This is a genomic window from Blastococcus aggregatus (assembly GCF_900221005.1).
Lineage (GTDB): Bacteria > Actinomycetota > Actinomycetes > Mycobacteriales > Geodermatophilaceae > Blastococcus > Blastococcus aggregatus.
The window spans coordinates 955335-1070677 of record NZ_OBQI01000001.1 but is presented as its reverse complement, the minus strand read 5'-3'; the positions used below and the strand labels follow the sequence as shown (position 1 = coordinate 1070677).

Annotated in this window: 111 protein-coding genes and 1 tRNA gene (2 of these 112 cut by a window edge); 64 read left to right on the top strand and 48 right to left on the bottom strand. The window is 72.8% G+C overall.

Annotation, left to right across the window (positions count from 1 at the left end; all coding sequences use genetic code 11):
• Positions 1–1518, top strand: partial view of a methyl-accepting chemotaxis protein gene (locus CRP29_RS05355; RefSeq protein ID WP_245852463.1) — the 3' portion only. It extends 69 nt beyond the left edge of the window; only the last 1518 of its 1587 coding nucleotides appear in the window; the start codon falls outside the window, past its left edge; the stop codon is at positions 1516–1518.
• Between the two features lie 109 nt (positions 1519–1627).
• On the opposite strand, the gene CRP29_RS05350 is transcribed toward CRP29_RS05355, so the two are convergent.
• Positions 1628–2635: a type IV toxin-antitoxin system AbiEi family antitoxin domain-containing protein gene (locus tag CRP29_RS05350; protein WP_097193931.1), complete on the bottom strand. Its 1008-nt coding sequence runs from the start codon at positions 2633–2635 to the stop codon at positions 1628–1630.
• Positions 2636–2789: 154 nt separating this feature from the next.
• Positions 2790–3344 carry a bacterial proteasome activator family protein gene (locus tag CRP29_RS05345; protein ID WP_097193930.1) on the bottom strand — a complete coding sequence of 185 codons (555 nt, stop codon included), beginning with the start codon at positions 3342–3344 and terminating at the stop codon, positions 2790–2792.
• A 43-nt stretch (positions 3345–3387) separates the two neighbouring features.
• Between CRP29_RS05345 and CRP29_RS05340 the strand changes: the two genes are divergently transcribed.
• From CRP29_RS05340 to CRP29_RS05325, 4 genes are all read left to right on the top strand, one after another.
• Positions 3388–4620 carry a cysteine desulfurase-like protein gene (locus tag CRP29_RS05340; protein ID WP_097193929.1) on the top strand — a complete coding sequence of 411 codons (1233 nt, stop codon included), beginning with the start codon at positions 3388–3390 and terminating at the stop codon, positions 4618–4620.
• Between the two features lie 98 nt (positions 4621–4718).
• Positions 4719–5222 (top strand): COG4315 family predicted lipoprotein, encoded by a 504-nt coding sequence (locus CRP29_RS05335; protein ID WP_097193928.1) that lies wholly within the window; start codon positions 4719–4721, stop codon positions 5220–5222.
• A 4-nt stretch (positions 5223–5226) separates the two neighbouring features.
• A complete protein-coding gene (locus CRP29_RS05330) occupies positions 5227–5745 on the top strand; it encodes a sigma-70 family RNA polymerase sigma factor (RefSeq protein ID WP_097193927.1) in 519 nt (172 codons plus the stop codon).
• Entirely contained in the window at positions 5742–6380 is a 639-nt protein-coding gene (locus tag CRP29_RS05325) for an anti-sigma factor family protein (RefSeq protein ID WP_176522832.1), read from the top strand. Before CRP29_RS05330 ends, CRP29_RS05325 begins: the two co-directional genes overlap by 4 nt.
• Before the next feature lie 5 nt (positions 6381–6385).
• On the opposite strand, the gene CRP29_RS05320 is transcribed toward CRP29_RS05325, so the two are convergent.
• On the bottom strand, positions 6386–7378 hold the full coding sequence (locus CRP29_RS05320; RefSeq protein ID WP_097193925.1) for an NAD(P)H-quinone oxidoreductase: 993 nt from the start codon (positions 7376–7378) through the stop codon (positions 6386–6388).
• 23 nt (positions 7379–7401) lie between these two features.
• Entirely contained in the window at positions 7402–8073 is a 672-nt protein-coding gene (locus tag CRP29_RS05315) for an NAD(P)-dependent oxidoreductase (protein ID WP_097193924.1), read from the bottom strand.
• Between the two features lie 151 nt (positions 8074–8224).
• Here CRP29_RS05315 and CRP29_RS05310 point away from each other — a divergent pair, with 151 nt between their 5' ends.
• On the top strand, positions 8225–9211 hold the full coding sequence (locus CRP29_RS05310; RefSeq protein WP_097193923.1) for an AraC family transcriptional regulator: 987 nt from the start codon (positions 8225–8227) through the stop codon (positions 9209–9211).
• 1 nt (position 9212) lies between these two features.
• Here the strand turns inward: CRP29_RS05310 and CRP29_RS05305 are convergent, their stop codons facing one another.
• From CRP29_RS05305 to folP, 4 genes are all read right to left on the bottom strand, one after another.
• Positions 9213–9863 (bottom strand): lysophospholipid acyltransferase family protein, encoded by a 651-nt coding sequence (locus tag CRP29_RS05305; protein WP_097193922.1) that lies wholly within the window; start codon positions 9861–9863, stop codon positions 9213–9215.
• Between the two features lie 104 nt (positions 9864–9967).
• Positions 9968–11566, bottom strand: coding sequence for a 4-coumarate--CoA ligase family protein (locus CRP29_RS05300; protein WP_097193921.1), 1599 nt, complete (start codon positions 11564–11566; stop codon positions 9968–9970).
• 88 nt (positions 11567–11654) lie between these two features.
• Positions 11655–12080 (bottom strand): PaaI family thioesterase, encoded by a 426-nt coding sequence (locus CRP29_RS05295; protein ID WP_097193920.1) that lies wholly within the window; start codon positions 12078–12080, stop codon positions 11655–11657.
• 10 nt (positions 12081–12090) lie between these two features.
• Positions 12091–12903 (bottom strand): dihydropteroate synthase, encoded by an 813-nt coding sequence (folP, locus tag CRP29_RS05290; RefSeq protein WP_176522831.1) that lies wholly within the window; start codon positions 12901–12903, stop codon positions 12091–12093.
• Positions 12904–13019: 116 nt separating this feature from the next.
• Between folP and CRP29_RS05285 the strand changes: the two genes are divergently transcribed.
• Positions 13020–13481, top strand: coding sequence for a MaoC family dehydratase (locus CRP29_RS05285; RefSeq protein WP_097193918.1), 462 nt, complete (start codon positions 13020–13022; stop codon positions 13479–13481).
• A gap of 85 nt (positions 13482–13566) precedes the next feature.
• On the opposite strand, the gene CRP29_RS05280 is transcribed toward CRP29_RS05285, so the two are convergent.
• A complete protein-coding gene (locus CRP29_RS05280) occupies positions 13567–14823 on the bottom strand; it encodes a serine hydrolase domain-containing protein (protein WP_097193917.1) in 1257 nt (418 codons plus the stop codon).
• Positions 14824–14953: 130 nt separating this feature from the next.
• Positions 14954–15241 carry an HU family DNA-binding protein gene (locus tag CRP29_RS05275; protein ID WP_091990906.1) on the bottom strand — a complete coding sequence of 96 codons (288 nt, stop codon included), beginning with the start codon at positions 15239–15241 and terminating at the stop codon, positions 14954–14956.
• 274 nt (positions 15242–15515) lie between these two features.
• On the opposite strand from CRP29_RS05275, the gene CRP29_RS05270 reads away from it, so the two are divergent.
• Positions 15516–16439, top strand: coding sequence for an aldo/keto reductase (locus CRP29_RS05270; protein WP_097194129.1), 924 nt, complete (start codon positions 15516–15518; stop codon positions 16437–16439).
• 48 nt (positions 16440–16487) lie between these two features.
• On the opposite strand, the gene CRP29_RS05265 is transcribed toward CRP29_RS05270, so the two are convergent.
• Complete coding sequence (locus tag CRP29_RS05265) at positions 16488–16661, bottom strand: DUF1059 domain-containing protein (protein WP_097193916.1); 174 nt, start codon at positions 16659–16661, stop codon at positions 16488–16490.
• Positions 16662–16728: 67 nt separating this feature from the next.
• Positions 16729–17826, bottom strand: coding sequence for an EAL domain-containing protein (locus tag CRP29_RS05260; protein WP_097193915.1), 1098 nt, complete (start codon positions 17824–17826; stop codon positions 16729–16731).
• Between the two features lie 165 nt (positions 17827–17991).
• On the opposite strand from CRP29_RS05260, the gene CRP29_RS05255 reads away from it, so the two are divergent.
• A complete protein-coding gene (locus tag CRP29_RS05255) occupies positions 17992–20706 on the top strand; it encodes a SpoIIE family protein phosphatase (RefSeq protein ID WP_245852462.1) in 2715 nt (904 codons plus the stop codon).
• Positions 20707–20713: 7 nt separating this feature from the next.
• Here the strand turns inward: CRP29_RS05255 and CRP29_RS05250 are convergent, their stop codons facing one another.
• Complete coding sequence (locus tag CRP29_RS05250) at positions 20714–22762, bottom strand: acyl-CoA dehydrogenase family protein (RefSeq protein ID WP_097193913.1); 2049 nt, start codon at positions 22760–22762, stop codon at positions 20714–20716.
• Positions 22759–23460 carry a TetR family transcriptional regulator gene (locus tag CRP29_RS05245; protein WP_245852459.1) on the bottom strand — a complete coding sequence of 234 codons (702 nt, stop codon included), beginning with the start codon at positions 23458–23460 and terminating at the stop codon, positions 22759–22761. The genes CRP29_RS05250 and CRP29_RS05245 overlap by 4 nt, the downstream gene beginning before the upstream one ends.
• Positions 23461–23534: 74 nt before the next feature.
• Here CRP29_RS05245 and CRP29_RS05240 point away from each other — a divergent pair, with 74 nt between their 5' ends.
• The 12 genes from CRP29_RS05240 (at position 23535) to CRP29_RS05185 (ending at position 37312) form a co-directional block, all read left to right on the top strand.
• Positions 23535–24830 carry an acetyl-CoA C-acetyltransferase gene (locus CRP29_RS05240; protein ID WP_097193911.1) on the top strand — a complete coding sequence of 432 codons (1296 nt, stop codon included), beginning with the start codon at positions 23535–23537 and terminating at the stop codon, positions 24828–24830.
• A 112-nt stretch (positions 24831–24942) separates the two neighbouring features.
• The gene (locus tag CRP29_RS05235) at positions 24943–26295 is read left to right on the top strand and encodes a 3-oxoacyl-ACP reductase (RefSeq protein WP_097193910.1); all 1353 of its coding nucleotides are present in this window, start codon (positions 24943–24945) and stop codon (positions 26293–26295) included.
• A complete protein-coding gene (locus CRP29_RS05230) occupies positions 26295–27158 on the top strand; it encodes a MaoC/PaaZ C-terminal domain-containing protein (protein WP_176522830.1) in 864 nt (287 codons plus the stop codon). The genes CRP29_RS05235 and CRP29_RS05230 overlap by 1 nt, the downstream gene beginning before the upstream one ends.
• Complete coding sequence (locus CRP29_RS05225; protein ID WP_176522829.1) at positions 27158–28372, top strand: acyl-CoA dehydrogenase family protein; 1215 nt, start codon at positions 27158–27160, stop codon at positions 28370–28372. The genes CRP29_RS05230 and CRP29_RS05225 overlap by 1 nt, the downstream gene beginning before the upstream one ends.
• A 343-nt stretch (positions 28373–28715) precedes the next feature.
• Positions 28716–30392: an Ig-like domain-containing protein gene (locus tag CRP29_RS05220; protein WP_141437063.1), complete on the top strand. Its 1677-nt coding sequence runs from the start codon at positions 28716–28718 to the stop codon at positions 30390–30392.
• A 172-nt stretch (positions 30393–30564) separates the two neighbouring features.
• Complete coding sequence (locus CRP29_RS05215) at positions 30565–31518, top strand: class E sortase (RefSeq protein ID WP_141437062.1); 954 nt, start codon at positions 30565–30567, stop codon at positions 31516–31518.
• Positions 31519–31553: 35 nt separating this feature from the next.
• A complete protein-coding gene (locus CRP29_RS22615; RefSeq protein WP_097193908.1) occupies positions 31554–31709 on the top strand; it encodes a hypothetical protein in 156 nt (51 codons plus the stop codon).
• A gap of 114 nt (positions 31710–31823) precedes the next feature.
• Positions 31824–33347 carry an ABC transporter substrate-binding protein gene (locus CRP29_RS05205; protein ID WP_097193907.1) on the top strand — a complete coding sequence of 508 codons (1524 nt, stop codon included), beginning with the start codon at positions 31824–31826 and terminating at the stop codon, positions 33345–33347.
• Positions 33344–34285: an ABC transporter permease gene (locus tag CRP29_RS05200; RefSeq protein WP_097194125.1), complete on the top strand. Its 942-nt coding sequence runs from the start codon at positions 33344–33346 to the stop codon at positions 34283–34285. The genes CRP29_RS05205 and CRP29_RS05200 overlap by 4 nt, the downstream gene beginning before the upstream one ends.
• Complete coding sequence (locus tag CRP29_RS05195; protein ID WP_097193906.1) at positions 34282–35238, top strand: ABC transporter permease; 957 nt, start codon at positions 34282–34284, stop codon at positions 35236–35238. The genes CRP29_RS05200 and CRP29_RS05195 overlap by 4 nt, the downstream gene beginning before the upstream one ends.
• Entirely contained in the window at positions 35235–36281 is a 1047-nt protein-coding gene (locus tag CRP29_RS05190) for an ABC transporter ATP-binding protein (RefSeq protein ID WP_097193905.1), read from the top strand. Before CRP29_RS05195 ends, CRP29_RS05190 begins: the two co-directional genes overlap by 4 nt.
• Entirely contained in the window at positions 36278–37312 is a 1035-nt protein-coding gene (locus CRP29_RS05185; protein ID WP_097193904.1) for an ABC transporter ATP-binding protein, read from the top strand. Before CRP29_RS05190 ends, CRP29_RS05185 begins: the two co-directional genes overlap by 4 nt.
• A gap of 99 nt (positions 37313–37411) precedes the next feature.
• Here CRP29_RS05185 and CRP29_RS05180 read toward each other — a convergent pair whose 3' ends face one another.
• The gene (locus CRP29_RS05180) at positions 37412–38635 is read right to left on the bottom strand and encodes an MFS transporter (RefSeq protein ID WP_245852456.1); all 1224 of its coding nucleotides are present in this window, start codon (positions 38633–38635) and stop codon (positions 37412–37414) included.
• Between the two features lie 148 nt (positions 38636–38783).
• On the opposite strand from CRP29_RS05180, the gene CRP29_RS05175 reads away from it, so the two are divergent.
• From CRP29_RS05175 to CRP29_RS05140, 8 genes are all read left to right on the top strand, one after another.
• A complete protein-coding gene (locus tag CRP29_RS05175; RefSeq protein WP_097193902.1) occupies positions 38784–41426 on the top strand; it encodes a putative bifunctional diguanylate cyclase/phosphodiesterase in 2643 nt (880 codons plus the stop codon).
• Between the two features lie 115 nt (positions 41427–41541).
• Complete coding sequence (locus CRP29_RS05170) at positions 41542–42387, top strand: thioesterase family protein (protein ID WP_097193901.1); 846 nt, start codon at positions 41542–41544, stop codon at positions 42385–42387.
• An 11-nt stretch (positions 42388–42398) separates the two neighbouring features.
• Complete coding sequence (locus CRP29_RS05165) at positions 42399–43430, top strand: LLM class F420-dependent oxidoreductase (RefSeq protein ID WP_097193900.1); 1032 nt, start codon at positions 42399–42401, stop codon at positions 43428–43430.
• A gap of 565 nt (positions 43431–43995) precedes the next feature.
• Complete coding sequence (locus CRP29_RS05160) at positions 43996–44967, top strand: hypothetical protein (RefSeq protein ID WP_097193899.1); 972 nt, start codon at positions 43996–43998, stop codon at positions 44965–44967.
• A 33-nt stretch (positions 44968–45000) separates the two neighbouring features.
• Positions 45001–45516 carry a MarR family winged helix-turn-helix transcriptional regulator gene (locus CRP29_RS05155; RefSeq protein ID WP_097193898.1) on the top strand — a complete coding sequence of 172 codons (516 nt, stop codon included), beginning with the start codon at positions 45001–45003 and terminating at the stop codon, positions 45514–45516.
• A gap of 92 nt (positions 45517–45608) precedes the next feature.
• Positions 45609–46100, top strand: coding sequence for a DUF5313 family protein (locus CRP29_RS05150; RefSeq protein WP_245852453.1), 492 nt, complete (start codon positions 45609–45611; stop codon positions 46098–46100).
• 120 nt (positions 46101–46220) lie between these two features.
• Entirely contained in the window at positions 46221–47054 is an 834-nt protein-coding gene (locus CRP29_RS05145) for a sulfurtransferase (protein ID WP_097193896.1), read from the top strand.
• A complete protein-coding gene (locus CRP29_RS05140) occupies positions 47051–47395 on the top strand; it encodes a globin domain-containing protein (RefSeq protein WP_176522828.1) in 345 nt (114 codons plus the stop codon). The genes CRP29_RS05145 and CRP29_RS05140 overlap by 4 nt, the downstream gene beginning before the upstream one ends.
• Positions 47396–47663: 268 nt before the next feature.
• Here CRP29_RS05140 and CRP29_RS05135 read toward each other — a convergent pair whose 3' ends face one another.
• Both CRP29_RS05135 and CRP29_RS05130 read right to left on the bottom strand, forming a co-directional pair.
• Positions 47664–47864, bottom strand: a complete 201-nt coding sequence (locus CRP29_RS05135; RefSeq protein WP_097193895.1) for a hypothetical protein — start codon at positions 47862–47864, stop codon at positions 47664–47666.
• 54 nt (positions 47865–47918) lie between these two features.
• Entirely contained in the window at positions 47919–48305 is a 387-nt protein-coding gene (locus CRP29_RS05130) for a hypothetical protein (protein WP_097193894.1), read from the bottom strand.
• 364 nt (positions 48306–48669) lie between these two features.
• On the opposite strand from CRP29_RS05130, the gene CRP29_RS05125 reads away from it, so the two are divergent.
• Entirely contained in the window at positions 48670–48939 is a 270-nt protein-coding gene (locus CRP29_RS05125) for a hypothetical protein (protein WP_141437061.1), read from the top strand.
• 72 nt (positions 48940–49011) lie between these two features.
• Here the strand turns inward: CRP29_RS05125 and CRP29_RS05120 are convergent, their stop codons facing one another.
• Positions 49012–49962 carry a hypothetical protein gene (locus tag CRP29_RS05120; protein WP_097193892.1) on the bottom strand — a complete coding sequence of 317 codons (951 nt, stop codon included), beginning with the start codon at positions 49960–49962 and terminating at the stop codon, positions 49012–49014.
• Between the two features lie 195 nt (positions 49963–50157).
• Positions 50158–50679, bottom strand: a complete 522-nt coding sequence (locus tag CRP29_RS05115) for a hypothetical protein (protein ID WP_097193891.1) — start codon at positions 50677–50679, stop codon at positions 50158–50160.
• Positions 50680–51042: 363 nt separating this feature from the next.
• Between CRP29_RS05115 and CRP29_RS05110 the strand changes: the two genes are divergently transcribed.
• Complete coding sequence (locus tag CRP29_RS05110; RefSeq protein WP_097193890.1) at positions 51043–52761, top strand: site-specific integrase; 1719 nt, start codon at positions 51043–51045, stop codon at positions 52759–52761.
• Positions 52762–54155: 1394 nt separating this feature from the next.
• Positions 54156–54539, top strand: coding sequence for a hypothetical protein (locus CRP29_RS05105; protein ID WP_097193889.1), 384 nt, complete (start codon positions 54156–54158; stop codon positions 54537–54539).
• A 71-nt stretch (positions 54540–54610) separates the two neighbouring features.
• Here the strand turns inward: CRP29_RS05105 and CRP29_RS22610 are convergent, their stop codons facing one another.
• The 6 genes from CRP29_RS22610 to CRP29_RS05080 form a co-directional block, all read right to left on the bottom strand.
• On the bottom strand, positions 54611–54769 hold the full coding sequence (locus CRP29_RS22610; RefSeq protein ID WP_176522827.1) for a hypothetical protein: 159 nt from the start codon (positions 54767–54769) through the stop codon (positions 54611–54613).
• 338 nt (positions 54770–55107) lie between these two features.
• On the bottom strand, positions 55108–56565 hold the full coding sequence (locus CRP29_RS05100) for a site-specific integrase (protein WP_097193888.1): 1458 nt from the start codon (positions 56563–56565) through the stop codon (positions 55108–55110).
• Positions 56562–57998, bottom strand: coding sequence for a site-specific integrase (locus tag CRP29_RS05095; RefSeq protein ID WP_141437060.1), 1437 nt, complete (start codon positions 57996–57998; stop codon positions 56562–56564). Before CRP29_RS05095 ends, CRP29_RS05100 begins: the two co-directional genes overlap by 4 nt.
• Before the next feature lie 44 nt (positions 57999–58042).
• Entirely contained in the window at positions 58043–58393 is a 351-nt protein-coding gene (locus tag CRP29_RS05090; RefSeq protein ID WP_141437059.1) for a hypothetical protein, read from the bottom strand.
• Between the two features lie 583 nt (positions 58394–58976).
• Positions 58977–59174, bottom strand: a complete 198-nt coding sequence (locus CRP29_RS05085) for a hypothetical protein (RefSeq protein ID WP_141437058.1) — start codon at positions 59172–59174, stop codon at positions 58977–58979.
• Positions 59175–59220: 46 nt separating this feature from the next.
• Positions 59221–59772 carry a MarR family transcriptional regulator gene (locus CRP29_RS05080; RefSeq protein ID WP_176522826.1) on the bottom strand — a complete coding sequence of 184 codons (552 nt, stop codon included), beginning with the start codon at positions 59770–59772 and terminating at the stop codon, positions 59221–59223.
• Positions 59773–60617: 845 nt separating this feature from the next.
• On the opposite strand from CRP29_RS05080, the gene CRP29_RS05075 reads away from it, so the two are divergent.
• On the top strand, positions 60618–61142 hold the full coding sequence (locus CRP29_RS05075) for a hypothetical protein (protein ID WP_097193883.1): 525 nt from the start codon (positions 60618–60620) through the stop codon (positions 61140–61142).
• Between the two features lie 144 nt (positions 61143–61286).
• Positions 61287–61919, top strand: coding sequence for a DNA N-6-adenine-methyltransferase (locus CRP29_RS05070; protein WP_176522825.1), 633 nt, complete (start codon positions 61287–61289; stop codon positions 61917–61919).
• Positions 61920–61968: 49 nt separating this feature from the next.
• Here CRP29_RS05070 and CRP29_RS05065 read toward each other — a convergent pair whose 3' ends face one another.
• The 5 genes from CRP29_RS05065 to CRP29_RS05045 form a co-directional block, all read right to left on the bottom strand.
• Positions 61969–65298, bottom strand: a complete 3330-nt coding sequence (locus tag CRP29_RS05065) for a type ISP restriction/modification enzyme (protein WP_097193881.1) — start codon at positions 65296–65298, stop codon at positions 61969–61971.
• A 206-nt stretch (positions 65299–65504) separates the two neighbouring features.
• The gene (locus CRP29_RS22395) at positions 65505–66134 is read right to left on the bottom strand and encodes a hypothetical protein (protein ID WP_141437057.1); all 630 of its coding nucleotides are present in this window, start codon (positions 66132–66134) and stop codon (positions 65505–65507) included.
• 593 nt (positions 66135–66727) lie between these two features.
• Positions 66728–67273 carry a DUF4365 domain-containing protein gene (locus CRP29_RS05055; protein WP_097193879.1) on the bottom strand — a complete coding sequence of 182 codons (546 nt, stop codon included), beginning with the start codon at positions 67271–67273 and terminating at the stop codon, positions 66728–66730.
• A gap of 506 nt (positions 67274–67779) precedes the next feature.
• Complete coding sequence (locus CRP29_RS05050; RefSeq protein ID WP_097193878.1) at positions 67780–69366, bottom strand: tyrosine-type recombinase/integrase; 1587 nt, start codon at positions 69364–69366, stop codon at positions 67780–67782.
• Positions 69363–69620, bottom strand: coding sequence for a helix-turn-helix transcriptional regulator (locus CRP29_RS05045; protein WP_217991449.1), 258 nt, complete (start codon positions 69618–69620; stop codon positions 69363–69365). Before CRP29_RS05045 ends, CRP29_RS05050 begins: the two co-directional genes overlap by 4 nt.
• 196 nt (positions 69621–69816) lie before the next feature.
• On the opposite strand from CRP29_RS05045, the gene CRP29_RS05040 reads away from it, so the two are divergent.
• A tRNA-Ser gene (locus CRP29_RS05040) sits at positions 69817–69903 on the top strand.
• A gap of 360 nt (positions 69904–70263) precedes the next feature.
• A complete protein-coding gene (locus CRP29_RS22605; protein ID WP_176522852.1) occupies positions 70264–71094 on the top strand; it encodes a hypothetical protein in 831 nt (276 codons plus the stop codon).
• A gap of 24 nt (positions 71095–71118) precedes the next feature.
• On the opposite strand, the gene CRP29_RS05030 is transcribed toward CRP29_RS22605, so the two are convergent.
• From CRP29_RS05030 to CRP29_RS05020, 3 genes are read right to left on the bottom strand one after another with little or no spacing between them, the layout of a single operon-like run.
• Positions 71119–71583: a hypothetical protein gene (locus CRP29_RS05030; RefSeq protein WP_097193876.1), complete on the bottom strand. Its 465-nt coding sequence runs from the start codon at positions 71581–71583 to the stop codon at positions 71119–71121.
• A 54-nt stretch (positions 71584–71637) separates the two neighbouring features.
• Complete coding sequence (locus CRP29_RS05025; protein WP_097193875.1) at positions 71638–71901, bottom strand: STAS domain-containing protein; 264 nt, start codon at positions 71899–71901, stop codon at positions 71638–71640.
• The gene (locus CRP29_RS05020; protein ID WP_097193874.1) at positions 71901–72257 is read right to left on the bottom strand and encodes an STAS domain-containing protein; all 357 of its coding nucleotides are present in this window, start codon (positions 72255–72257) and stop codon (positions 71901–71903) included. Before CRP29_RS05020 ends, CRP29_RS05025 begins: the two co-directional genes overlap by 1 nt.
• Before the next feature lie 133 nt (positions 72258–72390).
• Between CRP29_RS05020 and CRP29_RS05015 the strand changes: the two genes are divergently transcribed.
• Genes CRP29_RS05015 through CRP29_RS05005 form a run of 3 tightly spaced genes read left to right on the top strand, consistent with a single transcriptional unit; the run spans position 72391 to position 75174 of the window.
• Positions 72391–73104 (top strand): response regulator transcription factor, encoded by a 714-nt coding sequence (locus tag CRP29_RS05015; protein ID WP_097193873.1) that lies wholly within the window; start codon positions 72391–72393, stop codon positions 73102–73104.
• A gap of 13 nt (positions 73105–73117) precedes the next feature.
• A complete protein-coding gene (locus CRP29_RS05010) occupies positions 73118–74491 on the top strand; it encodes a sensor histidine kinase (protein WP_097193872.1) in 1374 nt (457 codons plus the stop codon).
• A complete protein-coding gene (locus tag CRP29_RS05005) occupies positions 74488–75174 on the top strand; it encodes a GerMN domain-containing protein (protein WP_176522823.1) in 687 nt (228 codons plus the stop codon). Before CRP29_RS05010 ends, CRP29_RS05005 begins: the two co-directional genes overlap by 4 nt.
• Positions 75175–75183: 9 nt before the next feature.
• Here the strand turns inward: CRP29_RS05005 and CRP29_RS05000 are convergent, their stop codons facing one another.
• From CRP29_RS05000 to CRP29_RS04985, 4 genes are all read right to left on the bottom strand, one after another.
• On the bottom strand, positions 75184–76299 hold the full coding sequence (locus CRP29_RS05000) for an NAD(P)/FAD-dependent oxidoreductase (protein ID WP_097193870.1): 1116 nt from the start codon (positions 76297–76299) through the stop codon (positions 75184–75186).
• Between the two features lie 27 nt (positions 76300–76326).
• Entirely contained in the window at positions 76327–77262 is a 936-nt protein-coding gene (locus tag CRP29_RS04995) for an alpha/beta fold hydrolase (RefSeq protein WP_097194123.1), read from the bottom strand.
• A gap of 112 nt (positions 77263–77374) precedes the next feature.
• Positions 77375–77947 carry an LOG family protein gene (locus CRP29_RS04990; protein ID WP_097193869.1) on the bottom strand — a complete coding sequence of 191 codons (573 nt, stop codon included), beginning with the start codon at positions 77945–77947 and terminating at the stop codon, positions 77375–77377.
• A 4-nt stretch (positions 77948–77951) separates the two neighbouring features.
• On the bottom strand, positions 77952–78410 hold the full coding sequence (locus tag CRP29_RS04985) for a MaoC family dehydratase (protein ID WP_097193868.1): 459 nt from the start codon (positions 78408–78410) through the stop codon (positions 77952–77954).
• Positions 78411–78502: 92 nt separating this feature from the next.
• Here CRP29_RS04985 and CRP29_RS04980 point away from each other — a divergent pair, with 92 nt between their 5' ends.
• The 5 genes from CRP29_RS04980 to CRP29_RS04960 all read left to right on the top strand — a co-directional run bounded on the left by CRP29_RS04980 (position 78503) and on the right by CRP29_RS04960 (position 81853).
• Positions 78503–78994, top strand: coding sequence for an NUDIX domain-containing protein (locus CRP29_RS04980; RefSeq protein ID WP_097193867.1), 492 nt, complete (start codon positions 78503–78505; stop codon positions 78992–78994).
• 79 nt (positions 78995–79073) lie between these two features.
• Positions 79074–79853, top strand: a complete 780-nt coding sequence (locus CRP29_RS04975) for a hypothetical protein (protein WP_097193866.1) — start codon at positions 79074–79076, stop codon at positions 79851–79853.
• Positions 79854–79896: 43 nt separating this feature from the next.
• On the top strand, positions 79897–80784 hold the full coding sequence (locus CRP29_RS04970; protein WP_097193865.1) for a 1,4-dihydroxy-2-naphthoyl-CoA synthase: 888 nt from the start codon (positions 79897–79899) through the stop codon (positions 80782–80784).
• Positions 80785–80794: 10 nt separating this feature from the next.
• A complete protein-coding gene (locus CRP29_RS04965) occupies positions 80795–81127 on the top strand; it encodes a hypothetical protein (protein WP_097193864.1) in 333 nt (110 codons plus the stop codon).
• 129 nt (positions 81128–81256) lie between these two features.
• Positions 81257–81853, top strand: a complete 597-nt coding sequence (locus CRP29_RS04960) for a TetR-like C-terminal domain-containing protein (protein WP_097193863.1) — start codon at positions 81257–81259, stop codon at positions 81851–81853.
• Between the two features lie 12 nt (positions 81854–81865).
• Here the strand turns inward: CRP29_RS04960 and CRP29_RS04955 are convergent, their stop codons facing one another.
• A complete protein-coding gene (locus CRP29_RS04955; RefSeq protein ID WP_176522822.1) occupies positions 81866–82564 on the bottom strand; it encodes a TetR/AcrR family transcriptional regulator in 699 nt (232 codons plus the stop codon).
• 173 nt (positions 82565–82737) lie between these two features.
• Between CRP29_RS04955 and CRP29_RS04950 the strand changes: the two genes are divergently transcribed.
• On the top strand, positions 82738–83403 hold the full coding sequence (locus CRP29_RS04950; protein ID WP_097193861.1) for an HAD family hydrolase: 666 nt from the start codon (positions 82738–82740) through the stop codon (positions 83401–83403).
• A gap of 217 nt (positions 83404–83620) precedes the next feature.
• Here the strand turns inward: CRP29_RS04950 and CRP29_RS04945 are convergent, their stop codons facing one another.
• From CRP29_RS04945 to CRP29_RS04910, 7 genes are all read right to left on the bottom strand, one after another.
• A complete protein-coding gene (locus tag CRP29_RS04945; protein WP_097193860.1) occupies positions 83621–84469 on the bottom strand; it encodes a glycerophosphodiester phosphodiesterase in 849 nt (282 codons plus the stop codon).
• A gap of 72 nt (positions 84470–84541) precedes the next feature.
• A complete protein-coding gene (locus tag CRP29_RS04940; RefSeq protein ID WP_245852450.1) occupies positions 84542–85534 on the bottom strand; it encodes a glucosyl-3-phosphoglycerate synthase in 993 nt (330 codons plus the stop codon).
• Positions 85535–85619: 85 nt separating this feature from the next.
• Positions 85620–87782: a phage holin family protein gene (locus tag CRP29_RS04935; RefSeq protein WP_097193859.1), complete on the bottom strand. Its 2163-nt coding sequence runs from the start codon at positions 87780–87782 to the stop codon at positions 85620–85622.
• Positions 87779–88426, bottom strand: coding sequence for a DedA family protein (locus CRP29_RS04930; RefSeq protein ID WP_097193858.1), 648 nt, complete (start codon positions 88424–88426; stop codon positions 87779–87781). The genes CRP29_RS04935 and CRP29_RS04930 overlap by 4 nt, the downstream gene beginning before the upstream one ends.
• Complete coding sequence (locus CRP29_RS04925) at positions 88414–89232, bottom strand: MBL fold metallo-hydrolase (protein ID WP_097194121.1); 819 nt, start codon at positions 89230–89232, stop codon at positions 88414–88416. The genes CRP29_RS04930 and CRP29_RS04925 overlap by 13 nt, the downstream gene beginning before the upstream one ends.
• A 135-nt stretch (positions 89233–89367) precedes the next feature.
• Positions 89368–91347 (bottom strand): diguanylate cyclase domain-containing protein, encoded by a 1980-nt coding sequence (locus CRP29_RS04920; RefSeq protein ID WP_141437056.1) that lies wholly within the window; start codon positions 91345–91347, stop codon positions 89368–89370.
• A gap of 588 nt (positions 91348–91935) precedes the next feature.
• On the bottom strand, positions 91936–93750 hold the full coding sequence (locus CRP29_RS04910) for a putative bifunctional diguanylate cyclase/phosphodiesterase (RefSeq protein WP_176522821.1): 1815 nt from the start codon (positions 93748–93750) through the stop codon (positions 91936–91938).
• Between the two features lie 72 nt (positions 93751–93822).
• Here CRP29_RS04910 and CRP29_RS04905 point away from each other — a divergent pair, with 72 nt between their 5' ends.
• The 5 genes from CRP29_RS04905 (at position 93823) to CRP29_RS22600 (ending at position 96594) form a co-directional block, all read left to right on the top strand.
• Positions 93823–94338, top strand: coding sequence for a GNAT family N-acetyltransferase (locus tag CRP29_RS04905; RefSeq protein WP_097194120.1), 516 nt, complete (start codon positions 93823–93825; stop codon positions 94336–94338).
• Positions 94339–94458: 120 nt separating this feature from the next.
• Positions 94459–95082 carry a TasA family protein gene (locus tag CRP29_RS04900; RefSeq protein WP_097193854.1) on the top strand — a complete coding sequence of 208 codons (624 nt, stop codon included), beginning with the start codon at positions 94459–94461 and terminating at the stop codon, positions 95080–95082.
• A 200-nt stretch (positions 95083–95282) separates the two neighbouring features.
• Positions 95283–95411, top strand: coding sequence for a hypothetical protein (locus CRP29_RS23530; RefSeq protein ID WP_281256772.1), 129 nt, complete (start codon positions 95283–95285; stop codon positions 95409–95411).
• Between the two features lie 156 nt (positions 95412–95567).
• Positions 95568–96299, top strand: a complete 732-nt coding sequence (locus tag CRP29_RS04895; protein WP_141437055.1) for a hypothetical protein — start codon at positions 95568–95570, stop codon at positions 96297–96299.
• 139 nt (positions 96300–96438) lie between these two features.
• Positions 96439–96594, top strand: coding sequence for a hypothetical protein (locus CRP29_RS22600; RefSeq protein ID WP_176522820.1), 156 nt, complete (start codon positions 96439–96441; stop codon positions 96592–96594).
• A 46-nt stretch (positions 96595–96640) separates the two neighbouring features.
• Here CRP29_RS22600 and CRP29_RS04890 read toward each other — a convergent pair whose 3' ends face one another.
• The gene (locus tag CRP29_RS04890) at positions 96641–97483 is read right to left on the bottom strand and encodes an SGNH/GDSL hydrolase family protein (protein WP_097193852.1); all 843 of its coding nucleotides are present in this window, start codon (positions 97481–97483) and stop codon (positions 96641–96643) included.
• A gap of 120 nt (positions 97484–97603) precedes the next feature.
• On the opposite strand from CRP29_RS04890, the gene CRP29_RS04885 reads away from it, so the two are divergent.
• From CRP29_RS04885 to nrfD, 5 genes are all read left to right on the top strand, one after another.
• Entirely contained in the window at positions 97604–97804 is a 201-nt protein-coding gene (locus CRP29_RS04885; protein ID WP_097193851.1) for a hypothetical protein, read from the top strand.
• Positions 97805–97893: 89 nt separating this feature from the next.
• A complete protein-coding gene (locus CRP29_RS23875) occupies positions 97894–98466 on the top strand; it encodes a dehydrogenase (protein WP_097194119.1) in 573 nt (190 codons plus the stop codon).
• A 12-nt stretch (positions 98467–98478) separates the two neighbouring features.
• Positions 98479–101196 carry a formate dehydrogenase gene (gene fdh / locus CRP29_RS04875; protein WP_097193850.1) on the top strand — a complete coding sequence of 906 codons (2718 nt, stop codon included), beginning with the start codon at positions 98479–98481 and terminating at the stop codon, positions 101194–101196.
• A 106-nt stretch (positions 101197–101302) separates the two neighbouring features.
• Positions 101303–102376 (top strand): 4Fe-4S dicluster domain-containing protein, encoded by a 1074-nt coding sequence (locus CRP29_RS04870; protein WP_097193849.1) that lies wholly within the window; start codon positions 101303–101305, stop codon positions 102374–102376.
• Complete coding sequence (gene nrfD / locus CRP29_RS04865) at positions 102373–103449, top strand: NrfD/PsrC family molybdoenzyme membrane anchor subunit (protein WP_097193848.1); 1077 nt, start codon at positions 102373–102375, stop codon at positions 103447–103449. Before CRP29_RS04870 ends, nrfD begins: the two co-directional genes overlap by 4 nt.
• Here nrfD and CRP29_RS04860 read toward each other — a convergent pair.
• Positions 103439–104071, bottom strand: a complete 633-nt coding sequence (locus CRP29_RS04860; RefSeq protein ID WP_097193847.1) for an arsenate reductase/protein-tyrosine-phosphatase family protein — start codon at positions 104069–104071, stop codon at positions 103439–103441. The genes nrfD and CRP29_RS04860 overlap by 11 nt on opposite strands.
• 224 nt (positions 104072–104295) lie before the next feature.
• On the opposite strand from CRP29_RS04860, the gene CRP29_RS04855 reads away from it, so the two are divergent.
• The 9 genes from CRP29_RS04855 (at position 104296) to CRP29_RS04815 (ending at position 114808) form a co-directional block, all read left to right on the top strand.
• Positions 104296–105783 (top strand): tyrosine-protein kinase domain-containing protein, encoded by a 1488-nt coding sequence (locus CRP29_RS04855; RefSeq protein ID WP_097193846.1) that lies wholly within the window; start codon positions 104296–104298, stop codon positions 105781–105783.
• 118 nt (positions 105784–105901) lie between these two features.
• Positions 105902–107719, top strand: coding sequence for a polysaccharide biosynthesis protein (locus CRP29_RS04850; protein ID WP_245852442.1), 1818 nt, complete (start codon positions 105902–105904; stop codon positions 107717–107719).
• Entirely contained in the window at positions 107716–108867 is a 1152-nt protein-coding gene (locus CRP29_RS04845) for a DegT/DnrJ/EryC1/StrS family aminotransferase (RefSeq protein ID WP_217991447.1), read from the top strand. The genes CRP29_RS04850 and CRP29_RS04845 overlap by 4 nt, the downstream gene beginning before the upstream one ends.
• On the top strand, positions 108864–109502 hold the full coding sequence (locus tag CRP29_RS04840; RefSeq protein WP_097193845.1) for a sugar transferase: 639 nt from the start codon (positions 108864–108866) through the stop codon (positions 109500–109502). The genes CRP29_RS04845 and CRP29_RS04840 overlap by 4 nt, the downstream gene beginning before the upstream one ends.
• Positions 109499–110221, top strand: a complete 723-nt coding sequence (locus tag CRP29_RS23785) for an acetyltransferase (protein ID WP_097193844.1) — start codon at positions 109499–109501, stop codon at positions 110219–110221. Before CRP29_RS04840 ends, CRP29_RS23785 begins: the two co-directional genes overlap by 4 nt.
• Before the next feature lie 2 nt (positions 110222–110223).
• Positions 110224–111438 carry a glycosyltransferase family 4 protein gene (locus tag CRP29_RS04830; RefSeq protein ID WP_097193843.1) on the top strand — a complete coding sequence of 405 codons (1215 nt, stop codon included), beginning with the start codon at positions 110224–110226 and terminating at the stop codon, positions 111436–111438.
• 88 nt (positions 111439–111526) lie between these two features.
• Complete coding sequence (locus tag CRP29_RS04825) at positions 111527–112780, top strand: lipopolysaccharide biosynthesis protein (protein WP_141437053.1); 1254 nt, start codon at positions 111527–111529, stop codon at positions 112778–112780.
• An 11-nt stretch (positions 112781–112791) separates the two neighbouring features.
• Positions 112792–114096, top strand: coding sequence for a nucleotide sugar dehydrogenase (locus CRP29_RS04820; protein WP_217991446.1), 1305 nt, complete (start codon positions 112792–112794; stop codon positions 114094–114096).
• Positions 114097–114223: 127 nt separating this feature from the next.
• A complete protein-coding gene (locus tag CRP29_RS04815; RefSeq protein ID WP_097193840.1) occupies positions 114224–114808 on the top strand; it encodes an arsenate reductase/protein-tyrosine-phosphatase family protein in 585 nt (194 codons plus the stop codon).
• Between the two features lie 5 nt (positions 114809–114813).
• Here the strand turns inward: CRP29_RS04815 and CRP29_RS04810 are convergent, their stop codons facing one another.
• Positions 114814–115343, bottom strand: the 3' portion of a protein-coding gene (locus CRP29_RS04810; protein ID WP_217991445.1) for an LCP family protein. Its footprint extends 454 nt past the window's final position; the window shows 530 of its 984 coding nt (coding positions 455–984); its start codon lies off the right edge, out of view; the stop codon is at positions 114814–114816.

Here is a 115343-nt window from a genome sequence, read left to right as displayed (position 1 = left end):
GTCGGCGTGGGCGCCTTCGGCATCAACCGGATGGGCGAGCTCAGCGACAAGGCCGAGCAGGTGTACGAGCGCGGCGCCGTCCCGCTCGACGGCCTGCGCCGCCTGGAGGCCGACTGGTGGCAGCTGTCCGCCAACGTGGCCCGGTCGAACGTCGCCGTCCTGCCCCCGTCGACGATCGCCAAGGCCAAGGAGGGTGCTGCGGAGTACATGCAGATCCTCGCCGACCGGACCGCCGCCGTCGGCGCGATGCCGCTCCCGGCCGAGGCGCGTGCCGCGTTCACCGAGTTCGCCACCGCCGTCGACACCTACCTGCCGGCGCTCGCCGAGCTCTCGACGCCCGGGTTCATCGCGAGCAACCCGCCGCGGGCGATCGAGCTCCTCGGGATCATGGGTGAGCAGGAGATCGTCATCAAGGAGTCGATCACCACCGCCACCGCGGCCGCGTCGGAGGCATCCGCGGCCACGGCCGCCGGAGCCGCTGACGCCTACGCCTCGGCGCGCAACCTCACCGTCGGCATCATGCTCGCGGGCCTGCTGATCAGCGTGGTCCTGGCCACCATCGTCTCCCGCGGGGTCACCCGCCCGGTGCAGCGGATCCGCGAGATCCTGGGCCAGGTGGCCGCCGGTGACCTGACCGTGCGCGCCGGCCGCACCGGTGGTGCCGAGCTCGGCGAGATGGCCGAGTCGCTCGACGAGACCCTCGACGCGATCTCGCACGTCCTGCTGCTGGTGAACGACTCCTCCACCCGCCTCGCCGCGGCCTCCACCCAGCTCAACGCGGCGTCCGAGGGCATCTCGGCCAACGCCCGCCTCGCCGCCGGTCAGGCCGACGACGTCGTCGCCTCCGCCGGTGCGGTCGCGGCCAGCGTCGACACGGTGGCCACCGGCTCCTCGCAGATGGAGTCGGCGATCCGGGAGATCGCGCACAACGCCACCGAGGCCGCCCGTGTCGCCGGTCAGGCCGTGGCGGTCGCGGAGAACACGACCCGCACGGTCGGCAAGCTCGGCGACTCCTCCCAGGAGATCGCCACCGTGATCAAGCTGATCAACGGCATCGCGGAGCAGACCAACCTGCTGGCGCTCAACGCCACCATCGAGGCCGCCCGCGCCGGTGAGGCCGGCAAGGGCTTCGCCGTCGTCGCCAGCGAGGTCAAGGAGCTCGCGCAGGAGACCGCGCGGGCGACCGAGGACATCTCGCAGCGGGTCGAGGCCATCCAGGCCGACACGGCGGGTGCGGTCGAGGCGATCAGCCAGATCTCCTCGGTCATCGGCGAGATCAACGACTTCCAGGCGACGATCGCCGCGGCCGTCGAGGAGCAGACCGCCACGACCAACGAGATGAACCGGAACGTGGCCGAGGCCGCCAGCGGCACGCAGGGCATCGCCGCCGCGATCTCCGGCCTCGCCGCCGGCACGCAGGAGACCAACCAGCGCGTCGACGACGCCCAGGCCGCCTCGGCGGACCTCGCCCGCATGAGCGGCGAGCTGCAGGAGGCCGTCGCCCGCTTCAAGGTCTGACCCGCAGCTGGGATCAGGTGACCTGATCGTCGAGCGTCCTCCCTCACGGTGCACGGTGAGGGAGGACGCTCTGCGTTGAGTGAGGACGTCCCGGCAGGGGACGGCGCGGTCAGGCGGCCGCGTCCCCGAGTTCGGCGCCGGGCTCCGGACGTCGGACGACGCGGAAGCGGCGTGGGCCCGTCATCGGCCGGCTGCTGAGCTCGCGCAGCCGGCGGATCGGACGTTCCAGGCGCGGGAGATCGGCCTGGACGATGCGGACCACGGGCACGTCGAGATCCCGGATGAGGTCTTCCCTCCGTTTCTCCTCCCAGGCGACCTGGGCCGGCGTCCGGCCATCGCGAGGGTCGGCGTACTTGATCCAGCCGTCGAACTCGACGGCGGCGCAGATGTCCTCGAGCCAGCCGTCCACCCGCGCCACGAACCCGGCGGGGCCGTGCAGCTCGACCTGCGTCTCGAACTGACGGAATCCCGCGTCGAGCAGAACCAGCCGACCGCGGGTCTCCAGCGGCGATTCCGCGCGTCCGTCCGCCAGGTCGACGGCGCGTGCCGCTGAACCGATGCCGAGCCAGTGGCTCTGCCGCAGGACCATGGCCGTGAGGTCGCGTCGCATCACGAGCTCGCCGTGGAGGGCGGCGTCCAGCGCGACGACGGCGTCGACGAGGGCCCATTCCCGAGCGCAGTCGACCAGGGTCCGGGACACGGAGGTCACGGGGAGGGCGCCGTCCTGGACGACCTCGTCCGGCGACAGCGCGGCCGCGGCGATCCGGTAGCCGCGGCCGTTCCGCCACTGGTCGCTGTGCGTCATCCGCACGTCGGCGCCGGTCCCGCGCGGCAGGATCAGTCCGTGGTAACGCGCCGCGGAGGAATGGCTGAGGACCGGCCCGGGCCCGAGCGCCGCGAGGGCGGCGAGGGAGTGCAGCAGGTGGCGCGCCCGCTCGTCGGCGGCTGCGGCGGCCCACGTCCCGGCGGAGACGTAGACCCCGCGTCGCAGCCGGCGCCACGATCGGGTGCCGACGGCGACGCGGATCTCGTCCGGGCGGTATCCGGCAGCACGAGCGTCGGCGACGGTGAAGACGCCACCGCGGAGCTCTGCGGCTGCCGCCAGATGGGGATGCATGGGCCCACGATCGAACCGCGGGGCGGGACGAGGGAACGGCTCGAGGAGATCTGTGGAAAACCTCGTCCACCCTCAGCGCCGAGCGTCCTCCCTCACGGTGCGCGGTGAGGGAGGACGCTCGGGGATCAGGTCACCTGATCCCAGCGTGGGAGCGCTAGAGGTACTGGCCGCCGCCGGTGCGGTGGTCAGGCTGCGCGACGGCGCCCGGACCGGCGGGCAGCGCCTTGCGCCGGATCTCCTCGAGCTGGGCGCGGGCGGCCATCTGCTGGGCGAACAGCGCCGTCTGGATGCCGTGGAAGACGCCCTCCAGCCAGCCGACCAGCTGGGCCTGGGCGATCCGCAGCTCGGCGTCGGTGGGCGTCACGTCCTCGCTGAACGGCAGCGTGATCCGCTCGAGTTCCTCGCGCAGCTCCGGGGCCAGCCCCTGCTCGAGCTCGCGGATGGACGACGCGTGGATGTCGCGGAGCCGGTTGCGGCTGGCCTCGTCCAGGGGTGCTGCGCGCACCTCCTCGAGCAGCTGCTTGATCATCGTGCCGATCCGCATGACCTTCGCGGGCTGCTCGACCATCTCGTTGACCTGCATCGCGCCGCCGTCGTCCTCGTCGGCCCCCTGGGGCAGGCCCATCGGCAGGACGCCCACGGGCTGACCGTCGGGCCCCACGACGACGACCTGCTGCTGGCGCTCGCTGCCGGTGCCGGGTGCAGTCATGGCTCCATCCTGCCCCCCGGCCGTGCAACTAGGGTGCGCAGGCATGGAGGCCCGGCTCGACGTCGCTCGGGTCCGCGGTCTCTTCCCGGCGCTCGCCGACGGCTACGTGCACGTCGACGGCCCCGGCGGCGCGCTGCTGCCCGAGGACGTCGCCCGGGCGGTCGGGCACGCGCTGCGCATGCCGGTCGCCGAGCGGGGCGGGGTGTTCGCCGCCTCGGCGCGGGCGGAGGGCCTGGTCACCGGTGCCCGCACGGCGGTGGCCGACCTCGCGGGTGGCGTCCCGGGCGGCGTCGTCCTGGGCGCCAGCATGACCGCGGTGACGTACACGCTCGCCCGGGCGATCGCGAAGACCTGGCGGGCCGGGGACGAGATCGTCGTGAGCCGCCTCGACCACGACGCCAACATCCGGCCGTGGGTGCAGCTGGCCGAGGAGCGCGGCGTCGTCGTCCGCTGGGCGGAGGTGGACATCGAGACCGGCGAGCTGCCCGCCTGGCAGTACGACGACCTGGTCAACCGCCGCACCCGTCTGGTGGCGCTCACCGCGGCCAGCAGCGCGATCGGCACCTGCCCCGAGGTCGCGGAGATCTCCCACCGCGCCCACGCGGTCGGGGCGATGGTCTACGTCGACGCGTCCCATGCCGCCCCGCACATGTACCTGGACCGCACCGCGCTGGGCGCGGACTTCGTCGCGCTGTCGGCGTCGAAGTGGGGCGGTCCGCACGTCGGTGCGGTCGCCGCCGACCCGCAGCTGCTGGCGCACCTGCACCCGGACAAGCTCCTGCCGATGTCGGACAAGGTGCCCGACCGCTTCGAGGCCGGCGCCGCGCCGTACGAGCTCTACGCCGGCGTCTCCGCGGCGGTCGACCACCTGGCCGCCCTGGCCGGCGAGGCGACGGGGTCGCGCCGCGACCGGCTGCGCGCCTCCCTGGCCGCCGTCGCCCGCTACGAGGGCGAGCTGTTCGGCTGGCTGGACGACGCCCTGCGGGCGATGCGGCACGTGCACGTGCTCGGGCACCCCGCGCGGACGACGCCGACGCTGGCGTTCCGGGTGGAGGGCATGCGCCCCCGCCAGGTCGCCGCCGAGCTGAACCGGCAGGGCATCTGCGTCTGGGACGGCGACGCCTACGCCCGCGAGCTGTTCGACGCCCTCGGGGTGACCGAGAGCGGCGGCGCCGTCCGCCTCGGGCTGATGCACTACAACACCCCCGACGAGGTCGGTCAGGTCATCGACGCCGTCGCCGCGCTGCGCCCGCGCCCGGCGCCCCGCCCGCGCTAGCGGCCACCTCGCCGGGCGGTGAACCGGATGCCTCCGGCCGCCGTGTCCTCTGTGTCGGGTGCCGGTCAGGATCCGCGCCCCGGGCGAGAGGCGCCGCCATGAGGACGACGAGATGGGCCACCGCGCTGGCCCTGGGCGTGGTCGGGCTGGCCGGCTGCGGGTCGGACTCCGACGGGTCGCCGGCCGCCGGATCGTCCGCCGGGGAGAGCCCCGGCGCCGTCCTCGCGACCGCCGACAGCCCGCTCGGAGAGATCGTCGTCGACGGGTCCGGGCTCACGGTGTGCGTGTTCGACGAGGACACCGCGGGATCGGGGAAGAGCGCGTGCAGCGGCGGGTGCCTGCGGATCTGGCCGGCGGTCGTCGCGGACTCCGACACCCCCGCCGTGGACGGCGTCGACGGCCAGGTGGGCACCATCACCCGGGACGACGGCACCCGGCAGATCACCCTCGAGGGGCTGCCCCTGTACACCTACGCGGCCGACTCCCAGGCTGGGGACGTGACGGGTCAGGGCGTGCAGGGCGTGTGGTGGGTCGTGGCGCCGGACGGCGGGAAGATCAGCGCCGCCGGGTCGTCGGCGCCGCCCCCGATGCCGGGGTACTGAGGCAGTGCGGTCCCGGGCGGCGCGCGAGGAGGGCCTGCGGGCGCTCTTCGACGCGCACGCCCGGGCCCTGCTGGCCTACGCCCTCCGGCTGACCGACGGCGACCGCGGCCGGGCGGAGGACATCGTCCAGGAGACGCTGCTGCGGGCCTGGCGGAACCTCGACCGGCTCGACTCGGACACCCGGCCGGTGCGCCCCTGGCTGTTCACCGTGGCCCAGCACCTCGCGGTCGACGCACGGCGGGCCCGGCGTGCGCGCCCGCCCGAGGCCGGTGACGCGGTGCTCGAGTCGGTCCCCGGGCTCGACGAGGTGGACGGCGCGCTGGACCGGATCCTGGTGACCGACGCCCTCCGGTCGCTGTCGGCCGAGCACCGCGAGGCGATCGTCGAGACGTACTACCGCGGGCGGACCGTGGCCGAGGCCGCCGCCGTGCTCGGCATCCCGCCCGGCACGGTGAAGTCCCGCTGCTACTACGCACTGCGGGCGCTGAAGCTCGCCCTGGCCGAACGGGGGGTGTCGACGTGACCTGTCCGGAGGCCGTCGACGGGCTGGGCGCCTACGTGCTCGGGGCGCTCGACCCCGACGAGCGCGCCGCCGTGGAGGCGCACCTGCGCACGTGCCCGTCGTGCGCCGCCCAGCTGGCCGAGTTCAGCCCGCTGCCGGCGCTGCTGGACCGGGTGCGGCGCGAGGATCTGGGCCCCGACGACCTCCGCCCGGCCGAGGTGGCGCCGACCGCGGCCCTGTTCGACCGGCTCTCCGCCGCCGCCGGACCGGCGCCCCGGATCCGGGCGCGCACCTGGGCGCTGGTCGCGGCGGTGGTGGTGGCCGTGCTCGGCATCGGGATCGGGGTGGTGGCCCGCGGCGGCGACGGGGAGCAGACCGTGACCGCCGCGGCCGGGGCGGTGCGTGCCACGGTCATCGCGAGCACCGTCGACGACGGCAGCGCGCTGGAGATCAGCGTCGCCGGCATGCGTCCCGGGGAGGAGTGCCGCGTGGTCGCCGTCGACGCCGACGGGAACCGGTACGCGGCGGGCGCGTGGTCGACCTCGCCCGCGGGCGACGGCGCCTGGCGGGGGTGGGCCGCCGTCGATCGCGGCGAGCTGGCCGAGGTGGTCCTGACGGGCGAGGGCGGTCGGGAGCTGGTGCGGATGACCTTCTGAGCGGGTCAGTCCGCCGGGAGCAGCAGCACCTTGCCGACGTGCTCGCTGGCCTCCACCGCCCGGTGCGCCTCCGCGGCGCGGGACATCGGCAGCCGCCGGTCGACGATCGGCCGGATGGTGCCGCGCTCCACGTCGGGCCACACGTCCCGGCGGACCGCCTCGATGATCTCGGCCTTGCCGCCGGGGCCCGTCGCCGGGCGGGACCGCAGCGCGGTGGCGTGCACCGCGGCGCGCTTGGCCAGCAGCTTGCCGAGGTTCAGCTCGGCCTTGGTGCCGCCCTGCATGCCGATGACGACCAGCCGCCCGCCGACGGCGAGGGCGTCGATGTTCCGGTCCAGGTACTTGGCGCCCATGTTGTCGAGGATGACGTCGACCCCGCGGCCGTCGGTCGCCTCGCGGACCTTCTCGACGAAGTCCTCGTCGCGGTAGTTGATCGTGACGTCGGCGCCCAGCTCGCGGCAGACGTCCAGCTTGGCCCGGGTGCCCGCGGTGGTGAAGACCCGGGCCCCGGCGCGGGCGGCCAGCTGGATCGCCATGGTGCCGATACCGCTGGAGCCGCCGTGCACCAGGAAGCTGTCGCCGCGACGCAGACCGGCCAGCATGAAGACGTTGGACCAGACGGTGCAGACGACCTCCGGCAGGGCGGCCGCCGTCGCCAGCTCCACGCCGGCGGGCCGGGGGAGCAGTTGCACGGCCGGGACGGCGACCCGCTCGGCGTAGCCGCCGCCGGAGAGCAGCGCGCACACCTCGTCGCCCACCGACCAGCCGGTCACGCCCTCGCCGACCTCGCTGATGACGCCGCTGCACTCCAGGCCGAGGATCTCGCTGGCGCCCTTCGGCGGCGGGTAGAAGCCCTGCCGCTGCATGAGGTCGGCCCGGTTCACCGCGGTGGCGGCGACGTCGACGATCACCTCGCCGGGGCCGCAGACCGGGTCGGGCACCTCCGACCAGCCGAGGACGTCGGGGCTCCCGGGTTCGCTGATCGTCACCGCACGCATGCCCGAACCCTAGAGCTGCCCCGTCAGACGGGGACGGCGACGGGCGCGCCACCCGAGACCGACACGCAGCGGCCCACGTCGTCGGTGCCCGTGGCCAGCCGGGCGAGCACCTCGCCGACGGCGCGACGGGACACCTTCATCCCCTGCACCGACCCGTCGGTCGACCGGGCGGCCGGCTCCTCGCCGTCGGTCAGGTAGACCGGCTGCACGAGCGTCCAGTCCAGCCCGCTGCGCCGGACGACGTCCTCCTGCACCCCGTGGTCGGCGATCTGCGGCTTCAGCAACAGCGCGAAGACCAGCCGGGAGGACAGCGGCAGCAGGTCCCTGGTCTCGCCGACGCCGTACGAGGACTGCACCACCAGGCGGCGCACGCCGTGCTCGTGCATCGCCGCCACGACGGCGGAGGTACCGCGTGAGCGCACGTCCAGCGGAGTGCCGGCCGGGCCCCGCAGGCGCACCCGCATCGGGCTCTCCGTGATGCCGAGCGCCACGACGACGGCGTCCTGACCCCGGACGGCGGCGTGCACGTCCGCCGCCACCGTGGCGTCCCCGTCGATCGGCCGCACACCCGCCCGCCCGCCGAGCAGCGCGCCCGCCCGGCGTGCCATGGCGGTCACCTCGTGCCCCTCCGCGACCAGGGCCTCGACCGTCGCCCGGCCCGTTCCACCCGTTGCTCCCACGACCAGCACCTTCATGTCCCGCTCCTCCTCCGGTGATCGCCGGCGACTGCCGACGGGATCCACCGTGGCGCGGACGGACGGTGCGCAGAAGGGCTGCGGATCCCGAAAGCATGACCGTTCGTCCGGCGGGGGTGGACGCGGACGGTCGAGGCCGCAGGATGGAGTCATGGACGAGGAGCCGGTGATCCCCTGGGCGCCGGTCGACCCGCTGGGCGGCGTGCTCGGCGACCTGCGGATGCGCGACACCTTCTACTCCCGTACCGAGGGCACGGCCCCGTGGGGCGTGGAGATGCCTGCGCTGGGCGCCTGCATGACCTTCCACGTGATCACCGAGGGCAGCTGCCTGCTCGAGGTGGGCGGCGAGGTGCACGCGCTGAGCGCCGGTGACCTGGCGCTGGTCCCGCACGGCCGGGGGCACCTGCTGCGCAGCGGCCCGGGCGCCGCGATCACCGGCCGCGCCGACCTGCTCCCGCAGGACTACCTCGCGGAGCACTACTCGGTGCTCCGCCTCGGCGGCGGGGGTGCGGCGACCCGGCTGGTCTGCGGCGTCCTGGAACCCGAGCGACCGGGTGCTGCGCACCTGCTCGACCTGCTGCCGCCGGTCCTGCTGGTCGATGCCGGGAACGCGGCGCGCGGCGGCTGGCTGTCGGTGCTGCTGGGGATGATCACCGACGAGGTGCGGCACGACCGGCCCGGCGCCGAGGCGGTGGTGACCCGGCTGGCCGACGTCGTGGTGATCCAGGCGATCCGCGGCTGGCTGGAGACCGGTGCCACGGGCCCGGGCTGGCTGCGGGCGCTGCGCGATCCGCAGGTGGGGCGGGCGGTCGCACTGGTGCACCGCGACCCCGGCGCGCCGTGGACCCTCGAGCGGCTGGCCCGCGAGACGCGGATGTCGCGGTCGGCCTTCGCGGCCCGGTTCACCGAGCTGGCCGGCGAGCCGGCGCTGCGCTACGTCACCCGCTGGCGGATGCACCTGGCCACGGTCGAGCTGGGCCGCGGGGCGCGGGTCGGGGAGGTGGCCCGCCGGCTGGGCTACGACTCCGAGGCAGCGTTCTCGCGCGCCTACCGGCGGGTGACCGGGATACCACCGGTGGCCGCGCGCGGCCGGCCGGGCTCGGCGGAGGACGCCCGGCCCGCGGCCTCGCGGGCGTAGCTCAGGCGGCCTTCTTCTTCTCGGCGTAGCGCGGCACGTACTCCTGGCCGCTGAGCCGCTGGATCGAGGCCATCAGGGCGTCGGTGGCGGTGCGCACGTCGGCGCCGGCGACGTCGACCGGCGGGCCGAAGCTGATCGCCACGCGAGGTCTGCGCCGGCCCAGGAGGTCCCGCGGTCGCACACCGTCGGTGCCGCAGATGCCGACCGGGACGACGGGGACGCCGCAGCTCTGGGCGAGCCGGAGCACGCCGGTGCGGCCGCGGTAGAGCCGCCCGTCCGGGGAGCGGGTCCCCTCCGGGAACACCGCCACCATCCCGCCGCGGGCGAGCACCGGCACGGCGGACGCGAACGCCGCGTCCGAGGCCGCGCCGCCGGCACGGTTCACCGGGATGACGCCCAGGCCGTGCATCAGGCCGCGGTTCAGGGCGCCGCGGGGCCCGGTGCCGGTGAAGTACTCCTTCTTGCCCCAGAAGGCGACGTGGCGGGGGATGACGGCGCCGAGGAACAGTTGGTCGGCGAACGAGAGGTGGTTCGACGCCAGGACGACTCCGCCGTCGGCCGGGACGTGCTCCAGTCCGCTGACCTGGGGCCGCCAGCCGCTGCGGATGGCCGTGCCGACCGTCTGCACGGTGAGCCAGTAGAGCGGGAGCATCGGGGATCCTTACGTCAGCCGAGACCGGCCGCCGCGGGGATCGCGGCGGCCGGGCTCCGGTCGTCTCCGTGCCATTACCCGGAGAACGCCCCGGTGCACCCCCGTCAGGGGCGGGCCTTGAGCTCCTTGCGCAGGATCTTGCCCGCGGAGGACTTCGGCACCTCGTCGATGAACTCGACGAAGCGGATCTTCTTGTGCGGCGCGACCTTCTCGGCCATGAAGTCCATGACCGACTCCTCGGAGAGCTCCGAGCCCATGGCGCGGACGACGAAGGCCTTGGGCAGCTCCTCGCCGCTCTCCTTGTCGGGCACGCCGATGACCGCGGCGTCGGCGATCTCCGGGTGGTTGATCAGCACCGCCTCGAGCTCGGCCGGGGCCACCTGGTAGCCCTTGTACTTGATCAGCTCCTTGACCCGGTCGACGACGGTGTAGATGCCGTTGTCGTCGACGACGGCGACGTCGCCGGTGTGCAGCCAGCCCTCGGCGTCGACGGTGGCCGCCGTCGCCTCGGGGTTGTTCAGGTAGCCCTTCATGACCTGCGGGCCGCGGACCCACAGCTCGCCGCGCTCGCCCGGAGCGGCGTCCTCACCGGTGCTCGGGTCGATCAGCCGGCACTCGGTGTTCGGGATCGCGAAGCCCACCGAGCCCTTGGGCACGTCGACGGTGACGCCGGGCGGCATGGCGTCGGGGTCCGGCGTGGTGTGCGAGACCGGCGACAGCTCGGTCATCCCGTAGCCCTGGGCGACGGTGACGCCGCTGCCGGCGCCCTTGCGCAGCCGCTGCTCGACCGCGTGAGCGAGCTGCTCGTCCAGTGGAGCGGCCCCGGAGAGGATCGACTCCAGCGAGCTGAGGTCGTACTTGTCGACCAGGGGGTGCTTGGCCAGCGCCAGCAGGATGGGCGGCGCGACGAACGCACGGGTGATCTTGTACTCCTGGATCGTCCGGAGGAAGTCCTCGAGCTCGAACCGGGGGAGGGTCACCACGGTGCCGCCCAGCGCCAGGCCCTGGTTCATCAGCACGGTGAGGCCGTAGATGTGGAAGAACGGCAGGACGGCGATGATCCGCTCGTCGGCACCCGTCTTGAGCAGCGGCAGGCACTGCGCCACGTTCGCCACCAGGTTGCGGTGGGTGAGCATGACGCCCTTCGGCAGGCCCGTCGTGCCGCTGGAGTAGGGCAGCGTGACCAGGTCGTTCGCCTGGTCGATCTCCACCTGCACGCTGGGGGCGTCCGCGCCGAGCAGGTCGAAGAGGTTGGCGTGGCCCTCCGCACCGTCCAGCACCACGATCTCGTCGAGCGGCGCCTTCTCGGCCGCGGCGGTCGCCCGGTCCAGGAACATCGAGATCGTGATCAGGATCTTCGCGCCGGAGTCCTTCAGCTGGAAGGCGATCTCGTCGGGCGTGTAGAGCGAGTTGATCGGGCTCATCACGCAGCCGGCGGCGGCGATGCCGTGGAAGACGACCGGGAACCACTGCGTGTTGGGGCAGAACACCGCCACGACGTCGCCCTTGCGCAGGCCGCGGGCGTGCAGGTTGGCCGCGACGCGGTCGACGTAGCCGGCCAGCTGGCCGTGCGTGATCACGTCACCCTTGAGGCCGTCGATGAGCGCCGGTGCGTCGGGGCGCTCCCTCCCGGCGGCGAGGACGAACTCGGGAACCGACAGGTTCGGGATCTCGACGTCGGGATAGGGGCTGGCCAGTGCCACGGGGTCCTCCTCGGAAGCTGGTGTGGCGCCAGTCTCACATTGATCGTGCGCGGCACCACACGTGGGTTGGCGCCGGGTTCCCCCCGGTTCAGCGCGGCCAGAGCACCGACTGGGTGCAGCGGAACAGCGCGATCGTCTTCCCGGTGGCGTCGTTGCGGACCACGGCGTCCCACACCTGCGTCGTCCGCCCGGCGTGGACGTTGGTCGCCGCGCAGCTGATCCGCCCCTCCCGCGCCGTGCTGAGGTGGTTGCTCTTCAGCTCGATGGTGGTGAACCCGCTGGAGCCCTCGGGCAGCAGCGCCCGGGTGGGCAGGCCGCAACTGGTGTCGGCGAGCGTGACCACCGTGCCGGCGTGCAGGTAGCCGTTGGGCGCCAGCAGCTCCGGGCGGACGTCGAGGTGGCTGGTGAGGCGGCCGGGCTCGTGGGTGTCGACGACGATGCCCAGCAGGCCGGGGAGGGTGCCCGGCAGCATCGCGTTGAGCTCGTCGGCGGTGAGGAATCCCGTGGCGGCCATGCCGGGCAACCTAGGCGAGGCCGCGGGTGGTGCGCAGGGGCGGGCGGGTGCCCTGGATCGAGGCGACCATGTCCAGGGTCTGCCGGGTCGGGGCGACGTCGTGGGCGCGGAACACCCGTGCCCCCAGCCAGGCGCTCACCGCCGTCGCCGCCAGGGTGCCGGTGAGCCGCTCCTCCAGCGGGACGCCGAGGGTCTCGCCCACGAAGTCCTTGTTCGACAGCGCCACCAGCACCGGCCAGCCGGTCGCGACGAGCTCGTCCAGCCGCCGCGTGGCCTCGAGCGAGTGCCGGGTGTTCTTGCCGAAGTCGTGCCCGGGGTCGATGAGCACCCGCTGGCGGTCCACCCCCGCGGCGACGGCGGCCTCGGCCAGCGCCGTCGTCCGGGTGACGATGTCGGCGACGACGTCGTCGTACTGCACCCGGTGCGGGCGGGTGCGCGGCGGCAGCCCGCCGGCGTGCGTGCAGACGATCCCCGCGCCGGCCTCGGCCGCGACAGCCGCGAGCTCCGGGTCCACCCCGCCCCAGGCGTCGTTGACGACGTCGGCGCCGGCCGCGAGCGCCTCACGGGCGACCTCGGCGCGCCAGGTGTCGATCGAGATCGGCAGCCCCGGGTGCGCGGCGCGGATCGCGGCGACCAGGTCGACGGTGCGCCGGATCTCCTCGGCGGGGGAGACCTCCTCGCCCGGCGCGGCCTTCACACCCCCGACGTCCACCATGTCGGCGCCCTCGGCTACGACCCGGTCCACGCGATCCAGGGCGGCAGCCATTCCGAAAGTCGCGCCGCGGTCGTAGAACGAGTCGGGTGTCCGGTTCACGATCGCCATCAGCACGAAGCCACCGGCTGGCACATCCAGCGCACCGATACGGAGCAACCCGTTCCTCCCCCTACGACGCCGATGTGGTGGAGTCAGCCAACCAGACCGAGGAAAGGGGCGAGCAGATGGCGCAGACCACCGTCGACGGCGTCGAGGGCGTGCAGGGGCTGGTCGGCCAGCACCTGGGCCACAGCGACTGGGTGACGATCACGCAGGAGCAGGTCCAGCAGTTCGCCGACGCCACCGGTGACCAGCAGTGGATCCACGTCGACCCCGAGCGCGCCGCGAAGGAGAGCCCCTTCGGCGGCCCGATCGCGCACGGCTACCTGACGCTGTCCCTGCTGCCCTCGCTGATCCCGCAGATCGTGACGATCACCGGCTTCAGCATGGGCGTGAACTACGGCACCGAGAAGGTGCGCTTCCCCTCGCCGGTGCCCGTCGGCGCCCGCGTGCGCGCCGGCGCGACGATGGAGTCCGCGACCCCGTTCGCCGGCGGCATCGCGATGAATCTCGCCGTGACGATGGAGATCGAGGGCGGCACCAAGCCGGCGATGGTCGCGACCGTCGTCTACCGCCGCTACGTCTGACCCCACCCGGACTTTCGGTGCAGAAAGTCCGGACAGCCGCCCCCCGTAGGGACTTTCGGTGCAGAAAGTCCCTACGGGGACGACGTCAGTCGACGAGGGCCTGGTTGACCAGCTGCCGCAGGTAGTTGCGGATCGGCAGCGTGCTCGAGGGCAGCAGCTGCGTGTAGAAGCCGACCGTGATGTCCTCCACCGGGTCCACGTAGAACCCGGTGGACGCCGCCCCGCCCCAGCTGTAGTCGCCGGGGCTGGAGAGCACGCCGTAGGCAGCGGGGTCCATGACCATCGAGAACCCGAGCCCGAAGCCGACGCCGCGCATCGGGGACTCGGCGTGCAGCGGCCGGCCGAAGGACTGCAGGTCCTGGTTGCCGGGCAGGTGGTTGGTGGTCATCTGCCGGATCGTGCGCGGGCTGAGGATGCGCCCGCCGTCGTAGGACCCGCCCCGGCGCAGCATCTCGAGGAACCGCAGGTAGTCACCGGCGGTGGAGACCAGGCCGCCGCCGCCGGACAGGAACGTGGCCTTCTTGTGCGCGCCCCGGTCCATCGCCTCGCTGAACGTCATGCCCGAGGACGGGCCGCCCGGCTTCCCCGGCGTCGCGAGGTAGAGGCGGGCCAGGGACTCGGGGTCGTCCTCGGGGCGCAGGCCGAAGGAGGTGTCCCGCATGCCCAGCGGGGCGAAGATGCGCTCCTCGAAGAACTCGTCCAGCGTCTGCCCGGAGACCACCTCGACCAGCCGGCCGAGGACGTCGGTGGAGACGCCGTAGTTCCACTCGCTGCCGGGCTGGAAGACCAGCGGGGCCGAGGCCCACTGCCGGCAGACGTCGGCGGAGTCGGCGCCGCGCGGGGCGCCCCACTCGTGGCCCAGGGCGCGGTAGATCGCGTCGACCGGGTGGGCGTGGTGGAAGCCGTAGGTCAGCCCGGAGGTGTGGGTGAGCAGGTGCCACACCCGGATCGGCTCGATCTGCGGGACCGTCACCGGCTTCTGCGCGGAGCCCCCGGTGTAGACGCGGGTCTCGGCGAACTCGGGCAGCCACTTCGTGATCGGGTCGGTGAGCTCGAAGGCGCCCTCCTCGTACAGCATCATCGCCGCGACCGAGGTGATGGGCTTGGTCATCGAGAAGATGCGCCAGCGGGTGTCGTCCTCGACGGGGAGACCGGCCTCCATGTTGCGGAAGCCCCCGCGGCCGACGTGGACCAGCTTGCCGTGCCGGGCGACGGTGACCAGGAAGCCGGGCAGCTGTCCGTCGTCCACCCAGCGGCTCAGCCGCCGGTCGAGCCGCTCCAGCCGGCCGGCGTCGAAGCCGACCTCGCCCGGGTCGGTGCTGACGGTCAGATCACTGCCCACGTGGACCTCCGTGCCCTGTGCGCCGTCCGCCGTCGGGCGGCGCCTGCACCCGCATCCTGGCCCATGCCTCTGTGGCCTGGACCACACGGGGTGCGGCGCGACGCCCGACGGCGACGGCGGAGCGGTCAGGTCAGGAGACCGGAACGGCGCTCGCGGCCTTCTTGAGGTTCGAGCCCGCGGTCACCTTGACGGTGTTCGCGGCCGCGATCTCGATCGCCTCGCCCGTCTGCGGGTTGCGGCCCGTGCGAGCGGAGCGCTGCGTGCGCTCGACGGTCAGCAGGCCGGAGACGGCGACCTTGTCGCCGCGGGTGATGGCGTCGACGAGCTCGTCCTGGAGACCGGCGAGGACGGCGTCCACGGTCGAGGCGGGCACGTCGGCGCGCTTGGCGATGGCGGAGACCAGTTCAGCCTTGTTCATCGAGTTTCCTTTCCGTTGGGTGGCAGGTGCCTCGTTTCGACACCGAACCGGCGCCCCGGGCGCGACTTGCGCCGTCGGGGTGTCCGGATCCGCGCCACGGGACGCGGGAGTCCGTGCCCGGCCAGATGACAGCCGGACCCGGGGCACGGTGCCACGTCGCCCCGACAATCCGCCAGTGGACGGCGTTTTCCGGGTGCCGGATGGCTCGCAGGTCACATCCGCACCACCCCGGGACGGCGCGCGGGTGTCGTACGGCACACCTAGCGTGGGGGGCATGCCGCAGCTCCCCGGGACCGATCTGATCGTGAGCGACCTCTGCCTCGGCGGGAACGTCTTCGGCTGGACGGCGGACGCGCCGACGTCCTTCGCCGTCCTCGACCGCTTCGTCGACGCGGTGGCTCCGCAGCCGGCGTTCGTCGACACCGCCGAGATGTACGGCAACGGCGCCTCCGAGCAGATCATCGGCGACTGGATGGCCGCCCGCGGCGCCCGCGACCGGATCGTGCTGGCCACCAAGGCCTCGCCCGGGAAGAAGGAGCACCCGCTGGCCGCGGGGGAGATCCGGATCGCGGCCGAGCGCTCGCTGCGCAACCTGCGGACCGACCACATCGACCTCTACTACGCCCACTACGACGACGCGACGACGCCGCTGGACGAGACGCTCAGCGCCTTCGACGAGCTGGTGCAGGCCGGCAAGGTGCGCCACGTCGCGGCGTCCAACTACTCGGCGGCGCGGCTGACCGAGGCGCGAGAGACCGCGCAGCGGCTGGGGTCGAGCGGGTACGCGGCCCTGCAGATGCACTACAACCTGATGGAGCGCGCCGTCTTCGAGGACGAGCTGCGCGACGCCGTCCAGGCGCAGGGCCTCGGCACGCTGCCCTACTTCGCGCTGGCGAAGGGCTTCCTCACCGGCAAGTACCGGGCGGGCGAGCAGGTCGACTCACCGCGCGCGAAGGGTGCGGCGGCCTACGTGGGGGAGCGGGGCGACCGGGTGCTCGCCGCCCTGGGCGACGTCGCCCGGGAGCACGGGGTGCCCGTGCCGGCGGTGGCGCTGCGCTGGCTCGCCGACCAGCCCACCGTGGTGGCGCCGATCGCCTCGGGCCGGACGGTCGAGCAGCTGGCCGACCTGCTGCCGATGCGCGACCTCGTGCTCACCGACGCGCAGCGCAAGGCCCTCGACGAGGCCAGCGCCCCGTAGCCGGGCAGCACGGCGGGCCGGGCGCGTGCGCCCGGCCCCGGCCGCGGGTCAGACCGTGGAGATGAGGCTGCGCACCGTCGCCTCGAGCTCCGGGGTCACCTCGTCGATCCCGTGCTCGGCGGCGGCGTGCGGCACCGCCTGGGCGAAGATGCCGGCCTCGTCGGCGGCGGTGAACGTGGCGTTGCAGCCGGGAATGACGTCGCCGCAGGCGAATCGCTTCATGGTCGGGACTCCTTGTCGGTGGGGCGTGCGGGCGGCCGGCTCCGTGCGGGGCCGGGGTCTGGAGGGGTCAGCGGGCGGCGCGGCCCGCGGTGATCAGGTCCTCGATGCGGAGGATCCCGAGGACCTCGCCGGCCGGGTCGGTGCAGACGACGGGCTCCCACCGGCGCGCAGGCGCGCGGGTGAGGGCGCGCTGGAGGGTCTGCTGGATGTCGGTCGAGGGGTGCACCCGGAGCGAGACCGGTGCGGTGTAGACCTCACCGGTCCGCGGGTCGCTGAGCAGCAGTCCGGCCGGCTCGCCGTGCGGCCCGACCAGGACCGCCGGGGGGAGGCCGAGGACGTCCTCGCCGTGCGCGCACTGGCGGACGGGGCGCAGCAGGCTGGCCACGCTCTCGGTGAGCCGGGCGCGCGCCACCTGGGCGCGCACCAGCTGCACCACCTCGGGGGCCAGCGGGGCGAACGTGGGCCCGGGGCGGCCCAGCAGCCACCCCTGCGCGAGCGGGACGCCGAGCTGGGCGAAGGCGGCGAGCTCGGCCGCCGTCTCCACGCCCTCGGCGAGCAGCCAGGCATCGATCCGGCCGGCGAACTCGCCGACCATCTCGGCCAGGGCCATCCGCACGGGGTCGGCGTCGGCGTCGGCCACCAGGGCGCGGTCGAGCTTGACCAGCTGCGGCCGCAGGGCGGCCATCTGCTGGAGCCCCGAGTAGCCGCTGCCGGCGTCGTCGAGGGCGATCAGGGCGCCGCGGGCGTGCAGCGCGTCGGTCTGGCGGCGCAGGACGCCCAGGTCGTCGACGGGGGTGTGCTCGGTCAGCTCGACGACGACGCGGTGCAGGTCGGGGCGGGTGGCCAGGGCGTCCTGCACCGGCCGGGTGCCGAGGAGGTGCGGGCTGACGTTGACGGTGAGGAACGTGTCGTCGGGCAGCAGCGGGACGGCGGCCAGCGCCTTGTGGATGGCCAGCGCCTCGAGCTCGGCGGCGACGCCGGCCTCCGCGGCGGCGGCGAACCACACGTCGGGCCCGGCCGCGCCGGGGAAGCGGGCCAGCGCCTCGTAACCGGCGACCGTGCCGGTCTCGAGGCCGACGATCGGCTGGAAGGCCAGCGTGAGGTCGTCGGGGTCGGCCAGCAGCGGACGGCAGTCCGGCAGGCCGGCCGTGCGGATGCCGGGCATGAGGAGGGGATCGGACGATCCGGGCCGCTCCTTGACCGCCCGTGGCGGGCGTCACCCGGCAGGGGGAGCCGCGTCGCCGTCCCCATCCCCGCCACCCGGCGTGCCACGATGACACCCGGCCGCGCCACGTCCCGGACGCTGCCCCGTTACCGCCAGGGGGTGCACGTGTCCGGCTCGCCGCCGCTCGACGGCGTCCTGGCCGACCCGGCGCGCATCGCCGTCGCCCGCCGGCTGCTCGCCGAGGTCTCCGGCACCGCCTCCTACGACCGGCTCTCCGGCCTGGCCGCCCGCCTCGTCGGCGCCGGCCACGCCAAGGTCACGCTCTTCACCGACCAGGACCTCGTCGTCGGCGGTCACGGCCTGCCTCCGGGGGTGGTGGGTGGTCCGGCGCTGCTCACCGGGGCCCTCTCGGCGATGGTCGTCTCCAGCGGGGCGCCGCTCGTCGTCCCCGACGCGCGCCGGACCCCCCGCGTGGCCGACCTGCCCGCGGTGACCTCGGGCCAGGTGGGCGCCTACCTGGGCTCGCCCCTGGTGACGTCGTCCGGGCACGTGGTCGGTGTCCTGGCCCTCTACGACGCCGCGCCCCGGCCCTGGACCGGCGACGAGGCCGAGCTGTTGCGCCAGCTGGCGAGCTCGGTCGTGGCCGAGCTGGAGCTCGCCGCGGCGAACGCCGACGTCGCCTGGTCCGCGCGCCGCCTCGGCGTGGCGCTGGAGGCCAGCTCCGTCGGTATCTGGGAGGTCGACCTGCGGGGCGACTTCATCGACTGGGACGAGCGCACCGCGGCGATCTTCGGGTTCGACCAGGCCACCCGCATCCCGATGGACCGCCTGTTCGCCGAGTACGTCCACCCCGACGACCAGGAGGTCTCGCAGCGGACCATGGCCGACGCCGTCTCGGCGCGGGCGCAGTACACGGTGGAGCTGCGCGTCCTCCGGCAGGGCGGGGGCGTCCGCTGGATCGTCTGCCGCGGGCGCGTGCTGACCGGCCCCGACGGCGAGCCGGCGCGCATCCTCGGCACCGTCCTGGACGTCACCGACGCGCGGGACCAGGCCGAGGCCCGGCTCGTCGCGGTGCAGCGGACCGCCGCCATCTCCGCTGTCGCCGCCGAGGTGGCCAACGCGACCGGCATCGCCCAGCTCGCCGACATCACGCTGCGCGGCGCCGAGGTGCTCGGGGCGGTGTCCGGCGGCGTCGCCGTGCGCGAACCCGGGGCCGAGGACCGGATCCGGCTGTACCTGGGCCGGCGGATCCTGGAGGTCTTCCGCGACGAGGTGACCGAGCTGTCCGAGGACGGCGTGCTGGTCGACCTCGACGACGAGCTGCCCACCCAGTACACGGCGCGGACCGGTGAGCGGGTGGTGCTCACCAGCGCCGAGGAGTGCATCGCCCGCTTCCCGGCGATGGCCCAGGTGACCGAGTGGCTCGGGCTGCGCGCCCTGGCGTCCCTCCCGCTGGTGGTCGAGGGCCGGCTGCTGGGCAGCTTCGTCGTCTACTGGGCCACCGACCACCCTTTCGACGCCGAGGAGCTGCGGCTCCTCGAGGGGCTGACCGCGCAGATCTCGCTGAGCACCTCGCGGCTGCAGGCCGACGCCGCCCGCGACCGCGCCGTGGCGGCGGTGACGGAGGCCAACCAGCGGCTCGAGCTGCTGGCCGAGGCCGGGCGGGTGCTGTCGAGCACGCTCGACATCGGTGAGCAGCTGCAGCGGCTGGCCGCCCTCGTCGTCCCCCGGCTCGGCGACTGGTGCTGGATCGTGAGCACCGACGACCACGGCCGGCTGCAGGAGTCGGCCAGCGCGCACCGGGACCCCGACCGCTCGGACTTCGTCGCCGCCTACGTCGAGCGCATGGTCCGGACGGTCAGCCCGGAGGGCGCGCCGCGCCGGGTCTTCCGCACCGGCCAGCCGCTGGTCGTGCGGAACCTCTCGCCCGAGCGGATCGCCTCGGTGCTCTCCGATCCGGAGGCGCGCGCCGCGCTGGTGGAGCTGGCGCCGTCGTCGGTCGCGGCGGTGCCCCTGACCATCCGCGGCCAGACGGTGGGCGTCCTGTGCCTGCTCAACGGCGCCGACCGGGGTGCGCACTCGCCGGCCGACGTGGAGACCGCCGTCGAGATCGGCCGCCGGGCCGGGATGGCGCTGCACCACGCGCGCCTCTACGGGCAGCAGCGCGCCCTGGCCGACGCCCTGCAGCGCAGCATGCTCACTGCCCCGCCCGCCATCGAGAACTGCCAGATCGTCGTCCGCTACGTGCCGGCCGCCGAGGGCGCGGAGATCGGCGGGGACTGGTACGACGCCTTCCAGCAGTCCACCGGCACCACGGTGCTGGCCATCGGCGACGTCGTCGGGCACGACACCCGCGCCGCCGCCGCGATGGGACAGGTCCGGGGGCTGCTGCGGGGCATCAGCTACTCCAGCGGTGGCTCCCCGGCCTGGGTGCTGACCGAGCTCGACCGGGCGCTCGAGGGGCTGGCGCTGCACACGATGGCGACGGCGCTGGTGGCCCACCTCGAGCCGGAGGGCGCCGGGCGCATGCTGCTGCGCTGGTCCAGCGCCGGGCACCCGCCGCCGGTCCTGGTCGAGGCCGACGGCACGGTGCGGCTGCTCGACGTCACCGAGGCCGACCTGCTGCTGGGCGTGCAGCCGGGCTTCCTCCGCGAGGACCGGACGGCGCTGCTCGAGCGCGGCGCGACCGTGCTGCTCTACACCGACGGGCTGGTCGAGCGGCGCGACCGCGACATCGACGCGGGCACCGAGGAACTGCTCGCGGTGCTGCGCGAGTGCGGCGCCCTCCCACTGGAGTCGCTGTGCGACGAGGTGCTGCGCCGGATGTTCCTGCCGGACGCCGAGGACGACGTCGCCGTCCTCGCCGTCCGGCTCTGCTGAGCTCCGCTTACTGGCCCGGGGGGACGTCGACGGCGGTGGCCGTCCCCTCCGGGGTGCTCTCCCCGTTCTGCGCCCGCAGCTCGGCGTCACGGGCGGCCATCGCCTCCTGCCGGCCGGGCTCCTCCGCCAGGATCGCGGCGGCCTTCCACGACTCCGGGATCGCGAAGCCGTCGACCAGCGTGATCAGGTGCGGCCGGAGCTCCTTGAGCAGCTGGTTCACCGTGGCGGTCAGCGTCTTGGCCCGCGCGGGGGTGAGCTGGCCGTGCTCGAGGAACCACGCCTTGTCCGCCTCGAGGGTCGACAGCGCGTAGAGGTCGCACAGCGTGTCGAGCAGGTGGCGGGTGGCCGGGTCCTCGGTGCGGTCGACGCCGGCGACGAAGGCCTCCAGCACGATCCGCTCGATGTGCGTCTGCGCCGACTTGAGCACGTGGTCCTGGACGTCGTTGAACATGTCGAATGGCGCCATGCCCTCGGTGGTCGAGTTCTTCCGCAGCCGGCGGGTCGCGCCCTCGAGCGAGTGCTTCTCGCGGAACTCGAACATCTTCAGCTGCCAGCCGCGGTCGAGCATCGGCACGTCGTCCACACCGGGGACGGCGTCGACCAGGCGGGCGATCAGCGCGCGCGCCGCCGTCCGCTCCAGCACCGTCTCCCGGACCATGTCGGCGACGAAGCTGACCCGCCCCCAGCCGTCCAGGGACCCGAAGTTGTCGCGGTACCCGGTGAGCAGCCCCTTGGCGACCAGCTGCAGCAGCACGGTGTTGTCGCCCTCGAACGTGGTGAACACGTCGGTGTCGGCCTTGAGGTGCGGCAGCCGGTTCTCCTGCAGGTAGCCCGCCCCGCCGCACGCCTCGCGGCACATCTGGATGGTCTGCGTCGCGTGCGCGGTCTGGGCCACCTTGAGCCCGGCGGCGCGGGACTCCAGCTCGCGCTGCGCCTGCTCGTCGATCTCCTGGCCGTGCACGTGCACCGCCGTCTGGACGTCGTGCATCGTCGAGACCAGCTCGCCCTGCGCGAAGTGCAGCGCGTAGGTCTTCGCCAGCGCCGGCAGCAGCTTGCGCTGGTGCACGAGGTAGTCGTTGATGACGATCTCGCGCTCCTCGCCCGGTGCGGCGAACTGGCGGCGCACCTCGCCGTACCGGACGGCGATGTCGAGGGCCAGCTTGGTCGCCGACCCCGCGGCGCCGCCGACGCTCACCCGGCCGCGCACCAGCGTGCCGAGCATGGTGAAGAAGCGGCGGGTCTCGTTCTCGATGGAGCTGGTGTACGTGCCGTCCGCGGCGACCTGGCCGTAGCGGTCCAGCAGCATGTCGCGCGGCACGCTCACGTGGTCGAACGAGAGCCGGCCGTTGTCGACGCCGAGCAGGCCGGCCTTCGGGCCGTCGTCCTCGATGGTGACGCCGGGCAGCGCCGTGCCCTGCTCGTCGCGGATCGGCACCAGCCAGGCGTGCACGCCGTGGTTTGTCCCCTGGCTGACCAGCTGGGCGAAGACGACGGCCATCCGGCCGTCCTTGGCCGCGTTGCCGATGTAGTCCTTGCGGGCGGCCTGGTGCGGCGTGTGCAGGTCGAAGGTCTGCGTCGCGGGGTCGTAGGCGCAGGTCGTGCGCAGCTGCTGGACGTCGGAGCCGTGGCCGGTCTCGGTCATCGCGAAGCAGCCGGGCAGGTCGAAGCTCATGACGTCGCGCAGGTACGCGTCGTGGTGCCGCCGGGTGCCGAGCAGCTGCAGCGCGCCGCCGAACAGGCCCCACTGGACGCCGGTCTTGACCATGATCGACAGGTCGTTGAACGCGAGCATCTCGATGGAGGTGACCGAGCCGCCGGAGTCGTCCTGGCCGCCGTACTCCTTCGGGAAGCCCAGCAGGACCCGGCCGGACTCGGCCAGCGTGCGCGTCGCGCGCGTCACCCGCTCTCGGGCGTCGGCCGTCGTCTCGCCGTAGACCGGCAGGAAGTCGGGGTCGTCCAGGTTCGCCCGGGCGTCGCGGCGGACGTGTGCCCACCGGCCGTCGAGGACCTCGCGGATCGCCGCCGGATCGACCGGGGCGGGCAGGGACTTCGTCACGACTCCTCCATGGTGTTCGGTGTGGGTGCCACGACGCCGGAGAGCCCGGCCCAGGCGAGATCGGTCAGGTGTGCGGCGAGTTCCGTGCGCAGCATCGGACGCTCGGCGCGGAGCCACCAGTCGGCGGCCGAGCGGACCAGGCCGACCAGGCCGTGCCCCCAGGCGCCGGCGGCGGCGGGATCGCGGCCGGCCTGCTCCAGCGCGAGCGCCATGAGCGCCGCGGCCTGGTCGCCGACGAGGTCGGCGAGGTTGGCGATCGGGTCGGCGACGGCGGCCGGGTGCGGGGAGACCACGAAGCGGTAGACCTCGGGCTCGGCCTCGAGGAAGGCCAGGTAGCTGCCGATCGCGGCGGCGGTCATCGCGCGCGGGTGCTCGCTGCTGGCCATCGCCGCCCGCAACTGGGCGAGCAGCCGCCCGGCGACCTCGTTGCACACCGCGACGTAGAGCTGGGACCGGTCCGCGAAGTGCCGGTAGACGACGGTCTTGCTGGTGCCGGCCGCGGCGGCGATCTCCTCCATGCCGACCCCGGCACCGTGCCGGCCGACGGCGGTGAGCGTCGCCTGGACGAGTTGTTCCCGCCGCGCGCGGCGGTGCTCGTCCCATCTCGAGTCGCGGCGGTCGCGCGGCTGGGTCACATTCCCTGGGGCGCGCAGGGCGGCCGCGCCGGGCTCGCGGCCCGGCTGCGAGGAGCGTCTCACCGCCTCAGCTTTCATGTGAACGACGGTACCGCGTACCCTGGGTACCGGCCACTCACCCGACCTCGGAGGTCCCCATGGCTGACAACTCGAAGCCGGCGACCCGCAAGGCGGCGATCGTCGGCGGGAACCGGATCCCGTTCGCGCGGTCGAACACCGCCTACGCGCAGGCGTCCAACCAGGACATGCTCACCGCGACCCTTGACGGGCTCGTCGCCCGGTTCGGGCTGCAGGGGGAGCAGGTGGGTGAGGTCGTCGCCGGCGCCGTCCTCAAGCACGCGCGCGACTTCAACCTGACCCGCGAGTCGGTCCTCGGCTCGACGCTGGCGGCCACGACGCCGGCCTACGACGTCCAGCAGGCGTGCGGCACCGGCCTGGAGGCCGCCGTCCTCGTCGCCAACAAGATCGCCCTCGGGCAGATCGAGTCCGGCATCGCCGGCGGCGTCGACACCACCTCCGACGCCCCGCTCGCCGTCGGCGACGACCTGCGCCGGGTGCTCATCTCGCTCAACAACGCGAAGACCGTCGGCGACCGGCTCAAGGCGCTGGCGCGGATCCGCCCCGGCCAGCTGGTGCCCGAGATCCCGCGCAACGCCGAGCCGCGCACCGGCCTGGCGATGGGCGACCACGCGGCGATCACCGCGAAGGAGTGGGAGATCGGCCGCGAGGAGCAGGACGAGCTCGCCGTGCGCTCGCACCACGCCATGGCCGCCGCCTACGAGCGCGGCTTCTTCGACGACCTGGTGACGCCGTACCTCGGCCTGGCCCGGGACAACAACCTGCGACCCGACTCCAGCGCCGAGAAGCTCGCGACGCTCAAGCCGGTCTTCGGCAGGGGCGAGGGCGCCACGATGACGGCGGGCAACTCCACGCCGCTGACCGACGGCGCGTCGGCCGTCCTGCTCGCCTCCGACGAGTGGGCCGCTGCCAAGGGCCTGCCGGTGCTGGCGCACCTGGTGGACGCGCAGACCGCCGCCGTCGACTACGTGCACGGGGGCGAGGGCCTGCTCATGGCTCCGGCGTACGCGATGCCGGTGATGCTGGCCCGCAACGGCCTCACCCTGCAGGACTTCGACTTCTACGAGATCCACGAGGCCTTCGCCTCGACGGTGCTGTCGACGATGAAGGCCTGGGAGGACCCGGAGTTCTGCAAGGAGAAGCTGGGCCTCGACGCGCCGCTGGGCTCGATCGACCGGTCCAAGCTCAACGTCAACGGCTCGTCCCTGGCCGCGGGCCACCCGTTCGCCGCGACCGGCGGCCGGATCGTGGCCTCGCTGGCGAAGATGCTGCACGAGGCGGGCCCGGGCAAGCGCGGCCTGATCTCCATCTGCGCCGCCGGCGGCCAGGGCGTCGTCGCCATCCTCGAGTCCTGACCTGATCCGAGCCCGGGGACTTTCGGCGCCGAAAGTCCCCGGCCTCGACGACCGCACCCTCCCAGCCCCCGGACTTTCGGCGCCGAAAGTCCGCTCGGAAGGACCTCCTCTCGTGGCTGACTGGTACAGCAACTTCGCCCACTCGGGCTTCGGCACGACCGTCACCAAGCAGCTCGGCCTGCCCCGTCCCGGCGTGCTGCGCCGGTACGAGCCGGGCGGCCCGCTGCTGGAGGGGCCGGCGGTCGTCGGCTCCGCCGGCACGGGCCGGCTGCGCGACACCGTCACCGCCGTCCTGCGCGACGCCGGGGTGACCGTCGTGTCGCCGGTCGTGGCCGACGGCGACGCGAGCGGGGAGAAGCTGGGCGCGGTCGTGCTGGACGCCACCGGGGTGACCGGCCCGGCCGACCTCGCCGCGGCGCACGACTTCCTCGCTCCGGCGATCAAGCGGCTGCGCGCCAACGGCCGCGTGGTGATCCTGACCGACCCGCCGGCCGCGGCGGACTCCCCGGCGCAGGCGGCGGCCCGCCAGGCAGTCGACGGGCTCACCCGCTCGATCGGCAAGGAGCTGCGCGACGGCTCGACGGCGAACGCGATCTACGTGCCGGAGGGCGCGGAGTCCGGCGTCGCCGGCCCGCTGACCTTCTTCCTCTCCGGCCGCTCGGCCTACGTCGACGGCCAGGGCGTCACGCTGTCGGCCGCCGACGTACCCGCGACCCAGGACGCCGCGAAGCCGCTGGCCGGCAAGGTCGTCGTCGTCACCGGGGCGGCGCGCGGGATCGGCGCCTCGATCGCCGACGTCATGGCCCGCGACGGCGCGCACGTGGTCGCCGTCGACATCCCCGCCGCCGGCGACAGCCTGGCCGCGGTCGCCAACCGCATCGGCGGGACGGCGCTGCAGCTGGACATCACCGCCGCGGACGCCCCGCAGCGGCTGGTGGAGCACCTCAAGGAGCGCCACGGCGGGGTGGACGTGATCGTCCACAACGCCGGGATCACCCGCGACAAGCTGCTGGTCAACATGGACGCCGCCCGCTGGAACTCGGTCATGGCGGTGAACCTGCAGGCGCAGCTGGACCTCACCGAGGCGCTGCTGGACGGCGACGTGCTGAACCCGGGTGCCCGCGTCGTCTGCGTCTCCTCGCAGTCGGGCATCGCCGGCAACCGTGGCCAGACCAACTACGCGGCGTCGAAGGCCGGTGTCATCGGCATGGTGCGCGCGTGGGCGCCGACGTTCGCCGAGCGCGGCGCGACGATCAACGCCGTCGCCCCGGGCTTCATCGTCACCGAGATGACCGCGAAGATGCCCTTCGGCACCCGCGAGATCGGGGCCCGGCTGAACTCGCTGCAGCAGGGTGGGCTGCCGGTCGACGTCGCCGAGACGATCGCCTGGCTGTCCCAGCCGACCAGTGCCGGCGTCAACGGCCAGACCGTGCGGGTGTGCGGCCAGTCGTTGCTGGGCGCCTGATGGCCACGGTCCTGGACGGCCCGCCGAACCTGGCGGCGCTCTACGCGCGGGCCGCGCTCACCGCGCGCGGCCGGGGCGGCGCGCTGCCGGACACGCACCTGGCCCGGCACGGCGTGACCGTCGACCGCGACCACCTGGCCGCCTACGCCCGGGTGTGCCGGCTGCCGCTGGACGACGTCCTGCCGGCGACCTATCCGCACATGCTCACCTTTCCGCTGCAGATGGCGCTGATGACCGACCGCGCCTTCCCGCTGGGGCTGGTCGGGCTGGTGCACGTGCGCAACCGGATCGAGGTGCTGCGCCCGGTCCGCGCCGAGGAGGCGCTGGACCTGGAGGTGTGGGCCGAGCGCTTCGCGACCCACCGCAGCGGGGCGACGGTCGACCTGTGCGCCACCGCGACGGTCGGCGGCGCGGAGGTCTGGCGCTCGCGGTCGACCTACCTCTCCCGCGGGGCGACGGCGCCCGACGGCGCACCGGAGGCCGACGTCGAGGTGCCCGTGGGGGCGCTGGAGCGGGTGGCCGCCACCTGGCGGGTGCCCGACGACGCCGGTCGCCGCTATGCCAAGGTCTCCGGCGACGTGAACCCGATCCACCTGTCCGGCCTGACGGCGAAGGCGCTGGGCTTCAAGCGGGCGATCGCGCACGGCATGTGGGTGAAGGCCCGTGTGCTGGGCGCGCTGGCCGGCCGGCTGCCCGAGGCGCTGGAGTTCGACGTCCAGTTCAAGAAGCCGCTGTTCCTGCCCTCGACCGTGGCCCTGTCCACGGCCGAGGTGGCCGGCGGCTGGGACGTCGCCGTCCGCAACGCCGGCAGCGGCACCGAGCACGTGGTCGGCACGATCCGCACCCTGGAGGAGAAGCACTGATGGCCGTGTCGTTCGGACTCACCGAGGACCAGATCGAGCTGCAGAAGTGGGTGCACACGTTCGCCGAGGACGTCGTGCGCCCCGCGGCGCACGAGTACGACGAGCGGGAGGAGACCCCGTGGGAGGTCATCCAGGAGGCCGCCAAGATCGGGCTGTACTCGATCGACTTCTTCGCCACCCAGTCCTTCGACGAGTCGGGCCTGGGCATCCCGATCACGATGGAGGAGCTCTTCTGGGGTGACGCCGGCATCGGCCTGGCCATCGTGGGCACCGCGCTGGCCGCCGCGTCGGTGAGCGCCAACGGCACGCCCGAGCAGGTCGGCCAGTGGGTGCCGGCGATGTTCGGCACGCAGTCCGAGCCCAAGGTCGCGGCCTTCTGCTCCTCCGAGCCCGACGCCGGGTCCGACGTCGGGGCCATGCGCACCCGCGCGGTCTACGACGAGAAGACCGACGAGTGGGTGCTCACCGGCACCAAGACGTGGGCGACCAACGGCGGCATCGCCGACATCCACGTGGTCACCGCCGTCGTGGAGCCCGAGCTCAAGGCGCGCGGCCAGGCCAGCTTCATCGTCCCGCCGGGCACGCCCGGCATCTCCCAGGGGCAGAAGTTCCTCAAGCACGGCATCCGCGCCTCGCACACCGCCGAGGTCGTCCTCGACGGGTGCCGCATCCCGGGCGACTGCGTGCTCGGCGGGCGGGAGAAGCTGCAGGAGCGGCTCGCCCGTGCCCGTGAGGGTGTGAAGAGCGGCCGCACGCAGCCGTCGATGGCGACCTTCGAGCGGACCCGCCCCGCCGTCGGCGCGCAGGCCGTGGGGGTGGCGCGGGCCGCCTACGACTACGCGCTGGAGTACGCCAAGCAGCGCGAGCAGTTCGGCCGCGCGATCATCGAGAACCAGTCGATCGCCTTCATGCTCGCCGACATGAAGACCTCGATCGACGCCGCGCGGCTCCTGGTGTGGCGCGCGGCGTGGATGGCGGCCAACGGGCAGCAGTTCACCGCCGCCGAGGGCTCCATGTCCAAGCTCGTCGCCGGCGAGACCGCCGTCCGGGTGACCGAGCAGGCGATGCAGATCCTCGGCGGCAACGGCTACACGCGCGACTACCCGGTCGAGCGGATGGCCCGCGACGCCAAGATCTACACGATCTTCGAGGGCACCTCGGAGATCCAGCGGCTGGTCATCGCCCGGACGATCTCGGGCGTGCACATCCGCTGAGCCACTCGCCCTCCCGACCACGCCGCGTGGTCGCCGCCCCCGCCGCAGACCGCGAGGACGGCGACTGCGCGGCGTGGCCCGTTCCCGGGGACGGAACTGCGCCGTCCGGTTCAACAACGGTTGTACACAACAACCGAGGGCCGTTCTAGGCGCTTTCCGGCTGGAATCGCCGGGCCGCTGACCTGCGAATTCGTCGAAAGGTCTCGATCAGGTCACGGCGCGCACCACTGGTTCAGGCGCGCGTGGCGGCACCGATCCGGCCGCTCGCTCCGTGGTCTGGTGCGCCCGTCCGGATGGCCGGGCCAGCGACCCGGCGTCCCGGGACCTTTCGAGGGAGCGAAACGTGCAGCTCACGTCCTCACCCCGTCGTGCACTCGGTCTCCTGGCCGTGGGCACGATCGGCATGTCCACCGCGGTACTCGGCGTCACCGGCACGGCCTCGGCCGGGACCGAGTCGTGGACCTTCACCACCGCGTCCAGCGGCGCCGAGCAGACCAGCGTGACGCTGCTCGAGATCGCTGCCGCCGCCTCGGCGGACTGCACGGTCTCCTTCACCGTCGACGGCGCGGGCGGTGGCGCCGGCCTGGAGGCGGACGGCTCGACACCGGGCGCCCCGGGTGGCCGGGTCACGGGCGAGATCAGCGCCATCGACGGCGACTCGTTCGACCTCTTCGCCGGCACGGTGGGCGGCACGGGCGAGAACGGCACGGCGGGTGCCGCCGGCACGAACGCCCACGGGTACGACGGCTCGGCGGGCAACACCGACGGCACCACGTTCTGGGGCGGTGGCGGCGGTGGCGCGTCCACCGTCTCGCGTTTCGACGACTCGCCCGTCCTCGGCGCGTACGGCGGTGACGGCGCGGTCGCCGAGGCCAGCGGCTCCGGCGCCGGCGGCCTCGACAACGAGAACCTGAACTACGTGGACGGCGTCGACGGCATCGCCACCAACACGGGTGCCGGCGTCATCAGCGGCACGGTCACCTGCGTGAGCGGCGACGCCGTCGCGCCGGGTGCGCCCACCCTCGATGGGTACGTGGACGCCGGCGACGGCACCGCGAAGTTCTGGTTCGACGAGGGCTCGGACGCGCTGGACGAGTTCGAGAGCTACGTGCCCTCCTCGTACGAGTACAAGGTCACCGACGGCCAGTGGACGGCGTTCACGCCCGGCTTCACCGGCAGCGACCAGCTCACCGGCACGATCACCGGCCTCACCAACCTGAAGAAGTACAGCCTCGTCCTTCGCGCGGTCAGTGCCTCGGGGACCAGCCCCGAGAGTGCTCCGGTGGAGTTCACGCCGTTCGCTGCGACGCCGGCTCCGGCCACGGTCGCGGCCTCGGTGGGTGTCTCCTCGGTGCGGGTCTCCTGGACGCCTCCGGCCGACGCCGCCGGGATCAAGGACTACATCGCCATCGTCGCCCCGGCCGGTGCGCAGAGCAGCCAGGACGTCGTCGTCTGCATCTCGTCGGGCACGTCCTGCACCGTGAAGGTGAAGGCGGGCATGGCCTACGGCTTCGGCGTGGCCAGCCGCGACGCACTCGGCAACGAGGGTGACCGCACCTGGGGCGAGAACCCGACCGCGGTCGTCCCGGCCTCGGCCATCGCCCCCGCGCTGCCCACGTCCAACGGCACGCTCGGCAACAGCGACACCGACGGCACGATCGTCGCCGGCACCCCGGTCACCCTCACGGGCGCCGGCTTCGCACCCGGCTCGACCGTCGAGCTGGTCGCCTACTCCACCCCGGTCAAGCTCGGTGAGGCCGTCGTCCTGGCCGATGGCACCTTCACGGCCACCGTCACCGTGCCCGCCACGCTGACCAACGGCGTCCACCACCTGGTGGCCACCGGAGTCGACCCGGCCGGCAACGTCCGCAACCTGGTCGTCGAGGTGACCGTCTCCGGCGGCACCGCGGTCCTGGCCAGCACCGGGTTCTCGACCCTGCCCTACCTGGGCACCGGCGCCCTGGCGCTGCTGGCCGGTGGTGGCCTGCTCGTCGCGGCCCGCCGCCGCAACGCCGCCTGACCCACCCGCACCACAGCACCACCTGCACGGAGCCCCGGCCCCGGCCCCGTCCCGCACCGCGGGGCGGGGCCGGGGCCCGTCTGGCGCGGGAACCGGATCGCGCCCGCTGCCTCACCTAGCATTCGAGGGTCGGATCGGATCCGACCGGAACCGAGAGAACCGGGGGAGCGGGATGACGGACCCGGACTGGGCTCGGCGCGAGGACCGGACCGAGCCCTGGGACCGGGTCCCCGCGCTCGGCGGCCCGCCGCCGCGGAGCCGGCCACCGGTGCCCGGCGCCCCGACCTCCGAGCCCGCCCCCGCCCCCGAGCCGACCGCCGTCGACCGGCCCGCCGACCGGGCCCGCGGCTGGGACAGCTGGGGCGAGGCCTGGGCCGACGACGAGGGCCACGACGTCGACTGGGACGACGCCCCGCGCGGCCGCGGCTTCTGGCGCTCCGCCGCCCTGGGCGCCGGGGAGCTGCTCGTCACCGCCGGCATGGTGCTGCTGCTGTTCGTCGCCTACGAGGTCTACGTGACCGACTTCCTGACCGGGCAGCGGCAGGACGAGCTGAGCACCGAGCTGCGCGAGCAGTGGGCGGCCGAGCCGGCCGACCGCGGATCGATCACCCAGGTCGAGCTCGGCGACGCGTTCGGGGTGCTGCGCATCCCGCGGCTGGGCGAGGACTACACGCGGGTCATCCTCGAGGGCACCGAGGAGAAGCAGCTCTCCCAGGGCCCGGGCCACTACGTCGACTCCGCGCTGCCCGGCGAGGTGGGCAACGTCGCGCTCGCCGGGCACCGGGTGGGCAAGGGCTCGCCGTTCCTCGAGCTGGACGCCATGCAGGCGGGCGACCCGATCGTGGTCGAGACCAGGGACAGCTGGTTCGTCTACCGCGTGCTGGGGGAGGACGACCCCAGTGGCATCCCCGGCATGCACATCGTCAGCCCCACCGCGGTCGAGGTGGTGTCGCCGACGCCCAACGCGGCGGTCACCGCCGCGCCGTCCGGCGCCTACCTGACCCTGACGACCTGCCATCCGCGCTACTCCGCACGGCAGCGGCTGATCATCCACGCACGTCTCGACGGCGGCCCGATCAGCAAGGCAGAGTTCCCCGACGGGCCCGATGCCTTGTTCGAACGCTGAGCCCTGTACGAACGCTGACCACGGGAGACCTGACCATGTACAGCTGGATCTGGCGGCACCTGCCCGGGGGGACGCCGAGCAAGACGATGCAGGCACTGATCCTGGTCGTCGCGGTGGCCGCGCTGCTGCTGTTCGTCGTCTTCCCGTGGGTGGAGCCGCGGCTCCCGTTCAACGACGTCACCGTCGACTGAGCCGGTAAAGACCGCGCAACGATCGCGGGAAGGGCCGCTTTCGGGTGGCCGACCTGCGCGGACGGGGGAAAGGTCGACGGTGGACGACGACCCTCGACGCATCCGGAGGCCCCCGTGCGCGCCACCCGACCGCTCGCCCTCGCCGCTGCCGGCGCCCTCACGCTGACCGCCTGCGGGGGAGGGGATTCCGTGGACACCGGCGGCGGGGACGGCGGTGGCGACAACACCCTCGTCGCCGCCGTCAGCGCCCAGCCCGACCAGCTCGACCCGCACGTCACCACGGCGTACGCGAGCTTCCAGGTCCTGGAGAACGTGTACGACACCCTCGTCGTCCCGGACCCCGAAGACCTCACGATGCAGCCGAGCCTGGCGACGGAGTGGGAGACCAGCGAGGACGACCTGGAGTGGCGCTTCACGCTCCGGGACGACGTCACGTTCCACGACGGCAGCGAGTTCGACTCCGCCGACGTCGTCTACTCCTACAACCGGATCATCGACGAGGAGCTCAGCAACTCCTTCCGCTTCCAGAACGTCGAGTCCGTGGAGGCCGACGGGCCGGACACCGTCGTCATCAGGCTGACCCAGCCGACGCCGAACCTGCTGGAGCGGATCGGCTCGTTCAAGGGGATGGCGATCCTCCCGGAGAACGCCGCCGAGGACCTCGACCTGACCACCGAGGCGAACGGGACCGGCCCCTTCCAGCTGGAGAGCTCCGACGCCAGCAGCACCGTGCTCACCGCCTACGAGGACTACTGGGACGGGGCGCCGAGCATCGACGGCGTCGAGTTCCGCTACATCACCGAGCCGGCCGCGGCGCTCACCGCGCTGCAGAACGGCGAGGTGCAGTGGACCGACAACGTGCCGCCGCAGCAGATCGAGTCCCTCGACGGCGACGACTCGGTGGAGCTGGAGACCACGGCCAGCGTCGACTACTGGTACATGTCCATGAACTACGCCCGCCCGCCGTTCGACAACCGCGACGTGCGGCGCGCGATCTCCTTCGCCATCGACCGCGAGGAGGTGGCCGAGGCGGCCTGGTTCGGGGCGGCGGAGGCCAACCAGACGGCGATCCCCGAGGACAGCTTCTTCTACTACGACTACGCGCCCTTCGAGCGCGACCCCGAGCAGGCGCGGCAGCTGCTCGCGCAGGCCGGCGTCGCGACGCCGCTGACGATGGGCCTGATGGTCACCGACGAGTACCCCGAGACGGTCACGGCCGCCCAGGTGATCGCCAGCCAGCTCGCGGAGGTCGGGATCACCGTGGAGATCGAGACGCTGGACTTCGCCACCTGGCTGGACCGCCAGGGTGCCGGTGACTACGACGCCTTCTACCTGGGCTGGCTGGGCAACCTCGACCCGGCGGCGTTCTACCAGGAGCAGCACCAGACCGACGGGCCGAACAACTACCAGGGCTACAGCAACCCGCAGGTCGACCAGCTGCTGCTGGAGGGCTCGACGGAGACCGACGACGAGGCCCGCAAGGAGATCTACGACCAGGCGGCCCAGATCATCGTCGACGACGTCTCCTACCTGTACCTCTACAACCCCGACGTCGTGCAGGCGTGGGCGCCGGGGCTGTCGGGCTACCAGATCCGGGCGGACAAGGCGATCAACTTCGAGAACGTGGAGCTGCCCTGACCGGGTACCTCCTCCGCCGCACCGGTCAGTCGGTGGTGGTGCTGGCGGGGGTCAGCGTCATCGTGTTCGCCCTGGTGCACCTCGTACCGGGCGATCCGGTGCGGCTCGCGCTGGGGACCCGGTTCTCGCAGGAGACCTACGACGCCCTCCGGGAGCGGTCCGGCCTGGACCAGCCGCTGGTCCAGCAGTTCTTCAGCTGGCTCGGCGGGGCGCTGACCGGAGACCTGGGCGTCAGCTTCCGCAGCGGGGACACCGTCACCTCGCTGATCGCCGAGCGGCTGCCCGCCACGCTCACGCTGGCCTTCGCCTCGATCCTCGTGGCGCTGGCGATCGCCATCCCGCTGGGCACGATCTCGGCCCTGCGGCCGCGGTCGCTGGTCGACCGGTTCGCCACCGTGATCAGCCAGTTCGGCATCTCGGTGCCGGACTTCTGGGTGGCGATCGTGCTGATCCTGGTCTTCGCCGGCACGCTGGGCTGGCTCCCCTCGGGCGGCTACGTGCCGCTCAGCGAGGACCCGCTCGGCTGGCTGCAGCGGCTGATCATGCCGGCGGTGGTCACCGGCACGGTGTCGGGCTCGGTGATCACGCGCTTCGTCCGGTCCAGCGTCCTGGAGGCGCTGGGCGCCGACCACGTCCGGACGGCGCAGGCGAAGGGGCTGCCCGCGCGGCAGGTGTTCACCTGGCACGTGCTGCGCAACGCGCTGCTGCCCCTGGTCACGGTCACCGGCGTGCAGCTGGCCTACCTGCTGTCCGGCGTCGTCGTCGTGGAGATCGTCTTCTCCTGGCCCGGCCTGGGCCAGCTGGCCCTGCAGTCGGTCCAGTCCCGCGACTACCCGGTGCTGCAGGGCGCGATCCTGCTGTTCGCGGTGGTCTTCCTGGTGATCAACCTGATCGTGGACCTGCTCTACACGGCCATCGACCCGCGGATCCGGCGATGACCGGCCAGCCGCTGCCCCCGCCGGACGCGCCGGTCGCCGGTCAGGGCGACGCGAAGGGCACGTCGCCGGGGCCGACGACGCTGCGCCCGGTCCGCCCGCGCTGGCGCGAGACGCTGGGCCTGCTGGCCCGCAACCCGACGGCCGCCACCGCCACCCTGGTGCTGATCGGGATCATCCTGATGTCGGTCTTCGACGAGACGCTGGCGCCGCAGGGGCCCAACGAGATCGACGTGGCCGACCGGCTGCAGTCGCCGAGCTGGTCGCACCCGTTCGGCACCGACGACCTCGGCCGCGACATCCTCAGCCGCGTCATCCTGGGCGCCGGCGTCTCGCTGCGGGTCGGGTTCCTCGCCGTCGGGATCGCGCTGGTCATCGGCACGCTCATCGGCCTGCTCGCCGGCTTCTACGGCCGGTGGGTCGACGACGTCCTCATGCGGATCATGGACATGTTCTTCGCGTTCCCGGCGGTGCTGCTGGCGATCGCGATCCTCGCCGTCCGCGGGCCCGGCTCGGGCAACACCGCGCTGGCCATCGGCATCGTCTACATCCCGATCTTCGCCCGGGTGACGCGGGCCAGCGTGCTCGGCGTCCGCGAGGAGGTCTACGTCCGGGCCTCGCGCTCGGTGGGCGCCTCGGACCTCCGGCTGCTCACCCGGCACGTGCTGCCCAACGCCGCGCCGCCGATCATCGTGCAGACCTCGATCAGCCTGGCCTTCGCGGTGCTGGCCGAGGCGGCGCTCTCCTTCCTCGGCCTGGGCACCCAGCCGCCCAGCCCGTCGTGGGGGCTGATGCTCGCCGAGGGCCGCGGCTTCATCGACCTGGCCTGGTGGCTGGCCTTCTTCCCGGGGATGGCGATCTTCCTGACCGTGCTCTGCTTCAACCTGCTCGGCGACGGGCTGCGCGACGTCCTGGATCCCAAGCAGCGGACGCTGATGGCCGGGGGTGGCCGGTGACCGCGGGCGCGCCGCCGGTGCTGGAGGTCGAGGACCTGCGGGTGCGGCTGCGCACCCCGCGCGGCCCGGCGGACGTGGTGAACGGGCTCTCCTACACCGTCGGCGCGGGGGAGACCGTCGCCGTGGTGGGGGAGTCGGGGAGCGGCAAGAGCGTCTCGGTGCTCGCGCTGCTGGGCCTGCTGCCGGCACGGGTCGCGACGGTGACCGGGCGGGCGGTGCTGCAGGGCGAGGACCTGCTCACCATGAAGCCCGAGCGGCTGCGGCAGGTGCGCGGCCCGGGCGCAGGCATGGTGTTCCAGGACCCGATGACCTCCCTGAACCCGGTGCTCACCATCGGCCGGCAGCTGGTCGAGGGTATCCGCGCGCACGGCGACGTCGACAAGGCCGCGGCCCGGCGCCGGGCCGCAGAACTGCTCGCCGAGGTGGGCCTGCCCGATCCCGAGGGCACGCTGGACCGCTATCCGCACGAGCTCTCCGGCGGCATGCGGCAGCGGGTGATCATCGCGATCGCGCTGTCGAACTCCCCGGCGCTGCTCATCGCCGACGAGGCGACGACGGCGCTCGACGTCACCGTGCAGGCGCAGATCATCGACCTGGTCGAGAAGCTCCAGGCCGAGCGCGGTACCGGGGTCATCTGGATCACCCACGACCTGGGCGTGGTCGCGGGCATCGCCGACCGGGTGCTGGTCATGTACGGCGGGCGGTGCGTGGAGGACGGCACGGTCGACGACGTCCTGGAGAACCCGGTCCACCCCTACACGCGCGGCCTGCTGGGCGCCCTGCCCGACCTGGCCCAGCCGGCCGTGGACGGCGTCGTCCCCGACCTGGCCACGGTGCCCGGGGTGCCGCCCGCGCCGACGGACCTGCCGAAGGGCTGCGTGTTCTGGCCGCGCTGCCCCGTGCGCGGCGACGCCCGCTGCGAGACCGAGCAGCCACCGCTGGCCGTCATCGGCTCGGCCGACGTGGCGCTGCCGCACCGCGCCGCGACCTGGTGCCTCGAGGGGACTTCCGGTGCAGGAAGTCCGGAGGGGGGTCTCCGGTGAGCGGCGACGTGCTGGTCTCCGCCCGGGGGCTGGAGGTGCACTTCCCGATCGGCGGGCGCGGCCTGCGGGGGAAGCCGGCCGGGGTGCTGCGCGCCGTCGACGGCGTGGACCTGGACATCGTCCGCGGCGAGACGCTCGGGCTGGTGGGGGAGTCCGGCTGCGGGAAGTCGACGCTGGGCAACGCGCTGCTGCGGCTGGTGCCCACCACCGGCGGCAGCATCATGTACGACGGCACCGACATCACCTCCCTGGACCGCCGCGGGCTGAAGGAGATGCGCCGCCGGGCCGGCATGGTCTTCCAGGACCCGTTCGCCTCGCTGGACCCCCGCCGCACGGTGGCGCAGACGGTGAGCGAGCCCCTGGAGGTGCACGGCCTGCGGAAGGGCCGCGACAAGGCCGCCCGGGTCGCCGAGCTGCTGGAGCTCGTCGGTCTCGATGCGGGCGTCGCCGGCCGGTATCCGCACGAGTTCTCGGGTGGCCAGCGACAGCGGGTCGGCATCGCCCGGGCCCTGGCCGGCGAGCCGGACTTCCTGGTCTGCGACGAGGCGATCGCCTCCCTGGACGTGAGCGTGCAGGCGCAGGTGCTCAACCTGCTGCGCCGGCTGCAGCGCCAGCTCGGCCTCACGCTGCTGTTCATCTCGCACGACCTCTCGGCCGTGCGGCACATCTCCGACCGGATCGCGGTCATGTACCTGGGCCGGGTGGTCGAGATCGGCCCGGCCGAGGCGGTCGGCACCGATCCGCAGATGCCCTACACGCAGGCGCTGCTGTCGGCGGTGCCGCTGCCGCACCCGAAGCTCGAGCGGGAACGGAAGCGGATCGTGCTCACCGGCGACGTCCCCTCGCCGGCCGCCGTCCCCAGCGGCTGCCGGTTCCGCACCCGCTGCCCGTACGTCTTCGAACCCTGCGACGACGTCGACCCCGCGTTGCAGCCGGTCGGGGCGCCCGGTCAGCAGGCGGCCTGCCACCTGCACGGCGTCGTCGGCACCCCGGTGTCCACCACCCCCGACGGCGTCACCACCACTCCCTGATCGCCGTCCTCCCTCACCGCCGCGCCTCCTCCCTCACCGCGCACCGTGAGGGAGGACGCTCGGGGATCAGGTCACCTGATCGTCGCTCGGGTGCTGCCCTCAGGCGGCGGGGGAGAGCAGGCGGGGGCGGGCGGCGGCCAGGCCCACCACCAACTGCAGGACGACGGCGGTCAGCATGAGCAGCAGGCCGGGCGCCCACGCGCCGGTGGCGTCGTGCAGCAGCCCCACCCCCAGCGGTCCGGTCGCCGCGAGCAGGTAGCCGACGCTCTGCGCGGTGGCCGAGAGCCGGCCGGTCTGGGCGACGTCCCGGCTGCGGGCCACGATCAGCATAATCGACAGCGGGAACGCGACGCCGCTGCCGAACCCGTAGAGGGCCGCCCACAGCAGGGGCGCGGCCTCCGGCGCCAGGAGCAGCCCGGTGATCGCCGCGATCGCCGGGAGAGCGCCCAGCAGGATCCAGCCCTGCTGCCCGGGGCGGCGGCCGGCCAGCCCGGGGATCACCAGCGCCAGGGGCACCGCCAGCCCGGTGGCCACGGCCAGCAGCCCGCCGGCGGCGACGGGGGAGACGCCGGACTCGGACTCCAGGACGTCGGCCAGCCAGGTGAGCATCGCGTAGAAGGACAGCGACTGGAATCCGAAGTACAGGGTCACCGCCAGGGCCACCCGGTCGCGCAGGATCGCGGTGCGGCCCCCGGAGGGTGCAGCCCCGGGCCGGGGAGCCCCGCGGCGGGCGCGGGCCAGCGCGCCCATCGCCAGCAGCGCGACCAGCACCAGCACGCCCCACAGCAGCAGCCCGGCGCCCGGGCCGCCGGCCGCCGACGACAGGGGCCGGGCCAGACCCGCCCCGAGGGCCGCCGAGCCGGACATCGACGCGGTGATCAGCCCCAGCACGACGGCGGCCCGCGCGCCGTACTCCTCCCGCGCCGCGGCCGGCAGCAGCACGTTGCCCACCGCGATCCCGCCGCTGAGCAGCACGGTTCCGATGAAGAGCCCCGGCGCCCCCGCCACCCGCAGCAGCACACCCGCCGCGATCAGGGCCACCCCGACCAGGACGGCGCCGTGCACCCCGAACCGGGCGGCCAGCGCGGGGGCGAAGGGGGACACCAGCCCGAAGCAGACCAGCGGCAGCGCGGTGACGACGGCGAGCGCCCCGGTCGAGAGCCCGAGATCGTCGCCCAGCTCGCCGAGCAGCGGCCCGACGGCGGCGAACGGCGCCCGGAGGCACAGCGCCACGAGCACCAGCACGGCCGCCGGAGCGGCGACCCACCACCAGCGCGGCGTCGTCCCCGCCCGGGCGGCGTCCGCGGAGGCCTGCTGCGACACGTGCCCTCCGTTCCGCCGCGCGGCGCACGGCGCAGCCATTGTCGGCGCGCCCCGGAGGGCGCCGGCAGTCGGCTCCGGAACGGCCGGAACCTGCCCCCGGCGGGGGAGGCCGCTCAAGCAGGCGACCCCGAACGCCGAAGGCAGCACCATGCGGATCCAGGAACGGGCGGCACAGCGCCGCCGGGGCACGCCCCTGTGGGCGTACCTGACCGCTCTCGTCCTCGTGCCGCTGGTCGGCGTGGTGGCTCTCACCGGAACGATCACGCGGGTGGCGATCCAGGACGCCGAGCAGGCGACCCGGTCGGAGGCATCCGTCGGCGCCCTGGCGCGGCTGAACGCCGTCCGCAGCGCGATCGTCCACGAGATCGTGCCCACCCTGTCCCTCACCGTCGTCGGGAACCCCGACAACCTCAGCGAGTTCGGCATCGCCGAGGGCGTGCCCGGGCTGGGCGAGCTGGTCACGGACCTGGTCCGCTCCAGCCGCTCGGCCACCGACGAGGCGCTCGGGCGGATCCGCCCCGGCTCGATCGACGAGCCCACCGCCCGGACCGCGACCCGGCGGCTCGCCGCCCTGCGCGTCGCGGCGGACACCGGGGCTGCCGACGTCCGCGAGATCTTCCAGCGGTACCTGGCCCTGGCCGACGAGGTGGCCGACGCGCAGGACCAGGCGGTCCGCGCCGCCGGCTCCGCCGAGGCGCCCGTGCCGACCACGGCCGCGACCCACGACGTGCAGGACATCGCCGACGTCGCGGCGGCCGCGAGCCGCCTGCTGCCCGAGTTCATCGGCCGGCAGCTGATCCCCGACCAGGTCGACCCCACCGCGTGGGGCGTCAGCTGGGAGCTCTACCTCGACGAGCGGGCGCACCTGGACGACCTGTCGCAGGCCTCGCTGCGCGACCGCTGGGACGAGCTGACCGACTCCCCCGAGCTCACCGCCGTGGACGACGTCCTGGCGGCGTACGCCGACGGCCGGACGGCCGCCGCGCTGCCCATCGCCCAGCTGGTCACCCTCGTGCAGCAGACCGTGGAGCGGGACGTCGTGCTCACCGGGTTCCTCGACCAGGCCGTCGCCGAGGCCCAGGAGCTCTCCGCCGCGGACCGCGCGGCGGCCATCGGGCGGCGGAACGCGGTGCTGGCGATCGGGCTGGGGCTGGTGCTGGCCTCGCTGGCCGGCGCCGTGCTGGTCGGGCGCAACGTCTCGCGCGTCCTCCGCCGGCTCGCCGACCAGGCCGAGCAGATCAGCCACGGGCAGCTCGTGGACATCACCAGCAGCGGCCCCCGCGAGGCGCGCACCGTCTCCGCAGCGCTGGCCACCACGGTGGCCGGGCTGAGCCACATCCAGACCCAGGCCGCCGCCGTGACCCGCGGCGACCTCTCCGACCCGGTCCTCGCCGATCCGCTCCCCGGCCCGCTGGGCGAGCTGCTGCACGCCTCCGTGGAGCAGCTCGTGGCCTCGGTCCGCGAGCGCGAGGCGCTGCGGACCGCGCTGGCCCACCAGGCCGCGCACGATCCCCTCACCGACCTGCCCAACCGCACCCAGGCGCGCACGCTGACCGCGGCCGCGCTGCACCGCGGCCGCCGCGCCGGGACCATGACCGGGCTGCTCTTCGTCGACCTCGACGGCTTCAAGGGGGTCAACGACCGCTTCGGTCACGCGACCGGCGACACGGTGCTGCGCACCGTGGCCGGCCGGCTGCGCTCGGCCCTGCGCCCCGGGGACGTCGTCTGCCGGCTGGGCGGCGACGAGTTCGTCGTGCTCGTCGAGCAGGTCTCCGCGGAGCGCGAGCTGGCCGAGCTGGCCGAGCGGCTCATCGACACCCTCAGCCGGCCGATCCACGAGGGCGGCCAGGACATGCGGGTCGGCGCCAGCATCGGCATCGCCGTCGCCCAGGACGCCGCCGTGGACGCCGACGCCCTGTTCGCCGAGGCCGACGCCGCCGCCTACCGCGCCAAGGCGCGCGGACGAGGGCGGGCCGAGCTGTTCGACGAGTCCCTGCGCGCCCAGCTGGCCGCCCACTCCGAGATGGAGACGGCGCTGACCGCGGGGCTGGCTGCCGGCGAGCTGGAGGTCCACTACCAGCCGGTCGTCGGGCTGGCCGCCGGCCGGCTCGAGGGCTACGAGGCGCTGGTGCGGTGGAACCGTCCCGGCGTCGGCATGGTGCCGCCCAACGACTTCATCCCCGTGGCCGAGAGCAGCAAGCTGATCTGCGACCTCGACCGCTGGGTCCTGCACGAGGCCACCCGGCAGATCGCTGCCTGGCGCGCCGAGGACCCGGTCGCGGCGGAGCTCACCGTCGCGGTCAACGTCTCGGGCCGCCACCTCTCCGACCCGCGCGTCGTCCAGGACGTCACCGACGCCCTCGCCGCCTCCGGACTTCCCGCCGAGCTGCTGATCGTCGAGGTCACCGAGACCGTGCTGGTCAGCGAGCCGGCCGCCTTCGGGCACCTCGTCGCGCTGCGCGAGCTGGGCGTCGCGGTCGCGATCGACGACTTCGGCACCGGCTACACCTCGATCGGCCAGCTGGCCGGCATGCCCGTGGACACGCTGAAGATCGACCGCAGCTTCATCTCCTCGGCCGACTCGGGCCACGCGGAGCTGGTCGCGCTGATGATCCGCGCCGCGCACACCTTCGGGCTGAGCGTCGTGGCCGAGGGCGTCGAGGAGGAGGCCCAGCTCGCCTGGCTCCAGGGGCAGGCGTGCGACTTCGCGCAGGGCTACCTGCTCTCCCGCCCGCTGCCGGCCGAGGCCGCCGCGGCCGCCTGGCGCGCGGCCCTGCTCCCGGCGTCCTGAGGGCGGTCCAGGTGTGCGATGGCACACTGCACCGGGAGTGCACGGCCCCAGCGGTCGTCCCTGGCCTGCTGAGGAGCCTCATCGTGCGAGCGCAACGGTCCCGGGACGTCACCGGATGACGGGTTGGACGCCGAAGCGCGACGAGGCGCTGTTCCGCCGGGACGGCGACCTGCTCGTTCCCGGGCCGCTCACGCGGGGGCCCTGGTACGAGGGCACCCTGCACGGCAGCGCCATGCTCGCCGCCATGGGCCGCGCCGCGGAGCGCCATCCCAGCGAGGTGCAGCGCCAGGTCGTCCGGCTGACCGTCGACATGATGCGGGCGGCGCCGATGGTGCCCCTCCGGGTCGAGACGACGGCCGCCCGGTCCGGCAAGAGCATCGATCTCGTCGACGTCGCCATGTACGCCGGCGACGAGCTGTGCGTCCGGGCTACCGCGCTGCGGGTCCGGGTGGCCGACCTCGTCGTCGACGAGACCGAGGACGCGCCGCCGCCGCGGCCTCCCGCGGGCGACCCCACGGGGGCCTCGCCCTTCACCCGGCCCGGCTCCGATCGGCCCGCCTTCCACCACGCGATCGACGTCTCCGTCGACGTCGACACCGACGTCGTGTGGTTCCGGCTCGCCGTGCCGGTCGTCGAGGGGGAAGCGAACTCGAGCACCGTCACCGTCGCCGCCATCGCCGACTGGACCTACGCGGTGCCGCACCTCCTCCGCGGCACCCGGGGAGCCGCCCGGCCGGCCGCTCCTGCCGTCCAGGCGATCAACGCCGACACGACGATCAACACCTTCCGCCCCCTGTCCGGGGACTGGGTGGGCCTCAGGACGACCGCCCACATCGGTTCCCTCGGCGCCGGCACCAGTGGCGCCCACCTGTTCGACGCCGACGGGCCGCTCGGCTTCAGCGCGCAGAGCGTGCTGGTGCGGGGGCCGAGCGGCGCGCCACTCACGATCCGAGAGACGTAGAGGACGGACGCATGCGCATCGCCACCGGTGTCGGGTACGCGAACGGGATGAAGGAGGCGGCCGAGCGGGTCGCCACGCTGGAGTCGGCCGGCATCGACATCGTCTGGGTCGCCGAGGCCTACGGCGTCGACGCCGTCTCGCTGATGGGGTACCTGGCCGCCGTCACCGAGCGGATCCAGATCGGCTCGTCGATCCTGCCGATCTACACCCGCACCCCCAGCCTGCTGGCCATGACCGCCGCGGGCGTCGACCTGCTGAGCGACGGCCGCTGCATCCTCGGGCTCGGTGCCTCCGGGCCGCAGGTGATCGAGGGCTTCCACGGGGTCCCGTACGACGCTCCCCTCGGACGCACGCGGGAGGTCATCGAGATCTGCCGCAAGGTGTGGCGGCGCGAGCCCGTCGAGCACGACGGCCGCTACTACTCCCTGCCGCTGGCCGAGGGGCAGGGCACGGGCCTCGGCAAGCCGCTCAAGCTCATCACGCACCCGGTGCGCGACCGCATCCCGATCTACCTGGCCGCCCTCGGCCCCAAGAACGTCGAGCTGACCGCGGAGCTCGCCGACGGATGGATGCCGACGCTGTTCTGGCCCGAGCGGGCCGCCGAGGTGTGGGGCGAGTCCCTCGCCGAAGGCAGGGCCGAGCGGCCGGCCGACCTGGGCCCGCTGGAGGTCGTCGCCGGCGGCGCCGTGGCCATCGGCGAGGGCCTCGAGCACCTGCGCGACCGCGCCCGGCCCGGCATCGCGCTCTACGTCGGCGGCATGGGCGCCCGCGAGCGCAACTTCTACAACCAGCTCTTCCGCCGCTACGGGTTCGAGGCCGAGGCCGAGCTCATCCAGGACCTCTACCTCGCCGGCAGGAAGGAGGAGGCCGCGGCCGCCGTGCCGCAGGCCTTCCTCGACGCCACCTCGCTCGTCGGGCCCGAGAGCTTCGTGCGCGAGCGCATCGAGGCCTACCGCGACGCCGGGGTGACCGTGCTCAACGTGTCGGTCGACGGGCCCGACACGGTCACGACGCTCGAGAAGGTGAAGAACTGGGCGTCCTGAGCCGCGCGTCGCACGCCGCCTAGAGTGCGGGGGCCAGGAGGGCTCGCCTAGTGGCCGATGGCGGCGGTCTTGAAAACCGCTACCCATCACCCGGCGTGACATCCTTCAGCGCTGCTCTGACCTGCGGGTTCGTCTGGCTATCGTGTTGTGACCTGCGGATTCACCGGTGGGATCCCCGTTCGGGCATTCTCCACCGTTCATCACTCTCGGTACAGCGTTCGCCAGCATTCCGGGGGGTTTGTGGCTGGGGCGTGGCTGAGGAGGCGGTCGCGGAGTCGCCGGGCGACGGCGACAGTAGGCGTGCTGTCGGCCGGCGGTCTTCCGCCCTCCGCTCAGGGCTATGCGCATCCGCGCGACGTTGTCGGCCTGAACCAGCCGTAGGCAGTTCTCCGATGGGCGGGTGTTACCCAGGAACCCATGCGCGGGTCGGTGGTCGCGTAGGTGGACGACGGCCGGTCGCCGGCTAGGTCGGCCGCAGTTGCAGCCCGCACCGAGCGCCGTGGCGAGCGATTGGCGGCACGTCGGCGTCTGGCACAGTCGGCCAGGAAGCGGAGGGAGGCATAACGTGGTCCGCAACACCCACGTGCCGCCGCAGTTCCATGCCGCCCTGGACGAGGCTCTTACCCCGACCAGAGCCGACGTCCTCGCCGCCAAGCAGTTGGTCCTCGACACGCTCGCCGCCCGTGGCGCGGTAACCACCGACGCGCTCGAGGCCGCTGTGCGGGAGCGCGAAGGCGTGCCCGCCCTGACGCACGGGGAGACGCTGGACCTGCAGGCCGACGCCGACCCGGCCCCCCTGGCCCGCCGCGACGTGCCGCAGTTGGCTCGGGTGCGGATTGCCCGGGCGGTCCGCCGCGCACTGGCCGAGCTGGCCGCCTCCGGAGTCGTCCTGCCGGTGCGCAACCCCGACGGCGAGGTGTCGATCCACAACGTGCGCAGCGGCAACACCACCGGCGGCTACTACGCCCCCGACGTCGTGGAGGAGGTCGCGTCCTCCTACGCGCTGACCTCACCGCCAGCGCTTGGCGGGACCGCGCTGCTCGACACCGACCTGTACACCGCCGACATCGCCGGGCTGCTCGGCGAGCGCGGCGTGCGCTGCGTCGACGAAGCCTTGCGCGCGCACCGCCGAGGCATGCACCTGGCCGCGGTGAACATGCTGGGCTCGGCCAGCGAGGCCGCCTGGTACGCCCTCGGCGAGCGGCTCCGTGGTCGCTCCGCTCAGCTGGCGCGCAAGCTCGACGAGGACACCGCCACGGCCGCGGTCATCCGCCTGGTCCACGAGACCCTCGTCCAGCAGAAGCTGGGCGGAGTACGGCGGGAGGCGCTCGAGGAGCTCCGCTCCCACGCCACGTACCTGCGAGACCTGCGCAACTACGGGCTACACCCGCGCGGTCGGGTCTCAGCGGACCTCGAGCACCACTTCACCGAGCACGCTGCAGCACTGACCTTCATGACCAGCCACCGGTACTTCATCCGGCTGGCGGAGATCGCCGCACACCTGCCCGCCGGGGACGCTCAACCGTTGGAGAGCTAACCATTGGTCCGCCACGCAATCTACGATGTGCGGGTGACGACCACTGAAGCCCGCACGGACGCCGCTGTCGCCTCCGATGACGTCCTCGCCCTCGATCGACAGGTCTGCTTCGCCCTGTCCGTGGCGGCGCGCAACGTGGTCGCGGTCTACCGGCCGGTCCTCGAGCCGCTCGGCCTCACCCACCCGCAGTACCTGGTGATGCTGGCGCTGTGGCAGTACGGGACCTTGTCGGTGAAGAAGCTCTCCGGCCTGCTCCAGCTGGACCCCGGCACGCTGTCGCCGCTCCTGAAGCGGCTGGAGGCCGCCGGGCTGCTGCGCCGGGAGCGGGATACCGACGACCAGCGGAACCTCGCCCTGGCGCTCACCGACAAGGGGCAGGCGCTCCGCGCGGAGGCGGAGAAGATCCCGGCCGGCATCGTCGAGCGCCTCGGCATGCCGATCGAGGAGCTGGTGAACCTGCACGGGGTCCTCACCCATGTGATCGCCGCCTCGCAGCAGGCACTCTCCGCGCCCGGCGGCGAGGCCGCCAAGTCGGCAACGCCCGCCTGACCTCACGCGGCGTCGACCCGAGGACTGTTAGCCTGCTAACACTTGGTGCACCAACTCTTTGCGTACTTACTATTCGAGCGCATCATTGGGGTGTGACCGCGACTGAGCAGGAGCACACCACCGCGATGACCACCCCCGCCGCTGAGCCGGGCGAATCGGCCGAGCCCATCGTCCGTCCGGCCCCGCACCGCTGGCTCTGGTACGCCCTCGGCGGCCGGCTGCCCCGACGCCACCGCACGTGGGTGCTCTTCGACACCACGACCGACACCTGGTGGATGCGCCACGTCGCCCGCAGCATGGTGCAGCTCGCCGTCCCGATCGCGTTGATCATGATCTTCGTGCCCGGCAGCTTCGGGCTCCGCGTCGGCATGTGCCTCCTGGGCATCTTCCTCGCGCTGATCTACAGCACCGCCTACATCGCCGAGACCACCGAGAACCGCGTCAAGAAGGCCGGCTACCCCGTGGGCACCGCCCTGGCGCACCGGGACCAGGCCGGCCTCGTGCGTCAGCGGCGGGAGACCGAGCGCAAGCACGCCGCCGCGGCCAAGCGCGCCGCCCGCTACCAGAAGCGCACCGACCGCTGACCCGGCTGCCCGGGCGGTACCAACAGCTGCCTTCGGTGGCCCCTGAACCGTGCGGCACCGATCCGGCTCGTCACGCGGCGCTGCACACCCAACCGGCACCACCCATCTGAAGGAGAGATCGTGGCTCGAACTGACGTGCTCGTCGACGGCGACTGGCTCGAGAAGCATCTGGCCGATCCGGCCGTGGTCATCGTCGAGGTTGACGAGGACAGCGCCGCCTACTACGCCAACCACATCCCCGGGGCCGTCGCGCTGGACTGGCGCACCGACCTGCAGGACCCGCTGCGTCGGGACTTCGTCGACCGGGCCGCCTTCGAGGCCCTGCTGTCGGCCAAGGGCGTCACCGCCGAGGACACCGTCATCCTGTACGGCGGCAACAACAACTGGTTCGCCGCCTACGCATACTGGTATTTCAAGGTCTACGGCCACCGTGACGTCCGTCTGCTCGACGGCGGCCGCAAGCGCTGGGAGCTCGACGGTCGCCCACTGGACACCGAGCCGGTCTCCCGGCCGACGACCACCTACGTCGCTCAGGACGCCGACCCCGCCATCCGCGCCTTCCGGGACGAGGTGGTCGCCTCCATCGGCTCCAAGACCATCGTGGACGTCCGCTCCCCGCAGGAGTTCTCCGGCGAGATCCTCGCGCCGGCCTCCTTCCCCCAGGAGCAGCCGCAGGTCGGCGGCCACGTCCCTACCTCGGTCAACGTGCCGTGGTCGAAGGCTGCCGCCGAGGACGGCACCTTCCGCTCCGATGAGGAGCTGCGCGCGCTCTACACCGGCGCCGGTGTGGACCTGTCCGGACAGCAGGACACGATCGTCTACTGCCGCGTCGGTGAGCGCAGCGCGCACACCTGGTTCGTGCTGCGCGAGCTCCTGGACCAGCCGCAGGTGAAGAACTACGACGGCTCCTGGGTCGAGTACGGCTCCCTGGTCGGCGTCCCGATCGAGAAGTGATCGACGCCCCCTCGTTCTACGAAGCGGTCGGCGGGCAGGACACCTTCGTCCGGCTCGTCGACCGCTTCTACGACGGCGTCGCCACCGACCCCGTCCTGCGCGCCATGTACCCCGCCGACCTGGGCCCGGCTCGCGAGCGGATGACCGCCTTCCTGGCCCAGTACTGGGGCGGACCCCGTAGGTACAGCGAACTGCGCGGACACCCTCGGCTGCGGATGCGGCACGCCACCTTCCGCATGGACGAAGACACCCGCGACCGGTGGGTCAGGCACATGCGGGCCGCGGTCAAGGACCTGCGACTGAGCGCCGACCCACGAGGCGCAGTTGTGGGCCTACCTTGAGCGCGCCGCCTTCAGCCTCACCCCAGCCGCCACCTGATTGGCTGCACAGACGAAGTGGACGACTGCCGCGCATCCGTCCCGCATCGAACCCACCGCCCCGCTCGTGCCCGACGATTTGGTCGTGCCCGTGGGCTGCTGCCCGGCCTCACGGCGGCATGGATCGAGGACTTGCACGACAGCGCCCAGCGACGTGCGGCTGCCGCTTGAGCCCGAGCTGCTCGACGCTGGCCCGGTCGACACGAGTCCCGCGCTACGCCACCGTCCTCACCTAGCCGCCGGGAGCAGCGGTGGGCCGGAAGCGCACCCATCCGTCGCCGACGTCTTCGACGACGACCCAGGACCACGCCGTTGCGGTGCCGGCGACGACGACAGCGCCAGCGGTGGGCGCATCTGTCAGGAATACTCGAGCCAGGTTCAGGCCGTCGTCGTCGACGAGGTTCAGGTCAGCCGGTAGGTCGATGTGTGGCACCAGCGGCTCCTCTGACGGGTCGTTCAGGTCGAACCATCGCCCGACCAGCCGTACCTAGGGCGCGCTCGTTGCGACGAACCGCTCGGCGGCGCGGAGGGCACGCTCCGGCTGCGTACACGCCACTTCCTGTGGGACACCTCCGGACAGGTAGCTGCTGCTGGCGGTCAACCAGCTCCACAGCTGCCAGCCGTCGACGCCGCCGGCAGTCAGGGTTGAGACGAGCGGTCGCAGCTCTGGGCGCGGGGAGCCGTCCGCAGCGAACTGGAATGCGGGCGCAAGGGTCTGCCCGGCGTCCTGCACCGTGAACAGCGCCGTGCCCGCAGGACTGCGGCCGGAGTCCCTCTTCTCCCCGCTGTCCGGCACGATGAGCGCTCCGTCGTTGAGCAGGCGGGTCCTGTGGTCGGCGAGACGCCGCGCCTGCGTGCTCGCCGCCGTCTCCACATCTGCAGTGTGCCCCAGGAGCAGCTTTGCAGCGACCGTGGCAGCCGCCGTCGGCAGCGGGCCACCGCAGCGTCACCGCGTTCTCGAGTGACCACTGATCTGGCGCGATCTGACTCTCCTGGTTGCGCGCAGGCGGGGCGCCGCGACGGTCCGCCGTGGACACCAACATGTCCCGCGCGGATCGCCGGGGCATCAGCGTTCCGGCACGCGCCTCCTCTTCGGAGGGCACCACATGCCTCAACCGATTCAGACCGGCCGCCCGGCGCAAGCCCCGGTGGCTCGCCAACGCAGTGCCCGCCAGTTTCCTTCTCCCCGGCAGGTGCGAGAGCAGGACTGGCAGGCTCTGGTTGGCACGCTGAGGCTCTTGTCACGGCTGGTGGTGGAGCGCACCAAGCACCGCCTTCCCGACGACGCGGACGCCCTGGCACGCCAGGCCGTCCTCATCGAGGCGGAGTTGGAGCACGACTTCCCCACCCGTTGGCCTCTTCTGCATCCTCAGCTCCTGCTGGAAGAAGCCACATGGTGGGCCGAGGAACACGATGACGATCTGCTCAGCTGCCGGTCCTGCCAGCTGCAGAACGGGATCGCATCAGAGCGGATCGACGTGATCCGGCCCCACCGCGTCTCGGCGTAGCGCAAGACCGAATGGCCCCCGTCGACCTGGCGGGGGCCATTCCTGATCGTCGTCAGTGGGGCGGGCCGCCGGTCACCACTCCAGGAAGGGGTGCCGGAAGGCCTTGAGAACCTCCTCGGCCCGGTGCATGCCCTCGAGGTGGGTCGCCCACCGTGGATCACCCGACCCCCGTGACTGCCGGTGCCGCAGCGCCAGCGCGCACGCCGCGTCCAGCGTCTCCGGGTCATGGGCCTCAAGCCGGATCAGGCCGTGCGACCAGCTCTCGGTACCGGGCGAGCTGTGCAGCCGGAGGTACGTGGAGACGACGGCGCGCTCCGAGGTGGTTCTGGCGGGCAGACTGAAGACTGGGCTGCGCCAGCCGGCTTTGTCTGGCAGTGCGGACTCATCTCCGAGGTACTGCGTATCTTCCACAGCCTTGACGACGCCGACCAACCCGTCGCAGGCGTACCGCCGGATCGATCCATCCACGATGAGGTACTTGCCCTCGGGGATCGCCGTGCTCGCAATGACATCCCGCTCGAGCCCCTGCCGCCATTCGTCGACGAGGGCTTGTGTGGCGACGGCGACGCCCCACGGGGTGAGCTCCTCAAGCAGGTGGAACGGCAGTCCCCGGCCCGCCCTGCTCAGCCCGGCGAGGACCGCGCCGTCCGCGGCGGAGCCGACCAGTTCGAGCCGCTGGCGGAACTCCAACAGGGTCGCGCTTGGTGCGTGAACGGCGCCGGCTGCCACCCAGACCAGCGAAACGGGCCGGTGCTCCACGTGCCGGAGCAAGGACCTTGTCTGGACACCGTCGGCGAAGCCGATCACAGGCAACGGCAGCACTCGGCTGATGTCGCGAGCGACTGGGTCCACCGTGCGGACCACCCGTCGGTGCCCGGTGCTCGTCGCGGCTCCTCCGCCGTTCCAGCCCGCCTTGAACACATCGGGCAGGTTGTAGCCGAGGCCGTGGAGCCTGCTGCGGTGTCTCGGCGAGGAAGTGGCGGCGGTTCCGGTGGTCCGGGTCGTCGTCGGGATCTCGGGCATGGGTGCCTCCATCGGCTCGATTGAGCGGCGCCGCGGTGACCCGCGGGCGGCGACAACGTGCCGCTTGGCCGGCGGACCGCATTCGGGTTCAGGAGCCGGGCGGGGCCCGGCTGACGCCGACGTGGACCGCCTGGACGCGCAGACAAACAGCCCCCACAGGGCGCCTGTGGGGGCTGTCCGCAGCGGTTGTGCGGGTCAGTGCACCTCCCAGCCGTCGAGGCTGTAAACGCCGCACTCGGTTCCGGGGATGGGGTTGTCGTCCTCGTCGAGGTCCAGCAGATCGATGACGATGCGACCGCTGTGAGCGTCGAGGTAGAGCCCGCCGACATGGAAGACGGCGCCGTGTTCGTTGACGACGATGCGGTGCAGAAGCTGGAGGGCGTTCATGTTGCGGATCCGGACGCCACGCGCCCGGCCGAGGACGACCTCGTTGAGGCGAGACCGCTCGGCGTTCGCCGCCCAGACGTCGGTGTGGGCGGCGACGCGGAGCTCGCCGTCCGCCTGCCGGGAGATGACGGCATAGACGGTGTGGCCGGCGCTCAGGCGCTCGCTGCGGCTCTCCACCCAGCGGTCGCCGTTGCGGGTGACCTCGGAATCGGGCGTCATGCTCATCAGCACGCTGATGCACGCGGGGTCGTCGATGACGTTCGTGCCCTCCGGGCTGAGCTCGGTAAGCCGAGCGTGGATGGACTCGATCATGGTGATGCGGTCGTTCACGGTGTCTCCTGGGGTCGTCGGTGATGACGACCCGGACGGTGCGGAGCGTGTGCGGTACGGCAGTCGACCGTGTGTGACGTAGGGCGCACCGACCGCCGCGGAGCTACTGCCGGCCCATGACGGGCGCCCGGTGACCGCGGATGACCCCAGAAGTGGCGGCCCTGGTTGGGACAACCCTGGCCTCTGCTTCGGAGAAAAGTGCCGGTCCCAAAGTGGTCGGTTCCGTGCATTTGCCCAGGTCAGCCGGACGGTCGTTGCTGTCCACGCCCAGTGAGGGCGACAACCGGCGACGAATGCCGCACCCAGGCACCGGCGCACGGTTGTCGCCTCGCGGCGCGCAGCGTCCGACCTGAAGGAGACCCGGTGACGACCACCCTGCCCGTGCCCCTCTCGACCGCCGTCACCGACGACTTGGGCGAGATCGTCGTCGGCGAGCTCGTCGACGAGACGATGGCGTCGCTGCTCGCGGGCCGCGGGATCGTGTCACCGCGGATGGCGCCGATGATGCCGCTGCCGGAGGTCGACGCGGAGACGCTAACGAAGCTCGGCGTCCACGCCCTCCACAGTGTCGAGCTGAGCCAGAGGGCGCTGGCCTCCAACACCCAGCGCAACTACGACGCGGCCTGGCAGGCGTTCTGCGACTGGTGCGAGGAGCGGGGCGTGGCCGCCCTCCCAGCCGAACCGGTCGTCGTCGGCGCCTACCTGACCTCGCTGGCGCTGGCCTACAACGAGGCGGGCGAGGTGCTGTTCACCGACGAGGGCAAGCCGCAGCGCGGCAAGCTGCGACCGCAGTCGATGGGTGTCCATCTGACGGCCATCAACCGCTACCACGCGTCGAACCGGTTCCCTCGGCCCTCCGACGACCGGTACGTCAGCAACGTCGTCCGCGGCATCCGGCGCACCTTCGGTGTGCACAAGGACTGCCGCAAGGCGGCCATCGACCGGGCCAAGCTCGAGCGCATCGTCCGGGAGGTCCGCACCGTCGAGCCCGGTGTCGCCCGTGATCGGGCGCTGGCCCTGCTGGCGTCCCGGCCGGCGGCCGGGGCCGGGGTCCTCGCTCGGCTGACCTGCGGGCGAGTCGAACTCACGCGCCGCGAGGCCATCGTCCGGCTGCCCAGCCCGCACAAGGGCGCCTCCGGCGAGGTCGAGGTGGTGTTCGCCGCGACCGGCGACCCGGCGACCTGCCCGGTGGAGCTGCTCGCCGTCCAGCTGCGGCAACTGGCCGGGGAGAACGGCGTGCTCGCGCCGGACACGCCGCTGCTCGCGGTGCCACGGACAGCGACCACGGTCGCCGAGGACGGGGCCGAGGCGACGTCGGTCGAGCGCAGGCCGCTGACCAAGCAGGGCGTCGCGAAGGCGGTCCGGCGGCTGGCCGGACTCGCCGGACGCACGGCCCTGGCCGGTGCCAGCGACGGAGAGCTGCGCCAGGTGCTGCTGGCGCTGGCCGCCCCGACGCTCGGTCAAGTGCGCGATGAGGCTGTGCTGACGACCGGGTGGATCACCGCGATGCGTCGGTCGAACCTGAGCTACCTGCGCTGGGAGCACTTCGACTCGATCGACGAGGAGGGCTTCGTCATCGACCTGAAGTGGTCCAAGACCAACCAGGACGGGGAGGCGGAGGACACCCTGGTGTCGGTTCCGGTCTCTCCCGATCCCACCGACGTGCTCAACCCAGGCCGCGCGCTGCACGCCTGGCGCACCGCCGTCGCTCGCATCGTCGGTGGGCCGCCCGAGGAGGTCATCCCCGACTGGCCGGTGTTCGCCCCCGTCGACCGGCACGACAGCATCGACCGGGTCCCAGGGCGCGACCGCTTCCAGTCGCTCTCCGGCGAGGCCATCAACGCGCTCGTGCAGCTCTACGTCTCACGCATCGGCCTCGACCCGGGCAAGTACGGCGCGCACAGCCTCCGAATCGGACTGGTGACCGAGCTGATCCGCCTGGGCTTCCCCATCCCGGAGATCCAGAAGATCACCAAGCACAAGAGCGTGCAGGTTCTGATCGGCTACGCACGCGCCGAGGACCGCCGGGTCAACGACCCTGCACGGCGCCTGTTGAGCCGCCGGGTCGCTGCGGCTGGATGAGGACCCGTGCCCAAGGCGCGGTCGTCAGCAGATCGCCACCCCCGTACACCCGGCGTGGTGCAGCGCCACCGCCGAGCACGACGGTGACCGCACCCAGATCGCCCCGAGGGGTCCGACGCCGTCATCGCCCTCACGACGGCGGCCGCGACCATCACCCTGACGTGGGCCGCGGCTGAGGCGCTGCTCCCGCTGCTGCGCGACGCGGCGCTCGAGAGCACCGACGAGGTGGGCATGACGGCGTCCCCCGGGCGCTGCTGACCCCAGGCTGCCCGCGGCGCATCCAGCCGCCATCCTGTGGATCACGTTGTGCACAAGCGGTGGACGTAAGCGGGGAAAGTGGTGTACGCGACACCGTCCTGTCACGTGACAACGTCACCCGAACCGGGCATGCTGGGATCCGTCCGTTGGAGGACGTCTTGAGCGGGTTGGCCCCCGCTCCATGCAACTGAGCGGGACCTCGTGGTAGCTCCGAGGTCCCGCTTGGTTGCATTTCGTGTCGACATGTCGGCGCGTCGCGCTTGGTTCGCACGCGTGTTCGGCTACCGTCGAGAGGCCCAGAGGTTGGACTCGCCCCCCGACCTGACGCCTCCAACGCACAAGGACCCGGAATGCCCGGACACCCCGGGCGGCTCGATGCTCGACCGCTGTCGTCAGCCCACCGGAGCTGGCCGGCCGCAGTCCCCACATCGAACGACGCCCACGTACCCGCCGATCGTGCCGTCGCGCCCCAGCGTGACCTGCGGCGGCGTCGTGGCGTCGGGACCATCCAGGGTCCACCACTGACTTCCGCACGAGCACGACAGCAGCGGTGTCGCGGTCCCCCGGCACAAGTTCGTCTGCAAGGTCATCCACTCCTTCCACGGGAGAGGCGGTGATCCGTGGCCCGCTACACGCGACGTCTCGGTGCCCCGCTCGGTCCGGGAGGCGCTTGGAAGACAGGACAGCGGTGCCCGAAGGCTGGCTACTGGCGAGACCAGTACGGCCAGCGGGCGTTCATCCGCCAGCACTCGACCCTCCCGCCCTGCATCGGGCGGTCTGGTGAGTGCGCGTTCTGGACCTTCGTGAGCGCCCCCCGACCTCTGTTCCCCTAGGCCTGACATCTCGGCGGCCGGAAGCCTGCCAGCAGAAGCCGTCGAGCGTCGGTGTCTAGGACTGCACACTCTGCACCAACCGTTGTAGTCCGCCCAAGCCGCCCCTGCGCCTTGTGATGAGTCTGAGACGGTCGATGCCGGTGTGCCCCACGTAGCTCGGCGCGGAAGAAGGCCCCGCCGGTCCTCCAGTCGGGAGGGCCGGCGGGCGCCCCCGCGGTCCTGAGCCGATCACGCACGACCTCGGCAAGATCCGTCCCCGTCGCCCGACGGAGACAAGCACCCGCGACTCGAATGGAGCAGCTAGTGACTGTCGATGAGGACTACCTGTGGGGCGACGCGGAAGTCACCTACCCGGACTGGAAAGGCACCGCGCAGCTCGACGAGCGCATGACGGGCCGGTCGCTGTACGAGCTGGTCGGCCTGGACCAGGACGACTGGATGATCGTCGGCCTGGACCTGGGCGGCGGCGAGCACCGGCACAGCTTGCACGTGGTCGCCGTCCCGGCGGGCACGGACATCCACGGGCAGGGCGAGGTCCGGGCGACGGACTTCCTGATCCACGACGTGGACCCGTACGAGGTGCTCCAGCAGATGACGCACATGTTCGAGCTCCGCCTGCGGCTCCGGGCGCTGGTCGGCCGGGAGATCCGCATCGTCGAGCGGTCCGACGTGCCCGAGCAGGACTAGCTGATCTGCGCTGGGCCCGCCGATCCCACGCCGGCGGGCCCAGCGAGCTCAGGCGGCGGGCGCCGCGGTGGTCAGGCCGGTCGGGGCCTCTTGAAGGTGTAGGAGCCGGCGTGGTCACTGCAGAGCTCCCAGCCTTCCTCTCCCACATGGTTGAATTCCCTCTCCATGACCTCGATGCGGTCGCGGATCTTCATGTTGGGCTCGACGACCTTGTACTCCCAGACAGTCATGCCAACCATGATCGGCGAAGCAGACGGCGGGGAGCCCGCGAGCTTCAGGCCCCGAGCGCCTCGACGGTGAGGCCGTCGTTGATGCTGCAGGCCCGGGTCGACCTGGACCGAGTGCGCACCCAGCTCGACGCCCTCGCAGCCGCGCCCGGGGTGGACCGTGGCTAGCGTCGGGCCCCGCATGACCCGGCGGACGGGGCGGGAGGTAAAGGTCTACGACGTCCGCGTTCCGCGAGCCGGACGGCCGACAGCGCAAGAAGACGTCACCGGAGAAGGGCGACGCCGACCGCTTCGTGACCCGCATGCCCGAGCTGCCCAACGCCACGCATGCCAGCACCGCGTCAGAGCGGGGGGTGGTACTGGCCCGAGTGTGGGTCGACGATCCGCAGGTAGCGGGTGAGCTGCGGCATCGACCGGTGCCCGCTGACATCCCCGATAGCGCGGAAGTCTGCCCCTTCGGCGCGTAGTGCGGTGATCGTGCCCGCCCGCATCGAGCGGGTGCTCACGTCGTCCCGGCCGAGCAGCCCCCGGAGGATCTGCGTTCCGTACCAGTCGTCCAGCGGGCCGCTCGGACCGCGGTTGCCGTGCATCGCCGGAAGGAGCAGGCCGTGCTCGACGAGCCAACAGCGGCGCATGACGAGCAACCACCGGTCGAGGGCACAGGCAGGGCACCACGCCAGGCATCCCGCGCGGCTCTCGGCCTCGTGGTCCACCGGCCTGACGCGGACCAGCTCTTCGACGCCCTCCGGGTTGTTCTTCTCCTGCCGGAACCGCACGTCCCACCCGGTGTCGGTGGCCTCAAGGTCGCGGATTTCCAGATCGGCCAGGCCGGCGTGGCGGCTGGCCGTGGCGGTCCCCAGCAGGCCGTAGGTGAGGTCGCGCAGCTGCCGCACCATGCTCGGGTTCAGGTGGGCGAGCAGCCATCCGGTGTCCGCGTCGCTGAGGCCGGCCCCGCACCCGTCATCCCCGAGAGACGCCGGGTCCAGGCCGGCGCGGACGGCGGCAGCGACGAGCTGGGCGCGGATGCGGGAGACCAGCTGAGGAACCCCGGCCTCGGTCGCCGCCGGCGTCTGCCGCCCGCCGGCGCGACGCAGGCCGAAGCCGAGCAGCCGGGTCGTGCCCGCCGGCAGCAGTTCCAGCAACTCCTCAACGGCGGCCACCGGGTCGAGTGCGCGACCGGACCGGGCCAGCATGACGGTGCGCGCCTCCGATGCCGGCGTGGTGCGGCCGATGCCGCGGTGGGGAGGCACGGTCAGATGTAGCCCGGCGGCGGTCGCCGTGACTGTGTCTAGCTCGATGCCGGCCACTTGGCCCAGCGGTACGTCCAGTGCATGGGTCAACAGGACCGCAACCTCGCCGCGCAGCTCGAGCAGCCGCCCGCCGGGCTGCTCGGAGTGCAGGTCCCGTTCCGCGGCCCGCGCCATCTCCGCTAGGTCGAGGGCGACGACGCGGGGCAGCGTCCGACGCCCCTTCGTGCGCCCGACCGCCGACAGGTAGTCCCGGACCATGCCGCCGGTTGGATCCGCGCCCCCGGCCGCAAGCTGCGCCCGGCGCAGGTCGTCGACGTACACCCCCATCGTCCCGTGCCCCCACAGGTCGAGGTGTGCGTGCAGCCAGCGGGTGATCGCCTCCGCATCGGCCGCGGGCACCTGCGGCTGGAAGTTCGCGACTGCCCACTTGTCGTACCGGGCGGCGGTCTTGGCTGTCCGCCTGCGGGTCCGCTCGCCGATGTGGGCTGCCGCCATCCGGTTGGCGGCGGCTACTTCCGCCGGCCGGGAGGCCGGAATCGCGGTGCTCACGCGGCCGGCTCCTTCCAGCCGAGCACCTCGGCGAGGACCTTCGGGTCGGCCCGGCCGCGCAGCCCGCGGGCGTAGTAGCCCACCATGTCGGGATCACGGTGCCGCGTGACCGTCATGAGGTCGGGGATGGACGCACCGAGCTTGACCGCGGTGACGACGAAGCCGATCCGCAGCGAGTGGCTCGAGTAGCGGCCGGTCAGGCCCGCCGCGGCCGCGCGAGCGCGCACTGTCCTGCTCACCGAGGTGGTCGTCATCGGCCGGTCGAGCCGGGGACGGCCGCCGTGCATCGAGGTGAACACCGGTCCGGAGTCTCGGCCGCGGCGAAGCAGCCATGCATCTAGCGCGGCAACCGGGTTCAGCAGCGGCTCACGTGTCGACATCAGGCTCAACGGAGTGCCGGCCGCGACCTGGTCGCCTTTGGTGCGGCCCAGCCTCGCGGTGTAGCCCAGGGGATCGCGGGTTAGGTCGGCCATCGCCAGGGCCCCGCCCACCTCCCCGCCACGCAGCGCAAGGTGCCAGCCCACCAAGAGGGCGGCGGTGTCGCGCACCCACGTTGTCGTCTCCGGGTCCAGCCGGGCCATCAGCAGCGCCAGGGCGTCGTCGTCGTGCACCGGCAGCGGCGCACGCGCCGGCCAGCGCACGCCGGCCCCGCAGACCGCGGCCTGGACGGCGCGCAGGACCCGTTCGGTCGCCGCAGACTCCGGGTAGGTCAACGGACCGGCTCCCCGGTTCCGGTCGGCGTGCACGACGCCGAACAAGAGCTCAGCCCGGGCCGGCAGGTCGGCGTCCAGGTCACGCAGTACGGCGACCGGACACAGCAGTTCGCCGGCCGGCGCGGTGCACCGGCATGCCAGGGTGACCGGGCCTGTGGGCAGGCGCAGGACTGCCCGGGCGGCGAGGATGGTCAGGGCGGAGCGGGGCAGGGCGGCCACCTCGGTGAGCGTCATGCCGGTGGCGCGAGCGACCAGCACCGCGGCGCGGTCGCGAACGGCGGTGACCGCCGGCAGCGGCGGGCGCAGGGTGACGAGCTTGAGCAGCAGGTCGTCGGTGAGCGGATCCTGCTGGCGGGGGCGGCGAATCCACAGGCAGCGGGCGATGCCACGCATCACTGCACGCACGTAGGGGTCGGCGGTCGGGTCCGACGCCCCGGCGCGGCGGTGAGCCAGCCCTATGCCGCCACGGGCGATGCGGATCGTGCTGCGCGCGTACGGCCTCCGCAGGACACGGCCGTCCACGTCCACCTCCCCTGCGGCCATCCAGGCCAGGTAAGACGCAACGACGACCGGGAGCGCGGGCATCGCAGTCACACCGTTGCCGTGCGCAGCGGCCCACTCCGCCAGCTTGCGCTGCTCCTCGTCGGCCAGGCCCAGGGTCCGTGGCGCGTGGTGGGCCAGATCCAGCAGCGCGCTGATGCCTGCGTCCAGCGCACTCATGTCCTTCACCACTCGTGGCGCCCGTGGTGCGGCCCCACGGCGGGTCACCGGATGCGCCCGTCGAACGGGTCACGATGACCGGCGGCGCGGTGCCGGTCTCCGACGACGACGATGATGTCGAGGAGGGCGTCGGCATCCGGCATGTCGCCTGCGACGTCCGCCGCGAAGGCCTGGGCAGTCTCCGGTGAAGCCGGCAGCGGGGGAACTCCGGCTCGCCAGCACCAGTCGGCCCAGCAGGCCCAGTCGGCGCCGAGCGCATCGTCGCCTCGAGCCTCGTGACCGAGCTGAGCGAGGGCGTCGGCCAGCGTCGGCAGGTCGTTGGTTCTGGTGGCGCGGTGCTTGCCGGCCACGAGTCGGTACCGGGGGACAGGACGGACGGACAGGGGCTCGTTCATGCCGACACCGCTCGGCGCTGCGTCCAAGCCCACAAGGGCTTCCGTCGCATGCTTGGTAGTGCGCCAGCTCCTGGGCGCCAGTTCCGGCCGCCGCCCTTCGGGCAGTCACCGACGAGAGACGCCCCCGATCATCCGGCAGCCGCTGCGGCGCCGACGCCCGCAGCGCCCGTCGACGGGCACGCACCGCCAGGTGCTATCTGGGCCGACTCCGCCAGCGGGATCCGGACTGCACCTGCGCCGCTGCGCTAGCCGCCGCAAAGCGTGCGGCGGCGCGAGCAACGCGCGCAGCGTCGGCGGCGGCCTGGTGAGGCACCTTGCCGGAGAGGTAGCTGCTGGGTGAGGCCAGCCGGGTCCAGGAGGCTCAGCCGCCGAGGCCGACTGCATGCAGCAACGCCAACACCTCACCTCGCTCCGACCGGGGTTCGTTCGCCACGGGTGAACGTCGTAGCCCGCCAGGGGCCGACCTGCGCGAGGTCACCACGGTGAGGACCAGGCGGCAGGGTGCCGCTGTGGCGGCAGCGCAGAAGATCCTCGCCTCCGTAGGTGCCATCACCGCAGGCGTAGGCCTCATGGGGCGCCAGCGTCACAGAAAGTCGTGGAGTTCCTCGGGAACGGCCCGCAGAGCCGCCCAGGTGACAACGGTGAGGGCGAACACCCAGGCTTCCAGCACGGCCCAGTCAGGGCCGTCATGGCGCAACGCAGTGGAGACCGCGGCGAGTACATCGGCCTTTGGCAGCGGCGGCGGGCCGACCGCCGCTGCCGGGAGCGAGCGAGTGTTCATTGCGCTGACCGTGCGGATGTGGGGACGTAGCGCCACCATCCCGGAGTCAGCCGGCACCGTGCGGGGCGGTCCATTCCGGTTCGGCGGTCGTTTGAGCTGCCGGCGTCCACCCGCCGAGCGCGGGCGGGAGGGGTGTGTTGCCCCAGTGCTCCCTGAAGACCGCGGCACGCTGCTTCGCCTTTCCGCGGAAGCACAGGGCGGGGTGGATGAGGATCGTCAGCGGTCGCCCGGGGCCCTCGCGGTGGGTTCGGATCAGGCCGCGGTCCTGCAGCACGCGCAGCGCCTTGCTGACGGTGCTGCGGTCGTTGCCGAGGTCGCGTGCGATGTCTGCCACGTACCGGTCGATCCGGTTCTCGTAGCTGATGCTGGCGATGACCCACCACAGCAGTCGCCAGTGCACCGGGCGCAGCGCCGAGTCCCGCTCGTGCCGGCGTCCTTGGGTGAGCAGCAACGTCTGCATCGGGTGGCAGAAGACCAACGTGAACTGCTCGTAGTGGAGCTGGGCCTTCGGGGTGATGGCGAGGACGACTTCACCGGTGTGCATGTCCCGGAGCTCGCGGGTCGTGCTGCCGCGCTCCCTACTGGTCTTCTTGGCCATCGGGGGAACCCTCTCGTCGGTGGTGTGACGGCGCGGGCGCGCCGGACAGCACCGGTCCGGGGTGGCGATGGGTGCGCAATGAGGTGTGGCCATTCGGTCACGCGTGTGGGGCCAGATGGCCACACTTCGGCGGCATGACACCCCCGCTCAGCTGTGGGTTTGCGGTCGCCCCTTCTACGCTCTGTTGTAGGCGTGCTGACGCGGCGGCGCTGCGCGCCGCTCGCCGCCTACGGCGGCGCCAAGGAAGGCGTGGAGCAGCTGGCCCGGGGCCGGCCCGGTGTGGCAGGCCTCCGAGCGTGACCGTGCGGTGATCGGTTGACGGGTCGATGGCGGGCGTGCCGATCGCAGCCGACGGGAGGGCGAGCGGAACGCCGAGAGACCCATCTCGTCCGCGCTGTCGCTGTGAGAGGAGCGCGCACCTGGTCGGGGCTCAGTTTCGGCGCAGCCGCCGGCCGAGCAGCCCGGCGGACCACCCGACGGGCCGGCCGCACAGTCCTCCACCGTCCTGGTCACTACCCGGCGGCGGCCTGCCCCCGACGCCGGCCGTGGCCGCTCGTTCCGGAGACGACGGATGCCGCGACGGCCCCGCTGTCCGTCGGCGCCCGCGTCCACACCGGCGCGCTCTCGATCGGACGCGACGCTGGTGAGTGACCAGCGCGACGAGGTCGGCACTGTCCGTCCGGTGGAGGCCGGAAGCTGCCGACGACGGGGAGCCAGCGGGCGCGACCGCGTAGGCCGTAGGCCCTACATCGAAATCGCCCGATCTCCCGGCGCGAGCGGGTCCTCGCTCCACGCACGCTGTTCTCAGGCCGCGCAAGCGGCAACCCCAACAGAAGGACGAGACCGTGAACGACTTCCTGCCCCGCGTCGCCCGCCTGCACCCGACCGCCGACATCCCTGCGACGTCCCCCACCGAGGAGACGCAGGTGCGGGTGTACGACGCGCTGTGCGCCATCAGCTCCGAGCCCAGCCGCGCTCTGGAGCTCCGCGAGGCGCTGATCGACGACATCGTGGCCGGGCCGGCGGAGTGCCTGCCACAGGCCCTCACTGAGCTGCACGCACTGGCGGCGTTCCTGATCAACCACGAGGTGGCACTCCACGGCTTCTGCGACACGGGCGTGGAGAGCACCACGATGTGGAACGAGCTGTCGTCCCTGATGTCCAACCCGTACCGCTACGCGGCCGGACAGTGCGACCACGTCGGTCCCACGCTGGAGCACCTGCGGGCGGTCGCGGGCCTGGTGATGGTGATGGTGATGGCCTGGCCCGCCGAGGTGGACGGCTGCCCCGTCTGCTGCTTCGTGGTCGAGGAACACGGCCCCGAGGACTTCGTCATGCCGCCGCACCCGTCGGCCGTGCAGTCGGCCTGACGGCCCGCCGGACCGAAGGTCGCGTGTTACTGCGGTGTCCGTTGCCGGCCCCGGGGCTGCCACATGGCGGCCCCGGGGCCGGCCGCGTTCGGCCGCCTGATCACGGGCCGGTCACGGCACGTTCCGGACGGGCGTGTTTCGTCGATGCTGCGCGTCGACGAAACGCAGACTGCGGACATGGGGCGGCGGCGAGTGTGCGCGGGGTGTCGGATGCCGCTGGAGCACGCGGGAACGGGCCGCCCGCGGGAGTACTGCGGGCAGCGGTGCCGACAGGCGGTGTGGGCGCGGCGCAGCCGTGCCGAGCAGCGGCGCCAGGCGGTTGCCGACCGGTCGCAGTGGTGGACTCCGTCGACGTTGCGCAAGCGCGTGCTCGACACCTGGAACATCGGCTTGGATGCCGCAGCCTGCGCCGAGAGTGCCTTGGTCGACAACTGGCTGGGACCCACCCACTCGGATCCTGCCCGCAGGGACGCCCGCACCGTCGTCTGGGCGGACCTCGTTGAGGGTGAGCAGGTCGTGTACTGCAACGCCCCGTACTACCCGGCATCACTGCTGGGGCAGTTCCTGGAGCTCTGTGTTGACACCGCTCGCCGCGGAGTCGGGACGACCGGGCTGATCCCGGCTTCGCCGTGCACCGGATGGTGGGTCCGGTGGGTGGCCGACGCAGGAGCGGAGGTGGAGTTCTTGCGGGGAAGGCTCAGCTACGACGGACCATTCAGCTCAGGAGGCGTGGCGCCGTTCGGGGCAGCGCTGGTGCACTGGCCCGCCCGCGGATGACGCGCTCGCCGCTCCTCTCGCTGCTGCCGGACCATTGCGGCAGCCGAGCTCATGCCTCCGGCATGAGGATCTGCTCCGGCGTTGTCGATGCCGCCGTGGGGCGCGGCAGGTTGCGCCGGTCGGACGGCACCGGGAGGACGCCGGCATCGGTCAAGTCGGCCACGGTGATGCTTGCGCCGCTCATGACGCGCTCGAGGAGCTCTGCTTGCTCGGGCTCTGCCTGCGTCACGAGGGTGAGGACCTCAAGCAGCTGGAGCAGGTCGGAGGTGTACGCCGCAGGCCAGGAGGTCGGTCTGATGTCGTCGAGCGGGGACTGTTCGCCGCGCGTCCTGGGCCTCGTCGCACGCCGGTAGCCGAACCACTTCCGGAGGACGTTCATCCCCGACACCTCGTAGGCCCAGACTTCCGGGGCGACCGGTCCGATCCGGCCCTCACCAACGGACAGGACACGCGTGGCAGGGTCGTAGCCGAGCTCGTCCGGCATCCCATCGGGCGAGTCCGGGACGGCGGTGAGCACCTTCGGCCGGGCCGACTCGTCGGCGATCCGCGGAAGCCCGGCGGGACGGCCGGCCGAAGGATCCGCCATTCGTTCTCCGCGGGTGTGTAGCCACAGGATCCTCCGGCCGAGGGTGACGGCGGCGGACCACACGTCAGGGTCTGCGGTCAGCGGAACACGGATGCCCGGGGTGCGCAGATCCTCGGCGAATCGGGCGGCGAACCCGGGATGAGCGGTCACCGCGGCGACGTAGGCGATCAAGTCCTCCGGGCCGACCTCCACGTCGAGGTGCTCGGCGAGCAGGTCGAGCAGGCCGGGTGCGACGTTCGGTCGGCTGCGGTCGGCGGAGGCGTGCAGCGGGAGGACGCGACCACCCCCGCTGCCCTTGAAGTGGTGCATGTCCGGAGTGTGGGCCGCGAACGTGAGCGCCGGACCTGGCCGGATTGCCTCAGAGTGCAGCTCTGTGACGTACAGCTGGTGCTCACCACGGACCCGCCACAGGTCTGTTCGGGGCGTCGACAGCACGCGGTCGTCCGGGATGACGTACTGGAGGTCGAAGGACCGGTAGGCGACCTGCACCGGCGGCAGGCACGGGCCGCTCTCGTTGGCGACAGGACCAGCGGGGTGCTCGAATCCGGGCAGTCCCGGTTTGCTCCGCGTCAGGCTGGCATCCCGAGACTCTCGGAACAGGTCGGGCTTCTCGTCGTCCGGTGCGGTGACCAGGGTGCGCCAGCGTTGGATGAGCGTGTTCGGCAGGGGTGCGTACACCCAGGTCCGGTTCGGCTTGACGCCCGGGCTCTGCCACGGGAAGAGGTCCTCCAGTGCGGGACTGGCTGCCCACTCGTCGCCGCCGGCCGGCAGGAACGGGGCGGTCCATCCGGTGGGGCAGTCCTCCCAACCGTCGGGCTCGTCGACGCTGATCGCCTTGAGCGCGTCGAACTTCTCCGACTGCCGGCCGTGTAGCGCCCGGTAGTGCACCGGGGCAGGCACCTCGGGGTCGTTGTCGCTGCGACGGACGAAGAGGCCGATCGCGACGGGTTGCTGCACGCCCCCGAAGATGCGGGTGTTCACGTCGGGCTGGTGGCCCTCCGGTGTGCCGTCGATGATCCAGCCCTCGGAGGCGTGAGCGCGCAGGTAGCGCCGCATGCCGGCGAACCCGGGTCCCTTGAGGTACCCGGACGTGGTGATGAAGCAGATGACCCCGTCGCCGCTGTCGGGGTGGGCGTCGAACACCTTCCACGTCGCCCAGCGCCAGAAGTAGACGTACAGGTTGCTGAGGACGTACTCGGCCAAGCCGTTGCCGGGTTCGCGAAAGGCGGCCAGCGGTGGGGTTGCCCACTGCGCGGTGTTCGGAGCGCCGTCCTCGATGAAGCCGCCCTGGCCCTTCGCCCGCTCCCGGTACGGGGGGTTGCCCAGCACCACGACGACGGGCTCCTCGGCCTTCATCTTGTTGGCGTAGCGGCGGGAGATCGCGATCGGGTCGAGGGTCGCGGCGAGCCGGGCCTGCTCGGCGAAGGGGTTGTCCAGGGTGTCGGCGACGTAGAGGCGCACGCCGCCGGCCGGCGCCACCGCACCGTGCCGGTGCAGAGCTTCGGCGACGCGGAGCTCGGCGACGGCGAACGGCCCGGCCTGCTTTTCCACCCCGACGATTCGGGCGGCGGCGTCCTTCAGCTGTGCGGGTACTGCGCCGGGGCCCTGCTCGGAGCGGGCGTTGTCGGCGACGGTCTCCAGCACGTCGAGGACGTATGCGCCGGTGCCCATCGCCGGATCGACGATGGTGACGGTCGGGTCGGCCAGCCCGGCCGAACGGCCGAGGCGGGTGCGCAGCACCTCGTCGGTGAGGCGGGTCATGCCGGAGACCACGGCCGCGGGGGTGTAGTAGGAGCCGGTCAGCCTGCGCAGCGCAGGGTCGTACTCGGCCAGGAAGTGCTCGTACAGGTGCAGGTAGGGGTCGGCTCGGTGGTGGGCGAACCGCCCGAAGTCCACCACGGCGATGACCCGAACCAGCGTGTCCAGGGTGACGGTCAGGACGCCGATCGTCTCGTCGGTGAGCACAGACAGCGCCTTGCCCAACAGCGAGTGCGTCCGACCGAGCTCTCGGGCGATGGCGTCGACGGACTTGCCAGCGAACTCGATGTCCTCGGTTCGGGCCAGCAGCAGGGCGAACGTGACCGCCTGCGCGTACTGGTCAGCGAAAGCGGCGTCGTCGGCGTCGGGGAACAGCAGCGCGCGCCAGTCTGTGGCGACCCGGCTGAATGGGCCGTCGCCGACGCGCTGCTCACGGGTCAGGGTGTCGGTGACCTCTTCGCGCAGCAGCCTGGTGAGCGGAGCGACGGAGTTGACGAGCTGAGAGATCGAGCGCGGGGCCACCGGCTGCCACAGCAGGAACTCCGACAGCAGCCGGGCCAAGCCCTCGTCCGACGCGGTAAGCGCGGCGCCTGCGGTGTGGATGTCACCGGTGAGCGTCGCGATCTCGCCGATGCGTTCGCCGGTGCGGTACAGCGCCCACTGCTGTCCGTCGGTGTAGAGCACGTTGGGTAGCGCCCTGAGCTTGGCCCACTGGATCCCGTCGTGGCTGCCGGCCGGCCACCGCGTCGGGTCGGCTCCCCGCCCGGGGCGCTTGACCTCTACGTAGCCGGTGATCGCGTCGTTGACCAGGGTGGCGTAGTCCGGGCGGACGCGCAGGTCAGCCAGCGACGCCTCGCCCACCGCGGAGAAGCGCACGCCGAGTGCAGCGGCCGCCGTGTCCAGCAGGTTCTCGAGCGGCCCTCGGATCTGGTCTTCGGGCTCGCCTGCTCCGCTCGCCAGCCGGGGGGCGACAGCGGCGCCGAAGGTGGAGACCGCGGCGGCGACATCGGCAGCCAGCCGACCAGGGACCGTCATGCGCGCTTGACTGCGTGGCGCACCGGGACGCCGCGCACCGCGGCGGCCGCCGGGGCAGGCGCCGGTGGGCGGCTGAGAGGCATTCCGGGACTGTACCGATCAGGTCACGGGCTGTACCGGACCTCCGACGATGGCCCCGCGCGTCCGGTCAGCCGGGGATGACCAGTTCTCGCCTGTGGTGCGACTGGTCCCGAGCTCCCGGCTCGTTATCCGTCGGTGTCAGAAGCCGTCGGTGGCGGAGCCGCTGTCGGCAGGTACGTCTCGTCCAGAGGTTGCACCCGCCGCGGTTCGTCGATCATCAGCGGCCGGCCCGGGATCCGGCGGACCCGGCCCTCGCAGACGACCGAGCGGCCGTCGCGCGCCCAGTCGAAGGTCTCCAGCAGTTGGCCAGCGCGGAGTCGTACTCGCACCTCCGTCTGCCGCCCACGGCGGACCGTCTGGACCGAGATCTCGCCAAACGGGTTGTCCGGCTCGTGCCGTACTTCCACGATCGGCCCGGTGACGATCTCGTCCGGGCTGTACGAGGACGCCTTGAGCTGCTGCGCCGCCTTTTCCAGCCGCGGTGCGGCAGCCGCCGGCAGCCGCACGCTGCTCGGGATCCCCGCGGGTGCCATGACGCCGCCCGCCCACGAGAAGGCCGCCTCGAACTCCGCCACCGCCTCGTCCGTGAGCACCCGGTGCAAGGCCATGACCATCTCCCGGCTGGCGCCGGCGACGACGGCAGCTTGCAGGTCCCCGCCGGACGGCGTCCGCTCGGGGGCGACGATCACCCGGTCGACAGCGGCGAGGGCTTGCGCGAACGTCCGCATCACGCGCCGCTCGGGGGGCTCATGCACCAACCGTTGCAGCTCGAGGCCAGGAACCGCGGGCCGTTCCGCAGCCTCCGCTTCGGGAGGGGTGAGGGGCATGAGTACGGGGATGACGTAGGACCCCTCCTGCGTGTGACCCAGCCGCGCCTGCTCCACGATTTCGTCTGCCTGCCGGGAGAAGCTGCCGGCGATGTGCCCCCGAGGGCGCACCGCGGTCGTTGCAGAAGCGCGCAGCATGGACCAGGCGGAGCTGACGAGGCTCACCCCGGCCTCCAGCGGGATGGACCCCCGGATCACGATGTCGTTCGCAGCTCGCAGGTGGGTGACATCCGTGAGGTGGAACTCGACGCTGGTCGCGATCTCATGTGATGGACGCTGTTCGAACCGAGCGAGGCGCTCGAGGACGCCACGCCACTCCATCGCCGTCGGGGTCAGGTCATGAGGTACGGCGATGGCGGCGCCGCGACCGTGACGCCACAGTGCGCCGGCCGGGCCGGGCGGATCTGCTGTCCAGCCGTTCCTCTGCAGGTACAGCTGCAGTAGATGACCAGCGGCGGCGTCAAGAAAGGCGCCACTTCCCATGGCGGGGCCAGGCACCAGGGCCCGCCACTTCTGGTCTGTCACGACGCGCCTCCGCCGCTGAAGGACGCGAGCAGGTCGCGCCGCCAGATGTCCAGGGTGTCGGCGGTCAGCCGCTGGGTCTTCGGGACGTCGAGTCGCGTCTCACCCACTGCGGGCGGGAGCCGCCGCCAGAAGGCGGCCGCGCGGTGAGATGTGCCCTTTGCGTGGTGGTCGAGCCAGCAGGAGATGTCACTGCCGACGATGACCAGCACGAAGTAGACGGGTACGAGGTGGTGCGACCACGCGCGGACCCAGCCCTCTTCGAGCGGCCAGCTTGCGCTCCGCCCGGCGATCGTGAACTGGCTCGTGCACTTCACCTGAACGCGCACCGGGGCCTCGGCGAACTCGACCGAGCAGTCGACGGCGAGGACATCTTCGTCGGCTGGTGTCTCGTTCATGCCGACTCCCGCCTGCGCGCACACGTTCCGCAGGTACGCGACGCCGTATCGCGCCTTGCGTGCGCTCGGGAGCAGAGTTGCGGTCGGCACCGACAGTTCCAGCGGCTGCCTCAAGGCGTCATCGCCGACCGTCCGGTCGGCCGTCACCGGACGACGCCGGGGGCGGGGGACGTCAGGTCTGCACCCATCACCGCCGCCTCACCCCCCCATGCGCGTCCGCGGACGAGGTCAGCTTGCCACTCGGATGATCGGCTTGCGGTCGGCTTCGCGGACCAGGATCGAACCGCAATGTCCGGGTCCGGCTCTGCGTAGCCCCTCTTAGCGCGGTCGGCGGGTAGGACCGCCCTCTGGGTCGACGACGCACGGTGGCCCCGGGCCTCGTCGCGAGGACGAGGCCCGGGGCCGGCACCCTTGCGGGTGCGGCGGCCGGGTGGGAACGCCACCCCGCCGCAGCCTGTGGTCAGCACAGTCACCCGTCGACTGACATCTGGTGCGCTGACATGGAGGTGTTCGGCTGATTTCCCGAGGGGCCTGAGTGCCCCCGGTGGACATCACCAGAACGAGGCAGGCAACAGCCCGCGAGACGGTGACGGGGCTAGAACCCACGACGGCCCGCTCTTCTCGACAGGAGCGGGCCGTCGTCCCGTGGGTACTCAGCTGGCCAGCGGCTGCAGGGCCGCCGCGCGGTGGTTGGCGCGGTAGGTCTCCATGCGCTGGTTTCCGATGGCGCGGTCGGCGTCGATGACCGAGGCGTAGACCTTGAGGAGGACCGGCACGTCGTGGCCCATTCGGTCCGCTACGTCCTTCGGTGGCACCCCGGCGTTCAGCGCGTGACTCGCGGCGGTGTGCCTGAGCAGGTAGGCGGTCATCGTCCGAAGCGGGTGATCCTCCCGCGCGATGAAGTGCGGGCTGTCCGCAGTGGCGAACGTAGCGTCGCGGGCCGCGGCGATGGCCCGGCCGAGCCCGGTCGGGTTGACGGGGCCTCCGCGGGCGGCACGGAACAGGCGCCCCTCCCCGTCGGAGCCGAAGGCCTTCTTGTGCGCGCGGAGGTCATCGACGGTTTCCGGGGACAGCGGCACGAGCCGCGTAGTCGGCTTGTCCGCGCGGTCCGACCACTTCGGAGGGTTCTCGTCGTAGGCGAGCGTCTCCTCCTTCGTCCACCTCGTGCCCGCGGCAACCACCGCGTGCTGGAGCTCCACCTCGCCCCAGCCCTGCTTCGGGAGGGTCAGCCACGAGTCGCGCACCGCGACCGCCTCGGAGGGGCGGAGTCCCTCACGGACCATCAGCGCGGCGAGCGCTCGGTACGGGTCATCGACGTGGTCAAGGAACGCCTCGGCCATGACCGGGTCCATCGCGATGCGCCGGTCGATGGTGCGCACCGTCGCCGAGGCGTAGGTGCGGAGGCTGAGGTGGTCCATCGGGTTGGCGGGTAGCAGGTCGGCGACGACGGCGTCCACGAGCGCCTTGTGGAACACGTTGCGGAGCCGGTTGCGGGTGGTCGACGCGGAGAAGGTGCCGTCGAGCTTGAACGTGTACGCGGTCAGCACCGCCTTCGCGTCTGCCTGCGTGGTGGAGGCGACCGGACGGCTGTGCTCGGTCAGCCACTCGCCGGCGGTGAGCACCTCCGCGCGGGGCAGGTACACGTCGCGGCGGGGGGTGCCGAAGCCGCGACGGGCGAAGACCTGGTCGGGCAGCTGAGCCAGCCGCTCGGCGCGCAGCCGCGCACGCTCGGCGTCACGAGGGGTCGGCGGCAGCGCGGGGTCGACGAAGACGGGGTCGCCCACGACCTCGAGGTAAGCCTTCAGCGCGTCCCGGCCAGGGTGGTCCGGGACGTCATCGACCAGCGTCCACACCGCGACCTTCAGCGCCTCGTGCCGGCTCTTCTTCGTCTTCCCCTTGTCACCAGCCGCGGCCATGTCGTCGATGTGCTGGCAGACCCAGGCCAGCCAGGTCATCGGCTGGTCGGCCGGCTCGGGCGCGGACGGCTGTCCCCAGTTGGTCGGGGCGAAGCTGCCGGTGTCGAAGTCCTCGCCGAGGCCGACGGCTGCGGTCAGCCTGGCGTAGTAGGCCTTCGCCGCGGTCTTGGTGGGGAACGACTCCTTGCGCTCACCGGGCAGCCCGGCCAGGCGCACGATGACCTTCTCCGGCTTGCTGTCGGACGGCACGGTGCGCCGGTACAGCTTGACCCGGCTGCAGGGGACGAGCACGCCGGTCGGGGACCAGTCGCGCCGCCGGCTCACGCCGCCACCGCCGCGCCGCCGTCGTAGTCCGAGTTCTCGCCGGGCAGGTTCGCCAACCAGGCGTCGTACCAGTCCCCGCGGATGCGCCAGGTGCGGTTCGGCAGCAGCTTCATCCGCGGGCCGACACCGCGCTTGCGCCACTTGTCGAACGAGCCGCGGTCGATGCCGAGGTCGTTGAGGACGTCGGCGATGGTCAGCCACACGAGGTGACGGGGCTTGTGGAGGGGCGCTGCGGCGCCCTTGCTGTTGCTCATGCGGCGGACCGTGTGGACGTCAGCGAGCACGGCAGTCGGGTCCTGAAACCGCTCCCTCGGACTGGGGAACAGCACACGGACGGTGGCGAACCGTGGCGCATCGTTTCCGGTCCGTGGCTGTCCCGTGGCTGGCGCGGGTAGCGTCAACATCCCAAGCTCCTGTCCTGCGCGCGTTAGCGCAGGTCAGAAGCTCGGAGGAGGGCTCGCCTAGTGGCCGATGGCGGCGGTCTTGAAAACCGCTATGGGGTAACACCCATCGTGGGTTCGAATCCCACGCCCTCCGCTCCAGCTCCCAGCCCCGGCCGACGGTGTGCGCTGATGCGCAGTTCCGGCCGGGAGAACTGCGCATCAGCGCACGCTGTCTCCCGGTGCGATGTCCGACACGCCATGCGCGGGACGCCGTCCCAGGTCACCGCGGCCCGGAACGGCCTTTTCACGCTGGTCAGGGGGCTGTTTGTCGACAAGACGCCGGGTGGGGAGGGGGGTCACCAGCCCTCTCCGGGGGCTCCCGCAACGATCCGGTGACGGGGCGGTCACATGCGTGCCGCGGACTGCCGATGCGGAGACCGGAGAGCCCTAGCGTCTGCCCTGTCCGCGGTACTTCCCCGCCGCGGCATTGGCGCTGAGGAGTACCCGCGTGACCATGGGCGCGACGCTGGTCTGGCCGGCAGTAGTGGTGCTGGGCTTCCTGGTGTTCACCGGACTGGTGGTGGCCCTCGGGGCCAGCTCCACGGCCCGGTACGAGTTCGAGCGCAACGGGGCGCAGCAGCCCGCGCGGGCCGCCGCGCCGCGGTCCGCGAACCACCCCGCGGGGCGTCGTGCCCCCGCGCGGTCCGGTGAGGCGGCAGCCGCGGCCCCGTCGCGCGACGGGCAGTCCGGCAGCCTCGCCGTCCGCACCGCGCCGGCCGCGGTCGCCGAGGGCGGTCCCTCCTGGTGGCTGGTGGGCGAGGCCGCGCAGGTGGTCGCCGGTCCGTTCGCCGACCGGGTCGACGCCGACTGGGCCGCCTTCGCCGACGACCTCTCCGCCGTCGCCGTCTTCGGCACCCGCCGCACCGACGGCACGGTCAAGCCCAAGCCCTCACCGGAGGAGCGCGCCTGGCTCGGCGAGCTGGGCCGGCACCTGGACCGGCTGCCGGCCGAGTGGGACGACCTGCTCACCGACACCGACCCGCTCACCACGCTCGTCGTCGAGGTCGCCGCGGCGCTGGTCGAGGCGGGGCTCCCGCTGCACGACGCCGGCGCGACGCAGTCCGGTGGCGGCGTCTGCCTGGTGCCCGACCAGGAGGCCGGCGGGCTGCTGGTCAGCTGGCGCCCGCACGACCGGATGAGCCTGCAGCAGTCGCGCGGCGCCACCGCCGACGAGGCCGTGCAGCGGCTCATGAACGCCACCATCCTCGAGGTGCTCGAGCAACTGGGCTTCGTGGTGGAGCCGGCCGGCGCCACGGCCTGCGCCCTGGTGACGGCGCTGCGCTGACCGGGCATCGTCAGCGGCTGGGCGTCAGGCGGAGACGACGGCCTGCGCCATGGTCCACGCCGCGGCGACGTCGACCTTCCCGGTCGCCGTGTCGTGGATCATCAGCTCCGGTGGGAGCTGGACCAGCGAGGACACCGCCTGCTCGGCGATCGCGCGGTAGGCGTCCGGCTCCGGCCGGCCGAGCCCGGTCTCCCGCTGCTTCTCGGGGCTGATCCGGTCCACCAGCCGGGTGGCGAACAGGTGGGCGAAGAGGAAGATCCGGCCCACCAGCGCGGGCTCACCGGCCGCCCCGGCGGCCCGGCTCGCCGCAGCCCACCACTCCCACGGGCGCCGTGCGATCTGCGCCATGCAGGCGAACATGGCGTCGCTGTCGCCCAGGGCCGCGTCCCAGCGGTCCATGAGCGTCGTGACGTCGGCCAGTTCCGCGGCACCGATCGAGGGCGCCTCCCCGGACGACGACGGTGTGGCCCGCCGGTCGAACAACCCCATGCTCGCGACTCCCTGATCGGCGGTGGAGCCTCGATTCTCCCCTGCCGCGGAGGGTCAGACCGCGTCGGTGCCCAGCTGGCCGGTGTGCTGCAGGACGAGCTCCCCGCCGTCCTGGGCGTAGCTGACCCGGAGGCTGCGCAGCACGTCCAGCCCGGCGTCGTCGGCACCCAGCACCCCGCCGAGGTCGACGACGACGCGCCGGTGCCCGCCCTCGCGCAGCGAGTCGGCGGTGCCGCGCAGCAGGTCCGCGCCCTGGACGGTGAGGTGACCGCTGGCCCGGATGACGCCGATCCGCAGATCGACGGTCTCGGACAGCATCACGCCACGTCCCGGCCGCGCTCGCTGTCCAGCCGCAGGACCCGCCACAACCCGGTCCGCCGGAGCAGGTCGAGGGTGCGCCGGTTGGCGCCGCGGAGGACGACGGTGCCGCCGCGGGCCCGGCAGATGCGGTGCGCCCACAGGAAGCTGGCCACCGCCGTGCTCGACAGGTGCTGCACCCGGCTCAGGTCGACGACCAGCCGCCGGGCCCCGGCCAGCAGGGCGTCGTGCAGCAGCCACCGGACGTCGGCGAGGCCGTCGGCGAAGAGGGAGTCGTCCAGATGGATCGTGACCTCGTCCCCGGTGGCGTCGACGCGGCTGGAGGCGGCGGCGCGGACCGCAGCGGTGGTGGCCATGCAGCATCTCCCTCGATCCCGGAACCGGACGCCTCCAGCGTCGCCCGGGCAGGTTGCGATTCCCCGGGGCGCTCCTTTGCGATCACGTGACGCTCCGCGACCGACGGAGGACCGGACCGGCCGCGGTGGCAGCATGGCGGGCGTGGCGCTCCGTCTGCTGGTCGTCGAGGACGACGACTCCATCCGCACCGCCCTGCGCTGGGCGCTGGAGGACGAGGGCTACGACGTCGCCGAGGCCGCGTCCGGCGAGGACGCCGTGCGCTCCGTCGCGATGGCCACGCCCGACCTGATGGTCGTCGACCTGATGCTGGGCTCCATGGACGGGTACGCCGTCATCCGCGAGGTCCGGCGCGCGCACGACCTGCCGATCATCGTGGTGAGCGCCCGGGCCGACACCCACGACATCGTCGCCGCGCTGGAGGCCGGCGCCGACGACTACGTGACGAAACCGTTCGAGGTCAAGGAGATCACCGCGCGGCTGCGCGCGCTGCGACGGCGGGCCGGCAGCGGCACCGCCGAGCGGCCGCCCGAGGCGGTCGTGCTCGACTCCGATCCGGCCGGCCCGCTGGTGCTCAACGAGGGCCGCGGCACGGTGCACCGCGGTGAGGAGCAGCTGCCGCTGACGCTGACGGAGTTCCGTCTGCTGTGCGAGCTCGCCGGCTCACCGGGGCGGGTCTTCAGCCGGCAGGCGCTGCTCGAGCGGGTCTGGGAGCACGGGTTCTTCGGGGACGAGCGGATCGTCGACGTCCACGTCCGGCGGCTGAGGACCAAGGTGGAGACCGATCCGGGCGCCCCGCGGCTGGTGGTCACCGTGCGGGGGCTGGGCTACCGGCTGGACCCCCGGTGAGGGCGGCTACGGGATGAGGCTGGCGCTCGGGCCGCGCGGGCTCCGGGCGCGCATCGTCCTCGGGTTCGCCGCGGTCACCCTGCTGGTGTCGGTCGTGCTGGTGAGCGCCACGTTCCTGCTGTCCCGCAGCTACCTGCTCGACCAGCGTGAGGCCTCGCTCACCCGGCAGGCCTTCGCCGACGCCAACGTGTTCAACAGCCGCCTGGCGACGGCGGGCTCCGACGTCGGTGACCTGCTCACCGAGCTGGTGCCCTCCGGCGGTGCCGACGTCGTCGTCCGCAGCGGCGAGTCCTGGTACTCCTCGAGTCTGGACGTCGGTGCCCGCGACGTGCCGGGGTCGCTGGCGGAGCTCGTCACCGCCGGCTCGGCGGGGACGGCGCGCATCGACACCGCCGACGGGCCGGCGCTGATGGTCGGCGTGCCGCTGCGGGCCGCCGGCGTCGACTACTTCGAGGTCGCTCCGCTGACCGAGCTCCGGCAGGTGCTCACCACGCTGTCGGTGGTGCTGGCGGCCGCGGCGGTCGCGGCCACCGCGGCGGGTGCCGGCTTCGGGATGTGGGCGGGGCGCCGCGCGGTCCAGCCGCTGGAGCAGGTGGCCGGGGCCGCCACCCGCATCGCCGGTGGCGAGCTGACCACCCGCCTGCCGCCGACCGACGATCCCGACCTGGTCGCCATCGTCGCCGGCTTCAACAGCATGGTCGACGCCCTCGCCGCGCGGATCGAGCGCGACGCCCGGTTCGTCGGCGACGTCAGCCACGAACTGCGCAGCCCGCTGACCAGCCTGGTCACCAGCGTCGAGGTGCTGGGCGCGCGTCGCGAGGAGCTCTCGCCCCGTGCGGGGCAGGCGCTCGCGCTGGTCGAGGGCGAGCTCGGCCGGTTCCGGCGGATGCTCGACGACCTGCTGCAGCTGGCCCGCGTCGACGGGGACCCGGCGACGGCGGCCGGCGGGCCGGTGTCGCTGACCGCGCTCACCCGCGAGGTGCTGGCCGTGACCGGTCGCCCGGCCGAGATGCTCGCCGGGGACCCGGACGAGGAGACGATCGTGCTCGGCGACAAGACCGGTCTGGAGCGAGCCGTGCGCAACCTGCTCGAGAACGCCGACCGGCACGCCGGCGGGGCGCAGCGGGTGGAGGTCCGGCGCCGGGACGACGCCGTCGTCCTGACCGTCGACGACGCGGGTCCGGGGGTGCCGGTGGAGGACCGCGAGCGGATCTTCGAACGCTTCGCCCGCGGCGCGGGGGCGGCCCGCCGCTCCCTGCCCGGCGCGGGGCTGGGGCTGGCGATCGTCTCGGAGACCGCGACCCGGCACGGCGGTGCGGCGTGGGTCGCGGAGGCACCGGACGGCGGCGCCCGCTTCAGCCTGTCGTTGCCGAGGGTGGCGTCGTGAGGGGCATCAGGCTCGGGCGCGCCGCCTGGTCCGCCGTCGCGCTGGCCGTCGTGCTGACCGGCTGCGGGGTGCCGACCGGCGGGGCGCCGTCGACCATCGCACCGTCCGATGTCCCCTACGGGCTGGCCTCCCCGAGCCCGACGGCGAGCCCGACCGCGCCGCCGGATGCGGTGGGCGACACCTCCCGGGTGCACTGGATCTCCGCCGAGGACACCCTCGTGCCGCGGACGCGCGAGGTGAGCGGGGCGTCGCGCCGCGAGCGGCTCGCCTACCTGTTGGAGCAGCTGGCGGCCGGGCCGAGCCGCGGCGAGCGGGACGAGCAGCTGTCCACCGCGCTACCGCCCGAGGTGGAGCTGAGCGTGACCCGGCTGGACGACGGCACCGCCACGATCGACCTCGACGCTCTGGGCCAGGCGCCGGCCGGGGTCGCCACCCGCCGCTCGGTCGCGCAGATCGTGCTCACCGCGACCAGCGTCCCGGGCGTGCAGTCGGTGCTGCTCCAGCTGGCCGGCGAGCCGGTCGAGGCGCCGCTGCCGTCGGGCGAGCTCACGGCCAGCCCGCTGACCGCACGGGACTACCTGTCCTTCACGACACCCGCGCCGACGGTCGCGGTCGAGACGGCGCAGCCCGAGCCGCCGGCCGGCCCGCCGCCGGTCGAGGAAGGCCCCGCTCCGCCGTCCTGACCTCGGAGGTCAGGGCAGCCGGCGGGCGGCCGCGGCGAGGGTGCGCAGCGTGAGCCGACCGTCGGCCAGCCCCAGATCGACGACGTCGTCGAAGACGCGCTGGTCGGCGGCGGCGGCGCGGAAGGCGGCGTCCATGATCCGCGGCCACCGGCTCAGCAGCGAGGCCGCCGACGAGTGCCGCAGGTGCCGGCCGAGCCGCCGGTGCAGCGCCCGCCGGTGGTCCCGGCCCGCCCGGTCGCCCGACGCGGCCGCCGCGCCGGCGAGCGCTCCGGAGAGCACCGCGTAGAAGATGCCCTCGCCGGTCATCGGGTTGATCAGCGACGCCGCATCGCCGGCCAGCAGCACCCGGCCGTCGGGCTGGCGCGGCCGCTGGGTGGACAGCGGCAGCCGGTGCGCCCGCAGCCCGTCGGGCTCCACGCCGGGCAGCAGCCGGTGCAGGCCCTCGACCAGCGCCGTCCGGCTGGCGCCCCCGGAGACCAGCTCGCCGTAGCCGACGTTGGCCCGGCCGTCGCCCAGCGGGAACGACCACGCGTAGGCCGGCCAGCGCTGCTCGGTGGTGGCGATGACCTGCACGCCCCGCTGGCCGGGCGGCTCGGGCGCGTAGCCGCGCAGCGCCACGGCCATCCGGTCCGGCCGGTTGGGCGCCAGCCCCAGCGCCCTGCGGACGACGGACTCCGCGCCGTCGGCGCCGATCACCACGTCCGCGGTCAGCGCCCCGTCGATCTCGACCCGGTCATCGTGCACGGTCAGCCGGCGCACCTGGTGCCGCCGCAGCTCCGCGCCTCCGGCCAGCGCGGCGTCGAGGATCCGGGCGTCGAGCACCTGCCGCGGCACGACGTGCGCGGGCCGGCGCATCGCCCGCTCGACCGCGGCGCCGCCGGGGGAGCGCAGCCGCAGCCGCGGCACGGGGGCGAAGCCCTCGGTCAGCGCGGCCGGGTCGACGCCGAGCCGCTGCAGCACGTCGAGCGCCTCGGGGGCGATGCCGTCGCCGCAGACCTTGTCGCGCGGGAAGTCGGCGCGGTCCAGCAGCAGCACGCGGGTCGACGGCGCGGCCCGCCGCGCGGCCAGCGCCGCGGCCGCACCGGCCGGTCCGGCCCCGACGACGACGACGTCCCAGTGCTCCACGGCGCCGACGCTAGGCAGTCGGCGGGTTCACCGCTCGGCCAGGGCGCGCTCCGCCCGCTGCTGGGCCAGCAGGGCCCGCCAGCCGTCGCGGTCGTGCTCGACCGGCTGCGTCTCGGCGATGAACTCCAGCAGCACCTCGGCGAACCGGTCGGGCTGCGCCAGGTGCGGCCAGTGCCCGGAGTCCGGGAAGATCTCGACCCGCGCCGACGGCACCAGCCGGCGCACGGTCTCGGCGTGCGCCACGGGGACGATCGGGTCGCGAGCGCCCCAGATGACCAGCATCGGGATGGCCTCGGCCAGGTAGAGCCGGTCGATGGCCGTGACCGACTGCCCGTGGACGTCGACGACGCTGCGCAGCGTCCGCAGGAACGCCCGGCGGGCCTCGGCGTCGGAGAGCGCGAGCAGCGCCTCGCCGGCCTCGGCGAGGTCCTGGACCCGGATCCAGCCCATGGCCCGGCTCAGCGCGTCCACGCCCCGCAGCCCGGCGTTCAGGGGCAGCGGCAGGTGGGTGAGCGCGGTCAGCACCGCCTCGCTGCCCGGCAGCGCGGCCGCGCGCAGGCCCAGCGAGAGCTCCGGGCCCAGCCCGCCGCTGCTCACCAGCACGAGCCGCTCGCAGCGCTCGGGGAACTGGTAGGCGAACTGCAGCGCGATCCCGCCGCCGAGCGAGTGCCCGACGACGGTGGCCTGCTCGATGTCGAGCACCGAGAGCAGGTCCCGCATCCCGTTGGCGTAGCCGGCGACCGAGTAGTCGCCGCGGGGCTTGTCGGAGGAGCCGTGGCCCAGCAGGTCGGGCGCGATCACGGTGTGCGACGCCGCCAGCCGGTCGACGACGCCGGCCCAGGTCTGGGCGCTGTTGCCGATCCCGTGCAGGAGCAGCAGCGGGGGGCCCTCGCCGGCGCGGACGAACGCCCGCCGGTGGCCGTGCACGATCCGGGACTCGCGGGGCAGCGGCGTCGTCGGCATCACCCCAGTGGAGCACGTTCGGTGTTGCCGAGGGGTTACGGCAACCCGTTCCCGGACCTTCTGCACCGGAAGTTCGGGACTTTCGGTGCAGAAGGTCCGCAGCGGGCGGCGGTCAGGAGGACGAGGGGGCCGTCCACTTGCGTGCCGGGTGCTCGTAGGCCTCGACGAAGCGCAGCAGCGCCGCGACGTCCTGCACCACGCCGAGCGCGTCCAGCCGCCCGGCGTCGAGGTAGCCGTCGTCGACCATGCGGCGCAGCTGGCCCACCAGCGGCTGCCAGAACCCGTCGACGTCGACCAGCGCCGTCGGCTTCGCGTGCAGCCCGAGCATGCCCCAGGTCCAGGCCTCGAACAGCTCCTCGAGGGTGCCCGCGGCCCCGGGCAGCGCGACGAAGGCGTCGGACAGCTCGGCCATGACCGCCTTGCGCTCGTGCATCGTCTGCACGATCTCCAGGCGCGGCAGGCCGGTGTGCGCGACCTCGTCGTCCACCAGGTGCTGCGGGATCACGCCGATGACCTCGCCGCCGGCCGCCAGCGCGGCATCGGCGACGACGCCCATCAGCCCGACGTTCCCGCCGCCGTAGACGATGCCGACGCCGGCCCGCGCCAGGTCACCGGCGAAGGCGGCCGCCGCCTCGGCGTGCGACGCCGGCCCGGCGTGCGACCCCGTGAAGACGGCGACGCGCACGCGCTCAGCCGCCGTAGTAGCGGTACACCGGCTCCGCGATGCAGACCGGCTTGTCGCCGCCCTCGCGCTCGATCACGCAGGAGAAGGTGAGCTGCTTGCCGCCGGCGATGTCCTCGATGCCGGCCAGCGTCGCGGTCAGCCGCACCTTGGCGCCCACGGGCACGGGGGAGGGGAAGCGGACCTTGTTGAGGCCGTAGTTCACGCCCATCACCGTGTCGGTGACGCGGAGGACGCTGCCGAACAGCGGGACCAGCAGCGACAGGGTCAGGTAACCGTGCGCGATGGGGCCGCCGAACGGGCTCTCCTTGGTTGCGCGCTCCGGGTCGACGTGGATCCACTGGTGGTCACCGGTCGCGTCGGCGAAGAGGTTCACGTGCTCCTGCGTCACCTCGTACCACTCGCTGGTGCCCAGCTCGGTGCCGACGAGCCCGGGCAGCTCGGCCATGGTCGTGGTGGTGCTCATTGGGAGATCCTCCGTCGGGAAGCGCGGACGTTGTCCTCTGGAACCTACGTGCTGACCCCGACGGCCCCGGAGTGGTGGGGTTCACTGTTCGTGTGTTCGCCTCCACCGACGGCTGGACCTCCTGCGCGCTCGGCCACGATCACTGGGGCCGGGCGGGGGCCGCCGGGCTGTTCCTGCACCGCGACGGCGCGGCCGGGCCCGAGGTGCTGCTCCAGCACCGCGCCCTGTGGTCGCACCACGGCGGGACCTGGGGCACCCCCGGCGGTGCGCTGCACACCGGCGAGCCGCCGCACGTCGGCGCGCTGCGCGAGTGCCGGGAAGAACTGGGCCTGGTGCCGGACGACGTCGTCCTCGGTGCCCGGTCGGTCGACGACCACGGCGGCTGGGCCTACACGACCGTCCTGGCCCGCCCGGCCCGGCCGATCGACCCGGCGGAGCTGCGCCTGGACGGCGAGAGCGACGGCGTGGCCTGGTGGCCGCTGGCCGGCCTGGGCGCCGTGGCGCTGCACCCCGGTCTCGCGGCGTCGCTGGACCGGCTGCTCCCGCTGCTGCTCACGGGCGGGCCCGCCGACACGCGCGGGTGATTCCGGAACAGGACTACTTCACAACCGGGCTGGGCACAGGCCCGGACAGGTCTCCAGTCCCGTTCTCCGAGGAGCAGTGTTGTCCCGCCCTGCCCGTCATGCAGCACCTGTTCCTGCGCGGACGGACGCGGTCGCCGCGAGCCCCCGGCCGGACCGCCGGCGCGCACGGGCGCTGCTGCTGCTCTCCCTCGCCTGCGCCGCACTGCTGATCGCCGCGCCCCTGGCGATCGTCCGGTCCTCCCTCGCGCCGGACGGCGCGAGCCGGGAGGCCGACGTCTTCCGCGGGGTCGATCCGGGTGCCGGCGGCGGCCGCGACGACGAGGGCCCGGACGCCGACGGCGGGACGGACGCCGCGCCGCTGCCGGTACCGGCGGCGGGACCGCCCGGCCCGGACACGACGGGCGCGGAGGGTGCGCCGAGTGCACCGGGTGCTCCGTCGGGCGGGGACGCCGGGACCGGCCAGGCCGGCACGGCGCCGGGGTGGACCGCGACCGGCACCGGCCCGGGCGCTCCCCAGGGCGGCAGCACCCAGCCAGGCAGCCCGCAGCAGGGCGCCACGCAGCCGGGCACCACGCAGCCGGGGACCACGCCGATCCAGGTCCTCCCGTCGAAGCCGGCTCCCGCGCCGGCCCCGCAGCCCTCCCAGCAGCCTCCGCAGCAGCAGCCCCCGCAGCAGCAACCGGTCCAGCCGCAGCCCCAGCAGCCGGCTCCCCAGCCCCAGCCCCAGCCCGAGCCGGAACCGGGGACCGACGCCGAGGGAGTGCCCTGCCCCTGCACGCTCGTCGGCGGCGTGCTGGTCAGCCTCTCGCGGCTCGCGGGCGGGGTGCTGAAGCCGGTCCGCGGGCTGCTCGGCCAGTGATGCGGGCGGGCGCCCCGCGGGGGCCCTTCGTAAGGTTCGCTGCATGAGCGCCCGCGACGACGTCTCCGAGATCTTCGACAGCTCCGCGTGGCGGCCGGTCGAGGGGTTCGACTTCGCCGACATCACCTACCACCGGGCCGTCGACGCGGGTGTCGTCCGCATCGCGTTCGACCGGCCCGAGGTGCGCAACGCGTTCCGGCCGCAGTCGGTGGACGAGCTCATCGCCGCCCTGGAGCACGCCCGGCTGTCCACCGACGTGGGCTGCGTGATCCTCACCGGCAACGGCCCCAGCGAGAAGGACGGCGGCTGGGCGTTCTGCTCCGGCGGCGACCAGCGGGTGCGCGGGAAGTACGGCTACGAGCACGCGCAGGGCTCGAGCGGCCGGCTGCACATCCTCGAGGCGCAGCGGCTGATCCGCTTCATGCCGAAGATCGTCCTCTGCGTCGTCCCCGGGTGGGCGGCCGGTGGCGGGCACAGCCTGCACGTCGTCTCGGACCTGACCCTGGCCAGCGCCGAGCACGCGCGGTTCAAGCAGACCGACGCCGACGTCGGCAGCTTCGACGGCGGGTTCGGTTCGGCCTACCTCGCCCGGCAGGTGGGGCAGAAGTTCGCCCGCGAGATCTTCTTCCTCGGCGAGGAGTACTCCGCCGCCGACGCGCACGCGATGGGGATGGTCAACCGCGTCGTCCCCCATGCCGAGCTGGAGGCGACCGCGCTGGAGTGGGGCAAGAAGATCGTGGCCAAGTCGCCGACCGCCCAGCGGATGCTCAAGTACTCGTTCAACCTGATCGACGACGGACTCGTCGGCCAGCAGTTGTTCGCCGGCGAGACCACCCGGCTGGCCTACATGGCCGAGGAGGCCGTCGAGGGCCGGGACGCCTTCCTCGAGAAGCGCGACCCGGACTTCACCCGGTTCCCCTGGCACGTCTGAGGAGGAGAACGTGATCGTCGAGGTTCTGACGGGTGCGGACGAGCGGCCCGAGGCGCGGGTCGTCGCCATCGACGACCTGAGCCGGGTGGCCCTGGCCCTGGGCCAGGTCACGGACGAGGAGGCGGCCGAGGTGCTGGCGCGCTCCGGCCTCGGCCGGTTGCGGGACGACGGCGCGGCGCTGCTCGACGCCGCGGCGCTCCGGGCCGCCGCCGAGCCGCGGGCCACAGCCGCCGAGTGGGCGGCGCAGTGGGACGCGATGGTGGAGCGGGCGCGGGCCGAGGGCCGGCTCTCCGAGGACGGCGCCACCATCCGGGTGAACGTGGAATCCGCCGCCGGAGCGTGACGTCGGCGCTACCACCTGGGGTTATGAACCGAACTCGTCGGTAATGACCGGGCGTGGGGTCATTGTGGTCACTCCACCGTCAGGCCACTATGTCGCGGTGCAGATGATCCGCAGGCTCGGGGGCCAGTCGTGAGCGGCACCCCCGGGCGGCCCCTGAGCGCCGAGTTGTCCGAGCAACTCCTGGCCGTGGCCGTCGACATCCTCGCCGACGAGGGTTGGGGCCGGCTCAACAGCGACCGCGTCGCCGCCCGCGCTCGCGCCGGCAAGGCGGGCATCTACCGCCGCTGGCCCACGATGGCCGCGCTGGCGCGGGCGGCGGTGGGCCGGTTCCGGCTCGTGACGCCGCCCGGGGACACCGGCACGGTCCGCGGTGACCTGCGCTCCCTGGCCGACCGCTGGACGGTTCCGCTGGACCGCGAGGAGCGGGCGGCGGCCAGCATCGTCGGCGCGGCGCGCTACGACGAGCAGCTGCGGGCCGGCCTCGACGAGGCGCTGGTGCGGCCGCTGTCCGAGGCCGTCGCGCTCATCGCGCAGCGCGCCGAGGCGCGCGGTGACGCGGTCGAGGAGGACCGGCTGGCGCTGCTGCACTCGGTGCTCGAGGCGTTCTGGTGGCAGCGTCTCACCGCCGCCGGGGACGGCGCGGTGCTGGCCGACCAGGTCGACCGCGTGGTCGACGAGGTGCTGTGCCCGCTCGTGGAGCCCGAGGACCTGCCCGTCGCGGTCTGACCGCGGCGGACCTCAGCTGACGCGCAGTTCCTTGGCGAGGGCCGGCGCGACCAGTTCGTTGATGGCCTCGGATCCGTCCTGGAGGCGGGCGAAGAGGCGCTGGCCGATCTTCTCGACGGCGGCGGCCGCCTCGGCGGCGGCGAGCCCTTCGACGATCCGGAGGCGGTTCTCGACGATCAGCACCCGCACGACGGCGAGCCAGACGGCGGCGGTGAGCGGTGCGGCGATCGGGGGATGCTCGGGCGTGGACGGATCGGCGGACGCGGTGCCCTCCCACGCGTGCAGCAGCGCCTCGGACAGCCGCCGCTCCGCCTCGAGGACGAGCAGCCGGTTGTGGGTGCGCAGGGCCTCGGACGCCTCGATGGTGGCCCGGAAGGAGCGCTCTTCCGGGGTGCCCATGCGACTGAGCTGGCCGGTCATGAAGGCGAGCAGGTGGCCGCGCAGTGCCGCGAGCGGGGTGGTGCCGGGTGCGCGGTCGTGGACTGCGGCGGGGATCTCCTCCACCCACGGCACCCGGCCGTCGAAGAAGAGGTCCTCCTTCGTGGCGAAGTGGTTGAACACCGTCTGGACGGCGACGTCGGCCTCGCGCGCGACGTCCGCGATGGTGACGCGGTCGAACCCGCGGGCGGCGAAGAGCCGGTGCGCGGTGCTGCGGACCAGCTCCCGGGTCTGAGCCTTCTTCTGCGCGCGCCGGTCCCCAAGATCACCCACTGTATGGATCCTAGCCACCGAAAGTGATTTGCCGCAGGGCTACCGGTGAGAGTCGTATCTCGTTCCGGGGTCGGCGGACGCCTCCTCGCGGAGCCCGCGCAGTGTCACCCCGTACAGCCGGCCGGTGTCCGGGTGTCGGTTGAGCCGGCGTCGTGGTGGGCAGCCCCCGGGCCATGAGCTCTCCGCGCATCGCCGTCCTCGATGTGGACGGCACCCTGGTCGACACCAACTACCAGCACGCGCTGGCCTGGTACCGCGCGTTCCGGTCGCTGGGGGAGATCTATCCGGTCTGGCGGATCCACCGGCTGATCGGCATGGGCGGTGACCAGCTGGTCTCCGCGCTCGGCGGCGACGACGTCGAGCGGCGGATCGGGGACGCCGCCCGCGAGCGCTGGGTCGGGGAGGTCGACCCGATGATGGGCGAGACCGCGCTGCTGCCGGGCGCGCGCGAGCTGATCGTGGCGCTCAAGGACCGCGGGCACCGGGTCGTGCTGGCCAGCTCGGGCAAGCCGCACCACGTCGACCGCGCCCTGGACCTGCTCGACGCCCGCGAGCTGGCCGATGCCTGGACCACCAGCGAGGACGTCGAGGAGACCAAGCCGGCCCCGGACCTGCTGCAGGTCGCGCTGAAGAAGCTGGGGGAGCCGGTGGACGCCCCGAGCGTCGTCGTCGGCGACTCGGTCTACGACGTCGAGGCGGCGAAGAACGCCGGGATGCCGGCGATCGTGGTCCGCTCGGGCGGCTTCGGCGACGACGAGCTGCGGAACGCCGGCGCCGTCGCCGTCTTCGACACCCCGGCCGACCTGATCGGCGCCCTGGACGAGCTCGACCTGCTCTGAGCCTCCCCGCCGACCTGTCCCGCGCACAGTAGGGCTCTGCCCACCCCCTGTGGGCAGAGCCCTACTGTCGGCAGAACGGCTCTCCGCCCACCTTCGGCCTCTGCCCCGCGGGTGTGGGCAGAGCCCGACTGTCGGCAGAACGGCTCTCCGCCCACCTTCGGCCTCTGCCCCGCGGGTGTGGGCAGAGCCCGACTGTCGGCAGGGGAACCTGCCGGGGTCAGGAGGCGGCGGGGGTGCCGCGGCCCAGGCGGCGGAGCATCTCGTCGGGGTGGTCGGTGATGACGGCGTCGACGCCGAGGTCGCGCATCAGGTCCATGTCGGCGGTCCGGTTGACCGTCCAGACGTGGACCTCCTTGCCGGCCGCGTGCGCGTCGGCGACGAAGTCGGGGTCCGCCCGGATCAACGAGATCCCGGGGCCCAGCGCCGTCGCGTTGCCCAGCAGCAGCTCGCGGCGGACCGGGCGGAGCCGCTTGCCGATCAGCTGCACGGTGGGGATCCCCGGCGCCAGCTCGGCCATCCGCCGCACGGCCAGCTGGGAGAAGCTCATCATCCGGACGGCGGGCTTGCCGGCCCACTCGACCGGGCCCCCGTTGCCCAGCAGCCCGAAGCGGCGCAGGCACTCGACCAGCGCCTCCTCGACCTTGCGGGTGTGCCGGGTCGGGTGCTTGGTCTCGATCGCCAGGCGCAGGCTGCCCGGGGATGCGGTGATGTACTCCAGCAGCCGGTCGAGCGTGAGCACCAGCCCGTTCTCGACGTCCGGCTCGTCGGTCACCGACAGGATCTCGTCGTCGGCCCACCGGCTGCGGCCCCTGGGCTTCGGCTTCCGGGGGCCGAACTGGTACTGCTCGAGTTCGGCGAGGTGCAGCGCGGAGACGATCCCGCGGCCGTTCGAGGTGCGCCGGATCTGCCGGTCGTGCACGCAGACCAGCACGCCGTCGCGGGTCAGGCGCACGTCGCACTCGACGGCGTCGGCGCCGAAGACCGCGGCCTGGCGGTAGGCCGCCAGCGTGTGCTCCGGGGCTTCGGCGGTGGCGCCGCGATGGGCGACCACCTCGATGGCGGTCAACGGAGCGGGGCGGGGGGAGCAACCGGCACGGGAAGAATCCTGCCTCTCCCTGGCTCCGTCGCGCGACAGGGGTCAGCCGGCGAGTCCCGCCGCGCGGGCGCGGTACTCGGGGACGGTCAGCATCGGCGGCCGCTCGTCGAGGGCGACGGCGGTGCTGCGCGGCACGAACGCGGTGCCGTCGTGCCGGAACTGGGTGAGCAGGCCGGCGGCGTCGAGCGAGGACCCGGCCCGGGCGAGCACCGTGGCGACGACCTGCCCCGCCATCGCGCCCAGCGCCTCCTGGCTCTGCGAGGTGTGCCGGCGCTCGCCGAGGTCGACCTGCGCCAGCGCGCCCAGCCCGACGAGCTCCAGCAGGTCGACCAGCAGCCCCACCTCGACGCCGTACGCACCGGCGAACGGCACCCGCTCCAGGGCCGACCGGCGGCCGGCGTACTCGCCGCCGAGCGGCTGGACGAACCCGGCGAGCTCCGGCCACAGCGCGTTGAGCAGCGGCCGGGCGGTCAGCTCGGTCACCCGCCCACCACCGGAGGGCACGCTCACGCCGTCGATCTCCAGCGGCCGGGTGTAGCAGCCCTTCACGTACTGCACCTGCGGATCGGCCAGCAGCGGGCCGAGCAGCCCGGGCACGAAGTGGCCGACGTCGCCCTGCAGGTCGGAGTCGAGGAAGACGACGACGTCGCCGGTGGTCGCGGCGAGGGACTTCCACAGCGCCTCGCCCTTGCCGGGGCGGGTGCCGTGCGCGGGCAGCACGTCGGCGGTGGCGACGACGTCGGCGCCGGCGGCCCGGGCGACGGCGGCGGTCGCGTCGGTGGAGTCCGAGTCGACGACGACCAGCTCGTCGACCAGCCGGTCGCGGTGCATCCACCGCTCGGCGATGTCGGCGACGAGCCGCCCGACGGTCTCCTCCTCGTCGCGGGCCGGCAGGACGACGCTGACGCCGGTGCCGCTGCGCCGCTTGGCGGCCAGCAGCGCCTCGACGTCGATCGCGGCGAGGGAAGACGCGGACGTGGTGCGGCCGCGGAACCAGGCTCGGGCGTCGGGTCGCATCGCCTCACTGTCGGCCACGATCACGCTTCGCACCACCGCCCTGTGAGGGTGTTCACTCCTCCGTTCCCCGGCGCTTCCCGCGTCGTCACCGGGGCGGGGTGCCTCAGCGGCCCTGGGGCTCCCGGTGGCGGGTGCCCTCGTCGAGCGCGCGGCGGCTCTGCTCGCCGACGGCCGCGCCCTCGCCGGTCGGCTCGGGATGGCCCAGGTCGGTGAGCCAGCCGCGCAGCACCCGGTGCAGGTGCTCGGCGCCCACGATCTCGCCGGGCGCCGCCCACGACGCGGGATGGGTGAGGAAGCCGCGCTGCTGCGGCCCGCCCAGCCCGCCGTGCGAGCCGACGTGCGGCTCGAAGGCCGACGCCTCGTCGGTGTCCGGGTCGTACCGGCTGTTGATCACCAGGTCGGGGCAGTGGGGGAAGGTCGAGGTCCGGGCGACCAGCGCCCCGGCGTGCGGGCCGTAGGGCAGCAGCGGGTCGGTGCCCAGCACGACCCCCGAGCGCAGCCGGTGCACGCCCTCGGCGCCGAGGACGACCGGACCGAACTCCGCCGAGTGCACCAGCACGAAGCCGACGCCGTCGTGGTCGACGAGCCCGGGCAGCAGGTGCGGCCAGCGCTGCTCGATCTCCTCCAGCGAGGCGCGACCGGGGATGCCCGCGAACGAGACCGACGCGGTGTGGCCGGAGACCGCGCACACCACCCCGGGCGCGACCTGCGGCACCTCGGCGGCGCTCAGGGCCGACGGCGGGGCACTCCGCGTGGCGGCCTCGTCCGCGCGCTGGCGCAGCCGGCGGGCGATCGGCCCGCTGCCCTCGGCCATCGCGGCGCCGAGCTGCCACCCCTCCGCCGTCCGCCGGCTGTCGCGGGGCCCGGAGAGGTGCCGCTGCCGGGCCTCGACCGGGACGCCGCACAGCGAGCCGACCAGTTCCTCGATCGAATGGCCGAACCGGTCGGCGAACGCCCAGCCCTGGGTCTGCCCGTGGTCGGAGAGGCAGACCAGGGAGTACGCCCGAGGGGCCAGCGCGCTCGCGCGGTGCAGCCGGCCGATCTGCTGGTCGATGCTGCGCAGCACCTCGAGGGTGTCGAAGCGCTCGACGCCGGAGTGGTGGGCGACCTCGTCGTAGCCGAGGAAGTCGGCGTAGACCACCGGCCGCCCGGCGAGCATGTCCTCGAGGATCGCCGAGACGACGACGTCGCGCGCCAGCACCGTCGTCCCCGCGCGGGCCAGGGGGTACAGCCCGCCGCGCGGCACCCGCGGCCGGACGTCGGCGCGGCGCTGGCGGGACGCGGCCGTCAGCTCGCGGACGACGTCGACCAGCGCCACCCCCAGCGTGCGCACGGCGTTGACCGGGTTGGCGAAGTAGGCGTAGTAGCCGGCGCCGACGCGGTCTCGGTGCAGGCGCCGCCGTCGGGCTCCCGCCGGCACCACGTGGGCCAGCGAGCTCAGCGTGAGGCTGACGTGCCGCGCGTCGCCGGTGAACAGGTTGCCCCGCCCGGCGCCGCCGCCGGCCAGCAGCCCGCGGCCGTCGGAGTGCCGGCGCTCGACCTCGGCGGCGTCCCGCGGGTTGGAGACCTGGACGAGGCGGTCGCGCTCCTTCTCGTACCAGCGGAAGGCGGGGACGTCGTGGTTGGAGCCGTGCAGGATGCCGCACACGCTGGCGCCGGTCTGCGAGCTCCAGTCGGTGTGCCAGGACGTGAGCACGTGGCTGCCCGACCGCAGCCAGGCGGCCAGCGTCGGCAGCGAGCCGTCGCGCACGGCCCGGCGGGCGGTGTCGTAGCCCAGGCCGTCGATCTGGAGGAAGAGCACGCCCGGCGGCAGCGGCTCGGCAGCAGGGTGCGCCTGCGCGCGGCGGCGAGCCCGGCGGAAGAAGACCTCGTCCTCGTCGACGGCGAGCAGGCTGTTGATGACCCCGGACACGGCGGCCATCGCGACGGCGACCACCACCGAGGTGGCGAAGCTGCGCACCTCCACCCCGGGGATCGCGTAGAAGATGCCGAGCACGCCCGCACCCAGCAGCAGGAAGCCGCCCAGGCCGAGGGTCAGGAAGGCGAGCGGCAGCGCGACCCGCAGCACCAGCGGCCAGACGCCCGCGGTGAGCACGCCGAGCAGGAGTGCGGCGACCGGCGGCTGCCACCACGAGCGCATCGCGAACCCGGTGAGCCAGGCGTCGAGCGCGATCAGGGCGCCGGTGGCCAGGGCCCAGGTGAGCAGGACGCGGGCCAGCGTCCGGCCGGCGCGCAGGACGCGGCCGGAGGTGGCCGGTGCGCTCACCGCACCTCGCTCGGCGCGGGCTCGGGGGCGGGGACCCGGTCCGGCGCGGCGTCCGGCGTCCCCAGACGTCGGCGGCGGCGGGCCCCGAACGTGTTGAGCACCGCGCCGACCAGCAGCACGAGCAGCGTCGCGATGAGGACGGCGACCAGCGGGCTGTCGAAGACGCCGCCGCTGATCACGCCGAGCAACGCGTAGGCCAGCGCCCAGAGCAGCGCGGCGACGAATTGGGCGGGCACGAGCCGCTTCCACGGGTAGCTCAGCGCGCCGGCGGCCAGCAGCACCGGGATGCGCCCCGCGGGCAGCAGCCGGCCGACGACGATGATCTGCCAGCCGTGCCGGCGGAACTGCTCGCGCACCTCCTCGAGCCGCTCGGTGTGCTGCCCGCGGGCGATCCGGCGCACCGCCGCCGGCCCGCCGAACCGGCAGACGGCGAAGGTGATCAGGTCACCGAGCAGCGCGGCGAGAGCGGCCAGCGCCAGCACGGTGGGCAGGCCGAGGTCGTTGCTGGTCATGGCGAAGGCCGCTGCGGAGCCGACCACCGCGCCCGTGGGCACGACCGGCACCACCGAGCCCAGCAGCACGCCGAAGAACAGCAGCGGATAGCCGACCGACGTCCCCTCGGCGCTCGCGGTCAGGAGGTCCACGGGAGCACCTCCGGCAGCAGCGGCACCGGAGCGCCGGGCCGGGCGACCAGCACGGTGGTGTCCAGTCCGCGGTCGGCGACCTCGCGGGCGAAGGTCAGGGGCGGCTCGACGAGCAGCCGGCCCATGCGGGCGCGCAGCGGCGTGGGCAGCCGGGTGCTGCCGGCCGGCGCGAGGGTGCCCCAGTGGACGGGGACGGCGGTCCGGGGCCGCAGCCGCGCCACGGCCTCGGCCGCCTGGGCGGGATCGAGGTGGCCGGGGCCGAGGTCGGCGCCCCAGCCCCACACCGGGAGGACGGCGACGTCGATCCCGCGGTCGCCGAGCGCGTGCATGCCGTCGTGCAGGGCGGTGTCGCCGCTGAGGTAGACGGTGCTGCCCGCGCCCTCGAGCAGGTGGCCGACCGCGCAGGCGTCGGGGCCGCCGGTGAAGCGCGGCCCCCAGCGGTGCCCGCTGTGCGCGGCGTGCACGGCGGTGATCCGGAGCGCGCCGTCGGTCAGCGTCTCGCCGGCCGAGATCTCGTCGACCCGCGCGAAGCCGTGCCGCCGGAACCAGGCCCCGGCGCCGCGGGGCACGACGAAGCGGGCGGCGGGGTGCAGCATCCGCAGCGAGCGCAGGTGCAGGTGGTCGGCGTGCAGGTGGCTGAGCAGGACGACGTCCACACCTGCCCAGGAAGCCGGATCAGGGACCGGGACCACCCGGCGCAGCGGGCCGACCGAGGCGGTGAGCAGGGGGTCGGTGAGCACCGTGCGCCCGGCCAGCTCGACCCGCACGGTCGAGTGGCCGAGGAAGTGCAGCCCGGGTCCACCCACGAGGGCCATTCAACGCCGCGGCCACCACGGTTCCCAGCTCCCCGGCCCCGAACGGGGGAGATCCCCGAGGCAGAACCAGGGCACTCCCGGGGCTCCCCGGACTTTCGGCGCAGAAAGTCCGGGAGAGGGGGCGGGTCAGGCGGTGGGGGCGGGGGCGGCGGCGACGAGTTCCTCGGCGGTCAGGTAGTCCTCGACCAGCGACCGGCCGTGCACCAGGGAGGCGCCGGCGGCGTGGACCGCCGCGCGCACCTCGGGGGTGACGACGCCGCCGACGATCGTGGTCAGCCCGAACGTGCCGGTGGTGCGCACGATCGCGGCGAGGATCTGCAGGGCGCGCTGGGTGTCGTCGTGAGGGGCCAGCGCCGTGACGTCCACGCGCACCAGGTCCAGGGGCAGGCGGGCGAGCTGGGCGTACAGGCTCTGGCCCATGCCGTAGTTGTCCAGGCACAGCCGGACGCCGGTCGCCCGCACCGCCTCCAGCGCGGGCAGCAGCGCGGCCGACGAGGTCAGCAGCGTCTCCTCGGTGACGCAGAGGACCAGCCGCGAGGGGGCCAGCCCGGAGGCGGCCAGGGCGTCGGCGATGGTGGCGGCCAGGGTCTCCGGGGTCATGGAGCCGGTCATCAGGCTCAGCGCGATGCCGGTGCGCTCGTCGAGCAGCCGGGCCGCCGCCATGGTCGCCTCGGAGATCAGCCAGGTCTGCAGCTCCTCGCTGCGCCCCTGCCGCTGCGCGTAGCCCCACAGCTCCGGGCCCTGGACGCCGCCGAACGTGGGATGGGTGAAGGTCGGGACGACGTGCACCAGCCCGACGCTGCCGTCGGCCGCGCGGAAGGGGTCCATGCGGACGCCGAAGACGCCGTCGGCGACCAGGTCGGGGAAGTCGGCGCGGGCCTCCATGTCGGGGACGGCCGGCGCGGTGGCCAGCCGGACGCAGCCCTTGCCGGCCGCCTTCGCCGAGCGCAGCGCGGCGTCGGCCTCGCGGAAGGCGTCCTGCCCGCCCGAGGGTCCGATGGGTGCGACGCCGACGCTGGCGCCGACGGCGAAGGTCCAGTCCTCGACCCGGTGCGGCATCGCCATGACGGCGACGACCCGGGCGGCGACCTCCTCGGCCTCGGTCATCGAGCCGGTGGCCAGGACGGCGAACTCGTCGCCGCCCAGGCGGGCGATCAGGTCGCCGTCGCGGACGACCGTGCGCAGCCGGCGGGCGACCTCGACGAGCAGCTGGTCGCCGGCCTCGTGCCCGGCGACGTCGTTGACCGCCTTGAAGCCGTCCATGTCCAGCACCAGCAGGCAGCGCTCGGCGACGGCGTCGGCGGCCATCTCCTGGAAGAGCATCGCCCGGTTGGCCAGCCGGGTGAGGTGGTCGGTGTAGGCCATGCGCTCGAGCTCGCGCTCGCGGCGGCGGCGGGTGGTGACGTCGCGCAGGTAGAGCACGCGGCGGCCGCTGCCGGGCCGCTCGGACGAGGTGGCCTCCAGCTCGCGGGCGTGCCCGCCGGTGCCGACGACGCCGAAGTGCATCGGCGCGCCCTCCCCGGCGGGGAACTCCTCGGTCGCGGTGCGCACGAGGGCGCGGTCCTCGGGGCGGACGACGTCGAGCAGCGAGACGTCGCCGTCCCCGTCGATGCCGAGCAGGGTCCGGGCCGCGGGCGAGGTGAACAGCAGCCGGTACCGGGCGTCCATGATCGCGATGCCGTCGGAGCTGGCCTCGACCAGCTCGCGGAAGTCCTCCTCGCTGCGCACGAGGTCCTCGGTCATGCGGCCGTCCTCGCGGATGCGCAGCACCAGCCGGAACGCCATCAGCGCGAAGACGGCGCCGCAGCCGATCTCGGCGGCCGACGACAGCGCCTGGTCGTTGGCCAGCGCGACGCCCAGGGCGACGGGCAGCCCGGCCATGGCGACGACGACCAGCGACATGCCCGCGGCGCCGACCACGGGGGCCGAGGCGCGGGCGCTGCGGTCGGCGGCGGTCAGCGGCGCGCGGTGGATGGCCAGCGCGGAGAACATGAGGGCGAGGGCGACGGCGGTGTCGGAGGCCGCCGTCCACAGCGGCGACGGCGCCACGATCGCCATGGCCTCGCACGCCGCGGCCGTCGCCTGGGCGGTGACGGAGGCGATCATCGTGGTGGCCGCCCGCCGCAGGCCGCGGGTGGAGACGGGTGCACAGCGCGCCGGCACCGCCGAGCATGACCGCGGCGTAGCCGCCGTAGGCGAGCACCAGCGAGCGCAGGTCCTCAGGCGCCCCGACCGGGTTGACGAACGGCGTCCGCAGCACCTCGGTCATGACCAGCAGGGCGGCGGTGGTGAGCAGGCCGTCGACGACCAGCGCCGTCCACCGGGTGCGGATGACCCGCCGGGCGAGGAGGGCGCAGGTGACGAGCGGCGAGGTGGCGCCGACCAGCACGACGACGTCGTCGGCACCGAAGCCGTCGAGGGCGGGGCCGGGAAAGGCGCCGGCCAGGTACTGGCCGACGGCGAAGCAGAGCAGGCCGACCAGCAGCGGCCACCAGGGGCCGGTGACGCGGCGGTCCATGAGCCGGAGCCGGCCGAGGACCATCGAGGCGCTGCTGAGCGCGACCGAGCCGAGGACGAGCTCGTCCCACTGCATGCCGGTGCCGTCGGGGGCGCTGAACGGCACGGCCAGCACCAGGCCGAGCAGGCCGAGCGCCAGGGTCCAGCGGAGCCGGCGGGGCAGGTCGCGGAGCGCGGTCACGGCGTGACCACCTCCGGACCGTGCAGCGCACCGGCGGCGAGCCGTACGCCGGCGGCGAGCGCGTCGGCCTCCAGCGGGCGGGAGAGCTGGAAGCCCTGGAGGTAGCGGTGCCCCATGTCGCGGAGCAGCGCGAGCGTGGCCGGGGTGGTCACGCCCTCGACGATGACGGGCAGGCCCAGGCTGGTGCCCAGCTGGAGCACCGCCCGGCACATGGCGCGGCGGGACGGGTCGTGCTCGACGCCGGACAGGAAGTACTGGTCCATCTTCAGCACGTCGACGGGCATCCCGACCAGGTAGGCCAGCGAGGACCAGCCGGTCCCGAAGTCGTCGACGGCGATGCGGACGCCGATGCGGCGCAGCACGCCGAGGTCCTCGACCACGTGCGCGTCGTCGAGCAGCACCGACTCGGTGATCTCGACGAGCAGCCGGGCGGGGGACAGGCCGCTGTCCTCGAGCGCGGCGAGCACGTCGGGCACCAGGTCGCCGCTGCGCACCTGGTGGGCGGAGACGTTGACGGCCACCGCCAGCTCGGCGTCGTCGAGGGAGGCGGCGGTGCGGCAGGCCTCGAGCAGCACCCAGCGCCCGATGCCGACGATGAGCGCGGACTCCTCGGCCAGCGGCACGAACTCCATGGGGGAGACCTCGCCGAGGACGGGGTGCCGCCAGCGCAGCAGCGCCTCGATCGAGACGGTGCGCTGCAGGACGGCGTCCACCACGGGCTGGAAGACCAGCCGCAGCTCGCCGCGCTCCAGGGCGCCGTCCAGGTCGGCGCGCAGGACGCCGCGCCGGTCCTGCTCGGCGCGCAGGGCGTCGTCGTAGCGGTGGACGGAGCCGGCGCCGGAGCGGCGGGCGCTGCGCAGCGCCAGGTCGGCGCGGCGCAGGGTCTCGCCGGGGTCGACGTCGGGGGTCAGCGCGCCGACGCCGGCCACGGCGGTGAGCGGCACGGTGGTGGTGGAGGTGGCGAGCCGGCCGATGGTGGCGACCAGGCGGGCGGCCACGACCTCGGCGTCGGAGATCGTGCCCTGCACGAGGACGGCGAAGTCGCCGTCGGTGCCGCGGGCCAGCCAGTCCTCGGCGCGCAGACCGCGGCTCAGGCGGGAGGTGAGCGCGCGCAGCACGGTCGCCTCCTCGCCCGGGGAGAGCGCCTCGGACTGGCTGATGCCGATGAGCGCCATGGCGTGGCTGCGGTTGCGCGGGCCGCGCTGCAGCGCGCCGAGCCGCCCGATGAGCGCGGTGCGGTTGGGCAGGCCGGTGACCGGATCGGTGAGCGCGAGCTCGAGGAGCTCGGAGTCGGCGCCGGGGGCAGGGGCGCTCGGGCTCACGTCTCGGCAGTGCAGCACCAGCGCACCGACGTCGGGGTCGTCGCGCAGGTCGCGGACGGTGATCTGGACCAGCCGCCACCGGCCCTCGGGCTGGCGGACGCGGGCGGTGCGGACGGCGGACTCGCCGGTGCCGCCCTGGAGTGCGCCGAACAGGGCGGCGCGGTCGTCGGGGTGGACGGTGTCGGTGACGAGGACGCCGGCCAGGGGTGCGGTGCCCAGGCCCAGCAGCGCGCCTGCGGCCTCGGAGGCGAAGGTGATGCGGAGGGTGTCGTCGAGGATGACGACCGGGTCGACGCTGCTGCGGACCAGTGTGCGCAGCGAGTTCTGGCTGCGTCGCAGGGCGCCGGCGAGGCGCCGCTGCCGTCGCCAGAGCCCGGCCTGCACCGTCAGCACGACGGCGAGGCCGCACGCGACGAGGACGGCGGGAGTCACCTGCATGTTGTCGGTCCGGCCGGGGGTGCCCTGCAGCGCGCCTCGCGCGCACCTCACCCGTTGGGGGCAGCGGGGGCTTGCCCGGCGGCCGGTGCGGTGATCGGCGTCACCGGCCTAGCGTTCTGCGCCGTGGACGCGACGACGGGACGACCTGCGATCCGGCCGGCGACGGCGGACGACGCCGCGGCGATCGCCGGCATCTATGCGCACTACGTCGAGCACAGCGTGGCGACCTTCGACCTCGAGTCGCCGGACGAGGCCTGGTGGCAGGCGAAGCTCGCCGACCTGGCCGCCGCGGGGTGGCCGTTCCTCGTCGCCGAGGCGGACGGCGAGCTGCTCGGGTTCGGCTATCTCGCGCCGTGGCGGGTGAAGCCCGCGTACCGGCAGACGGTCGAGGACACGATCTACCTCGCCCCCGGGCGCACGGGGCGGGGCACCGGCCGGGCGCTGCTCGGTGCACTGCTGGAGCAGGGGCGGGCCGCGGGCGTGCGCCAGGTGATCGCGGTGGTCACCGACAGCGGCGATCCGTCGTCGGTGCGGCTGCACGGGGCCTTCGGCTTCGTCGAGGCCGGGCGGCTGCGCGCCGTCGGCTTCAAGCACGGCCGCTGGCTGGACACCCTCGTGCTGCAGGCCGATCTGACCTGACCGCCGGGATCTTGCGGATCCCTTGCGGAACTCTCGGGTGCGGCGTGCGGAAGCGCCGTCAGGGTCGGAGGCGAGTCAGGAGCGGAACCACCGCTCCCGCAGCCTGGAGGACATCCGAGCATGAGCAGGACCATCCGCACTCCCGGCCGGCTCGGCGCCGTCAAGGTCGCCGGATCGATCGCCGTCGTCGGCGCGGCCGCGGCCGTGGCCGGCCTGGGCACGTTCGGCAACTTCACCGCCAGCACCGAGGCGGTCGACGCCGGCGTCGACACCGGCGTGCTGTCCATCGACGTCTCCCTGACCGACGGGTCGGCTCCGCCGTCCGTCCCGGTCGCTCTTCCCCGGATGAGCCCCGGCGACGCGATCTCGATGCCGCTGGACCTGCGCAACAGCGGGAACGTCGACCTGGCCTCGGTGACCCTCACGTCCACGGCCACGACGTCCAGCCTCCTGGACCAGGAGGCGGAGCACGGGCTGCAGCTGACGCTCGAGTCGTGCGCCGCGCCGTGGACCCGCACCGGGCCGATCTCCTACTCCTGCGCCGGCACGGCCGTGCCGCTCTACACCGGGCCGATCGCCGCCCAGGCGCAGCTGCCCGCCGCGCGGAGCCTGGCGGCCGGCGCCACCGACCACCTGGTGGCGACCATCTCCTTCCCGACGACGGGCGGCGACGTCATGCAGAACCAGACGAGCATGTTCGCGTTCGTGTTCGACGCCGTGCAGCGGGGCGGCGCGGCGCGCTGATCTGCGGTGGGGCGCCGTTCGGGGGAACCGGCGCCCCACCGCTCCTTTCCGGCAGTTCCCATCGGGGCGACCACGGGGTGCCCCGATGGGAACTGTGACGGCTCGGACGCGGTGCGTCCCACTCGTCCCACCCGCCCCAACCGCTCGGCATCCGGCCTGCTGGGGTCGTAGCTTCGGTCCCTGCGACGAAGGGGGACGCCATGGAGCACGTGCACCAGCAGCAGCCGGCCGAGGCCGTGCGGCGCTACCTCTCGATCGGCTTCTGGCTCTGCGCGGCCTGCGCCGCTGCCGCGCTCGGCCTGGACCTCGACGGCGACGTCCTGGTCTGAGCGCGCCGGTGGCGGCGTGCCCGACCTCCTCGACCGCACCTGCCCCCTGAGCACCAACACGTCCCGCGAGACGGTCGCTGTCCGCATCTCCGCGGATACGTTGCGTGTGCTCCGCGTCACCGACCGGGTCGGCGCGCGATGACAGAGGGACGGAACATGAGACGACGCATGGGCATGGTGGGCGCGATGGCGCTCGGGCTGGGACTGCTGACCGGGGGGCCGGCGCACGCCGCCGACGCCGGGACGATCCACGTCCCGGAGGACTTCGTCCCGGCCCTGTCGGACACCCGGGCCACCGGCCATTACGAACTCGTGGGCACGGGTCTGCGCCTCTGGACGGAGAACGCGACCAGCACCGACAAGGTCGCCGAGTACGTCGCCACCAGCACGCCCCTGGCTGAGGTCGGGGAGCCGACCCTCGAGTACACCAACACCAGCGGCGGCGGGGTTCCCGGCTTCCAGTTGGTGATCGACTTCGACGGCGACGGCAGCAACGACGGCATCCTCGTCGGCGAGCCCGGCGTGTACGGCGCCGACTGGTGGCTGAACACCGCTGCCAAGACGTTCGTCAAGGACGGCGCACCCGTCACGGGCGGAGGCTCCGGGAGCGCGTGGCACGGCACGCTCGCGCAGTGGAGCACCGCCTTCTCAGAGGCCGACGTCACCGCCTTCGGCTTCTCCCTGGGCTCCGGCGTCAAGGGCGACGGCGTGCTGACCGCGATCACCTTCGCCGGCACCCGCTACACGTTCGCGGAGCACGTCGTCCTGGAGGGCAAGAACGACTGCAAGGGGGGCGGCTGGAAGACCAGCACGAAGCCCGAGTTCCGCAACCAGGGCGAGTGCGTGAGCTCGTTCGCGTCGGCGAGCAAGGGGTCGGGCAAGAAGTAGCCCGGCCGGCCGGTGAGGGGGTCGCACGACGGCCCCCTCACTTCCGCCCGTTCTCGTTCTGCAATTGTCCGCGACCCTCCGTAATCTGGAGTAGCCGAGGCGTCACCACGGACGCCGGGGGAACGGCTGGGGGATCGACGTGTCGTGGTGGATGTGGCTGCTCGCTGCCTGGCTGCCGTTGTCAGCGGCCGTGGGGCTCGTCGTGGGCCGGGCGATGCGGCGGGCCGATCAGCGGGAGGGCGAGGGGCGTGTCTTCGACGGGGACCGGTGGTTCGCCGACGAGGACGCCGCCTGACCGCAGGTGGGTGGCCGGGACCGGTCGGCCGACCTGACGGACGAGGTCAGCGCGTGCCGGTGGCCGTCGCCGGGGCCGCGGCGAGCAGGTCGCGGACCAGCGGCTCGATGAGGTCGGCGAGGTAGGCGTGCCCGGCGTCGGTCGGGCTGATCGCGTCGCGGCCGATGAGGCCGACGCCGTCGAAGAACCAGCGGCCGACCAGAGGGTCGATGAAGGGGACGTCCGCCGCGGCGGCGGCCTCGCGGACGGCGTCGCGCACGGGGGGCAGCTCCGAGGGGACGGCGGCGTCGGTCCACGCGGGCCCGATCACGAGCAGCCGGGTCTGCGGGGCGGCGGCGCGGATGATCTCGAAGGTGCGGGTGGCGGCGGCGGTGATCTGCGCCGGCGTCGCCTCGTAGTCGTTCCGGCTGCCGAAGACGACGGTGACGTCCGCGTCGGGTTCGGGCCGCAGCTCGGCGAGCGAGACGAAGGTGGCGTCCCCGAAGCTCGACGTGGCGACGTACCCCGCGTCGGTGAGCGCGTGCGGCTCCGTGCTCTCGGCGCCGAGCCGCTCGGTCACGATCGCCGGCCAGCCGGCCGGGCCGAGACCGCCCTGCTGGGTACCGGCGGTGAACCGGTCGCCGTAGAAGGCGAGCACCGGTGCGTCCGACGACTCCGCGGGCGCGCTGCTGCGCGGGGCGGTCGTGCCGGCCGGCGGGGTGGTGCGCTCCGTGGCGGCGGCGTTCGCCGGCGGCTCGAACTCCGGCGGCGTCCGGTTGCTCGCCACCCACGCGGCGATGCCGACGGCGATCGCCGTCAGCAGGAGGAGCACCGCGATGACGATGCCCTCGGTGCGGCTGGGGAGCGGGAGCCCGCTGAAGAATCCGGGCCGGTCCGGCTGCCTTGCCACGTGCGGCACGGTACCGCCCGGTTCGGGAACTCGTCGGACGGGGCGCGAGGCGGACGAAAGCCTCTTGTCGAGCGCGCGGAGCGGCGAGATCGTGCGCGCATCGGCACATGGAGGTGCGCGATGCCCTGGTGGATGTGGCTCGGGATCTCGCTGGCGTGGGTCCTGCTCGCGTTCGGCGCCGCCGTCTTCCTCGGTGCATCGGCGAAGGTCGTCCGCATGGAGGAAGAGCGGGCCTTCCCCTACCGGGACGACGAGGTCGTCGACTGGGCCGATGCGACGTCACCGGACGCGGCTGACCGTGGGGGCCGACCGGCAGGATGACCCCGTCCTCCTGCTGGATCGCCCTCGCCCCTGAACAGCCGTGCGCCGTCGTCGCGCCGAGCGCCGGATCCGGTGGCAGCATGGCCGGGGTGAAGACGTGGCTCGACAGCTGGCCGGTCTACCGGCAGCTCACCGGCGCGGATCCGTTCGGGCGCGGAAGCGCCGCGCGCAGCAAGGCGACCGACGCGACGGTGTCGCGCACGGCCACGGCCGACAAGGTCGTGAAGAGCGTCTGCCCGTACTGCGCCGTCGGCTGCGCGCAGAACGTGTACGTGAAGGACGAGAAGATCGTCCAGATCGAGGGCGACCCGAACTCGCCGATCAACCGCGGCCGGCTGTGCCCGAAGGGCAGCGCGAGCAAGCAGTTGGTCACCAGCCCGTCGCGGGTCACCACGGTCCGGTACCGCCGTCCGTACGGGACGGAGTGGGAGGACCTCGACCTCGACACGGCGATGGAGATGATCGCCGACCGCGTGCTGGCCGCCCGCGAGAAGGGCTGGCAGGTCGAGGACGGACCAGCGGACAACCGTCGCAGAGTCAATCGGACGATGGGGATAGCGAGCCTCGGAGGGGCGACCCTCGACAACGAGGAGAACTACCTCATGAAGAAGCTCTACAGCGCCCTGGGCGCGATCCAGATCGAGAACCAGGCCCGGATATAGCACTCCTCCACGGTGCCCGGTCTGGGTGCCTCGTTCGGCCGTGGTGGCGCGACCAACTTCCTGGAAGACCTGGCGAACTCCGACTGCATCGTCATCGAGGGTTCGAACATGGCCGAGTGCCACCCGGTGGGCTTCCAGTGGGTGGGTGAGGCCAAGGCACGCGGCGCCAAGGTCATCCACATCGACCCGCGCTTCACCCGCACCAGCGCGATCGCCGACCTGCACGTGCCGCTGCGCATCGGCACCGACATCGCGTTCCTCGGCGGGCTGATCAAGTACGTCCTGGACAACGAGCTGTACTTCAAGGACTACGTCGTCGCCTACACCAACGCCGCGGCGCTGGTGAACGACGAGTTCGTCGACACCGAGGACCTCGACGGCCTGTTCTCCGGCTTCGACGCCGAGAACAACATCTACGACGAGACCTCGTGGTCCTACGACCCGGGCGAGCAGGACGCCGCCACCGAGCAGCCGGCCGAGGCGGCCGAGCAGGAGCACGAGGAGGACGCCCCCGAGGTCAAGGCGTCCGACCGCGGCCAGGCGGCCGGCAGCGGTGGCCCGCCGATCCCGAGCAAGCCGCACCGGGACGAGACGCTGCAGCACCCGCGCTCGGTGTTCCAGATCCTCAAGCGGCACTTCGCCCGCTACACCCCGGAGATGGTGTCCGAGGTCTGCGGCATCGAGCCCGAGGTGTTCGAGCAGGTCGCCCAGTGGGTCACCTCGAACAGCAACCGCGACCGGACGACGGCGTGGGTGTACTCGGTCGGCTGGACGCAGCACAGCGTGGGCGCGCAGTACATCCGCACCTGCTCGATCCTGCAGACGCTGCTGGGCAACATCGGCCGGCCCGGCGGCGGGATCATGGCGCTGCGCGGGCACGCCAGCATCCAGGGCTCCACCGACGTCCCGACGCTGTTCAACCTGCTGCCCGGCTACCTGCCGATGCCGCACGCCGACCAGCACGGCACGCTGGACGAGTACGTCGCCGACGCGGCCGGCAAGGCCGGCTTCTGGGGCAACAAGCGCGCCTACATGACCAGCCTGCTCAAGGCCTGGTGGGGCGAGAACGCGACGGCGGAGAACGACTTCGCCTTCGACTACCTGCCCAAGATCAACGGCGACCACAGCTCGTACCAGACGATCGCCGACATGATCGCCGGCAAGGTGTCCGGCTACTTCCTGGTCGGCGAGAACCCCGGCGTCGGCCACCCGAACAGCCGGATGAACCGGTTCGGGCTGGCCAACCTCGACTGGCTCGTCGTCCGCGACCTCCAGATGATCGAGTCGGCGACCTTCTGGAAGGAGGGCCCGGAGCACGAGACCGGCGAGCTCTCGCCGGACACCGTCGGCACCGAGGTCTTCTTCATGCCCGCGGCGACGCACGTGGAGAAGGAGGGCACCTTCACCCAGACCCAGCGCGTGCTGCAGTGGCGGCACAAGGCGGTCGAGCCGCCGAACGACGCCCGCAGCGACCTGTGGTTCTTCTACCACCTGGGCCGGATCCTGCGGGACCGGCTGAAGGACTCTCCCGATCCGCGCGACCGGCCGCTGCTCGACCTCACCTGGGACTACCCGGTCGAGGGCGAGACCCAGGATCCCGACGCGGCGGCCGTCCTGCGCGAGATCAACGGGTTCGGGCCGGACGGGCAACTGCTGAACTCCTACCTGCAGATGAAGGACGACGGCTCGACCAGCGGTGGCTGCTGGATCTACTGCGGCGTCTACGCCGACGGGGTCAACCAGGCCGCCCGCCGCAAGCCGGCGAAGGAGCAGGGCGCCGTCGCCTCGGAGTGGGGCTGGGCGTGGCCGCTCAACCGCCGGATGCTCTACAACCGCGCCTCGGCCGACCCCGAGGGCAAGCCGTGGAGCGAGCGCAAGGCCTACGTCTGGTGGGACGAGGACGCCGGCGAGTGGACCGGCAAGGACGTGCCGGACTTCGAGAGGAACAAGCGCCCGGACTACGAGCCGCCCGAGGGCGCCAAGGCGCAGGACGCGCTCGCCGGGACGGACCCGTTCGTCATGCAGGGCGACGGCAAGGCGTGGCTGTACGCGCCGGCCGGGCTGGTCGACGGGCCGCTGCCCACGCACTACGAGCCGGCGGAGTCCGTCGTCGAGAACGCCTTCTACTCCCAGCAGGCCAACCCGACGATGGAGCACATCGAGGGGCCGTGGAACCGGGAGAACCCCGCGCAGAGCGAGGTCTTCCCGTTCCAGGTGACCACCTACCGGCTCACCGAGCACCACACCGCCGGGGCCATGAGCCGCACGCTGCCCTACCTCTCGGAGCTCCAGCCGGAGTTCTTCGTGGAGGTCAGCCCGGAGCTGGCGCGGCTGCGCGGCCTCTCCAACGGCGAGTACGCGACGCTGATCAGCGCCCGGACGGCGATCGAGGCGAAGGTGCTGGTCACCGAGCGGGTGCGGCCGATCAAGCTGCGCAACGGCACCGTCGTCCACCAGATCGGCATGCCCTACCACTGGTCCTACGCGGGCATCTCCACCGGCGACGCCGCCAACGACCTGCTGGGCATCGTGCTCGACTCGAACACCCACATCCAGGAGTCGAAGGTCAGCTCCTGCGACATCGTGCCCGGGCGCCGCCCCCGCGGGCCGGAGCTGCTCGAGTACGTGGAGTCCTACCGGCGCCGGGCCGGCGTGGACTCGGGCCGGGTCACCCGGAACGGCGGCGCGCCCCGGGTGGCGCCCATGGACGGCCAGCAGGAGGGTTCGTGATCCGAGCTGGGATCAGGTTCCCTGATCGTGGCGCGTCCTCCCTCACGGTGTGCGGTGAGGGTGGACGCGTTGCGGTGAGGGAGGACGATGTGAGGGAGGGAGCGGCATGACCTCGATCAGCTCCGTGAGCGCGGCGTTCACCGGCCGCGACCCCGGCAACCGGCTCTACGGCCCGGTGCCCGACGTCACCGAGCAGTCCGGGTACGAGCCCGAGCACCCGAAGCGGGTCGGCTTCTTCACCGACACCTCGGTGTGCATCGGCTGCAAGGCGTGCGAGGTGGCCTGCAAGGAGTGGAACACCCTCCCGATGGACGACTCGCACGGCGTGCGGGACGCCCTCGGCGACCTCTCCGGGATGTCCTACGACAACACCGGCCAGCTGGGCGCGAACTCCTGGCGGCACGTGGCGTTCATCGAGCAGAGCCGCGCCGTCGACCTGCCGATGCCGTCGTTCGGGCGGCCCGGCGACGACCGGCCGCACGCCCACGGGATGCCGGCACCGGACACCGGTGACCTGAACTCCACCGCGACGGCGCAGGCCAGCGTGCTCAACGCCGAGGCGCTGAGCGAGTTCGACCCGCAGACCGGCCAGAGCGGCGCGGACAAGCAGGTGCGCTGGCTGATGAGCTCCGACGTCTGCAAGCACTGCACGCACGCCGGCTGCCTCGACGTCTGCCCGACCGGGGCGCTGTTCCGGACCGAGTTCGGCACCGTCGTCGTGCAGCAGGACATCTGCAACGGCTGCGGCTACTGCGTGGCCTCCTGCCCCTACGGCGTCATCGACCAGCGCAAGGACGACGGCCGGGTCTTCAAGTGCACGATGTGCTACGACCGGCTGACCGACGGGCTGATGCCGGCGTGCGCCACCGCCTGCCCCACGCAGTCGATCCAGTTCGGCGACCTCGACGAGCTCCAGGCCCGTGCCGATGCGCGGCTGGCCACGCTCCAGGACCAGGGCGTGGAGACGGCGCGGCTGTACGGCCGGGACGAGAGCGACGGCGTCGGCGGGGTGGGCGCGTTCTTCCTGCTACTCGACGAGCCGGAGGTCTACGGCCTGCCGCCGGACCCGATCGTGACCACCCGCGACCTGCCGGCCATGTGGAAGGCGGCCGGCAAGGCGGCGCTGATGATGGTCGGGGTCGCGGTGACCGCGATCGTCGGCTCGCGGCGGCCTCGATGACCGGCGGGATCACCAGCCCGGGTGCCGGGTGGCGGCAGGCCGACCGGGGCCCGGCGACCCAGCAGACGACGCGGAAGCGCCGGAAGCGCGGCGGCGGGCGCGGTCGCGGCGAGGTCGCGATGGTCGACGACGTCGAGTTCACCTCGTACTACGGCCGGCAGATCGTCAAGACGCCGGTGTGGAAGAGCCCCGACGTCCCGCTCTACCTGTTCCTGGGCGGGGCGGCCGGGTCCTCGGCGATCCTCGGGGCGCTGGCCGACGTCACCGGCCGCCCGGCGCTGACCCGCACCGCGCGGCTCACCGCGGGCGGCGGCTCGATCCTGTCGGTGGTCTTCCTGATCCACGACCTCGGGCGGCCCGAGCGCTTCCTGCACATGCTGCGGGTGTTCAAGGTGACCTCGCCGCTGTCGGTCGGCACCTACATCCTGGCGCCGTTCAGCGCGGCGGCCGGGGCGACGGCGGCGGTGGAGCTGCTGGGCTGGTTCCCGAAGCTCAAGCGCTTCGGCGGCGCGGTGGCCGCGGTGTTCGGCGGGCCGCTGGCCACCTACACCGGCGTGCTGCTGGCCAACACCGCGGTGCCGTCGTGGCACGAGTTCCACACCAAGCTGCCGTTCGTCTTCGGTGGCTCGGCGATGGCGGCCGGCGGCGGCATCTGCATGGCCTTCACGCCGGTCGGTGAGGCGGAGCCCGCGCGCAAGATGGCGATCCTCGGCGCCGGCATCGAACTGGCCGCGCTGCGCGGCGTCGAGGGCAGCGACAGCATCCTGGCCGAGCCGTACCACGAGGGCCGGCCCGGCCAGTTCATGCGCGCGGCCCGGGCGTGCACCGCCGGTGGCCTCGGGCTGGCCGTGCTCGGCGGGCGCCGGCGCTGGGGTGCCGTTGCGTCAGGCGCGCTATTGGCGGCCGGCTCGCTGCTCACCCGCTTCGGCGTCTTCGAGGCCGGCATCGCCAGCACCAAGGACCCGAAGTACGTCGTCGTCCCGCAGCGGGAGCGGATGGCGGCCCGGGAGGCGCAGCGGACCTCCGGTGCGCCGGCTGGTGACCCGCACGAGGCGAGGTCGGTCAGCTCCTGAAGAGCGCTGCGGGCGGCGCCGGCAGCGGTGCGAGATCGAGCGCCGTCGCTCCAGGCGCATCACTCCAGCCGCAGAGCGCCTCGACCAGCGGCTCGACAGCTGCCTGGATGCGACGGGCGGTCGCCCGGTGGCCGGCAGCATCGAGACCGATCGGATCGGCGATGTCGTCTTCCTCGCGGGCGGTTCCGGTCCGGAGTGCCCGCTCCGCGTTCAAGGCGTCGACGAGGGAGGGCCGCGGGTGGCCGCCGGGGGGTCGGGGGGCCACCCGGCTCAGGAGTGCCGCCGCCTCGGCGAGGGTGAAAGTCCGGCGGAGGGCACCGGGAGCGAGGAGCAGGACGGCGTCCCGGTGCCTGCGCGTCATCGTGAGGACGAGGTCCGAGCTGCGGACGTCGTCGGCGGTGAGCTGCCGAGCGGAGAAGCCCTCGGACTCGCCGCCCAGCTCGACGAGCGCAGTTGCGGCGAGGGGGTGGACCGGAGCACCGACGACAGCGCGGGTGCCGGCGCTCGCGGTGCCGATGGCCGCCGCCGAGGCCCCGAGCGTCGCGTCGAGCAGGGCCCGTGCTGTGCGTTCGGCCACAGGCGACCGGCAGACGTTGCCGGTGCAGACGAAGAGCAACCGCATGACGTGATTGCAGCACGTAGTCAGTCGACCACCCTGAATGAGCGCCGTGCGGGCGGGTCGCTCGACCCGCGCAACCGTGCGCTTCCGATGTCCCCGTGCAGGGTGAAGCTGCCGAGTTCGACCCTTCAAAAAGACTGGTTCGTACAGGTACCGTTCCCCTGCCTCGAAACACGCTGTGACGTGCGAGGAGATGAGCAGGCTCGACACCGGGGGCGGGTCTGCATGTGCGAGCGGGGGCTCTGTTGGACCTGAAGGACGTACTGCAGGCGGTGCGTTCTGGCTGGTGGTTGCTCGTCACGGGGGTGCTGGTCGGCCTCGCTCTGGCCGGCACGCTGAGCTGGCTCGCCACCCCGCTCTACTCGTCCTCGACTCGGCTGGTCGTTGCTGTGGCCGGTGCTCCGGACACGTCCGCGGCCTACCAGGGCAACCTCTTCTCGCAGCAGCGGATCAACACGTACACCCCGCTGCTCACCGGCAAGTCACTCGCCGGCGAGGTGATCGACGAGCTGGACCTGGACCTTTCCCCGGCGCAGGTGGCCGGCAAGGTTTCTGCTCGGGTGCTGCCCGACTCAACCATGATCGAGGTCACGGTCACCGATACGTCGGCAGCGCGCGCCCAGGCCATCGCTGCGGAGCTCGGCCGTCGGTTCAGCGACCGTGTGACCGAGCTCGAAGAGGACGTCACTGCGGTCCGGGTCACCACCGTGGAAGAGCCGGAGGTCAACGAGAACCCAGTGAGTCCGGGCGTGAATCGCAACCTCGCGTTGGGTGCCGTCCTGGGCCTCCTCGTCGGTCTCGGCCTCGCTCTGCTCCGCAGCCGGCTGGACAACACGGTGAAGACCGCCGACGACGTGCAGACCCTCAGCGGCGCCGGCGTGATCGGCACTGTCCTGGAGGACCCGAAGCTCGACGACCAGCACGTCGTCACCTCGCGCGACGGGCACTCCCTCTCGTCTGAGTCGTTCCGCGCCATCCGCACGAACCTGCAGTTCCTCAACGTGGACAACCCGCCCAAGGTCATCGTCGTCACCAGCTCCGTCCCGGGCGAGGGCAAGTCCACGCTGGCGGTCAACCTCGCGACGGCACTGGCGCAGTCCGGCAGCCGGGTCATCCTCGTGGAGGCGGACCTGCGCCGTCCGCGGGTCACTCGCTACATGGGGCTCGTCGGGGGAGCAGGCCTCTCCAACGTCCTGGCCGGCACCGCTGACCTGAGCGAGGTCGCGCAGCCCTGGGGCGACGGCAAGCTCTCGGTGCTGGCGGCCGGGCCCATGCCTCCCAATCCCAGCGAGCTGCTCGGCTCGGAGCACATGCGTTCCCTGCTGCAGGTGCTCCGCGACGAGCACGACTTCGTCATCGTCGACACCCCACCGCTGCTGCCGGTCACCGACGCCGCCGTACTGAGCGTGGCGGCCGACGGCTGCCTGATCACCACGCGTCACGGAGCAACGCGGCGCGATCAGCTCGCCGAAGCGGCGAACGTACTGGCGCGGATCGACGCCAAGTTGCTGGGGGTCGTGCTCAACCGCGTGCCGCAGTCGGCCGCCATCGCCCGCGGCTACGGCTACGGCTACGGCTACGCGGCGGATCCCGGCCGGGTGCCCGTCGCCGAGCCGAAGCGGGAGCGCGGGCGGCGGATCGGACGCCGCCGGCACGCTCCGCTCGACCCGGCAACCACGACGGAGCCTCCGGGCGCCGGGGGCATGTCGTCCTGAGTCGCCGGAAAGCGGCGGACACCACCGTCACCCGAGACCGGTTGGTCCGTTGTCCCTGCATCCCCGAATCCCCGCGCCGACGTGCTGTCGGCCGGCCCATGAACTGGAGGCCCGCACGGTGATCCCGCGTTCTGGAGCGTTCTTCAAGCTCGCGCGCCTCGCCATGGTGGTGGCCGACCTGTTCTCGCTGCAGGCCGGCTACATCCTGGTGGTCGCCGCTCGCTACGACGGTGACCTCGACCGTGTGCGCTTCGCCGGCCTGCTGGCCGTCACCGCGGCCGCGGCAGTCGCCTTCCTGCTGGCCTCGGTCGCGCTTCGGCTGCACCAGGGGCGCTACGCGGTCGGCGGGGCGGACGAGTTCAAGGCGCTCGCGGCGGCCGTGGCCGTCGGCGGACTCGTCGGGTTCGGGCTCGCCCTGGTGGCAGGGCTCCCTCGGCTCGTGCCGCTGTCGGTGCCCTTGATCGGGTCCGTCCTGGCCTTCGTGGTGATGACGACCTACCGGCTGGCGATCCGCAGCCAGCGCGAGGGCGCGGTTCGCCCGCGCCAGGGCCAGCCGACGCTGGTCTTCGGGGCGGGCAACGCCGGTGATCAGCTGATCCGCTCCATGCTGGCTGACCCGGCGAGCCCGTACGTCCCGGTCGGTCTGCTCGACGACGACCCCGTGAAGCGGCATGTGCGCATCCGGGGCGTCCGGATGCTCGGTGGACGCGATCAGATCCGCGCCGCCGCCATCGCCACTGATGCCGAGGTGCTGGTGCTCGCGCTTCCCTCGGCTGATTCGGCGCTGGTCCGCGACATCTCCCAGCGCGCCACGGACGCCGGGCTCACCGTCAAGGTGCTGCCGACGCTGTCCGACCTGCTGACCTCGCGCATCGGCATCCGCGACATCCGCGACATCGACATCGCCGACCTGCTCGGGCGCCACCAGATCCAGACCAACATCGGCGAGATCGCGGGCTACCTCAAGGGCAAGCGGGTGCTCGTCACCGGCGCCGGCGGCTCCATCGGTTCCGAACTGTGCCGGCAGATCCACGGCTTCGGGCCGGCCGAGCTGATGATGCTCGATCGCGACGAGTCGGCGCTGCACGCGGTCAGCCTGAGCATTCACGGCGAGGCGCAACTCCACCTGCCCGAGGTGATCCTGGCCGACATCCGCGATGGCGACGCGCTCCGCGAGCTCTTCTTCCGCCGGATGCCCGACGTCGTCTTCCATGCGGCTGCGCTCAAGCACGTCAACATGCTCGAGCAGTACCCGGGCGAGGGCTGGAAGACGAACGTCCTCGGCACCCGGAACGTGCTCGAGGCTGCGGTGTCGGTGGGGGTCAGCCACTTCATCAACGTCTCGACCGACAAGGCCGCCGACCCGGTCAACGTGCTGGGCCGCACCAAGCGCATGGCCGAGCGGCTCACCGCCACCTACGCCCAGCGGAGCGAGGGCCGGTTCCTGTCGGTGCGCTTCGGCAACGTGCTGGGCAGCCGGGGCTCGGTGCTGGAGACCTTCGCGGCGCAGATCGCGCGCGGCGGGCCGGTCACCGTCACCGATCCGGCTGTCACCCGCTTCTTCATGACCATCCCCGAGGCCGTCGAACTCGTCATCCAGGCCGGCGCCGTCGGGACCGGAGGCGAGGCGCTCGTCCTCGACATGGGCGAGCCGGTACGGATCGCCGACGTCGCGGCACAGCTCATCGCCATGGAGGGTCGTCCGATCCAGATCCGGTACACCGGGCTGCGGCCGGGGGAGAAGCTCCACGAGGAGCTGTTCGGTCGGGAGGAGCTCGACAGCCGTCCCGTGCACCCGCTGATCAGCCATGTGCCGGTCCCCTCGGTCGAGGGCGACCTGGAGGCCTGGCTGCAGCGCCCGTTCCCGCCGCTGGAGGATGTCCTCCAGGTGGACGCCATCGAGACCCGCCTGGTCCAGATCGCAGGACAGCAGTGACCACCACGCCGGCGCCCACCTCTCGGATCTTGCTGTCCTCCCCGGACGTGGGAAAGCGCGAAGAAGAGCTGGTCGTGGAAGCCGTCCGCTCAGGGTGGATCGCGCCCTTGGGGCCGATGGTCGACGCGTTCGAAGCGGCCATCGCGGAGCGTTGTGGCCGGCAGCATGCGGTCGCCCTCTCCTCCGGTACTGCCGCGCTGCACCTCGCCCTGTTGGAGGTCGGCGCCCGGCCCGGAACCATTGTCATCGTGCCGACCATGACCTTCGCGGCGACCGCGAACGCCGTTGCCTACACCGGTGCCGAGCCATTTTTCGTCGACTGCGAGGAGCAGACCGGCAACCTCGATCCGGACCTGCTGGAGCGTGCGCTCGCGCAGCTTCAGGCGGAGGGCGCCACCGTCGCCGCGGTCGTGCCCGTCGATCTGCTCGGCCGGTGCGCCGACTACAGCCGGCTGCTGCCGATCTGTGAACGCTTCGGCGTGCCGGTCGTCTCCGACGCGGCGGAGTCGCTGGGCGCCAGCCACGCCGGCCGGCCGGCCGGCTCCTTCGGCGTCATGGCGGCGCTCTCATTCAACGGCAACAAGATCATGACGACGAGCGGTGGCGGGATGCTGCTCACCGACGACGCAGCGACGGCGGCTCGAATCCGCTACCTGAGCACGCAGGCCCGCCAGCCCGCAGCGCACTACGAGCACACCGAGATCGGCTACAACTATCGGCTGAGCAACGTGCTGGCGGCTCTCGGAATCGCCCAGCTGGAACGGCTGGACGGGATGATCGCCCGACGTCGAGCCGTTCGTGAGCAGTACGTCGAAATCTTCGCCGGCGTCGACGGGGTGCGCGTGTTTCAGCGCGACGGCGACGCCGCGGACAACTGCTGGCTCACCGCCGTCGTGATCGACCCGGCCGAGGCCCGCTGGACAGCCAAGGACCTCCGTGCCGCTCTGGACGCGGCGGACATCGAGTCTCGGCCACTGTGGAAGCCGATGCACCTGCAGCCGGTGTTCGCGCAGTCGCGCTCTCTCACCGTCGGCGCCGCGGAGCGGTTGTTCACGTGCGGGGTCACGCTGCCGAGCGGCTCGGCACTCAAACCAGATGACATCCAGCGGGTGGCCGAGGGCCTCGTACGCTTTCTGGAGCGAGCATGATTGCCTGGCCTGGGCTCTATCCCCCGGTCAAGCGTCTCCTCGACATCGCGGCCTCCGGGACGGCGCTGGTCATCACGGCGCCCGTGATGGGTGTGGTCGCCCTAACCGTGCGTAGCCGGCTCGGTTCGCCCGTGTTGTTCCAGCAGTTGCGCCCCGGCAGGGACGGCGAACTGTTCGAGCTGAGGAAGTTTCGGACGATGCGCGCTGGGGCGGGAACCGACGCGGAGCGCATGACCGACCTCGGTCGCTTCCTCCGCAGCACGAGTCTGGATGAGCTCCCGAGCCTTTGGAACGTACTCCGAGGCGACATGAGTCTGGTGGGACCGAGGCCACTCCTGCCCGCGTACATGGATCGCTACACCGCTAGCCAGGCACGCCGGCATCACGTGCGGCCCGGCCTCACGGGCCTTGCGCAGGTGCGCGGACGTAACGCTCTGTCCTGGGAGGAGAAGTTCGCCTCGGATGTCGAGTACGTCGAGACTATGAGTCTCGCCACCGACGTGAAGGTCCTCTTCGCCACGATCCTCGCGGTTGTGTCGAGGCGAGGAATCTCCGCTAATGATTCCGAGACAATGCCCGAATTCCTGGGAACTGCCGACAGCGTAGCTGCAACCTCCCCGGAGCGACGATCATGAGCACCGTTCCACTGGTCATTCTGGGCGCTGGTGGTTTCGGTCGCGAAGTTCACGACGTCGTGGAGGCGATCAACAGCGCAGCGGTGGAGAAGGGGGGAGTTCCGAAATTTGACGTTATCGGATTCCTCGATGACTCTCCGAGGGACGAGTATCTCGTCGCCGAGAGAGGTCTGACCGTGCTTGGGCCGCTTGACCGGTTGGACGCACTGCCGGACGAGGTCGAGTACGTGATCGGAATCGGAAACGGTGAGGTGCGGAGGCGGCTTGATCAGAGGGGTTTTCGATTCGGGCGGCGCTCCCCCGTCCTGGTACATCCGCGGGCGGTCGTGGGGCAGCATCGGGTGACGTTCGGCCCTGGCGTGATTGTGTGCGCGGGTGCAGTCATCACAACGAACGTTCGCTTGGGACGACACGTTCATCTCAATTTGAATGTAACCGTCGGGCACGACTCGGTCCTTGATGACTACGCAACTGTGAATCCAAATGCATCAGTCTCCGGCGGATCCCAGCTTGGCTCGGGCGCGCTTGTTGGTACGGGTGCGGTAGTACTTCAGGGGCTGAAGGTTGGCCTAGATAGCTCGGTTGGCGCGGCGGCCTGTGTTGTGCGTGACGTGCCGGATGGCTTGACGGTTGTGGGGGTTCCCGCCCGAGCAATAGAGCCGAGGCGGGCGCCGTGGCGACATGGGTCGGATGCGTCGGAGCCGGGCGGTAAGAGGTAAGCGTGAAGATTGTCTACATCCATCAGCACTTTAGAACGCCGTCTATGTCTGGCGGTACTCGCTCCTATGAGTTCGCGCGCAGACTCGTCGAGAACGGCCATGAGGTCGCGATCGTCGCCGCGGACGCTCAGGCCGAACCAGGCGCGCTCCGCTGGCGGAAGACGCTCGAGGGCGGGGTCACCGTCTACTGGACGCCCGTCCGCTACGACAACTCCATGCCGCCTTGGCGCAGGCTGTGGGCGTTTGGTCAGTTCCTTGTGGCTGCCGCGCGGAAGGCGGCGGCGCTGCCGCAGGACGTCGTCGTCGCAACGAGCACCCCGCTGACTGTTGCGATCCCTGGCGGCTGGTCCGCAATGCGAAACAAGGTTCCTTTCGTCCTCGAGGTCCGGGATTTGTGGCCCACGGTGCCCATCGCTATGGGAGTACTGCGGTCACGACTGGCGCGTGGCGCTGCCCTGTTGCTCGAGCGGTGGGCCTACCGTCGTGCAGCGCAGGTCATCGCCCTATCTCCGGGTATGGCCGAAGGCGTTCGGAACGTGCGTCCGCGTGTGCCCGTCACCGTGATCCCCAACGCCGCGGATCTTGCCCTCTTCGGCGTCCCTACGGAGGCGGATCGGTCGCTCGTTGCGCAGCACCCTTGGCTGGGGGACGGGCCAGTCGTCCTGTACGCAGGGACGTTCGGCCGAGTGAACGGAGTGGGCTACCTAGTCGAGGTCGCGGCGGAGTTGCAGGATCGGATGCCGGAGGCGCTCATAGTGCTCATCGGCAATGGAGCCGAATTTGAGCCGGTGCGCAAGCGGGCTAGCGATCTCGGCGTTCTGGGTAAGAACTGCCACGTACTCCCGGGGGTGCCCAAAGACGAGGTGGCAGCGTGGTTTCGGCGCGCCACGGTCGTCACTTCCACGGTCATTGACATCCCTGAGCTTCGCGCCAATTCTGCCAACAAGGTTTTCGATGGTCTGGCTGCTGGCCGCGCTGTAGCGGTGAATCATGGGGGCTGGATTGCTGACCTGCTTGAGCGCACGGGTGCCGGCCTCGTTCTCTCACGCCAGCCGGCGGACGCGGCCGCGGAGTTGAAGGCGTTTCTCCGCGACGGCGAGCGCGTGCGGGCCGCACAAGATGCCGCGCGTCGGCTTGCAGTCGATGAATTCGACCGTGACAAGCTCGCGATCTCGTTCGAAGGAGTCCTTTCGGCCGCGATTGCTGGACCCGCATGAGGTGCTTGCGCCAATGACTGGCGGGGGAGTTCGGCGGCTTGTCGTCGCGGTGACTACTTGGTCGTCAAGGGGCGGCTTCAAGAATCTGGTGGCGGCCCAGGTCGCCGCCGCGGCCGCGGGGCTGTTGGTCAACGTTCTCGCGGCTCGCGGCATGGGCCCCGACGGCCGTGGGGCCCTTGCGTTCTACCTGCAGCTGGCGTACGTGCTGAGCGCGGTCCTTCTTGCTGGCACCGACCGGGCGCTGCCGGCCGTGCGGCGGAACTCCTTCGCGCTGCGTGCGGCCGAAGGGCAGATGCTTCGTTTGCTCGGACCGGGCGTGGCGGTGACCGTGTTCGTGCTGTTGCTAGGACCAGTCGTTGCCGGGTTCGCCGGTGCGGAAATGGGTGGCATCCTGGCGGCCGCCGCCGCAGCAATGGCGTTGTGGGGCAACACGGTTCTTCTCGCTCTGCGTGCTGCAGCAATCGCCGCCGAGGACACGGGCCGCTTCTTGAGGGTGATGGTCAGCGGCCAGGCGATCCTCGTTGTCGGCGCCTGTGGCCTGCTCGCGCTCTCGATCGAAAGCACGACGGTGTGGCTCTGCCTCTATGGTGGCGCCCTGCTCCTGCCAGCGGCGGTAGCACTGGTCTTGCAGCGCCCCGACCTCCACGGGAACGCCGCGGATCGAAGGACGACCCGCCGGCTCGGCCTGCGTCTGGCACCGACGGTGATCGCGAACATGGTGATGCTGCGGTCCGACCGGTTGCTCCTACCGGTCCTCGCCGACCCGGCGCAGCTCGGCCTGTATGTGGTCGTAGCCGGTGTAACGGAACTGATTTCGTGGCCCATCCAGAGCTTCGTGGACGGCCGCGTTCCTCTGTGGCGGCGCGCCCTCGACCAGGGCAGTCTGGCGACCAGTCGTGTCTTGGGAGGTGCGGCTGTGGCGGCTGTGGTCGCGACGGTGACCGTCGGGCATTCAATCAGCTGGTTGCTGGTCCCAGTGTTCGGCACACAGTACGAGTCGGCCCGCCCTCTCATTTGGCCGCTGGCCATCGCGAGTGGCCTCTATGCCTTCAGTCGATTTGGGGCGGCCATCACTGTGGCGGCCAACCGCTCGTCGCTCGCGACCGCTATTGATGTCACCGGGATGCTTGTATCCGCCTCGGCGTACGTCTTCCTGATCCCGGAGCATGGTGCCAGCGGCGCCGCCGTCGGCTCTCTGCTCGGTTATGGCGTCGCTGCGGTGGCGTCGGCGGGTGCGGTGCTCCGCTTGAGTTGGCCCATGTCGTCTCACAGCGGCGGAGCGTCCGCTGACGGTGAGTCTTTCAATCTTGATCCCATCAGTTCTCGCAAGGAAGGTTCGTAATGAGTGCAAGTGTGTTGCGCAGCGAAGAACGCGAATTGACGGCTGAGACATCCCGCCCAGTGGTGGTCGTCGGCCTCGGCTACGTCGGTCTCCCTTTGCTCGTCGAGATGGTCCGTGCCGGACACCGAGTCATTGGTCTCGACCGCGACGAGGCGATAGTCGCGAGGTTACACAGCGGTTCCTCGCATATTGACGACATCGATGAAGCCACGGTTGCGGGAATCCTCGCCGCGGGGTTTCGTGCGACGACAGATCCATCATGCGTGGCTACTGCTGGCACTGTGGTGGTTTGCGTACCCACCCCGCTCTCCAAGGATGGTGCTCCGGATCTCGGTGCGGTCGAGGGCGTCGGGCGCATGCTCGGCAGAGAGTTGACCGCCGACACTCTGGTCGTGCTCGAGTCGACCACCTATCCCGGAACGACGGAGGAGTTCTTCCAGCCGCTCGTGGAGTCCGGCGGCTTGAAGGTGGGGGCCGAGCTCAACCTGGCCTTCTCTCCGGAGCGAGTCGACCCTGGGAACAAGGTCTACGGGATCAAGAACACGCCCAAGGTCGTCGGCGGTGTCACAGCGGCTTGTACAGACCGCGCGGTCGCCTTCTACGCGACGTTCATCGACAGCGTGGTGCCCGCGAAGGGCACGCGTGAGGCCGAGATGGCCAAGCTGCTCGAGAACACCTACCGGCACATCAACATCGCGCTGGTCAACGAGATGGCTCGGTTCTCCCACGAGTTGGACATCGACCTGTGGGATGTCATCGACTGCGCCAAGACCAAGCCCTTCGGGTTTCAGGCTTTCTACCCCGGGCCTGGCGTCGGCGGGCACTGCATCCCGATCGACCCCAACTACCTGTCGCACACCGTCCAGGCGCGGCTGCACTACCCCTTCCGTTTCGTGGAACTGGCTCAGGAGGTCAACGCCGGGATGCCGGCGTATGTCGCGCGTCGGATCCAGGACCGGCTCAACGACGACGGCAAAGCACTCCGCGGCTCGAAGGTGTTGCTCCTGGGCGTCACCTACAAGGCGAACATCGCCGACGAGCGGGAGTCGCCGGCCGTGCCGTTGGCGCTCAAGCTGCTCGGCATGGGGGCCGACCTTCGCTTCCACGACCCTCACGTGTCGGTGTGGAACGCGGCGGAGCACGGCGGGGAGGAGCGGCTGCTCAAGGGCGAGAGCGATCTGGCGCAGGCGATGGAGGAGGCGGATCTCGTCGTCCTGCTCCAGGCCCACGACGAGTACGTGGGCGGCGCGCTCGACGGTGTCGCGGTGTTCGACACCCGCGGCGTGCTCACCGGTGAGGCTGTCGAGCGGCTCTGATCTCCTGGCGGAAACGACCTGTGACAGATCCTGCCCAGGGAACACAGCGTCACTGGCGGTCGTAGCGCGTGACGTCCCGGCGCCGGTAGCGGCGTTCGCTCACAATCGTCGGGTGCCTGCTGCAGCTGTGGACCCCTCGTTCCGGGTTCTACTCGTCTGCACCGGCAACATCTGTCGATCGGCGTTCGCGGAGCGGCTGGGACGGGCTTGGGTCGACGAGACGCTCGGGGAAGGCGCGTCTCGGCTGCAGTTGTCGAGCGCCGGCACCCGTGCCGTCGTCGGAAGCGGGATGCACCCCGACACCGCCCTCGTGCTCGCCGGCTATGGGGCCGACTCCGGCAACTTCCGTGCTCGGCAGTTGACCGCCGATCATCTGGCTGACGCCGATCTCGTCCTCACCATGACGCGCGCCCACCGCAGGGACGTCCTGTCACTGGCACCGCGAGGACTCGGTCGAACCTTCACCTTGCGCGAGGCCGGAGCCCTCCTCGACTTCGTCGACGGGGGCTCCGAGCGGGGCGAGGGAGATCATGCGGCCAGAGCACGAGGGCTGGTCGCGGCGCTGGCTGAGGCGCGCTCCCGGCGCCCGGCGGCCGGCGACGACGACGTGCCCGACCCGATCAACCAACCGCTGGAGACCCACTCAGAGGCGGGCCAGCTCATCGTCGACGCGCTACTACCGCTGCTACGACGGTTGGCCGGAGCGTCCTAGCGGCGTCAGCGGGGGACGTCGGGCAGTGACTCGTCGCTGAACTCGTCGGCGTTCCCGGCCAGGGAGTCGTTGCGCAGGTACTCCCACATCCGCTCACCGGTGGTGGCGTCGAGGTAGACGACGCTGGCCGCCCCCTCCATGCCCGTGCCGAGCACGGGTGCCGTGAAGAACTCGACGTTGGCCGGCGTCAGCCCCCGCAGGGAGTAGGCCATCTGCAGCAGGTCGGCGTTGCCGAGCGTGTCGTCGATGACCACGGCATCGGTCACCGTGCGCAGCGCAGAGTCCAGCCGCCCAGGGTTGGTGAAGGTGTCGGCACTGAAGAGCTTGCTGAACATGGCCTTGAGGTACTGCTGCTGGCGCTTCACCCGGTCGAAATCGCCCCCGGGGAGGTTCTTGCGCTGCGCCAGGTAGGCGCGCACCTGCTCGCCGTCGAGGTGGTTCGCTCCCTCGGCGAATGTGAAGTCTTCGTTGGTCGTAGTCTCGGCCACGACCACGTCGACACCGCCGAGTTCGTCGGTCACCTGGATCAGACCCT

Excerpts from the sequence above, each read along its gene's own strand:
- CRP29_RS05350 (WP_097193931.1), bottom strand. The coding sequence starts at position 2,635 with ATGCATCCCCATCTGGCGGCAGCCGCAGAGCTCCGCGGTGGCGTCTTC.
- CRP29_RS05345 (WP_097193930.1), bottom strand. The coding sequence starts at position 3,344 with ATGACTGCACCCGGCACCGGCAGCGAGCGCCAGCAGCAGGTCGTCGTC.
- CRP29_RS05340 (WP_097193929.1), top strand. The coding sequence starts at position 3,388 with ATGGAGGCCCGGCTCGACGTCGCTCGGGTCCGCGGTCTCTTCCCGGCG.
- CRP29_RS05335 (WP_097193928.1), top strand. The coding sequence starts at position 4,719 with ATGAGGACGACGAGATGGGCCACCGCGCTGGCCCTGGGCGTGGTCGGG.
- CRP29_RS05320 (WP_097193925.1), bottom strand. The coding sequence starts at position 7,378 with ATGCGTGCGGTGACGATCAGCGAACCCGGGAGCCCCGACGTCCTCGGC.
- CRP29_RS05315 (WP_097193924.1), bottom strand. The coding sequence starts at position 8,073 with ATGAAGGTGCTGGTCGTGGGAGCAACGGGTGGAACGGGCCGGGCGACG.
- CRP29_RS05310 (WP_097193923.1), top strand. The coding sequence starts at position 8,225 with ATGGACGAGGAGCCGGTGATCCCCTGGGCGCCGGTCGACCCGCTGGGC.
- CRP29_RS05305 (WP_097193922.1), bottom strand. The coding sequence starts at position 9,863 with ATGCTCCCGCTCTACTGGCTCACCGTGCAGACGGTCGGCACGGCCATC.
- CRP29_RS05295 (WP_097193920.1), bottom strand. The coding sequence starts at position 12,080 with ATGGCCGCCACGGGATTCCTCACCGCCGACGAGCTCAACGCGATGCTG.
- folP (WP_176522831.1), bottom strand. The coding sequence starts at position 12,903 with ATGGCGATCGTGAACCGGACACCCGACTCGTTCTACGACCGCGGCGCG.
- CRP29_RS05285 (WP_097193918.1), top strand. The coding sequence starts at position 13,020 with ATGGCGCAGACCACCGTCGACGGCGTCGAGGGCGTGCAGGGGCTGGTC.
- CRP29_RS05275 (WP_091990906.1), bottom strand. The coding sequence starts at position 15,241 with ATGAACAAGGCTGAACTGGTCTCCGCCATCGCCAAGCGCGCCGACGTG.
- CRP29_RS05270 (WP_097194129.1), top strand. The coding sequence starts at position 15,516 with ATGCCGCAGCTCCCCGGGACCGATCTGATCGTGAGCGACCTCTGCCTC.
- CRP29_RS05265 (WP_097193916.1), bottom strand. The coding sequence starts at position 16,661 with ATGAAGCGATTCGCCTGCGGCGACGTCATTCCCGGCTGCAACGCCACG.
- CRP29_RS05260 (WP_097193915.1), bottom strand. The coding sequence starts at position 17,826 with ATGCCCGGCATCCGCACGGCCGGCCTGCCGGACTGCCGTCCGCTGCTG.
- CRP29_RS05240 (WP_097193911.1), top strand. The coding sequence starts at position 23,535 with ATGGCTGACAACTCGAAGCCGGCGACCCGCAAGGCGGCGATCGTCGGC.
- CRP29_RS05230 (WP_176522830.1), top strand. The coding sequence starts at position 26,295 with ATGGCCACGGTCCTGGACGGCCCGCCGAACCTGGCGGCGCTCTACGCG.
- CRP29_RS05225 (WP_176522829.1), top strand. The coding sequence starts at position 27,158 with ATGGCCGTGTCGTTCGGACTCACCGAGGACCAGATCGAGCTGCAGAAG.
- CRP29_RS05215 (WP_141437062.1), top strand. The coding sequence starts at position 30,565 with ATGACGGACCCGGACTGGGCTCGGCGCGAGGACCGGACCGAGCCCTGG.
- CRP29_RS22615 (WP_097193908.1), top strand. The coding sequence starts at position 31,554 with ATGTACAGCTGGATCTGGCGGCACCTGCCCGGGGGGACGCCGAGCAAG.
- CRP29_RS05195 (WP_097193906.1), top strand. The coding sequence starts at position 34,282 with ATGACCGGCCAGCCGCTGCCCCCGCCGGACGCGCCGGTCGCCGGTCAG.
- CRP29_RS05175 (WP_097193902.1), top strand. The coding sequence starts at position 38,784 with ATGCGGATCCAGGAACGGGCGGCACAGCGCCGCCGGGGCACGCCCCTG.
- CRP29_RS05170 (WP_097193901.1), top strand. The coding sequence starts at position 41,542 with ATGACGGGTTGGACGCCGAAGCGCGACGAGGCGCTGTTCCGCCGGGAC.
- CRP29_RS05165 (WP_097193900.1), top strand. The coding sequence starts at position 42,399 with ATGCGCATCGCCACCGGTGTCGGGTACGCGAACGGGATGAAGGAGGCG.
- CRP29_RS05120 (WP_097193892.1), bottom strand. The coding sequence starts at position 49,962 with ATGCCCGAGATCCCGACGACGACCCGGACCACCGGAACCGCCGCCACT.
- CRP29_RS22610 (WP_176522827.1), bottom strand. The coding sequence starts at position 54,769 with ATGACTGTCTGGGAGTACAAGGTCGTCGAGCCCAACATGAAGATCCGC.
- CRP29_RS05095 (WP_141437060.1), bottom strand. The coding sequence starts at position 57,998 with ATGAGTGCGCTGGACGCAGGCATCAGCGCGCTGCTGGATCTGGCCCAC.
- CRP29_RS05090 (WP_141437059.1), bottom strand. The coding sequence starts at position 58,393 with ATGAACGAGCCCCTGTCCGTCCGTCCTGTCCCCCGGTACCGACTCGTG.
- CRP29_RS05085 (WP_141437058.1), bottom strand. The coding sequence starts at position 59,174 with ATGAACACTCGCTCGCTCCCGGCAGCGGCGGTCGGCCCGCCGCCGCTG.
- CRP29_RS05080 (WP_176522826.1), bottom strand. The coding sequence starts at position 59,772 with ATGGCCAAGAAGACCAGTAGGGAGCGCGGCAGCACGACCCGCGAGCTC.
- CRP29_RS05070 (WP_176522825.1), top strand. The coding sequence starts at position 61,287 with ATGCTGCGCGTCGACGAAACGCAGACTGCGGACATGGGGCGGCGGCGA.
- CRP29_RS05065 (WP_097193881.1), bottom strand. The coding sequence starts at position 65,298 with ATGACGGTCCCTGGTCGGCTGGCTGCCGATGTCGCCGCCGCGGTCTCC.
- CRP29_RS05045 (WP_217991449.1), bottom strand. The coding sequence starts at position 69,620 with ATGAGCAACAGCAAGGGCGCCGCAGCGCCCCTCCACAAGCCCCGTCAC.
- CRP29_RS22605 (WP_176522852.1), top strand. The coding sequence starts at position 70,264 with ATGGGCGCGACGCTGGTCTGGCCGGCAGTAGTGGTGCTGGGCTTCCTG.
- CRP29_RS05030 (WP_097193876.1), bottom strand. The coding sequence starts at position 71,583 with ATGGGGTTGTTCGACCGGCGGGCCACACCGTCGTCGTCCGGGGAGGCG.
- CRP29_RS05025 (WP_097193875.1), bottom strand. The coding sequence starts at position 71,901 with ATGCTGTCCGAGACCGTCGATCTGCGGATCGGCGTCATCCGGGCCAGC.
- CRP29_RS05020 (WP_097193874.1), bottom strand. The coding sequence starts at position 72,257 with ATGGCCACCACCGCTGCGGTCCGCGCCGCCGCCTCCAGCCGCGTCGAC.
- CRP29_RS05015 (WP_097193873.1), top strand. The coding sequence starts at position 72,391 with ATGGCGGGCGTGGCGCTCCGTCTGCTGGTCGTCGAGGACGACGACTCC.
- CRP29_RS05010 (WP_097193872.1), top strand. The coding sequence starts at position 73,118 with ATGAGGCTGGCGCTCGGGCCGCGCGGGCTCCGGGCGCGCATCGTCCTC.
- CRP29_RS04995 (WP_097194123.1), bottom strand. The coding sequence starts at position 77,262 with ATGCCGACGACGCCGCTGCCCCGCGAGTCCCGGATCGTGCACGGCCAC.
- CRP29_RS04985 (WP_097193868.1), bottom strand. The coding sequence starts at position 78,410 with ATGAGCACCACCACGACCATGGCCGAGCTGCCCGGGCTCGTCGGCACC.
- CRP29_RS04970 (WP_097193865.1), top strand. The coding sequence starts at position 79,897 with ATGAGCGCCCGCGACGACGTCTCCGAGATCTTCGACAGCTCCGCGTGG.
- CRP29_RS04950 (WP_097193861.1), top strand. The coding sequence starts at position 82,738 with ATGAGCTCTCCGCGCATCGCCGTCCTCGATGTGGACGGCACCCTGGTC.
- CRP29_RS04920 (WP_141437056.1), bottom strand. The coding sequence starts at position 91,347 with ATGATCGCCTCCGTCACCGCCCAGGCGACGGCCGCGGCGTGCGAGGCC.
- CRP29_RS04900 (WP_097193854.1), top strand. The coding sequence starts at position 94,459 with ATGAGCAGGACCATCCGCACTCCCGGCCGGCTCGGCGCCGTCAAGGTC.
- CRP29_RS23530 (WP_281256772.1), top strand. The coding sequence starts at position 95,283 with ATGGAGCACGTGCACCAGCAGCAGCCGGCCGAGGCCGTGCGGCGCTAC.
- CRP29_RS04895 (WP_141437055.1), top strand. The coding sequence starts at position 95,568 with ATGAGACGACGCATGGGCATGGTGGGCGCGATGGCGCTCGGGCTGGGA.
- CRP29_RS04885 (WP_097193851.1), top strand. The coding sequence starts at position 97,604 with ATGCCCTGGTGGATGTGGCTCGGGATCTCGCTGGCGTGGGTCCTGCTC.
- CRP29_RS04870 (WP_097193849.1), top strand. The coding sequence starts at position 101,303 with ATGACCTCGATCAGCTCCGTGAGCGCGGCGTTCACCGGCCGCGACCCC.
- nrfD (WP_097193848.1), top strand. The coding sequence starts at position 102,373 with ATGACCGGCGGGATCACCAGCCCGGGTGCCGGGTGGCGGCAGGCCGAC.
- CRP29_RS04860 (WP_097193847.1), bottom strand. The coding sequence starts at position 104,071 with ATGCGGTTGCTCTTCGTCTGCACCGGCAACGTCTGCCGGTCGCCTGTG.
- CRP29_RS04840 (WP_097193845.1), top strand. The coding sequence starts at position 108,864 with ATGATTGCCTGGCCTGGGCTCTATCCCCCGGTCAAGCGTCTCCTCGAC.
- CRP29_RS23785 (WP_097193844.1), top strand. The coding sequence starts at position 109,499 with ATGAGCACCGTTCCACTGGTCATTCTGGGCGCTGGTGGTTTCGGTCGC.